Here is a 100,683-nt window from a genome sequence, read left to right as displayed (position 1 = left end):
ATAATGGGGTTAAAAAGTTCCACTGTTTTTAAAATATGATGAGCCTAGTCTAGTCATTTATAATTTCGGACAATTTGCATTCCTCAGCCTTTAAGATATTTGAGCTATTAAGGTAACTCTAAACTAGACACAGGTCCAATTTATCTGAGATATTCCAAGACTATTGACCAAGTGTCCCTAAAGGAATTTCTTCCTCTAGGGACACTTTATTTGTCAGGTCCTTGGCCTCCTTCAGCCGACGGCTGATTTAGGTCATATATTATTCTTCTATTCTTTCATCTATGATTTGAAACTGCATACTCGCTGTATTTGACCAGGCGTGTCTTAAGGTCGTCACCGTCTGCATAAAGCTCCGGCGTAGCATCCAGCCATGAATATCTCTCAAAGAACCGGTCAGCTGACGACGGACCAAAGGAATATTCTCCGCCTTCGCTGCTCAGGAGAAGCGTACTCTTGCCGAGCAACGCATTCACTTCCTCCGCAAAAGCGATCATCTTGGGCGCGTCCAGTTTATTAACACCGTTTACGTCAAACCCGATTGTGTTACTGCGGACGACATGCTCGACGCCGCCCTCCAGAGTGAAAAGGGTATAGGTATAGGTACAATAACCCTGCCACATGCCTGGGAGATATCGCAAAAGATAATCTTCTCCGCCCTGTTCGCAGAGGAAAAGTGAAGTCCAGCCCGCATGCGAAGTGCCGGCCTCCTCGCTCCATATATCATTGCCGCTACTATCACAAATGCGAAGCGTGACGGACCCATTGTCTCGTTGTGATTGATCAAGATAAATAGATTCCTTCAGGCCGTCCCTATTAACATCAGCATTGCCTAAAAGTTTCCACGGTGCATCTGATCGCTTAATCTCATACACCAACTCGTTGGCACCATAATAAAATACTTCTGTAGACCCGTCTTCGAGCACATAACCGTCACCATAAAGCCCCGATAACGTAAAATCAGGTTCACCCATGATTTTTAAGACCACTTCCCGGGGTGTGCCTTTTTTGATATTCTCCCCAACCCTCGTGCCTTCATTAATCTGATCCTTCTCCATGGAAGGTACAGCAGTCGCACCAAGAAACTCCGGCTTCAGCGCAGGATTCGTCAACAGGCATACAGACGAGAGGATGACTGCCAATACCGAAATGATCAATACCCATGCTGCGGGCCTTTTGAAATTCAGCACATTCTTGATTCGTCCCTTAATATTCCTCTCGCCAACTGTGAGCGGGCTACCACCGATGATACGCCATGCCCGTTTTTTCATTATTTCACCTCATTTTACCAACTACCCATAATCTTGCCTGCAATCCACGATATAGTCAACATATATTTAAAAACAGTTCTTGTAATTTCACTTCTTTCCTCTTTCTTTTAATTATGGTCTTAAATCAAGTGAGCGAGCCGGTGATAGCCTCGTCAGAGCACTTCATTACTAAAAGCACTATTCTGCATTTCACCTCATAGTCATGCCGAATGGGAAAAGGGGGGGACAGATACGTTGTTTTATGCGGAAACAACGTATCCGTCCCCCCCTTTCTGAAGCTGGAAGTAATGACACTTATATGATAACCTCTGCTACAACCCCAAATGCACCTTTCTTTGTTTTGTGTCCCATAAATTTATCGTCGACTAAAGTTAAATTTTCACTCGCTATGAATTCCTTTAAAACATTTTCTTTATCTGCAGAGAAATCCAATGCAAAATTAAACTGTTCATTAGTGGCTTTTACACCGCTCACCAGTTGACACCTTTCGAATTTGGAGACAGATCTTGGCCTTACCGTTAGGATTCTCAGCCAATTACTTCTTTAATTGACTCAGTACATATTGATACAGCTTTATCTATCTCTTCTTTATTGATAATCAAGGGCGGATTAAAGTATAACACATTTCCAAGCGGCCTTAAGATCAGACCTTTCTCCAAAGCATTCTTGTAAATCTGATAACCTATGCGAAGTTTAGAATCATATTCTTGCTTTGTATTCTTATCGATTACCAATTCCATAGCGTTCACCAAGCCGATATGTCTGATTTCGCCAATATGAGGATGCTCCAATAATGCTTCGTTTAATTTATTATGAAGATATTCAGCTCTTACTACGGCTTTCTCCAAAATGTGGTCTTCTCTTAATAGTTCCTGAACAGCTAAGGCCGCTGTACATCCCAGAGGATTTCCGCTATAGGTATGGCTATGCATGAATGCTTTTCCTTCATTATAATCTGCGTAAAAGGCATCGAAAATCTCATCGGTCGTTATTGTTATAGCCATTGGCATATAACCGCCTGTCAGACCTTTGGAAACGCACATAATGTCAGGGCTTACCTCCGCATGATCAAAGGCAAACATTTTTCCGGTTCTGCCAAAACCTGTGGCGATTTCATCAGCAATCAAAATCACATGATACTCATCACATAATTTACGAAGTTTTTTCAAATAGATTGCAGGATAGATTCGCATACCTGCACCCCCTTGAAGCAACGGCTCTACGATCATGGCACAGATTTCATCGGCCTGCTCGGCAAAGGCCTTTTCGGCATGTTCAAAACATTCGGCCTTACAGTCGCTTCTGCATTTTCCATAAGGGCACCTATAGCAGTCGGGTGCTTGTACAGGAATGGTGTCCATTAACATAGGCTTATAGATTCTGGCATACAAATCCATGCTTCCAACTGACAAGGCTCCAATGGTTTCTCCATGATACCCTTCTGTCAAACACATAAATTTAGTTTTCTGGGCATGGCCTGTCTGATACTGATATTGAAAGCTCATTTTTAAAGCGCATTCTACCGCTGCAGAACCATTGTCCGAAAAATTAAATTTGGTAAGTCCTTTGGGTATAATCTCCATTAACTGTTCACAGAGATTAATGGCCGGTTCATGCGAAAAGTTGGCGAAGATAACGTGCTCTAACTTATCTAATTGCAGCTTTATGGCATTATTAATCTTTGGGTTACAATGTCCTAAAAGATTACACCACCAGGAACTTACGATATCGATATATTCCTTACCTTCTTTATCGTATAAATAGACCCCTTTCCCATGGTCGATAATAATCGGCTTAAGTTCTTCATAATCTTTCATCTGTGAACAAGGGTGCCAGATATATCTCAAGTCCTTTTCAACTAAATCCACCTTTATCCTTCTTCTTTCTTCTTTAAGTTTTTTTACTTTCTTCTTAAGTTTTTCGGTTCATCTAGTTTTCAAGACCCCACTTCAATATGTGGGGGTGGGTTCTTCGTAAACTTCAGGTGGGGTAAAATCCATCCTACGGCGCGAAAGTATTCGTCAGTGGCATGCGCCTTCGGCGATACTCTCCACTGGAGACTATCGTATCTGAAGCCCCGATGTTCAGCTTTAGCGTAAGCGAGTTCACTTTTAAAATATTAGTCATATAGAGCAGCAAGTTTGTCTGCATCCAGGCTAAGTTCTGGATCATTATCTTTTACGCAAGCTATTACAGGCAGACCAGTCATGATTTCTACCATTTTTATATTATCTTCTTCCATGACGTTGCCTTCATGATAATGATTGAATATAATCCCCTTGATTGGAATGTCTTTCTGCCTCATATATTCAACTGTTAAAACTGCTGCATTTATAGTTCCTAACCCTGCATCTGCAATAAGCACAGTACTTAAAGCTAACTCCTTAATAATATCCTCAAGCATAATCTTTATATGATCAAAACGAATAGGGCATAAGATTCCTCCGCTGCCTTCCACGGTAATATAGTCATATTGGGAGGCTGCTTTCTTGTAGGCAGCCTTAACCACATCCATTTCCACAGGATTGCCTTCTAGCCTAGCTGCCAGATGTGGAGAAACCGCCTTTTCATAAACATATGACACAAGATTCTCCATCGTTTCTCCGATATTGGCTACCCGATTAACGTAGTCGGCATCACCCGGAATTAAACCATTCTCTGTTGCTTTTGCTCCGCTCAAGACAGCTTTATAATAGCTTGCCTTGTATCCGGCAGCACGTAGTTTTTTCACAATTAATCCTGTCACAAACGTTTTTCCGACATCCGTTCCCGTTGCAGTAATAAAAATTCCTTTACTCATTCCACAACGCAGCCTTATAACCCAATTCTTTTAAAAGTTTCAGATCTTGTTCAATAGAGATCCCGGATGTGGTAAGCATATCTCCTGAAATAGCCGCATTGGCACCTGACTGGAAACATTTTAATCCCTTATCCGGTAATAATCCTCTGCCGCCTGCAAGCCGAATGGAGGCATTCGGCACCAAGAAACGGAATACCGCTACAATTCTGCACATATCCTCATTCGTTAGTTTCTTCACATTTTCGTAAGGAGTCCCGGGAATAGGATTCAGCATATTCACGGGAATCGAACGGATACCTAATTCTCGAATGGTAAGCACCATGTCAATTCTATCTTCCATGGTCTCCCCAAGCCCCATAATACCTCCGCTGCAGACATTAAGACCTGCCCTTTGCGCAGCCTTTATAGTCTCGATCTTTTCATCATAAGAATGGGTAGTACAAACATTTGGAAAGTTTCTTCGGGAGGTTTCCAAGTTGTTATGTACTCTGCTTACGCCCGCCTCTTTCAATTTTTTGAACTGTTCTTCAGCCAAAAGTCCAAACGAAGCACAAACAGCAATCCCTGTTTCATTTCTAATCGCCCTTATGCTTTCACATGCCTGGTTGACCTCCTGTTCGCTCAATTTCTTGGCGGAAGTGACTATGGAATAACGAAGTACTCCTCTTTCAGCGTTGTACTGGGCCTGTTTTACGAGGGTCTCAGTATCCAAAAGTGAATATTCGTCGATCTTAGTAATGGAGAATGCTGATTGAGCACAGTATTTACAGTTTTCGGAACATCTGCCGCCCTTCCCGTTAATGATGGCGCAAATATCAAAGTTGTTTCCGCAAAAGTGTTTTCTTATTTCATTGGCAGCCGGACAGATTTCTTCTAAAGGAGCGCCTGCAATGAGCATCGCTTCATCCTTTGTTATCGAAGCTCCATTGATTACATTCTCTTTATAGTGTTGAATCCTATTCATCTGTACCTCCTGGATAGTTGTTTACAATAATCCCGATAGTCTCGGCCGTACGTTTCAGTTCTTCCTTGGTATGAGTCGCCATCAAGGTTACTCTCAGTCTGGCGCTCCCTTTCTTAACGGTAGGGTAGCGAATGGCCGAAATAAAATAACCCTGTGCCAATAATTCCTTGGAGATTTCCAAGGCTTTTTTCTCGTCACCAATAACAATCGGAATAATGGCAGTTTTCGAATCTGCCTCAATTCCCGCTTCTCTTAGACATTGACAAAAGTATTGGACATTTTCCTGCAAGGCTTGAACCCTTTGAGGTTCATTCATGATCAGTTCCAGCGCTTTTATTGAGGAGGCCATAACAGCAGGCGACAAGGATGTCGAAAATATGAAACTACGTGATTTGTTTTTTAGATATTCAATCAAAATTTGTCTTCCACAGACAAATCCGCCTTCGCTTCCAATTGACTTACTTAAAGTTCCCATAATAATATCGGGTTTTTTATCTAGCCGATAATATTCTACGGTCCCCAGTCCTTTGGCACCGATTACGCCTGTGGCATGAGCCTCGTCAATCATCGAAAACAGGCCGTATTTCTCCGCAATTGTTAACAAGCGCGGCAAATTCACGATATCACCGTCCATACTAAAAACAGCATCACTTACGATCAACCCTTTTGAACACGGATTGGCTTTTATTTTATCTTCTAAATCGTTCATATCATTATGACGATATACTACAATTCTGGCCTTGCTAAGTCGGCACCCATCAATGATGCTGGCATGATTCAACTCATCGCTGAAGATCAGGTCATCCTTGGAACAAAGGGACGAAATAACTCCCACATTGGCCATATATCCAGTATTGTAAACTAAAGCCGCCTCTGTTCCTTTAAATCTTGCTAATAACGTTTCCAATTGATTATGGATCGTTGTTGTGCCAGTTGTTAGGCGCGATCCACCTGAGCCTACACCATATTCCTCCATAATTTTTAAGGTATAAGTTTTTACCTGCGGATCATTCGACATATCCAAATAACTATTTGAAGCCAGCATAAGCATGTCTTGGCCTCGAAATTTGACATGAGAACTTTGCGCTGAGTAAAGTTCATTCATACTTCGGTACAAGTTGTCGTCTTTTAAATTTTCCAAAGTATTTTCGATAAAATCCCATTTATTATTCGTACATTGATTATTCGTAATGGAACGCACATTTTTAACTAAGACTTTTTGCTTTTCCAGATAATCAATGCAACCTTGGACTGTGGAAGGTTCCCCCCTATAGAGGAAGATCCTGCCTCCCTCCTGACTTCCCCTTTCCTTAAGCTTCGTAATTCGTACATATCCTGTTTCTTTAGATGCCACATAACCTGTTACATAATCCGGATCATCAGAAATACAGATTTCACCAATAATATTGGGAGCATAGGCTACTTTCGTAGCTAATACGATTGCTTCATTATAATGGTTCTTTACTTCTATGTTTTTGGGCATGAAAGAATGATCGGTATCCATATAGGTAACACGAATTCCCCTCACTTGGTTAGAGTCTAATCTTTCTAAAGTGTCTACATCCAATAATATAGCACCACGTATATTATTGGTTTCGTTTAATTTTTTAATAATTTCCTTGGCATTGGCAATGTTCATCTGTTCAAGAAGAGCTACTACCTTTTGGAGCCCTTCTCGACAATTATCGACAGTAACTGTGCTAACCGGCAATGAATCCAAGTATAAAATATCGTCTTTGTTTACCTTTTCAATTTTAAGATTAATAAAATCCGCCTTACCTTTGGAATGATGCAAGGCTCTATTTAATAAAGCTTCCAAATATGTCCCAATCTTGCCTTCACTTACTATTTTCTCTGCGCCTGAAATATGTCTTTCAATTCCAGCATTGCTTTCGCTTGCTCTCATTTTCAAACTATATAGCTCCAAAAACTTCACCCGATTTCTTAAATAACTATGAATAAGACTCCACTCATCAAATTAATAAAACGGCATTCTTATCCTAAAATAGTTCCTTCGATATAACTTAATAATATAGATTTTCCCTCCCTATTGTCAACCAATATTTAATGAATGGTTGACAATAGGGAGGTTGCGGTGGGGAGTTCATTTTTCGTTGTAGTTAAACAAGTTAGCTCCTTTTCCTCCAACATCAGCTAAACACATCTTATCAATTTCATTGAAATTCAGAACAAATCTTGTCCAAATTCCAGGTCCAGACTGTCCCCTACCTTCAACTGATACTTTTCGGCGGCTGATCAGCCAATGACAATTTTTCTGCCCTCAATTTTTCACAAATGCTTTTTATGATGAACTTAAACCATGATTTATTGCCAATCTCTGAGAAAGTCTTTGCAGGTTACCCTTTTATGCCCCGCTTGGCTGATAACGGCTAAATAACCACGGTCTCTCTCCTTTGTTTTGTGCTATGGCCTTACGCTACAGAATAGCTATTATCTTTTTTTATTGCAGCTATATTAGATAAGCTGATTATGAAAAATAGTACTAATATCCCTTTTTGAATTTAGATATATTTATATATGTAATTATACTAAAAACAATCACACCAAAAGCAATTTACTTTAATTATTATTACAATTTATATACTTTGCGAATAAAGATTATTTTAAAATTTACACAGAGATAAAATTGGCCATAACAAAAAACTATTTGACAAATATATAATTTATATATGACATATGCCTAGGTATTGTGTTATCCTATACCTAAGGAACAAATCAATTAAATTAAGGGGGGATTTCAAATGCTATCAGGAATTTTGAGTATTATTGTAATGGTTGCTATTTATGGAATTGTATTTATAGATTATAGGCAACAGTGTCCATTGAAGACTAAAGATGTAAAATATATGTTAAATAGAGAAAGAGTATTTAAGTTGAATAAGCATACTACCTAAAGAGGTGAATACTGTGAATATGGCTAAATTAAGCTAATGTGTTTAAATAAACACCATTAGCTTTTTATTTTTATGAATTTCACTTAATTAAGGAGCATTTACTGAAGAAAAGCTTCGAGAATAATGAAACTAATGATTTATTATGTTCGATTGATGTCATAGCTCCGGCGTGTGACAATTCGTATAAAGGTTGTCCCAGAATCGACAGCGCTGTCGATTCTGGGACAACCTCAAACGTGTAAATGGAAATAAAACATAAAGGAGATAAAACCATGACACAGTTAAATTTGGGAGAGATAACAATCAAACCTATATGTTTCTGGCGGCAAGCTTCACTGGATCAGCCAAACGATTTAGCGCAGTATTTTCAAGCCATCTGATCTTCATATCTGCCCGTGCAACAAGGTTTCTTTCGCTGCTCCCAACTGACTGGTATCCCTCTGCGACTTCCTGGGGCAAACTGCGAAGGAGTTCGGCTGATACCACTTGTAATTCATTCCGCAAGCTTTTTGCACTATCTTCCAGTTCATTTATGTATTTGGTGAAAGCTGCTCTAAGACCTGTACGTAAGTACCATATTTATCAACGGAGTGAGCAATAACATTTTGTTATCTAAAATGTTATTGCTCACTTCCCGTCGCTGAATGTGGTTAGTTGAAATGAGGCCTTTCAGCATAAATATAATAGTGATTAGAAAGGAATACTAGAATTATTAAATTGTGGGAGATGTAAAATGTGGCAATAAAATATATTCCTTTCATTTACACGTTGATTTTTGCTGTAATTCTCGTTTCAGCAGTACCTAAAGCTAATATACGCAAATTATTAATTTACGGAATTATTTTTGGAGCAATATTTGATGTTGTACTCGTTAGTATAGCAAATATTACTGGATCATTTAGATATATTAATTATGAGCCTTACGGACTAATAGGCATTCATTTTCTGGCACCTATTAGTTGGGCTATCTTCTTTATATTATATTTTTACTTCTTGCCCAACAAGAGATCTTATATCTATCTATATGTGGTTTCTGGCGTATTTTATAGCATGATGTTCTGCCAAATGATTACGAAACTTGGCGTTTTAAAACTTTCGCATGGAATAATAGACTCAATTATACCATTTGTTCTTTGGTTTCCTTTGGCAACTTGGGGTTATTTAAAATTAGTAAAACATGATTGTGAACATCAATAAAAGAATTAGTTTGTAGGGATAGACCCGACGATCACTTAATAATGCCAGACCGTTCTGAAAAACGACCTGGCTTATATTGCCCCGTACACTTTGTTGTGTACCCCATGTCAAGGACAATTTGAGTTTTTGAGATTCCAATCAAATGGGTATTTCTGTTATACTAAACGTGCTTAATGAACATAATTATTGATTTTAAACACATCAAACTATCTTTTGGTGCCAATGAAGTGCTTACCGACGTCTCCTTTGAAATCAAGCAAGGAGAACTAGTCGGTCTAATAGGCCGTAACGGAACAGGAAAGTCCACAATTTCAAAATTAATCATAGGATCCCTTCAACCACTGAACAAGGGCAAATCGCCATACGCAAAAATACCAGGATTGGTTTCTTAGCTCAGGCCCCTGAATATGACGACAAAATGAGCGTCTATGAAGTATTGGAACAGTGCTTTCAATATCAATCGTTTGGCTCACAAGGTTTGGGTGCTTGACCAAGGCGAGATTACTGCGTACTTGGGGAATTATAATGACTATCTGGAAAGAAAGAACAAACAAATTATTAAGATCGCAGGTAAAACAGACAGTCCGGCAAGCCTTGCTAATAAACGGGGACAGCAAGTTAAAGCGTCTGTTGCCAAGGCAACTAATCCGTATAAATCAGCCACTCAACTAGAAAAGGAAATAACAGCACTGGAACAACAAATTCTCCATATTGAGGCTCAAATGTCTGACCCTGCAATTTCTTTTGACTCATCAAGACTTGCTTTGTTTCAGCATGAACGAGAGACTATTGAAAGCCGGCTTAATTTATTGTACGAGAAGTGGGTTATGATATCTGACAAGGCCTAGATAATAGGGTTCCCTGATAAAATCCATATGTGAGCCGGTTGCATATTTTACAGTCTCTGGGTATAATATAAGAAAAGGACTGACGTGTTGCAAGCACGCCAGCCCGGCAGATTGTCTAACCAAACGGTTAGCCCGAATTACTGGTTATAAGAAATAACCGCGATCCTTGGCAGGGGCGGTTATTTCTTTTTCACCATCTTCAACTCGTTCCAAGGACTTGGCTCTTTCTATTGGATCAAGCAGACCATTAATGGTAACGGCTTCTGTAATACCCACTTTTTCCAGATTATCGACCTGGTCTTTCATTAAAGATTGCAAAGGAGAAATTACCACCGTCAAACCCATGGAGTTGATCCCACCCATCAAGGCCGGCACCTGAAAAGTAATTGACTTCCCTCCACCCGTTGGGAACACTTCTTTTACATGCAAATACTTGGGGGTAACCATCCTCTTATAAGTACGTTTTTCTTCATATAAGTAAACAGCTGCCCTCCATTGATAACAACAATGAGAGGGCAGCTGTTTATGTGGTTAGTAGGCTGCGGCTTGAGTGTTTGAAGATTCATCGTCAAGATAAAGATTGAATCATTCCTCTTATTCTAAGTATTATCCGCAACATGAGCGGTCATTTCTTTTACTTTATCAATAAACTTTGTAAGCGCACTGGACATTACTATTTCTTTATGCCGAATAAAGAAGATTTTTGCAGTACTATACCGTGTAGGAACTTGGAACGACTTAAGTAAACCGTTTTCTTCAAACTTTTTGATGGAGGATTGAGGAACAAAGGAAGCTCCCAAATCCGCTATCACACCATCAATAATGGAATCAAGATTATTGAATTCCATATAACGAATATTACATATTCCCTCGGATTGGAGCCACTCCTCCAGTTTTGTTCTGTTTGGACAGCCGACGGTATTCATTAGAAAAGGCTTGGAACAAATTGTCTTTAAATCATTGTTAGCAGAATTAGCAATTAGGACAAGGTTTTCCTCATATACAAGTTCCTTAGTGATATTATCATTATTAAAGGATATCGTCTTAACAAATGCACCATCCAGCTGAAAATGAAGAATTTTATTGATCAGTTCATCGACATTGGAAGTAATAAGGGATAAATCGACATTAGGATACTCTTTATGATATTGGGAAAGAATTTCAGGAAGCTTTAGAGAAGAAACATAATAGCTTGTACCGATAGATAAACGTCCTGTTGGCGTCCCAGAATCGGTCATTTCCTTTTGTGCTTCGTTAAGCATATGCAAAATTTTTATGGTATAGGGAAGAAGCCTTTCACCGGCCGGAGTGAGTATCATTCCATGCTGTCTATAAAATAAAGGCGTTCCTAATTCTGCCTCCAACTGCTGAATTCTTGCCGTAACATTCGACTGTACATACCCTAGTTTATGCGCTGCTTTCGTGATGCTTCCTTCTTGAGCAACCGCCCGAAATACTCGTAAATCACCACTCTCCATTTGGTATACTCCTTATTATCAAATTTGGTGATGAAATATATATTCAATATCATCAGACATGATTCCCGCTATGTAGATTATATGTATCATTTTTAGTGAATGTCAATATCATTTATAATCGTTTTACGAGATATATAAATTCAAATATACTTATCTCATCTTAAAGAAAGAATTGAAGAGTAATGAGAAATTTGGTGCAAGATGTTCTTAGCATCAGTTCTAACTTTTTCATTTCTGCGGAGGAGAGATTAGTATGACAAAATCACATTCAAACAAATGGATTATCCTGCTTGTAGTTACGCTTGTTTCCTTTATAACGAACGTTGACTCTACCATTGTAATTATAGGACTTCCAAAGTTGATGCAAGGACTGAATATGTCGATAGAAGTTGGCTTATTATCTATTACTTCATACATCATAGCAAGTACGGTACTGTTGTTACCTGCTGGGAGATGGGCTGACATTATCGGGACGAAAAGAGTATTTATATTGGGTTTTTCTATCTTTACAATTGGTACCGTTCTTTGCGGAATTGCCTCGTCTGAGATTGTCTTGATTTTGTACAGGGTGATTCAGGGATCAGGTGCTGCATTGGCATTGGCAACTGCCACTCCTATTATTATAAAAACTTTTCCGGAAGAACAGCTTGGATTGGCACTGGGTATCAATGCTACCTCTTGGGTAATCGGTGCATTGATCGGACCTGTGGCCGGGGGAGTATTAATTAGCAGCTTCGGCTGGCGTTCCATTTTTTTTGTAACCGTACCGTTTGCCTTGTTTGGAATTATCGGTGCTGCTATCGTTTTAAAAGATAACGAGATTTTAAAAAAACAAAAACGGATTTTTTAGGGATATTCACTTTTGGACTCGGATTGACCGCTTTAATGATAGTCCTTTCAGAGGGACAATCCTGGGGTTGGATGTCTGCTCCGGTTCTTATATTATTTGGAATCGTCATTATTATGTGGGGTGCATTCCTGGCTATTGAGCTGCATATTCAATATCCGCTTTTTAATTTAAGACTGTTTCTGTACCTTAAATATTCTATAGGTTTGGGCATTACATTGTGTTATTGTATTGCATACTTTTCAATAACACTGCTACTATGTATTTATCTTCAGGGTGCATTGCATTTAAAAATTATGGATGCGAGTTTATTAATGATTTCTTTATCTGTGCCACAGCTCATTATGGGGCCTCTTGGGGGAAAACTTGCTGACCATTTCGGCGCGACACGTATGATGGTAACAGGTCTTATATTTTTAATACTCGGGATGTTTGCACTGGGACACCTTGGGTCACAGTTGAATAAGCTGTTTGTTGTTATTCCTTTAGTGGTTATGTCAGTATCCAATGGGATTGCGTGGCCATCTATAGCCAAAACTGTATTATCTTCTGTACCGCAAGAACAAGCGGGGTCAGCCTCAGGGATGTTCTACACGCTTTATAATTTAGGTCGAGCCTTAAGTCAAACACTTGCAATATTAGTGATTGAGATCAGTGTTCCACCAGCTATTGTAACGAAATCAATTGTTGGGATGGCTGATTTTGCAAATTTGCAGGTAAACGAAGATTTGATTCGTTCCATCGACTTTGGTTTCTATTTCTTTATCATCTTTTTTGCAGTAGCATTTTTATTAGGGCTATTTCTTTTTTATCAGCATCAGAAAGAAATAGTACCAAGGTTTTCTTCCAAGAATTAGCTCTTAATTATAAGTCCTAATAGTTTTGAAAATGATATTACTTGTTCAGGGGAAACAATACATCCATCTAGATCATCGACGGTAACACCTAAGCCATCTACTCTACAAGTGCTTAAATCAATTCCCGGCCATTGCTAATAATCCCCCTAGTAAATGAATCTTCTGATTAATTTCGCTTCTTTCCTCTTTTGAATTATGGTCTTAAATCAAGTGAGCGAGACTGGTGCCGGTGACAAGCTTCGAATTCCGAATACTATGATGGAATAAAAGAAATACCTCTCGTCCTATTATTTGATAATGCTCACTTTCGTTTTGGTAAGCGTTCAAGTTTTCAATCTTTTCTTGCGAAGGAGCATGGGTTAACAGTGCTACATATTGACACTCTGCATCCGAAGATGACTCCGCTTCAGCTACTTCTTCCATCGAGAATGGGCAATTCCCAATAATCTGTTCCAATTCAGCAGCGGTTCTCAATACAACTGTAACGGGTAATCTAAAACTCGCTTCAATTGCTTGCTCAATTTTTTCTCGTAAAATTTCCTCCGCCTCATTTGATTTAAATAATACGTTACCGCTTTGAATATATGTTTTTACCTCACAAAGTCCAATCCCTTCAAATACCTGTTTCAACTCCACCATTTTGATAATATTTTTTCCGCCTACGTTTATTCCTCGCTACAGTGCTGTGTAAATAGTCATAATTACAAGTCCTCCTTGTTAGAAGTCAAATCGCAATATCCTACAATGGTTACATTGCAGGGTATTGCAAACAAAAGTTATGCTCATAATCTTTCCTTGTTAGGACTGGTGTCATTCAATAAAAAGTCTACCCAAGCGAGCCCAAGTTCATCGGTATTTTCTTGCCAATACTGCAGACGATTACAATACATGAATATCACTCCGCCGAAATCTCTTTCCGCTCCTTTTTACGTCGTGCCTTTTCCAGGCGTTCTTGATACATCTCTCGAATCCAAATACTCACAGGTGCCTTCCATTGTTGGCTTGGGCTGGGGATATTTTTGATCAGACTTCTGGGGTTTAATCCCAGTTAGCGACAATCGCAGGAAGGTAGCTCAGGTAATCTTTACTGATCTTAATGGTGGAGAAAAGTAAAACGAGTGGTACTTTAGAAATAACCTCTGAAGAGCTTACGAGAGTTATCAACCTAGGTTCCGGAGGAGGCAATGGTGCGATGCCCAAGGAGGATGAGCGCCTGGGTGGGTGTTTTATAATTTATAACATACAGCCGCACCAGTCTCCATTACCTTTAAAATATATTTTGACACCTCAACATGAACAGGATGAACCAAATAAGCGTCCATATCTTCCATCGAAGCAAACTTAGTAATCAACAGAATGTCATAGGACGATTCACCATGGCGAATATCTACTTCTACCTGCAAATCACGAAGAACCTCAATTTTTCCTTTCATGCCCAAGAGAGCAGTTCTTGTTTCCTCAATAATCTCATTGTTCTGTTCCTTTAATTTGATGAGTAAATTGTTTATTATCATTTTTTTACCTCTCCATCATTTGTATAATACCTGTTCCAAAAATAGCTCTTTGCATACCGAAGTCTTATATCAATCCTTTTTCCGTGGCGACACCGAACACATTTGTCCTGATCTACCTGAATAAAATTTTCTCCAATCATATTCAATCTCATTCACCAGCCTATCCGCAACGCAGTGCAGTGATCTTTTGATTTATGACCACGAAATAAAAATCAATTTCGCAGGCCTTTCACTTCAATTGCTTTTTCCATCCCGCTATCCCCCGTTTACTTTGGTTTATCCGTAACCTTTTTCATGGCCTTGTTAACTTCTTGCTCAACAGATTCTTGATAGATTTCAGCGTAAGTTTTTGAATCTTTGATAAGATCGTCGCAGAAAGCCGCTACGTCACTGCCCGTCACTTCGAGCACGCCTTTCCCCAAGGCCGCGCCCTCTTGAAAAAGATCGATAATCCCCGAAAGTAAACTCGTCTCGTCGGTTAGCGTGGCAGGGCCGACCTTAAAGAGATATTTTTGAATTTCTTGATACACAATCTGATAATCTTGCGGGAGCGCTTTGACACGCGCCACGTGCGCTCGCCACTTTTTTTTGCCTTCGATGATATCTTGTATGCTCATTTTATCCTCCTATTTACCTAATTTTTTGGCGATATTATTGTTGAGTTGCTCGCGCCACTTGTCGCGATAAGACTTTGCCCCTTCTTCGCCGGCCAGCGCTGAACAGAAGCCTTTGATATCGTCACCCAAAACCTCTTGGACACTCTGACCGTCCGCCGCCGTTTCTTCGAGCAGGCCAAGCACACCGTCAAGAATTGGCATGAGGTTGCGACCGGTGAAATCTGAGTACGACCAAAGATTGGCATTAATTTTTTCCCATGCCGCTTGATAATCAGCCGGCAGCTTTTTGGCTCGCGATTCAAAAGTTTTCAATTCTTTAGTCATGTCGCTGCCTGTGATTTTTTCCCAATAATTCATTATATTTTCTCCTTTAACTTGTTGATTTTTGAGGATACGAACTCCCATCTTTCCCAGAACTTCTGTAGTTCCTTGCGCCCCACGTCGTTGAGCGCGAAAAACTTTCGTGGTGGTCCCATATCGGATGGCTTTTTCGTAATTTCCACCAACTTGTTTTTCTCAAGCCGCACCAAGATGGTATAAACTGTCCCATCTACAACGTCCGAAAATCCGAGGGCGTTCAGCCGCCGCGTGATCTCGTAACCGTAGATTTCCTCATGGCTAATGATTTCAAGAATGCAGCCTTCAAGCACCCCTTTGAGCATTTCCGTAGTGTTCTCCAACGTAATCCCCCTTGCTATTCTGTATGACTTGTATTCGGTATTACTTACTACTAGTATATAGTAACACGTAATAGCGCGATAGTCTATAGGTATATTTTTTATGAACCTAAATATCTATCTATGTAATTTGTGTAATCATTTAATTTTGATTCCTCTGTGATTGCGAGAACAGTACTCGGTATTTGCTGTTTATACGCAATGGGCACCATGTAATACGGCGTGATAGATAGGTGTTCAACTAACTACCTTTGATATTATTACTGCTTTTGGATTGTTCACAGGCATTGTACAGAATAATTGCGACTCGAAGGCCATCTGAACGAAAACAAGGTGCTCCGCGTTAAAGGCGAAGCACCTTGTTTATCACTGAGCAGCTCGAAAGGACCTTCTAAGTTAGAAATCAGGAGATGGGTTTCCCTTAGTGCTTCGTAGAACTGAGAAGGTGAAATAGTCCATTATCCAGAAAGATGGCTGCTTACGTTTTCATTACTGAATTTGCTTATGCCAATGGTTACCACTAGGGATTTTGCCATCAATATTTTTCCCGATTGTTTTAAATATGTTCTCAATTCCATTATAAAAGGAATGCAGGATTGAACCTATTGCGGTAAGTTCGATTAAAGTTGGTTCCTCCACTTTACTCTTCTCCAATAATTCGCTGAAGGAAGTAAATAATTCATCGATTTGCTTTATCTCGAAAATTATTTGAGATCGTAAAGTAATGGAGGCTTTCGCATCAACACGCGAAGGCCTCCTCTTACTTATTACTTTTATGTTTGGCATCTCGTTGCAACCTATTAAACTTCTTCAAGAAATTTAACCTGGATCTTACCCTCTAGTAGGTCTTCAAACTTTTGGGCTGCTGCCTGAAAATAAGTCGAACTCCCATGGGCTCTGAAGGCCTCTTTATCCTTGTACTTTTCAAAGAAGATTATTTCAGTTGGGTCATTCTTTACCACATGGGGTATGTACATCAAACAGTCTTTTTCCTTAGCAAGAACTTCTTTGGCCAAATGACTACAAATTTCGGTCACTTCGGCCTCTTTGCCAGGTTTTACTTTTAAGGTTGCCAGTAACGTCAACAATTCCAATCAACTCCTTTGTTTTTCCACTCGGAACGCTGTGTATTCGGCTTCGGTCAAAGCCATTTATTGGTTTAAATCTTTAGTAACTCTATTCAACATCCAGGCAATTTCTCCTTCAAGCGATTATTTCTTCCCGCCCCACACGGAAAAGGAGAGCTCCTTGCGCGGCTCCCCACGGATCTGCTCCAGTTCCACACCGGTAACTGCTTGCTGGCCTAACTCAGGAGTTTTTTGATTTGTTCGGATTACGACTAGGTAGCCGCTGGATCTAACCCTTCTCGGACTGGGTCGTATTAATCGATAGATTTGTCCTGATAACGGGAGGCCATACTTTGAGCCTCTTCGCCATGTTTTCAACAATCATACTCACCGTCTCCCTGTATTTTTCCTTCGCCTCCGAATCCGTTCTGTCTAAGGCGGTGAGCATTTTCAGCAGCTCATCGTAGGCTTTGATCATGTTATCGCGGTGAATGGTGAATTGTGCTTCGGCCGTCATCAGAGAGGATTTGGTTTCCACGGTTTTGAGCTTTTTCTCCAGTTCGGCAATTTTCCTGGCGGACGGGACCTCTTCTTTGGCCGCCTCCAGCTCCCTTTGCTTTAACGTGACTTTTTCCTGCTCGGCGGAGTATTTCGACTTGTAGTCGTTCACCTGTTGCACCAAGCTTTGGGTCTGAGTGGTTAATTGGGCGAGTTCGCTGCTTTTCAAGATCAGGTCATTTTGGAGGTCTTTTTTCTCCTGAATAGCCTGGTCTCTGTCCTTGACAGCCTGTTGCAATTCCACTCTGGTCATGCTCTCGACATCGTGCTCGGCGATAAACTCCTCCCGCTCCTCTTCCGGGATCCCCAGGAGGATGAGTGCCTGGGTGTAGGTCAGATTCGTCACCGGTGACGAATCTGACAAGCCGTCACTATCGGGGGAGGCAAGAAGTTTCGTCCCGTACTCTTCACAGACCTGCATTAACCTATCGGCCGTTCGCTGAGAGTAACTGACCGATTCCTTCAACCACTTGCCCCATTCTCCATAGGGAAGTAGATCCTTAGCCTCCTTCAGGCGACGGCCAATCTCAATGGCTCCGGCAAGGAGGATCTTCCCGGTCTGGTGCCTGATCGTGTTTATTTCAGCCGCGATCACAAGCGGCGTGCGATCTGTGATCAAATCCTTCATAAGACTATCTGCCCTTTCTGTAACTTTATTCACAGAATATGGGGCGAGGCTTATGCGTGTGACAAACTTCATTCAAATGGCTTATTAAAGAATCTGAATAGGAAGCGGGAGCCTTACTTTTTTATAGGTCGGCCGCAGACTGTAACCTCCGGACAAACAGGATCATAAAATAAACGGACGAGCTGATTTCAAAGCGGCCCGTCAATAGGTCGGAAAGGATGTGAAGACGATGGCGGTAAGTACAACATCTTTAAATTCAACGCTGATTGTAAAATACCAGACCGGGACCACGCCCACCGGCGGCCCGGAACTCAAACAGAAAAGCCTGAATTACCTGAAGGCTGACGCCTCCGAACAGGATGTTTATGATGTGGCGGCAGCTTTACTCAGTCTGGGACAGCACCCGGTAACGAACGTGCTCCTGAGGAAAAATTTTGAGCTACTCAATGAGTAACCCTCAGGAAAATTTGCGGAAAAAGAGGTGGTACTATGGCTGTAACGACGAATAAGGTGGTAAGGTTAACGTTTACAACTGCCGGCGGCAAAACGTTTGCCATCACCATCCCCGATCCGAGGGAAGACCTGGATAAGGCTGAGGCCGAAGCCGTTATGGACACGATCATTCAGAAGAATGTATTCCTTACGCCCAGCGGCGAGCTGATCGGAAAGCGGGATATTAAGATTGTTGGAACCACGACCAACGACTTATACGACCCGCCGCAAGCTTAGGTAGAGTAAAAAAAGAAAGGCGGCCGCGTGGCCGCCACTTCTCGCCTAACTTGTGGCAAGACAAACTAAGCGCCGGCATATAGCTAGACCCACCCATGCTCCGGACCTCTGATCATCCTGCAGAGAAACTCCGCCGGAGAGGCCACCTCCAAAGAGTCCAGAATCTGCACCTTTCTCCCTGGAAATTTTTCCGGAACGTATAACACATCCCTGATGACTGTCGGTTCGTCATTCGTAACACCCCAGCTATGGGCTAATAGGGTTCCATTGGGCTGTGCCGCTAGTTTTTTCAAATCGGTCGCACTTCATAGGTATTGGAGTCAATCAGAATCACAATCTTTCCCAAGGTGCGAGCAATAGAAAGGAGTTTCCCCGAACTGCCGGATTTGCCGTTCCATACTACAAGCACATAATTACTCTGTTTGACCATGTATTCCTTTTTCTTTCTGATACAATCCTTACTATAATGATGCTGCAGTAGAGTTTCCTTATCGCATCGTTCAACAATAGAGAAGTACCTATCACGCTGCGCTATCGTCCAATTTGCAGCCTGATCCTCACAGGGAATAACGCATTCCAGGGTAACTTCGGGATAGTCCCTTTTAAGGTCAAGGACGATTTCTGCGAAAAACTGGCCTAGAAATAAATCAACACCGCTGATGAAATGAGTAACTTCCATAGCTTAGTCCAGAACTCATCTCAATGGATATACAAAAACAAGCCGTTAATTCAGAAGCCGTAGGCTTAATTTTTCCTGTACATATTTGGGGTGTACCCAAACGAGTATTATCTTTTTTGGATAAGCTGAAATCTATTTCTCCTAGATATATTTTTGCTTTAGCTAACAATGCTGGTCAAGTCTCTAATACATTAGTACAATTAAAGAAGGAAATGGCATTCAGGAATTTAACTTTATCCAGCGGGTGGTCTATTATAATGCCTTCCAACTACATACCCTGGGGTGGTCCAGGTTCCCAAGATAAACAAAACGAACGATTTCAGGTTGCTGAGTTGAAGCTAACTACAATAACCGAGAAAGTACAAAGCAGAATTGAAATGCCCGTTGAAAAAGGGCCTCTTTGGCAAAGAATTGTATTCACTTGTCTATATAAATTATCCTTGCCGTATGTTCATAAAATGGACGCTAAATTTTGGACAGATGAGAAATGCAATCATTGCGGTGTTTGTGTTAATATCTGTCCAGCTCAAAACATTGATATTCAATATGAGAAATTAACCTGGCATAATCACTGTGAGCAATGTTTAGCATGTATTCAATGGTGTCCGAAAGAATCATTACAATACGGCAAAAAGACTCCTGTTTATCCCAGGTATCACCACCCCGAAATTAAACTGAGAGATTTAATGAACTAACGCAGCTGTTGTCTAATCTTTAATCTCACAGTCTTCTTTCATGTAAAACGACCCTCAAATGTTACCATCTTTTATAAGCTCCATCCAACGCATCCCTTCAGCTTTCCGGTTCGCTGAGCGCCTTTGGATTAGTAAGGGCATCCCAGAACCGATAAGGTCGCCGTAATATTAATGTGGCGCTACTAATCCCACTAAGCTGTGCAAAGCCGTTTCTCCCATTAATTTGTATCCCTCAATACTTGGATGAACTTCATCCACATAAAGTTTTTCTACTCGACCTTCTTGGACAGCTGTGAAAAACGGAGCCCAAAAATCAATGAACATGATATTTTCTCTATTTATATAATGTTTTAGCCAATCCCGATATTGAGACATTAACATTTCTTCTTTTATCAACAAGAACGGTAAAGGTAAACCAACGATTGGAATGATCCCTTGATGTTGACTCATTTCTATCATTGCTTTAATGTTAGCACTTACGCAATCCGGAGAAAAACCAGTTAAGGCATCATTAGCCCCTCCAAGAATTATCACGTGTGTAGGATTATCCGAAAACACATCCCGCTTAAAACGCTCTCGCATCCCTTGCGTTAGATCACCACATACTCCTTTATTTACTATCTCAATTTTTAGTTCTTTAGCCACATATGCCACCCAAGAATCATCATGGCTAAAAGGATATCCTTCTGTAATTGAATCTCCTATAGCAACTATTTTCATGAATTCATCCTCTTCCAAGAGTCGTTTGAATAGAACAAGTACAATAACTATTCGTAAAGCATTGCTGTTAAATCATATCACCCAGTATCCCTTGATCACTACAATCCCAATATACTTTCGCAAGTGGCTGCCATCCTTTGGAAAGCGAGAGGGGAACCGATTCTGCTCAATCACAGAAATTTTTATCCAATACAATTCTTTTCTTTTAGCAACTTTTCATAAAGCTCGTAATTTGTGCGGTCATGACAAACAAATATTACCTTAGAAACTTTTTTAGCATTTTTCAGGAAAACCGTTACCTCATCTATAGCTATCTCCGCAGCTTTTTCTTTTGGATATCTATAAACACCAGTGCTAATATTAGGGAAAGCTATGCTTTCAATTCCGTTCTCTACAGCTACCTTCAATGAATTCTTATAACAGTTCCTTAATTTTTCACTTTCACTTTTTGCTCCACCGTGCCAAACTGGCCCAACCGTATGAATTACGTACTTTGCAGGTAGTTTCCCAGCAGTAGTTATTACTGCTTCCCCTGTTTTGCAACCACCTTGTTTATCTCTAATTTTTATACATTCCTCTAAAATTGCTAGACCTCCAGCCTTATGTATTGCTCCATCTACTCCTCCACCACCCATTAAACTATTATTGGCGGCGTTCACGATGGCGTCAACTGAAACCCTTGTGATATCTCCTTGGTGTATTTCAATTCTATCATTCATAATCGCCCCTCCAACTTCTATCACTATAATTGGTTACTCACCTAGCCCTTTGCGATATAAGACACACATCCATGTTCTCTAGTACCCCTTTTTCCCTTTCATCCCAGCGCAGACTTAGTAAAGAGCCTTCCCCCGGGAAGCGCGAGAATCGATTTCCCCGCTTGACCCATCAGCTATCCTTTATAATGGCGGCTATTTCTTCTTGAGGTTAGCGGGGCGCAAACGGCTGGGAGGTGTACTCTCCCACCGCCTTCATATTGCCCTATGAGGTGGCATGTATAATGCGAAAGACTTAACGTCTGTAATTGCTAAGAAAATGATCTATGCGTGTCCTTGTACTCCTCCCTGGTTGGTCTGAAAACTTAATTGTTACCCATCCATCCTCTTGAGCAGTTATTGTTGCAATCACACCGGAATCCATTTCCAGTTCAAGCTTTCCGCCTACACTCCTGCTGGATGGGCTGTTTTTCTCAGGAGACTCTTCTGTGAAAACCCTGCTCCATGCTGTATAAAGAAATTTTTGAAGAATGGCTATATATCTGCGCCCATCTTCCGGATGCATAACAAAAATATAAGAGCGTTGGGTTCCCTTATGATATGTAAGGATATATAGCCTGGCATCAGGTAGATATTCAATCATTTCATTCTTAGTTTTATCCCACTGCTCCCAAGTTCGACGAGCCTTCTGGCAATAATAAACAACATTCTGACCTCTATTATAATAATCTACAATTTCCGAAGGGCAAATATACTTCTCTGAATTTTTACTGCCTTTAGACTTCGCACCAATCGGCCCATTATCAGGATCACAAAAAACAAGCTCTGCATCCCTCAAAGCTTCTAACGCATTATGAAGCCACGCATCACGGTTTTCTCTTGAAATAAGCTTATGATAAAAGCATGCTGAGGAAAATATCTCTGCTTGCTCAATCATCGATACTGACTTATCTTCGAACACAACTACCTTCTTTAATAAATCAAACAGTTCCGAATCAAGATATCGTTCTATTGGCGATACTGTTGCTGTCCCCCTGAACATCATCATCCCGTGAAAGGCGGCAATAGAGCGCCGTTACAATGTTTGACTGACTTTGCATATGTCCTCCTTCCCGGCAGTCAAACGAATATTACACTTCTATTATACCGCCGTTGACCGCTCGTGTTAAGGATGTCGAGGACACAGCGCCTCATGGTTTTATGCTTTTCCGCTCTCGATCTTGAAGAATCAAGCGAAGGATTTTTCCTTGAATATCCACCGCTTTGGCATTCTCCGTAAAGACGGGAGCGACCTGATATAGCGTATTGCCAACCTGATATTCGATCAGGCGCTTGTTTTCATTTTTAGCTTCCATAGCGTTTTTCCTTTCCCCTTACGGTAAGGAAAGGTTTAAGGGCAACGCCGTCATGACGCTGCCCTTAAACCTTTTTGCGCACTTCGGGCCAACTTGGCCCGAAGTCAATAGGGGCTGTCGCAATAATGCCTCCTCCAAGCGAGTTTAGAGGACTGTCTGATGGGCAGAAGAATAAGTCCGCCAAACCCACATTTTTTTTGTAGGTTCGTCAGACTGACCTTTTTCAATAAAAAAGGTCAAGACTTAAACAGGTCTTGACCTTTAGTGCAACCCGGCGATCATCGTTTACAACATTAGACCCGTAGCTTTGCGTCCCCGTCTTTCGACGGGTTTGCTATGCGTTATTCAATTATGATAAGGCGTAATCAGTCCATACTAAAAGCGTCTCGCGCCCAATTGTAGTTTTTTCAATAGCCTTGCCGACACCAATCAAATCGGCCTTTTCCTGACAAAGAAGTACCTCAGCTCAGCTTCTTCTACTTTGGTAATGCCACCTGTGAGGATGACGGGAATAGAAATAGTTTTCTTATTACTTGGAAGAGTGATGAAAAATAACCCGGTTCCGTGTGATCTGAAAACGGATGCCTGCAAAGGCGACCTGATATGTCCAAAACATCAACGCCCAACAGCCAAACTCACGGTTAGTGTAAGCTTGGCTGTTGGCTTGCATAAAATATTAGTTTTTCAGATTCCTTTTGCCGCTTATATTATCAATTTTCATTTCCAATACTGCAACTGCCGGAAGTAATCTCTGAATTACTTCGCCCATGCGACCTAAAGTCTGTGGCTTCATTTTTTTGCAAAGCTGCGCGAGTCTCTTTATTTTTTCTCCCGCATCGGTAACAAGAGACATCTTTCCCGACACGATAACGCTTTTGTAATAAGCTGTGAATTGGTCGCTACTAATTTCATAGTACCCTACTATTACAAACGATGCCCCATTGTTTTCACTGACATTAGCAAGTTTACGACCAAATTTTGCACCATGAAAAAATATTGAGTTCTCTTCCTCGGAATAAATATAATTGACAGGAACACCATAGGGAACACCATCCGCAGAAGCAGTGGATAGAACACCAAAAGTACATTCCTTTAACAAAGCAATTGCTTCATTAACTGGGAGTATTTTATCAGATTTCTTCATAGTACCTCATTTTTGATTTAAAGGGTTTGCTTGATCGTTTGTGGCGTGATTTCCAGCACTCGGTTCAGAAACGGAAACTTTTGTTTCATCGTCTCATATTCCGGCCCGGATTCCACAAAATTAGCCGTTCCATCGATATGAAAACCTGCGCCCATTGACCGCAACCCCTGAACCTCTCTGCTGCCTAAAGTAAGCTGAACTCTGTTGTTCAGTTCAGCATCTTTTTGTGTGCTTTTCATCCCAGCGGCAGGAATCAAGATTTTGTTATCGTCTGTGATTGTAAGATAGGAATTCCACGTATTTACGACGTGTGGTTCACTCCCATCACCAGACACAATGGAAACAACACCTTCATGAGAAATGACTTCCCGAAATTTTTCGTTTAACATTATATGATCCTCCTAACACTATTGATTTGCTTACAGCAGTAGTATAAAATATAATTGGACTATTCAAAAGTGCCAATTATAAATATTTTATAGGATACAGTTGAGAGGCAAACAAATGATGATTTTATTAAATCCTAACAGCAATACACCATTGTATATGCAGATTTACCAAGAAATCAAAAACAAAATTCTTATCGGCGATTTGTCTCCAGGCTACAGACTACCATCTACAAGACTGTTGGCTTCAACGTTAGCCGTTGCCCGAAACACGATAGAAAATGCATATCTACAGTTGACCGTAGAAGGATATCTTGAGAGCAAACCAGGCAGCGGATATACAGTACAAAAAATCTTTGACTTGAACGTGACGAACAGCTTCAAGCCTCAAGCAAAATGCGATAATGTAACCATACTCAATTCGAATTACGATAAATCATTGTTCCCTTATGACTTTGAGTATGGGCACCTAAACCCTGACGATTTTCCAATGGCGATATGGAAAAAGCTACTAATCAAGGCGTTGAACGATTTGACGGCGGACCGTCTTTCAATGTATGGGGAGAAAAAGGGAGAACCAGGTCTGCGAAATATTATTTCCGACTATCTAAGAAAGTCAAGAGGCCTCTCATGTGACCCCGATCAAATCGTTATCATTGCAGGTACTGCATACGGGTTATTGATTTTAAGCCAATTACTGAAAAACCATTCTGAAAGTATTGCTTTAGAAGATCCGGGGTATCACATTGTACAAGAGGTATTCAGGCAGAGCGGTTTCAAAATAGCTGCGATCGACATTGAAGATGATGGATTAAATCTCACACAATTAGAGAATAGCCCGGCCCGCATAGTCTACGTGACGCCATCGCATCAGTTTCCGAGCGGAGCCGTTATGCCAATTCAAAAAAGGTATCAATTATTGAATTGGGCGAAAAAAAATGATGGAATTATTATTGAAGATGATTACGACAGTGAGCTGCGGTATAATTCTAGACCGATCCCTTCCGTTGCCAGTATTGAATCCAATGGGCACGTCGTATATATGGGAACCTTATCAAAGGTGCTTTCCCCCAGCTTACGGATAAGTTATATCGTTCTCCCATCAAAATTAGTGCCTCTTTACGATTCTCTGTTTAGCTCATATCCATCTCCGGTCTCAGTCACTGAACAAAAGGCACTGGAGATGTTTATGAATTCGAATCAATGGGAAAATCATTTACGACGGATATGTGCCTTGAACAAAAAGAGACATGATTTACTCGTTCAGTCCGTTAGGGAGATATTGGAGGATCGTGTTATCATACATGGTGAAAATGCAGGTTTGCATATTGTGTTAGAGTCAAGGAAAGGGCTTTCTGAGCGGGACATGATTGAAAGGGCAAAGCAAAAAGGCGTGTTGATCTATCCCGTTTCTCATTTTTGGATAAATCCCGCAAACTATTCCGGCAACATGGTTTTATTGGGTTTTGGAAATCTATCCGAAAGTGACATCGTAAACGGAGTAAAAAAGTTACGTGAGGCATGGGATCAATAGATAATGACTATTTATATCCAAAATATGTAGCGATTTTTCTGTAGTTCGATAATTCAATTCCACAATTATCGGCGATACGTACAACATCATATATGAGTTCATCTATCTCACTGGTTTTACCTGCGGCCATATCTTTCTGCATAGAAGTCGTCGTATTCGGAGTAAGTCCCGAAAGAATTGCTAAATTCTCACGAATCAGGTCAGTATTCATTTGTACTCGGCGAAACTTGTCGTTTCGCGAAGGTTCCTGTATCCTACGCGGAACGACAAAAAATGACAACCCGTTAGCATGTTCCGCTGAGCACTTCATTTCCTTGAGGCTTTATAGCTTCCACATAATAAAGAGCTAAAACAGCACCAAAAGTGCGGCTATAAATGTTAGGGATTGGTTATTTTTTGATCAGTTTTCCTGCTTTAAGCCAAGCCTTCATGCCACCTTTCAGATGGAATAACTGCTTATAATTATGCTTTATAAATACCCTAGCAGCAGCCAGGCTGCGATGACCTGAACGGCAAACGAGGATAATAGCTTGATCCGGTTTATAATCGCGAGTAAATCTGCTTGGGTTGATCAACGGATAGGATTTCGCACCGTTAATGTGACCGCTTTGATATTCCAAGGATGTCCGAACATCGATAAGAATACAACGAGGATTCTCTTTCATTTTTCTTTCAAGATCTTCAGGAGTTAGTTCGATCAGTTCCTTAGGGCGTCGAAAATGATTCAAAATATCTAGTAAAGTCATGTAATTCTTCCTCGTAACTTGCCCCTACTGCGCCAATAATAATCATTCATGCAGAACTAGCTGTTATGCTCGGGACCGATATCACAACGTTGATGCAGGCTATCACATACAGGCAATAGTTGTATTGGTGCGTTTCTTGTCGAACACCAAATTGTAAACGCTTTTCACCAATGGCCCATTGTTAGTTTCTTTTATTAAAGCCCATTAAATAAATTTCTCTTGTTCACGATGTTTTTGTGTGGAGATGCTATTTCCTAAGTCGTCAAGACTTGACGTTAAGGGTTTTAAAAGCATATTATTAAGATTGTTGATATTATCAAAATTAATCTTAATAATACCACAATAGAAACGGAGTAATATTTTGGAAGAGATAATTACTGGTGAAAAATTATGGACTAAATCCTTTGCTATTATTATGATTGTGAATATTATAGCTTATACTTTGATTTACATGTTAATGGCAATACTGCCTTTATATATACTACATATTGGTGGCAGCAAATTTATGGCAGGAATTATCTCAGCAGTGTTTACTTTTACATGTTTTATTACACGTCCGTGGTTTGGTAATTTGCTGGATGGTAAGGGAAGAAAGACTATATTGCAAATAGGAAATGTAATATTATTAATCTCTATTATAGGTTATAACCTGTTCAACTCTACTAGCATGCTTTTGATATTGAGGGTAATACAAGGTATCGGGTGGTGTGCAGTAAGTACCTCCACCAGTACTATAGTTTCAGATTTAATTCCGCCCTTTAAAAGATTTGAAGGGATAGGATATTATGGTATGTCAACATCTATTGCCTTAGCTATCGGTCCCGCTCTTGGGCTGTACATTGTAGAGAATTTTAATTATTCTACATGCTATATTGTAATAGCTTTTTCGGAGATAATCGTGTTGGCTCTGGGATTTCTATTAAATTATGAGCAACAAAAAAAGGGAAAAAGAATAACAAAATCAAATCAATCACCAGTGATTTTTGAAAAAAAAGCTATTCTGCCTTCAGCTATTTTTTTCTTTGTTGCTATAAGCTACTCTGGAATTTTGACCTTTATCCCTTCATATGCAGTTTATACAGGCATAAAGAACATCAGTATATTTTTTATTGTATTTGCAGCAGCATTATTCATAACAAGACCAACTACAGGCAAGATTGCTGATCGCATTGGGGCTTCAAAAGTAATTTTACCAGGTTTGGTGCTTATAATAATATCCTTGTTATTATTAACTAAATCTACTTCACTTCTTATGTTTTTAGTTGCAGGGGTACTTTATGGTCTTGGTTATGGCTCAGTTCAACCTGTTTTAAATGCATTAGTGATTACTTTCGCACCTGTTGAAAGAAGAGGATCGGCAAATGCAACGTTTCTTGCTGCAAACGATATTGGTATGGGGATTGGCGCTATAATGTGGGGATTAGTATCTCAAAACTTAGGATTTGCGTATATATACCTGTTCTCATCTGTTTTAATTGCTTTATCAATGATTGTTTACTTAGTACTATTGAAACATAGAATAAATATCCATGCAAACTCGTCCCCAGAAACGACATAATATACCAAAGATCAATAAACTGTGGTCGGAATTAATCTGTTCAGAAGTAGTAACAGGTCAACCTCTGCACGGTTTGATATCAAGATCGCTGGTGCCATTATAAAGGAACAGGGTTAATCTTGAAATAGAATGGAAAAATGCGGCTTTTAACTCACCTGATGGAAAACAAACACGATTCGTGATCTTAAATAAATATGATAACTGTTGGAAAATTGATGGGTTGGGCACAGGACCATAACAAGTTAGAGACTACCTTAACAAAAAGGTAGTCTCTAACTTGTTACATGGCGATGACCTGCTTTCCCAATGAAACCTAAGGGGGACTGTAGACCGCAGGTCGGAAAAAGACCCGGAAGACGAACTTCGAAAGCCTTTTCCGACCCGAGCAAAAACGGGTATATTTCGTAATAAGATGGACTATCTCTACTAATTCCACCATTATCCTTTATTCCCTGCATAAAGTAGCAAAAAATAACCCACCGCAAACGCCCAAAACGCTCCGGTGGGTGCAATGTTAAACATCAACAGCTGGTAATTCACGAAGGTAAGATGTAGCCCTTCTAGGCCTTACACTACACTTTAACCATTTTTCAAGGTTGCATTCTTCTTTTTCTTCTTAGGCTTTGGAAGCGGAATTAACGGCTCAAGTATTGTTATGATTTTTTCCCCATTGTACTGTCCCTGCAAACAGCTCATCCCCCGGATTAAGGACTATTTCTCTGTCCTCAAAGCAAGCTGTGTACTGACAAAATCGTGCCTGTGCTTTTTTTGACTCCCTATCGGAATTGCAAGTCCAGAAAGCCATTTGGCTAAAGTTCCCTAGCGAAAAACCGTTTGGGGCATGGTCGTCAGTGGTTACCAAGTTGAATTCGGTTTCTCCCTAATCTCTTGGCCTCATAAAGAGCATCATCGGCGACTTTTATCCAGTTATCCAGAGTCTTTCCAGACTTAAATTCAGCCACTCCTATGCTTACTGTCATTTCACCAACCTCTGGAAAGTCATAAGTTTCAACAAGATGTCTTAATTTCTCCGCCATCTCCATGGCACTAGAACCCCCTGTGTGTTTAGCCAACACAATAAATTCTTCGCCTCCCCAGCGAGTCAGTGAGTCGACCTTGCGAAGGTTGTTTTGCAGCAGTTTCGCCAATTCAGACAAAACAGCATCTCCAACTAGATGACCATACTGATCATTGATCTTCTTGAAATGGTCTATGTCCATAACAATAAGTGAACATACTTCTTTGTAGCGCTCGGACCGTTCGATCTCTATAGCAGCTTCCTTTTCAAAGTGACGTCGGTTCCAAGCCCCAGTCAATTTGTCTGTTAGGGACATCCGCTTCAATTCGTCATTGGCCCGCTTAATTTGATAATTGACGGCTTCTAGTTCATCATTGCTCGCAATCAATTCCTGTTGAGCCATAGTACGTTCGTAGATTTCCTTATCGAGCGCAGCATTACTTTCCTCCAGTTGTTGGGTTCGTTCTACCACTTTCTGTTCAAGCTGGGTATTCAAGAGACGAAGACTGTCTTCAGCCCTCCTTTTTGCGGAATTTGAAAGGACCAGCAATGCAATAAGAAAACCTTCCAGAATAATAATCGTTACGCCCGCAATGATATACTTATAGTACATTTCCCATACATTGTATTCCCTGTACATAATCTTGCTATTTGAGGGCAAGCGGCTTTCATCAATACCGAAGCGCTTTAGTTCCCGCCAATCAAATATGTATTGCCCGTTTGTAACTGGCTTTGGGGAGATATCTGATAAACTTTTCCCATTTGTCAGTTCGCGAATTACTTCAGCGGTCTTCTGCCCCAAAAGCTCCGTACATTGATTATACGAAGCAAATGTTTGAAATCCTGGAATTCAGTGTTAAAGAGGTACCTGTTATTACCGATATGCGAAATGGCCCAGCATGTGAACGAGAAGATCTGCGCACGAGCTTGAAGAATTTTGGTTCAGCATTGGTTTTGGAAGAATCTCAGAAATAATTGGGATAACGTAGTTACGGATAAGCTGGGGTAAGTTATTATACCTAGCCCAATTTTTGATGATTTACCAAAAATGCTCGATGGACCCGCACTTCGAGTAGACTTTAGTAGTACAGCTCCATTTATTCAAATCATTTAGAAGAAGTTGGAATTGCAATTTTGATTCCAACAGTTGCCGCCATTTGAGCGATTGCTTTCGGATCAGAATTTTTAACGTTCACGTCAACACGAGGAGTGTATGGTGCCTCCAACCGCGCAGCTTCTTCATCCGTCAGCTTGATCGAAAGTGCTGCAATTGCATCGTCGATATGGCTAGTTTTGAGTGCCCCAACGATAGGTGCGGCAACAACTGGATTACGATACAACCAGGCCAGCGAGATCTGTGCTCGGCTTATCCCACGTTCCTCTGCGACATTTCCAATCGCCTCAACGATTTTCTGATCGGCTGCCGCAGTTGCCTCAAAATACTTATCGGCACTTGCTTCGGACTCCGAGCGGGCTGTGGTCTCACCCCACGCACGAGCCAGACGGCCACGGAAAAGCGGGCTGTAAATGATGGTCTGAATACCCTCGTCAGCACAGAGCGGAACCATTTCGTTCTCTTCCTCACGAGCAACCAAATTGTAGTTGTGCTGCATCGATATAAAGCGTGCCCAGCCGTTCATTTTCTGGATATGAAGAGCTTTGGCAAACTGCCACGTCCTCATTGTGGAGGCACCCAAATAACGCACTTTGCCCATCTTGACGATGTCATGGAGTGCTTCCAGTGTCTCTTCCCACGGAGTAAATGGGTCAGCGCGATGAATCTGATAAAGATCGATGTAATCGGTCCCAAGACGTCTTAGGCTGTTATCAACTTCGGTCATGATCGTCTTGCGCGAGAGACCGAACGCGTTAGGGCCAGAACGCATGGGAGCACCAAGTTTTGTGGCGATGACGATGCTCTCACGTTTCGCGAACTCCTTGAGCAGCTTCCCGATGTTTTCCTCACTTGTCCCTTGCGAATATAGATTGGCGGTATCAAAGAAGTTAATGCCGGCCTCAAGCGCATATCTGACCACGGGTCGGCTACCTTCCTCGCCGAGTGCCCAGGTAGGGTGTCCAAGTGAGGGATCTCCAAAACCCATACAGCCAATGCAGATCGGTGAAACCTCAAGACCAGAGTGTCCGAGCTTAATATATTGCATATATACCTCCTGAAAACTTGTTGTATTGTTTCAACTCCTCTGTATACCAGTGCTTTTAACACTCAGGTTTCCAGCCTTAAAGTGTTAGAAATGTACTTCCTTGATTGCTGTTCCTCGCATCAAGATATAAAGTCTAGTTTGAAGCACTAGCAAATCTCATTGAAACTACACTAACTTTACCTCAAATGCTCAGACAATCGGTAGCACGATTCAATCAGGAACTTGCCTAATCCTATCATATTACAACCTGACTTCAGCGGTAAGAATGGTAATTCGGAACATAAACAATAATGACTGTGCATACCAAAATGCAATAGAATTGTTATAATAAAAAGAGCGTAATAGGCTATTTGTGCCAATTACACTCTTTATTCTTGATTAGTTTTTCCTGAGACTTCTTCAGCGTCAACTCGTTGCTCAGCAAGCCCTTTAAGCTGTTTCACATCTTTTCCGGGCGGAACCCCGAACATTCGGGAGTATTCACGATTGAATTGCGTTGGACTTTCATAACCAACCCGAAACGCAACCTCTGCGACGTCGACCGACTGAGATATTAATTGACGCCGGGCTTCCTGAAGCCTCAGTTGCTTTTGAAATTGAATCGGGCTCATAGCGGTTATTTCTTTAAAATGTCTATGAAATGACGGAACACTCATCTTGGCAATATCCGCCAGATCTTCAACGCGAAAGGGGTCGTGAAAATGATCCACAATGTGTTGGATTGCATGTTGAATATGAATAGTTGGGCTCTCATCAGTAACTATTTGTCTTAGTGAGTCGCCATGCTCCTCATGCAATACTTTGTATAAAATTTCTTTTGTAAATAGCGGAGCAAGTACAGGAATATCGGCCGGCTTGTCCAGCAGACGAACTAGTCTCACGATAGCATCTAATATGGATACATCTAATTCGGCAACATTCACACCACGTTTTGATGTTCCCTTGAAGTTCACCTTGAGCTCGTCATCGCTTAATAGCTCCAAAATCTGACTATGGGCAAACTCGATTCTGCATGACAAGTTTGGGACTTCAGTCGATGCCTCAAGCACTTCGGCAATTATCGGTAAATCCAAAGATGCTACAAGGTAATTCGGCGGACCATATCGGAATCGCTCTTCGCCAAATATTACATCTTTTATTCCTTGAACAACAATATAGATTGAGGGCTTGTTAATTCTGTAGGGTGCCCCAGTTCCTGTAAAATGATGAGGAGTAGAATAACGAGAAAAGCTAAGGGATGGAATCTCAGTAGACTGAGGACCATCCCTATCAGTATGACGATCAACGAGCTCAGCAAGCTCTTTATTCAAATGATTAATTTGATTAAACATAAGAGCCTCCGATCACAAATCTTATTCTTCAAGTTCTGAATGTCATCATAATTCTATCGAATATTGACAGACTTGCAATACTTCCGTGTAGGAATTACTGGGCCGATCGTCCGATACGTTTGAGAATGCTAGTTCTTGGCGTATCACGCAACATAGAAGTAGCCTCTTTTAACCCAGATTTTGCAGCACTCATGTGAGCCTGAAAATCTTCAATCTTTTCCCACTCTTGGGTTGATAAAGAAATCATTGTCTCCGATGGACCGGGAACCTACATATACATTCGCCTTATCTGCAAGACTTTGAACACTCGTTTCTTTGCATGCAAGTCATCTCAATAGCATTAAGTAGTTCCAAGCGCTTGGTCAATCATGGTCAAAAGATAATCAGGAAAATCATCTGTATCATGTTCAATGTCTATAAGTCGCTTTTTCATTCTTGTTCCGACCGCGACAGCCACTTCTTGATTACCATACTTGCAAAGCAGCTCCAGTTCATCGATCCTTTCAAACAAGGCCTCTTCACAGGCACTTGCACGTTTGTAACTTAAAAAATCGCCCTTTAAAAACCAACTCAAAGTTCTTTCAAAATGCTCCATAATAACTTCCGGATTGATACTTACCCTGTTTAGTACCGTATCTTTGCCAAGGACTTCCTCGGACAGATCTCTTATCTGAAAATCCAGATTAAAACCCTCAAACGTTGTGAGCGCCCGTCCAAAGTCATGTATAGGAACATTTCTCCCATCGATAACCAGATAAACTTGATTTTCTTCTTCAGCATGTTGAATCCGGCATGTTCCAACGCTATTAAGGCTATACTGCTCCTTGTCGATCTGAATTGCATTATCTATGAAATACCTATCCGACAAATGCTTAAGTGTTTTATAACCAAGACCCGTCAATATCTTCTGATGCAAATGTTCGATTGCCACTGCCTGATTTTCTTCAGGCTTTACGAGTATCTCAAACTGATAACCACCCTCTATTTCTTCAGCTTTCCATACGGAAAACCCTGGCATAATCATAGTTGAAATCTCAAATCGATGGATAATCCCCTTGGCATCATAGCCTGAGATAATCCTGGGAAAGTCATTCATCTTGCTTATACCAAGCAACTCAGCCATATAATCGTTATGACAATCCAAACAGAAATCACCGACATTTACCACATGAACAGTCGATTCTGTTGATTTGCACTTTTTACATTTCATGAAGCATCTCCTTTCAGACGCCTTTGTCCACTAAGCATTCCCGTAAAACAATTAACTCTTCATCTGTGCTCTGCTGAGCCTTTCGTATGAGATTGGCCCCAGTATTACTCCCCTGGATCACAGATTATTCCATCGACCAATATCACTATCCACGCAAGATAGTTTTCAACCGTTTATTAATTAATTCTAGATCAAAGTTTCGATACCATTGGCTCTGAGCCCACTTCTGCATCGTTTCATAATCATCATGGTTCGGATCTGCCATGATCTTCAAAAATTCTACGTATCCGGGAATGCCCCCTACATCTTCCGGAGGTGCATTCCCTTCCCCCATTAAGCAAACGGGATAGGTTTTATTATACTCAGCGTTTATCCCTCGAATGGTAATTTCATGCTCCCAGTTGTCGCCGTAATCATAGCAATACGTAATTTTATAACGCGGATTGGCATATTCCGATAAGTTAACCTCTGAATCTAAACGTATTGGGCAGTCCGGGCTTGGTTCATAAACTTCTTCAAATTCACTGATCACCTTTAAAACGCACTTACTTGCCTCGTCCAAAATATCAAAATCATACAAATGATAACTTTTCCAACCGAATACTGCTTGTAATATGATATGCAGCTGTTTGAACGTAATATCTATAGGAATAATCACTCGTCTCCAGGCTGTGTGGCGATCTAAATTCAGCTTGACCATGATATCGACAGCCTCACACTGAACGATTTCTTCCCCGGCAAAAAGCTTGAAATCCCTGGATAAAAGAACATGGGGGTATGTATAATCCGTTTCCTGGGGGATTTTCATGAGGTCATTATTCATCCTTTGGGCAACCTTAGTCTGATAAAGTTCCTTTGTTTCTAAGCAATCATCAAATATGTTTACCTGTTCACAGGCTTTATTGAGACGCGCAACATATTTAGCACCTCTGGTCTTAGAGAAAACCAACTCTTCGGCTGCTTCCAAATACCTTTCGATGATTTCGCTCTTTATTTTCTCGTCTCTCAAGCATTTTCTAATTCCTTGGCTAAGCAAATCATTGATGTGTTTGAAATCCTTCGCTTTCAAGCCATGCAGAACAAATCCATAGCGATTGCTGTCATTGACTGCGACAAGTGTCTTTCTGCGCTTCACCGTGATTAAATGAACGCTCCAACAAAATAAATCGTTTTCCTCAGTTCCTTTCCCAGGCACTATCTTCATTTCATCATACAGTTTTTTTGTACAGCAGATTTGCATTTTTTCCCTCCAAAGTCCAAGAACTTGATCACATATCTAAGGAGACTCTAAACCTTTTTAGATGTTCGCTTCGCTATGCTGCAGGGGTTATATCCTCCTGTGTACAATTTACCAAGCCTCATTCCCACATGAGCAGCGAGCTCTTTTATGGTGGTCACTCCCCTGGCAGATAAGGCTGATAATAGAACGTTGCCGCAGGCGATGGCATCTTCTAAAGCGTTATGATGGACAAAATCATGGTTTAGAAATTTGCAAACCGTATCAAGTTTATAGTTATCTAAGCCACTCCACGTTTTAAGGGCCGTTTTATAAGTACATAAATAGTCTAATTCAGGATATGGGATTTCGTATAAGTCCAAAACATGACGCAACACCGACATGTCAAAGGAAGCGTTGTGCGCAATAACATAGGCATTCTTAAAGAGAGGACTAATCTGCCCATAAATGAGATCGAATTCCGGAGCGTCCTTGACATCTTGCGCTTTAATTCCATGGATTGCGACATTCAAAGGGTCAAAGTAACTATACCGAGGATGTGGCTTTATAAGCCAATAGTGAGTATCGACGATCTGTCCTTCTTCAAGAACTGCAATCCCCACCGAGCAGGCGCTGCCAATGAATACATTCGCAGTTTCAAAGTCTATACACACGGCTCTCATTGAACTTTCCTCCTATTTCTCTCCATTCTTTGAGCAAGCCATACAGAAAATTATCTTCTTTTACAGGATTTTAAGCTCAGTAACTCATAATAATTCTGCTTCTTTCCGCTAAACCCTGCCTGCGGCTAATGCAATTTCTTACGAAATGCATAACCAATAACACTAGATGGCCGCTGGAATTAACTCGTTTAACTTATACGACCCGCCCCAAGCATAAGCATATAATAAAGGCGGCCATGTGGCCGCCACTTCTTACTTAGCTTATGGCAAGCCAAACTAAGCGCCGAGATATGCAGTGCATTCTATCTAACTTTTAATTTTACAGCCACGATCCTCTGAACATTAACGATAAGGCCTTTTATTATTACGACCTAGTTCAGCTTAGTTTTCAAGGAGAAGATACACGAAGCTAGATGTGATCTTCTTACTCTTAGGAGCGTGTAGTTAATTTGTTGCAGTCAGTGATGAATTGAATGGGATGGGGAGTGTTTATTGCGAGGACTGTAATATAGCCTTCGCTATCACAGACAACAACACATCACCTTTTGGAGTATTGCCATGGGCTATTGATCCTGAGAAGGCTGTCCGTTTATGGTCTCTGAGTGAGGAATTAACCGGATTTAAATTTCCAATTATGAAGTAATGAGATTACATGATTTAAGCATCTTGATATAAATGCACTGCTGCCTCAAAGACAAAAATCCATCATTCGTTCAGCTGCTTCATTATATTTTTTCATTCTAGCTTCATCCTTCTGAGTGGTATTTTCAATCCTGCTCAGATTCATATTGTCACATAAGTCTGCAAGCTTAACATGACAGGCAGTTTCATTTCCTAGTATTCTAGCAATAAACTCATCATAGCTTTCACCTTTGCGCTTGGTTAGTCAGTCCAAAACAATTATTACTTCCTCTGAAAATCCCTCTTTACGAAGATCATCGAAGGAAATATCCGAATCCTCAACAACATCGTGCAGTACAGCACGTATTCTTTCAGGTTCATTTTCTCTTGACACATTACTCTTTCCCGCTCATCGTAATTGCCCGCAACCCAATGACCTGACTAAGGTCAACATACATTATCGTTCTCTCCCTCTTTGTCCTCTTCAAAAGTCTATAAATAAAAAAAGTGCAATCCGCACTTTTTATGAATCTAAAGTTTTTCATCAACTAGCCACGTTATAAAATGATCAACCAGTTCCTGCTTTTTCTCATCACACAGCTTGATTTTTTGATTAATTCGAGAAAGCAGGCTGTCATTCGTGTTTCTAAAAATACCTAGCAGGAAGTAATCCGGCGTAATGTCCAGGGCCTCACATATTTTAAGCAATGTTTCAATGCTGGGAATAGAATGATTGTTTTCTATATTGGAAATGTGGTTGTTGCTAAGTCCCGTGGCTCCTGCGACGTCATCCTGGGTCAGGTTCAACACCTTGCGTCTTTTCGCAATCCGTTCACCTAATTCTTTGTAATCAATCTCCAAATCTTATCACCCTATTTTACTTTATCAATTATGAATATTAATATTAACCAAGTATAAGAGTATTTATACACTTGTATTTGTATTTTTATGGATATATAATGGTGCCAATACCTTTTTAGTTGTATCTAACAGGCTTTGGAGGAGATGTTTTGTTTACTATCGGCATTTGCGATGACAGGCCGTTGTGTCGCCAGCTATTGGAGGCATTTATTCGTTTATATGAAGACGAAAAAGGGGTTTTATTTGATATTTACCAGTTTGGCAGCGGTGAAGAGCTTCTCGAAGAACTTAAAAAGCATGATAAGGTTTTTGACCTTCTGCTTCTTGATAACAGCATGAAAAAGCTGACTGGTCTCGAAACCGCCAAACAAATACGGCAATCCGATTCCATGTCAGCATGCAGTATAGTATTTGTGACATCTGAAGATGATCACGAGCAATTCAAGCAGGTCCAGCCTCTACAAGTAATATGCAAGCCCGGTAGCCAGGAGCATATTGATGCGATATTAGATAAGGTTCTAACCAAAAAGGCGTAATAGTAAACTTCACTTTTCTTCATACTCAGATGGTCGTCCAGGCTTTCTGGAGGCCCGCTTCTCCCTGCAGGATCTGGTCTCGTCCTTCTGTGATTACTTTTGGTATTCTGCCTGCCAGATAATCATATAGTGCTTTATCTTCACAATAGATATAGCATCCTTTTTGACCACGCGTAAGAAGAGTCTTGTAGGTGTTACGAATAATCCTATCAGCAAGATTTGGTTCGTTACGTTTTCCAATACCTCTTAAACTTTGATCACTACGTGCTCTTGCCTTTGAATCAGTAATTACTCTACCATTTTCGTATCGTAAATCTCGGCCTATGATTACGCCAACATAATCAAATTCCAATCCTTGTGATGTGTGAATGCAGCCTACTTAATCAAAGGAATCCTCATCTATTGCCCATGTAATCGTGTTGCTGAAATTCCAACGAGCTTTGAATCCATTATCTAATTCGATGTCATAAACAGCAAGATCATTTGAATTTTTGGTTCTCCATTCATAGCAATAACCAGCGATCATACGCGATTTATTATTTATATTGTTCTTTTCACGTAAGTCTTCACGCATTTTCTCAGGGCTATCGTACAATATTAAGTCATAGTCTATATCAAATCCATCATAATTTGCGGTTTTTTTTATGCCTAGCAAATCATTAATAAATGCAATATATCCGTCACTTCCATTGCATCTGAATTGCGAAGCAAGTTTAGTTTCCTCGTTATAATATAGAGTACTTCCACAATATTTAGCCCATTTCTTGATTTCTGAAATAGAGCCAATGTCACTTGCCGTAACGACTTGATCCTCATCAATGAAAAAGACACTAACGCGGGACGCATTAATGATTTCTTTTATCTGGTTTTCACCCTTGTTTTTGAACATGCCTGATTTGGCATTTAGACGGTGTGCCTCATCGGTAATAAGACAATCAAACTCATTTTTAGAACTATCTACATACGATCCGGAACCTTTAAATAAAAACTTAACATAGTTAAGTTTAAAGTTACCTTGCTTAAGTTTCTCAAAATATACATTACGTGGAGCAGCATTTTTTGTTATATAGTTAACATTTAAGTGCCGTTTTGTAATAAATTCCGTAAGTAACTGAATCGCGACAACACTTTTGCCAGAACCAGGACCTCCCTCCACAATAACTGTATACTTTACATTATTTTTCATAGCCTTTTCAACGAGTCGTTTTACAGTTTCAAATACAACTTTCTGCTCATCAATCATGACAAATTCTTCGTTACCATTGAGCATACTTGCAAGAGTATCCTGCAAAGCTTTTGACGGACGAATTTTCCCATTTTCAATCTTGAATAAAAGGTTGCTTTTTGAAGATTTGGTCACATATTTTTTGATGAAATTACGCAATTTAACTTCTTCGGACTTAATATAAAGCGGTGCAAGATTAATTACTTCCTGATAAAGGGGGCTTACAATTTCATCAAGTTTTGACTTTTTATAGTTATGCAAATAAGCACATGGATACAGAGAAATATTCTCATCTTGTACGGTTGCGTTAAAGTTTTCTATTGTTTTGGCATAAGAATATGCCTGATAAGAAGGATGCGTAACAGCACGAACCATACGACCAGTATAAGCTGTAACAATACCATCTCTGCTGGTCTTCCCAGCTTCTTCCCACTGCTTCAGTTCAACAATAACAACATTCTCTTCATCCTGATAATTTGTACCTGCAATCAAAAAGTCTACACGCTTTGATGTCATTGGAATCTGATACTCGACTGCGATATTAATATCGCTGCCAAAATCAGGATCAGCTAAAACACTTTGCATTTTTTTAAGTGAATTCTCCCACGAAACAAATTCACTCACATTTTCATGAGATAATCCACGAATTCTAAATTGATAGTCAATCTTATGGGCAATTGAATCATTTAAGACATCCTGATCAAATTGTTGTTTTGTTCCAGAATATATCAACATATCATTTCCCCGATTCTTCCTTTAGCTGCGTATATTTAGTTTTATTGCCGAATGCTTTTTCAACCGGATATTTTTTCTCATTTCTATTAATCTTTTCCGTTACAATTTCATCTAGATCGAGTTGGTAAGCATCAGCAAACAAAATACAATAATTTAAAATATCTGCCGATTCTTCGCGAACTTTTTCAATCTTTGAATTACATTCAAGATCCTTTCCGCTCCATTGGAATATCTCCAATAACTCGGCAGCCTCCAGATTGATAGAAATAGCTAAATCTTTTGGGTTGTGGAACTGTTTCCAGTTTCGGTCATCTCGAAACTTCAATACTTTATTAATTGTTTCAGGCTTCATGTTTTATTCCTCACTTTAAGTATTACTGCCCCCTATGTTACCATAGGTATCCTGCTCGTTTAATTGTACAAAAATTAAACCTTCACCGTCTTCTTCATCACAAACCCCGGCAGAGGCTCCTTCATCTTCCAGACAATACTAATGGGTGCTGATCCATAATGGCTTTGAAAATCGGCAAAGCCAAGACAAGTATATGGAGAGGTAAAAGCTCCCTCTTGCCTATACTCTCTCACAAAAAACAACACATTCCCATCACTGGCTGCTTGGCTAAGATACCTCTGCCCTGTCAGGGATTCCACCGTCGTCCGGCTTTGGGACTGCCAATGAAACAGCTCTTCATTGATAGAATAATCCTGATACATGGTTGAGGGAGAATAGTCCTTTTCCGACTTGTTCAAGGTCACGAAAAAGACATCCAGTTTCTTCTCAGCCAGGTAGAGAACTCCTTCCCGGAAAGAGCTCCTCTTTTGTTCTGAATGTTTGCCCAGAGCCACCAAAATCTGATCAAAGGTATAGGCACAGTATAAGTCGAGTGGATATTCATCCTCAAAACCGACTAAAGGCTTATCCACGAAATTGATATTACCGAACTGATAGTCCAGTAAATCCATCAGTTCTTGGTAAAGCCGCGGATCATTAATGACCCAATAAATCGCCTCTTCCACTGAAGCAAACCTCTCGCCCAGATCACCTAGCCCCTTACCCCATAGTGAATAGTGAACCATGGTTAGCATTGTCCGTTCCACCGTAGTTAAAGAATGCAATAAAGAGCCTTTACTTAAAAGAATCAGTGTAAAATCTTCTGCATAAAGCCAATCCAGCGTCTGGAATCTACAAAAGTTAATTTTCCAAGCGCAGAGGCAAGCAATCGTTCCCGCTCTGCATCTACCTCATATCCCGTCAGTAAACCGGCTTGGGCGGCCAGTCCCACAACCGTCACTTTTTTACTATAGACGTCTTGAGGTGTCACATGATAACCCTCGTAAAACTCCCTGACCTTTAGCTCCTGTTTAGTCTCGATAAGATCATAGAGCTTGCTGACTATATTACGCTTAGTATTAATGGCATTGCGAATGTTCTCCAGAATGTAGTCCTGGGCTTGCTTTTCCAATTGAATGGAGCAGCCTCTGGGCACATTGGCAAAACCCGTTTTGATTTCCTGCTCAATGGTTTTGCGAGACCTGGATAGCAAGGCTTTAAAACGGTCTTCAAAGGAATACTTCTGGTGGGCTTGGCCCACAAAGTCCAAGACCGTCAGGGCTTCTTTTCCTTCACAGAGTCTTAACCCCCGGCCTAACTGCTGCAAAAAAACGGTTAAGCTTTCCGTAGGCCGCAGAAAAAGAACGGTATTCACTTCTGGAATATCAATTCCTTCATTATAAATATCCACCACAAAAACAAAGGTGATTTCCTTCGTGACCAGACGCCGCTTCACGCTATCCCTCACAGCGCTCTCCGATTCCGCCACCAGAAATTCTGAAGGAATCCCCGCTTTGTTAAAAACCTGAGCCATAAATTCAGCATGCCTTTTATTCAAGCAAAAACCAATTCCGATGATCTCCCCAGGTTCCAGACAATACTTTTCCAGGGCGCTGATAATATAACCAACCCGCTTTTCGGCAATGGCCTTTTCGAACACATAGAGGTTCTCCAGTTCTCGTTCATCGTAATTCCCCGCAACCCAGTGAACCTGACTAAGGTCAACATTATCCGTTACCCCAAAATAATGAAAAGGACTGAGCAATTTCCGTTCAATAGCTTCCCATAAGCGGATTTCGGCAGCCACTCTGCCTTGGAAATATGTATAAATGCTTCGTCCGTCCGCTCTCTCAGTCATATCCACAACATCATTTAAATGTTGCTTATCGGAATCAGGGGAGAGACTGACTAAGTCAATTAAAGTGAGGCAGATTACCTTATCAAGCCTATTCTCCGGTCATCCTTTCCCCAGGACTCCAACGAATTGGCGAACAATCCGAAACATAAACGAGAGAACCTTTCGTAGAAGGCTCTCTCATGTTATTTCGTAAATAGGAAAAATACACCTTCTTGCTATTATTGGCGTTAACCATATTTTCTAAGGATATTTGATTGCACAATATCGTCCGAACATAGATAACAACTTTGTTTTGGTCCCCGCGCCGACCAATTACCCGCTACAGGGTAACTAAATACTCTAAATTGCCAATGGCCCGGGGTTGATTTCACTTCCCAAATCTCATGAAGTAATTCGAGAAAACCACCAATACCAGCTAAAAAAGACGAAAATGCATATGGGACATCAGCAGTGTCTTCTTTTGTACCAGGTAGAGCTATATGCCCTGTGGCACATAAGGAACCAAGAATACTCCGAATTGGTTTGCCGAGAAGAGTTTGAAGTCCAGGATTATTATATCTTTGTTTGATAATATCAATGTCAGCTTGGTTTAATCCAGCCCCATTAAACAAGAGTTTCCGAACCCTTATCGGTTGCAGCCCCGTTTGATTTGCAATTTCGCCTGTTTCGTCTAAAGGTGCAAACTTATTCATTGGATATGCACAATATAGGCATGGCCAACCATCTCGGAACCCAAATCTTGCAGCTCCTACCCAATCATTTTCAGTCCACATATTAACAACCCTTTTCGGCAACTTAAGGGCTAGCTGACGACGGTGTTCCGCAGAGTCTACACCGGCAACTGCAAGTTTAATTTCACAATCCGGCCTTTCTCTCTCAAAAAAAGTATTCATATCAGTACTATATGGGTACACGTTTACACTAGGATGTTTTAGAACGATGCGTTTTGCCGCTTGAACTGATTTCGATTGACGAAAATCGTTCGATTTCATACCAACATATCGTTGTCCATTTGACTCATCATAGGAATCTTGGTCAATTAAGTATATTGTTCCTGTAATAGGTGCAGGCCATCTCTCAAGTAACCATAACAATCCGTGAGTAACAGCCCCTATACCAATAAAGAAAACATTATCAAAGAACACGCTATTATTATCATGAGCTTTGTCATTCAACCCATAGTCCCACGCAGACCATTGATAATCACTTGGCATTGAGGTAATACGATCACCAAGTTCTTCTCTAAAAATATTTTTGAAAAGTTCTATTGCTGCTAAACAGGCCGCGGCAGCTGGGCCAACAGGATTAGGATTGTCGTCTACAAAGGCGTTTGATCCAAAACCTACTCTCCAACCAGAGGCACCTACTTTCAATACTTTGCCGGAAATAAGAGGGGCTTCAGACCCGATAGCAATGACAAAATCGTAGGGTGGATTCCATTCCTCAACTGCCGGATTTGGCTGGCCACCTGATAACGCTGCTTCATTGGCTACCAAAATGAACTCTCTTGTAAGAGGACCAGTAACGTGGATATTACGCCAAAAGCGACCTAGCAAATCACCGAGAGCCTCTGCTAACAAATAACCAGCCTTATAATTAGAATTATCTCCTGACCATATCCCAATTTTCACATCTTGAAGTTTATTAATTAATGCAGGATTATTACCAAATAACCGAAATATCGCTAGTTTATTTTTAAGCTGAGCTTCACTCACTCTTAACCACCAACCGTTCTCGAATCTCCTCTTTGCTCCATAATCTCCATCCTTTTTCCATCCGTTCATAAACATTTACACCTGAGAATTCTTCTAAACCTCTACTACCATAGTAAGGGACAATAATACTCAACGCTCCAATATGTTTTACAACTTCCCACTCAAGATCAAGCCGTGACATAATAACATTCGCTGAGGGATGGGTATGCAGTTGCACAACACTTCTTTCCCCTTTATCAAAATTATCAAACTGAATCCTATTTAGCTCATGACCTTCTATGTGTACATAAGCTCCCGTTCCAGTAAATCCAGGTCTTTGAGCTGGAACTATGCATCTCTTAATGTCACAAAGTGAACTAGTAGACTTCAATGAGGCTGTCCAGATTACAAATGTTTCATGGCGACCTTCACTAAATGCGGTATTAGTCTTAGTCAAAATCGATTTAGGAATATTCCACTTTTGATAGTTCATATGACATTCACCTCCGACCTATTTAAATCCGTGTTGAGTTGTTGTATTAGCCCAGATATACGGAATTTCGGTTCCAACATTATTGATGACCACGGTATATTTTGATGACCACTATGATCGTGATACTCTCTCCAACCTTGAAAGCAAAACCATGTTTTTGGTAATTCGTGAGGATGTCCATCTTCACATTGAAAACCCATTCCGTGAGGTACCTGACGTGAACCTTTTAACAAAGGAACCCCGTTAGCATCGATCCACCATCCACTTACCGGCAAGTAGTCATATTCCTGCGCTTCAACTCTTAGGATGACTTCACGCCGCATCTTGCGCCACCATAGCGCCACATCAATTTGCGGAAAATTAATCCTCAAAACCTTTATTCCTATTTCTTGAAACATTTCTGCATGGGTTAAGAGCGGGACCAAGTCCCGCTCAAACCTGTCATTGGATAACGCCCGATCAATAATCACAAAGCACCGCCCCCGCCGTCCTTTTTGGTCAGGGACAAAGTTTCATTTTCGTTGACGTTATTTCCCTCAAGTGACATAAAAGGGTCCAAGACCCGATTACGGTCGCTTAACTGGTAATTACTCCAATTCTGTTTTTCGCCGGCCGGAAGGTTCTTTTTTATTATCTCTTCAACTTTCATTGCTTTTGGATAATCTTCAGATTTAGGCAGACCATCAACAATGATCGTGATATTAAGTTTAATTTCGTTTCCACTCATATTAAAGTTACCCTTTCCTTTCAAATTTCGGGCATTGAGCTAGGAAATTAACTAAAATCTCCGTAACTTAGCACAAATCCAGCAGGAACTTCATAAAATGTGGCGAACAGACATATAGTATATTCAATAAAAGTCCGCCAAGGGGAATTGGTTTTCCCTGGACTTGGCGAGATAGCAAGGTTACCCGACCTATACTATCCACTTATTGCATTTAAACTTAAGTAAGTCACTGTAAGAAGAGCATCGGCCAGGATGTTCTTCTTACATTTCTAACGCTTGCATAGTGCACCACCCCTTTCAAAGCTACTTTTCTTTAATAATTCCTTTAAACGGGTTCCCGCCCAACTTAACATCTATAAATCTACCAGTCTTACTACACGTTTCACCCACGAATCGTTTTTGGGGTTGTAAGCTTGCGAACGGTTGCACACTGCACCGTGTCTATGGTTATCACCTGAGTTCTTGGCCAATTTGACACCCCCTCTCTTCGTTAGTATTAAAATCAGTTTAGCAATATCATTATACAACGCAAAATTTTCTTTGACAAGTTTAGTTATCATGTATTCAAATATTGTTTTTTTGTATATAATAGAGTAAAAGGGTGGTGTATATGGATCAAAAAAATATTGGCATGAACCTCCGCCGAATTCGTGAAGCTAAAGGTTTAAGTCAAGGGCAAGTTGCCGATTCTGCAGGAATTTCAAGAGTTGCCTATCGGAATATCGAAAATGGCATCTCAACCCCAAAAGTATCGACCTTACAAAATATTGCTTCCGGCGTTGGAGTAAAACTCCAAGATTTGTTCGTCCCGATTCGAACCTTAAATAAGGTGCGATTTCGAGCGTTGAAGAGAATGAATAGTCGGGACAATATATTAAACGAAGTAGCACAATGGCTTGACGATTATAATTATCTGGAAAATTTACTAAATGATCGTGAAGATTATCTATTTCATGACCTAGCCAACAAACTATCTTTAATGCATGACAGAACTGATAGAGCTAAATACGCAGCTGTGCAAGCTAGAGAATTATTTGGACTCAAAGTGAAAGAGCCAATCCGAGATATTGCCGGTTTACTTGATTCAAGTGGGATAAAAGTATACCCCCTAAGTCTTGCATCCGATGGCTTCTTTGGTTTATCCGTTTCAGAAGAAGATGGGGGACCTGCTATTATCGTTAACGTTTGGGAACGGATTTCTGTTGAGCGATGGATTTTCAGCGCTGCCCACGAGCTTGGACATTTACTTTTGCATTTTGACGCTTATGACGTGGGATTAAGCGCAGAAGAACCTGATCAGGAAGCAGAGGCTAATGTTTTTGCGTCCCATTTCTTAATGCCCGATGCTGCTTTTGAATCAGAATGGGCTGACGCTTATGGCTTGCCTTTTATTAATCGTGTTCTCAAAGTAAAGCGAATATTTCAAGTTAGTTACAAAACAGTCCTGTACCGCCTTTCTGAAAGTTTAGGAAAATCTATCTGGGGAAAATTTCAGCATGCCTATAAATTGAAAACTGGCAAAACCCTAAGTATAACTGAAGAACCTGAAGCTTTGTCTCCAGACAAATTCCAACAAACTCCAGAAGTATTACGTTCCCTTGAACCAGACTCCCTATCATCGTCTCACTTTGTAGAAGATCGTTTATCTAGATTGGTCCGCAAAGCTATTGAAAGGGATGAAATTACCATGAGCCGTGGAGCTGAGATCCTCAGATTTGATCTTGAAGCCATGCGAGAAATAGTTTCTTCGTGGGTATAATGAATGGCAATTACAAAGAGTCAATTTTTAATATTAGATGCTAATATTCTTATTGATTTCTTAAAATGTGACAGAACAATTATTAAATTGATTTGCACTTACGTTGGTCAAGTATATTTAGCAACTCCCGTTTTAGATGAAATCAGTGAAATTAACGAAAGTGATTGCGCTGAACTAGGGATTTTACTTGTAGAACCTGAACTAGACCAGGTTATGTTAGCGGCAGAGAAAAGAGGATCATTATCATTTCAAGACAACGTATGTTTAATTCTTGCCAAAAGCTTTAGTTGGACTTGTGTGACTAATGACAAACCATTAAGGCAAATGTGTGAATCTGAAGGGGTAACGCCAATTTGGGGGATCGAACTAATCTGTATGTTAGTGGAATCTGGCGGACTCCCTGCCACACATGCCAGAGAGATTATCCTCGATATTAATAGGATTAATCCGAAATACATTACAGCCAGCATTGTTGAAAAGGCCTTATCGAGACTGGGATTTGGTTAATGTTAACAGATCCTTTGTTTGTGCTTGAATATCTACCTGATTCTTTTTGTTAATTGAGTAATGCTCTAAAAAAATTATACCATCTGGCACAGACATTAATATGTGTGTCCAAGTTAAGGTACCGTTGGTCTTTGAATGAACATTATCATTATGTGGATTAAGATTGTATGTATTCAAGAGCCAACTCTACAAAAAGAAAGGCAGTAGAACCGGAATTACCAGTCAGACTGCCATTAAATATATTTTACTCATTATTTGAGCTGTAAGATTCTCTGTACCGGCAATTGGCTATGTTGCTAATATTCACAGCACAAGATTCAATCCTTTGTGCTAAAAACGATTTACTAATAGGAAATATCTAGCATATTATCTTTCAGATTATTTTTGTCTTGTCATCCGCGCTACTATAGCTGTTTTGCATTTTGTAACGATAATTCGCTTATCCGTTCATCAATAATTTTCTTTCCTTCAATAGAATTTATAAACTCTCTTACCTCATTATTTATGTTATTAGTGTTATTAAATGATGAGATTTGCACTCTCTCTGTTTTAAATCCAATCAATGTTATTGCAATACCTAAGCTAACAAGTGTTATGGCGTCACTCAATGCATTAACTTGTTTTACTGGAATATCAATTTTCAAATTAGGTAAAACGATTATAACTATCACTGCGCTCGCAAGAAAAATTGAACGCAGGAGTATTCTTGCCTTGTTTAAATTGACCCCTTTCTTTTCTACTATACCTTCAATAATGAATTCTAATAAGTCCGATAATATTAAGAATAACGCTGCGATTGAAACATATAACAACCACTTTCCAGTGGCATTTATAATTGGAGTTAGTCTTAATGCTGATAAAACAATAAAACCAATTCCAGCTGCTTTTGTAAACGTTGAAGTCAAGGTATGTTCCTCCTTTTAATTCATTGATCTTAGCAATTGCCAATAATGTTTACATATCCCGGTGCAAGCAAAATTCCAGTCAAAGCAGTTTCGAAGAAATTCAGAGAGAAGTTCCTGTATTATTTTAAGAAGGCTTTTGAAGAAGGGAAAATTAGCTTCTTTAATGCTGCGAAGCTTTCATCTGAGAGTAATTTTTCCTCCTTTGTTGATGGATTATATTTCGAAAAAGGTTTTTATGTATAAACCAATTAAATCCCAGGGCATGTTGTTAAATATCTTGGCGTTATATTCACAGAATCGCTATCTGCAACTCCAGAATTCAGTCATTTGACAGAAAATCGGTAAGTTTTTCTTGGAAGGATTATAAGGACTGAAATATTTCTAAGGTCATGACCCTAAATGTCAAAAAAATTGCAAGAAGGTTTTCTTCTGCATATTCTTCCTACTTGTATTACGAAGATCAAATATTATGGCATTATATGCAATGTAGCCGCAAAATTATTACTAAACTTTCTAAATGCACTTTCACCCAAATGCCTTGGCAGCGGTTCATAACAACAATAGATTATGATATTCTGTGTGTTAAAATCCCAAATATTTTTCTTTAATCCACTGATTCTCATCATTGGCTTTCTCTTTGTCTATGAACATCATTAATAAATCGGCGAAACTTACAGATAAGAAAGGCAGTCAAAAAGAACGGCGGCCGCCTGGCCGCCACTTCTCCCCTAACTTATTAATAATATCCCCACTACCTTATGTAAGAGAACGTGTCGATCACTAAAATTAACGATAGGGCTTTTTATTATTGGTCAATCCCACCAGATAGTCGATACTGGTTTTAAAGAATTCATGTAAATAGCCCCCACCTATGGCTTAGATGAGAGCTATAGCTATTTAACCTCTTCACGATTTCAGGATATTTCCGTGCAGGAGATAAGTCCACGGCGTTTCTACGATCTTATATGTGTGATGGAACAAGTCCAAATTTCATGTCGGGCGTATTTGGTGGCAATATTTTAGTAATTGATAAAATGCACACTCAGAATCATATCGTTGAAAGGTTCGGTAATCGTTATAAAAGTCCGAGCTATAGCGAAAAAGCTTCTCTAAGCCCCTTGTTTTCAATTGGCAAATAATCGCCGTCCACGATCAGAGAGCGTCCTACTATCATGGACAGAGCAGGCGACTTCTCTTCCAACAAGTTTGGGTTGATTTGCAGAATTCTGTTAATGCTGTCCACGAATTGAGGGTGCGCTGAGTTTTTCTATGACTTCTTTGCCCTCTATGTATTCTTGTGGGTTTCCGTAATTTACAATTCGAGCGTTGGACAGCTTTCTGATTTTTGCCGCGACTACTGCGGAGAGAATGAAAATATCGAGTAGTTCCCACTGTGCTTTCTCGCTGGTCATATTGTTCACATACTTTCCGTAGGCTTCGTCAATCTCTTGCGTAAACAAACCCGAAACAGAGGACCTCGCTGACATAATTTTGGTGTCGCAAGTCTTGTGTTTTTTTGACAAACCTTTAGCATTTTTCTTTCCAGATATACCTAGCCACGCTTTTTTGATACTTGGCGCGGCCATTTCTCGCTGTTCTTCGGTCAATTCTGCTGGCTCTCGTTCATCCTCATAGTCGTAGGGTGAGTATCTGTAATCATAATCGTCTTCGTCAACCTTAACCCATTCAGTCTGTCCGTCAACCTGATTGTTAGCGTTGGATAGTTGAGCGCCTAGAAAAGCACCCTGAGTTTTCTTTGACGAAGCAAGATGGTCCCTTCTTTGATTATGGGTCTGTATAAATCCCTGCCCTGTTTTGGATGGCTCATAACCATTCTCCTTAGAACTTTTTATCTGTCACCCTATTCTCGCCGATACATACTTGCCGAGTTCATGGTTAAGAAGTCGCATAATTTCCAATTCGTCTATCGCGTCGGTCAGCGCATTGTGCATCTCGCAATACACCAAATCTTCGCTCAGCATTCTGTAAACGCTTTCCACACCATATCCGCGCTTCAATCTACCAGTGCCATGGCACTCGGCACGACACGGTATCTTGGGGTTATGCTGCCTATACGCCGCCATCTTCATGATGTCATACCAAACGAGGTATGACAGTTCTGGTAGATGACGATAGTCGAAAGAGGCATTATACGCAAACATGGTCTCGACCTTGTAGGCGGCAAGAAAACGAACCAGCTCGGTCATTACCATTTCTCTTGAACACTCAAGGTCAGGCTTAATACCGTTGATGTAGAGAGCATAGGCGTACATACCGCCGTGATTCTTGAAAGGGGTGAGTATGTAATAACGTTTGTCCACCAACTCGAAGATTTCCGAGTCGGCGATGACAACACCGATAGACATAACCTCATCACCCCATGTTGTTTCCGTGTCAATAACGGCAAACGTGCTCATAGGTTTCCTCCTTGGCTTTTCCGTATCATTGATCTGCTGTTTCAGCGGCCTCTGCTTCCTTGAAAGTCTTACCATCCTCGGTTTTCCACTCAACGTTGCCGTTGGTAGGCGCGCCGAGGACAAAAGACGAAGCACCAGACGGAGTTTTGAAAAGAATGTCTTTTTGTAAAATACCGTTCTTATCTATATACTCTTTGTTGTCCTCACGTGCGGATTTAACATAGTCAGGGCAACTTGGCACGGAATCTTTCCGGATGGAACTACCCGCCATAACCACAAGACCCTCGCTGGTCAAGCGTGCCTGAGCGTTTGCACCGCTTCGCTTGATGGAAAAAAACAGGCTGCCCCGCTCATCAGATGGGGTAGTTGCCGAGGAAGCAAGTATTATTTGAGCCAAGGGTTCGAACACCTTATGACCGAGTGTACTCATTATAATTTTGGCGTAATCTACGAACTCTTCCAGTTCGCTTTCTTTTTCCTCGGTGATGTGTCCGGGTGTTGGTTCGTTGCCATTCTTAACTAAATACCGCTTTGCCGCGACAGCCATATTGGCAAATCGGTTTTCAAGGTAGCTTATCTCCGTTGGTCCGAAAGAATTGTTTGAAGTGGTGAACACAACCGCCTCCGTCCAGTAATCCTTATCTGGATTGCGTTTGTGTTCCTGCAATCGGTAAAGAATGCCCTCACCATTTTTCCTTATGCCAGCTTGCCCTATATAGGTAGTGTTTTCGCCAGTCTGGTCTGATGACCCAAACAGGAAATAGACCCCGCTCTGTGAGAGGTCATCACGTCCTTTGCACTTTTCCAATTCAGTGCGAGGAATTTTATAGGCTACTCCTGTCCAATTTGCAAGGGTACATTTGATTCGCCCGTTTGGGTCTCCATCCATGAGAAATAGATTTATGCTTTTACCACGCATAGCCATTGTCGTCACCTCAATTTAATGCAAATTTACTTTTTTCCCCCGCCGACTCTTTACTGGAAAGCAGGCCAAATATCATATTGTTTTTCACTATTACAAGATGAGTTTCCTATGATGGGCATCAACACTGTTGTTACGCATTCATAACTTTATTGATGCGCAATCAGTTTGTCACTCACAGATGCGGGTAAGAAATTGGGTCGTACCCCGGCACCCGCTGATATAAGATATAATGGCCGCAAACACATCTGCTTAATTTCCTCATAAGACGAGGCGGACCGATTTATAATCATGGCAATAGTTTCTCAAAATAAAGCTCCGGCAAAACAATCCTAACCTCGACCTCAGTGTTTTCCTTCTGCCAATAGACAATAAAGCGTATTTTGGCTGTTTTCGGCACATAATTCTTTTGCCTCATCGTCTCTATTTGTTTTGAAAATCTATGAGAGAATTTGAGAACTGCCTGGCCCTTGGCATTATAGCAGCCGTTCCCGTCAACACCAAGAGACTCACCGCTGTTCAGATCCTTAACCAGAGGACGGCAGTAGAGGAAAAAATCCAATTGGACATCCCGATGGGATAATTGCATCACCAATTCCTGAGACGGAAGATAGGTTTGAGAATCAGCAATCACTTGCATATCCTCTACTTTGAGGGAATTTAAATAGTTCCCGTTATCGTAAAGCGTCAGGTTGTTTTTTGCCCTGGTCATAGCCACATAGAGCTGGCGTTTGGCCTCATTCGTACCGGGGTCAAATTGGTCCAGCATCAGAAAGACATTGTCAAACTCCCGGCCTTTAGCCTTGTGGATGGTTGATACATAGATCGTTTCCACATTCTCCCCTACAAAATCTTCCAGCACGGATTCGCGGATAAAGATCTCCAGGTCAGATTTGTACTTATACTTCGGATTCGTGGCCTCAAAATCTTTAATCAGATTAAGACAACTCTCTAAATTCAAGCTGCCGCTAAACCGCTCTGCCAGTCTTCTCTTGGCATTTTCCCAAAGATCATCACTGATAATATAAACATCCTCGGTCAAATTAAGGCGAATCAGAAAATACCGGATTTCCAAAAGGTTATAGAGGTTAAACCCTTCATTGGACTGAATCAGCTTGGCCTGCCTGCCCTTCTTCATGAGCATCCCGGCAATCTGTAAAGCTTCTTCATTCCTCTTCGTCAAAACACAGGTGCTTCCGGTAAGCCCTTGGGCGAGGATGTCCTCGACTAAGGGCGTCATCAAATGACGGCTTCGGTAGTGAACCCGTTTAATCTTGCCGTTGTTACTCTTGACGGCCATAATGGGCGTGTGCTTTAAGCGGTTGGGAATGCGCATTAAAAACTGGTTGGCAGCCTCGACGAGATTTCGTCTGCTCCTGTAGTTTTCCACCAGTTCCACCATCACCGCATCATGTTCTGTAATCAGGCTCTCCATATATTTGGAGCTGGCGCCCCTGAATTCAAAAATATTCTGGTCATCATCCCCAACGGCAATGATCCGCATACTATCGTTCTGTTCCATCAAAGCCTCGACTAAGGCAAATTCATGGGCATCCATATCCTGCGCCTCATCGATAACCAAGACCGTTTTCGTGATCTGGCCCGGTTCGACTTGCCCGTTCTTGATCCGCTTAATCGCTTCCTGGATGATATCCCCTGACTTTTCCAGGGAGCCGACTCGGCCCAATAAGTCAAAACAGTAGGAATGAAAGGTTTTAATCTCAATGAAGTGGGCCACATTGCCGATCAGCTTTAACAATCGCTTCTTGAACTCCGTCGCTGCAGATCTCGAAAAGGTCACCATCAGCAATTGCTCATGCTTGACATCTTCCATTAACAGCAGGGATGCCAACTTATGCACCAGAATCCGCGTCTTACCGCTTCCCGGCCCGGCAGCGACGACTATCGTCTTTGATTCCTTATCATTGATAATCTTCAGTTGAGTCGGTGACAGCTCGCCAAACAGCTGTTTGAACTTAGAGGGTGTAATGTTGCGCTTGATTTCGTCCTCACGGCTGCCCGGAAAGTATCGTTGCAGAAAGGAACTGTAATTCAACTTAAAATAATCATCCACAAATTGGAGGGCTTCTTGGTAATTCCTGATCATTTTCCGAGCGTATTCTCCAACGATATGAATTTGCTGGACTTTATTTTGGTAGTACTGCTCCAGCCTCTGATAATCATCTACTTTGTAACGCTTTTTGTTATCCTTCTCCAGGCGTTCAATGGTCAGCCCATTATAAACCACCATAAAGCCGCCCTCTATCTTCAAGGCTTCGATTCTGGAAAGATAGAACAGAGCATCCTCAATCTCTTCCGTCGTTGCGCTAGTCTGAAAGAGGGTGGATTGATTAGCGTATTTATCTTTCAGCTCCAAAACAGAAAAGGCTACCGGCACTTCCTCCTGACTGCTTTCATCCGTACCTGAATCTGTTTTACTTAAATCATAAAGTACCTCCAAAATAAAGCGGGCAAGATCATTCCGTTTTTCCAGCTTTGCTGTCAGCGTTTCCTTGTCAAACAGCGCCAGAACAGCCAGATGGTTTTTAGAATGGGGTGTTGTCTGCCGTTTGATCCAGTTTTTGATCGCACAAAGGTTTAGAATGGTTTTGAGCTTATTGGGCGAGACATCTTCACAGTCCGACGCTTCCGCCTGCTCATTCAGCTCCTTTAGATGAATGATTTTTTCCTCATCACTGATGACTGAGAGGAGAAATTTCTCGATTTGCCCATAGGTCTTCAGGATACTCAGAGAATTCTTCCCGCTATCCTTTTTCTTAATAAAGGCATTGAGGTCTTTAGAATCTGCTAAAATCTTTTCCTCCCGCAAAAGATTGACAATCTGGATGACGTCCTCTTTCACAATGCCCAAATGATCGGAGATATAATCGATTCTTGCTTCGGCTTCTTCATCACCGGAGCGACCTTTGCTTTTACTGGAGATCAGTTTCTTGATGATCCGCGTGGCCTGTTCCTTTTGCTTACCACTAAAACGTGCGGAACTGTCAATCCTCTGAATGGCCTCCTCGGCATTTCTGGCCAAGATGCTGTTGGCGTAGAGTCTTGGGCAATTCTGACCTCTTTTCAGATAGCCTGCTGTTTCCAAGGCTGCAATCGCCGTGGTCACTCTGGTTCCGATGTCCATAATACCATCATCCCACCCGGCCTTGCGTGCAATCTCTAAGGTCGATTGAGATACCTGTTTCCGGGATTTGGTGAGATCTTTAACAGCTTTCCAGACTTGCTGAATTTCCTGCATACTCAGCTTAGTCTGGTTCAACATCACAAAATGCTTACTCAGATCATCATCATTAAACAGTACACAACAGGCTGCTGAAATAGTTTCGTCCCGTCCTGCTCTTCCTGCTTCCTGGACATAATTCTCCAGGGAATCGGAGATGTCGTAATGAATGACCAACCCCACATCTTTCTTATCCACCCCCATGCCAAAGGCCGAGGTGGCTACCATGATCTGAATTTCTCCCCGCATAAAGACATCCTGATTTTCAGTTTTCTCCTGCTTATCCATTTGACCATGGTAAGCTCTGGCCAGATAACCGTCTTGAGTTAATCTATGCGCCAATATTTCCGCTTTACGGGTGCGGGACACATAGATGATCGTCGGACAATTCTTTTCTTCGATCATATTCCTAAGCGTGTTATACTTGTCCTCCTCATTTTGCTTCTCGAACACCTCATAATGAAGATTGCTTCTGGAGGCATTGGAGCTAAATACTTCCAAGTCCAAGGCCAACTTTTCCTTAAAATAGTCTCGAATGTCTGCAATCACCTTCTGCTTGGCAGTCGCCGTAAAGCAGGAAACAGGGATCCCTTCCGAAAGACTTTTCTGTTCCTGTAAGCTTTTGATAAAGTCCCCAATATATAAATAGTCCACCCGAAAATCCTGACCCCAGGAGGAAAAACAGTGAGCTTCATCAATCACGAAACGGACCACATTTCTGCCTAAAAGCAACCGTTCAATGGTTTTGGAACGCAAAGACTCCGGTGAGATATACAGAATAGAGGCTGAACCATTTTCCACGCGATCCAAAGCCTTGGCTCTTTCAATGGGGTCCAGCAAACCGTTGACCGTCACTGCATCTGTAATATTCATTTTTTCCAGGTTATCCACCTGGTCTTTCATCAAGGACTGCAAGGGAGAGATAACCACGGTCAGCCCCTTGGTGGCGGCCCCGCTCATTAAAGCCGGCACTTGAAAGGTAATGGATTTCCCCCCACCGGTAGGAAAGACAGCCAAAAGAGATTTGTTGTCAACTGCCGCTTGGACGGCATTCTTCTGTAACGGTTCCCCGGCATAGGTCCGGTAATTCTCAAAGCCGAAGAACCGTTTCAACCCTAGACGAACGTCCAGGGCCTGATCGCAATACGCACAACCTGTCAGACACGGGCAACTTCTCAGCAAAAACATGATCCGTTCAACTGCCGGATAGCTCTTCAAAACCCAGGGCGGTGTAATGGAATACCGATTATCAGTATTGATTAACGCCAGAGAGTAGGACAATTCGATGGGATATTCCACGATTATCCTGGCCAGATCACTGTTTGCGCAGATTTGAGAATGAAACTTTTCCCGAATCACTTTTTCGATATCCATATGGTCTGCCTGATAGCCAAGGAAATGAAAGAAGCCGGAAAACTCCTTTTGCTCTCTCAAGAGCTGATAAAAAATTTGCTGCAAATCACCATCTGTCTGCTGAAAAGCTGCAATCTCATCAAAGAAAAGGTCTTTGGCCTTAATGGAATCATTCAGTGGATTGTTGGTATCTTCTGTTTGCAGCTTATCGTCCTTAACCAGCTTATGATAAGGTTTGGCCGGAAAAAGCAGTGGAGAAAGAAACAAGGTATCAATAATAGTCGGGTCATCAATGCCCGCATAAATGAGGGCATTGCGAATATATTTCAAATCATGATTGAAGATATTATGGCCGCAAACATAGTCCGACCCATAAAGAAACTTGGCGAAGTCAACCAGAGAATTGGAGTGAAATGAACTGCCAACGCCCTTGACACCGCCGATATCCAGAACTTTTCCACTTTTCGGTTCGATTTCGGTATCGATAAAGACGATGGGTTTCAGGTTCATTTCCTCCTTTAAAATAGCATCATAATATTACCAAATAAATTCCACAAGTATACAGGATTTTCCTCTTTTCTGTCTAATTTTCGTAGAGTAACAGAAATGAAGCCGGTAAAGAGAATAGAAAAAAGACCTCCGCAAAGAGGTCTATACTTATTTCTTTACAAGAACTTCCTAAACAATAATGATTAATTATTAAGGCACCTCTTTTTAAAAGGTAGTACTGGTTCGAATGTTTATGCTTTTTGAGTTAAGAACTTTATCCGCACCTGATAACGTGTCTATTTCAAAAATCGGTCCGTCTGATTTATTTACAAAGACAAACCAAATTCGATCATTACCGGTACCAACTATTTGAGCATCTTTGGCAAATTTACGTTCAGTATCAGTTACCTTGATTTCTGAAGCTTGGTCATTGTCAATGGTACCAACCAGCATAGGAAATGGAGTTCCGGAAACTGCTTGGAAATACTGTCCCGAGCAGCCGGAAAAGCCGCCTCCCCAAATCCATTTCCAGCCAAGCAACCCCTTTTTTACATAACCGGCATCAATTGTGTTACTTTTTCCGGTTATACGTTTAGTGAAGACAACCACGCCGTCATTAACTTTTTCCTGATAAATTACCTGGCTGCCTCTCCGTCCGGATTTTTCAATTGCACCTTCGACAGTTGCCTCCCCCCGATCAGAATAGGCCCAGTAACCACCCGCTACAAGAACAAGGAGAAGGAACGCACCCGTTAGCAAAATCTTTTTCATGCATAGCCCTCCTTTAGTTTGATTTGAATACTTTTTTGGGGATTGGGAGCAGCATTGTCAATTATTTAGCACCGATTTCCGGCATAGCATCCCAGGTTTGCCCAAGCAATAACCGTCCATTTTTCTTCTTGTTTGTCCCACCCCATTGCTTGAAATAAAAGCTAACACCTTGCTGATCGCATTCATTCTTGATTGACAATACCCACTCAGAGTCCATCCTTCGAGACTTAAACCCACTTTCTCCACCAACAATCGCCCAGTCCACACCCGCTAAATCAAGGTTTTTAACCTCATCTATTAGCGGTTCAAAGGAAATAAATCGGACCTTCGCATTCACTTTCCGCAAGGAATCAATGCGGTATCTATATTGATCACTTTCAACGGTTACTCCTTGCCAGATGTTAGGGCTCCAATTCAAATAAGGTGCCAGCTCTTCAAGTCGTTCTGCTCTCTTCGTTAGAACTTGGAAGGTATGCCAAGATGCTTTGTTCATAATCCCAAAAATCTTTTGGATAAAATCTAAAGGGATGTCTTCATGGAACAGATCCGACATGGAATTTACGAAGATTAGAGAAGGCTTTTTCCACTTTAAAGGATCAGTCAGGCAGTATTCGTGGAGTGTAACCTCAAATCCATTAACATATTTCTTATTACCCATTAACTTTAGACGTTGCGCCATGACAGCAGCATAACAGTTTTTACATCCATCAGATATCTTCGTACAACCGGTAACCGGGTTCCAGGTATTTTCTGTCCATTCAATTTTCGATTTTGACATTTTTATCGCCTCATTTATAAATAACTATTAAGTGTGTGTTAAAATATGGTCCACAGCTTTTAGAGAAAGATTTATTGCAGAAGATGACGGATTGCTTACAGCAAAACACAATAGAAATAACGGTGAGTTGTTTTTAGGATTTCGCAAGGTAAGAGGATTCGAAGATACTCCCGGAAATACTGCTTTTAATCGTTTAATTATGTAGGCTTTAATTTGTTCGATTGAAGCTCTTTCTATGTCAACATCACCAAATAATGTCAGTTGGGGGGATTCTAGATATATTTCCTGTTCCCACATAGTGGTCCCTAATACTTGGTTAAGTTTCAGCCTATGAGATTCAGGGATATTTCCATGTCGAGGTAATACCCTACTTACGGCTGATAAACCATAAACGGCTAAAATTACAGATAGCCGCCAGTGAGCTCTACCCCGCTGATTATGATTTCTCCATCATCTTTGACAGTGTAGCAAACCGAAAAGCCCGCCATCAGTTGGACAAAGGGCACTATGAAGGGAATGTTATTGTAAATGAGTGGGATAGAAAATGAGTGAAAGGAAAAATAAAATGAGCATAATGATTCGTCCGGAAAACAAAAACGATTATCACACAGTAGAAAATTTAACAAGAGAGGCCTTTTGGGATCTCTATCATCCAGGATGCGCTGAGCATCTGATTGTGCACAACATCCGCAAGGCTTCCTCGTTTATCCCCGAATTGGATTTTGTAGCTTTACTGAACAATAAGATTGTCGGCAATATAATATATACTAAATCAAAGGTTGTGGACAAGGACGACCATGAACATGAGGTGATAACCTTTGGTCCTATCAGCGTTTTACCATCTTGTCAGAAACTAGGAATCGGATCAGCTCTGATTGAACATACAACAAAGATAGCTCAAGCTATGGATTATAAGGCCATTATTATCTTCGGAAATCCTGCCTACTATCATCGGTTTGGTTTTGAAAATGCTGCAAGCTATGGGATAAGCACTGCCGAAGGAGCAAATTTTGAAGCATTCATGGCGCTAGAGTTGTATAAAGGCGGTCTGCAAGGCATAACCGGAAGATTTTATGCAGATCCTGTCTTTGACGTTAATCAAGAGGAACTAGAATCTTTTGACAAGAAATTCCCATTTAAAGAAAAACACGTTACTGATACCCAGTTCAAGTAACCTCTTAGAAAGCTGCCATTTCCCACCATGGTGAAGGAGGAGTGTATAGGTCTGAATTTAGAAGGAGAGTTTCACCAATCTTAGGCGCTATCAGGTTAACATCTGCCTTTTTTGCCTCATTGGCTGCTCGTTCTATTGGTTCATTCCAGCCATGAAAGGCTAATGTAAATCCTCCCCAGTGCATTAACATCATAATTTTACCCTTTATATCCAGATGAGCCTGAACTGCTTGCTCCGGTGTCATATGGACCCAAGACCATCGTCGATCATATTGACCGCCTTCAAGTAAGGTGATATCAAACGATCCATATTTTTTCCCAACTTCCTTAAAATGTTCATCATATCCACCATCTCCGCTGGTATAAAAACGTGTCTGCTTTCCAAGAATGACCCAACCGCCCCATAAGGTGGAATCTCGATTAAAAATCCCCCTGCCGGAGAAGTGTTTGGCTGGAGTCAAGGCAACGGTCAAACCTTGGAATTCCGCTTCATTCCACCAATTGAGCTCTGTAATTTTATCCTTTGCAATTCCCCATCGGATCAAATGTACACTTACTCCAAGAGGAACGAAGAAATGACCGACCTTGTTCTTTAGCTTTAGGATAGATGGATAATCTAAGTGGTCGTAATGGTCATGTGTAATAAACACAGCGTTAATAGGGGGCATATCATCAATAATATCCTTCATATCCTCACTATATTTATAGCGTTTACTCCCTGCAAAGGAAACCGGTGAGGCAATAGAACCTAGCATAGGGTCTATCAGCAGCTTTTTATTATCGATACTTAGCAAAAAAGCAGAATGCCCCAGCCAAGTGATACTATCCCCTTCACTTTTAATTTTGTTCCAATCAATTGTAGTAACAGGAATTGGACCGGCAGGATTGCGGTTCGTACCATCTGAGCTATACTCTTTAAGCATGGAGAAAATATTAGAAGCACCCATGTCCATTTTTGTTGGCACCTGATTCACAAATTTACCATCAACATAATTATTAAGACTTTGATAAATCTCTTTGGCTTTTTTAGTTGGGCTCCCACCAAAGGATGGGTGTACGTTTATAAACAACATAAGTCCAAGGCCTAATACTATAAAAAAAACAACTATATATAATAGCATATTTTCCCTCTTTTCATTTATCATCGTGCGGCGAGAAGACTCCCACCTCTTTAGGTGGTGAGATGAATCGCCGCCCCCAAAACATCCCCAGAACACATGTTCCAAAAACGCTCTTTCCGTGGTAGAATAAGGATATAGAATGTTGGAGGGGGTGTTCAAAATAATCCGTGTCTTAAAGACAAAATTCCATACTTCCAAAGAAAACATCGACCGTCTCTTTGCCTGCAATCGTACATCCGCTCACGTTTGGAATGATTGTTTGGGTTTAGCCAAAGCGCATTTTCAACAAACCGGTAACTGGATTAACCGGGGTACGCTGCACTTCGCCACCAAAGGTCAATACCCAATCCACAGTCAGTCCATTCAGGCGGTATTCGAAAAATTCATCGACGCTAGAGAAAATGCCCATAAAGCGAGAGCATTGGGATTCTCCCAAATACGGTACCCGTACAAAGAAAAAAAGCATTTCAATACCAAATGGAAGAAAGACGGATTTAGGATTGGCAAAAACGGTAAAATCGAGTTAAGTTTGGGGATTTTCAGTGGTAAACGACAACAACCTATTGTGGTTCGTGTGAAGGATTTGCCCTCCGTTAGAATCAAAGAGATTGAACTTATTTTTGACCGTGGTCTACAGTTAGCTATAGCCTACGATGATGGCAAATTTCCAAAAGAAAACGCTAATGTGTGTATTGCGGCAATAGACTTGGGTGAAATACACACCATAGCTTCAGTTTGTGAGAACGGTCAAGGAGTAATCATCACTGGTCGGAAGATTCGAAGTCTCAAACGTTTGCGTAATAAGAAAATGAAGGAACTGCAAAAGAAAATGGCCAAATGTCAAAAAGACTCTCGTCAATGGAAAAAGTACCGGCGAGCTTTAAACAACATTTTAGGCAAGAGTGATGCCCAGTTGACGGATGCACTCCATAAAACCACTCGCAAATTCGTAAATTGGTGTCTGGAAAGTAAAGTTAAGGAAGTTGTTGTGGGCAACGTAGAAGGTGTGGAGCGACATACATCTCCCAAAAAGAAAAAGAACAAGCGCAAACGTTCCCGCAAGCACAATCAAAAAATGTCCCAATGGCAATTTGGTCGAACCACCAGCTATCTACAATACAAATTGGCTGCCGAAGGGATAAGTCTGCAAAAAGTAGATGAATCATACACAACACAAACATGTCCTGTTTGTGAGAGGAAAAAGAAAACATCCTCTAGAAATTACAGTTGTACTTGTGGATATAGAGAACACCGGGATATACACGGAGCGAAGAATATCTTGAGCAAATACAAATATGGAAAGTTCCAGGAAATCTCACTGGATCAACAAAAGTATCTACGGATCGCCTAAGACGAGAAGTAGTAGAAGCCATGAACCTGGCCCGTATGCGATTTGCATATAGTTGCCGGCTCTACTGAAATGATGTACTCACGCCTATCGGGTGAGGCACCTCCAAGCGAGATGCCATTGAGACATACATTTTGAGCTTGCCGGAAGCCCCTACCTCTATAGGTGGGGGAGGTTCACCTCCCTAAGTGAATAGTACTACTAATCCTAGATTTGCATCTTCTGTAGATAAACAGTCATCTGCTCTTAGCAGTTAACTCTAAGTTAAGGGTTCGATCCATCCATTTTCTATCTTTTGCGTGAAAATAGATGGTTTAGGGTTAATACTTTTATAGTTTCAAAACTATCGAAACATTGCACTTTTGAGAGCTGCGTTAAATTATTGCTGCTGTAATGATAACAACTTACTAACTTCCTTAATTAACTCTTCATTTACTTTGCAGATCAAAAACTTTCCTTTTTTCTCTGTACTAATTAAATCGGCATTTACTAATTCTTTAATATGATGTGAAATAGTCGGAGCACCAATATTCAACGAACTGATGATATCCGTCACAAAGCATTCTGAATCCGTCGGAAAACTAGATTCATGCATCTCGGCGATTTTAAAATACAATTCTAGTCTATTGGGATTCGATAGGGCCTTAAATATCTTTGCCGCTTTTTTTGTGTCCATATTCCAACTCCTAAACTCACGCCACAACAATTCGATAACTATCGAATCAATTGTAACTTTACTAAATGCTCCTGTCAATAGCTCCCCTGAGACTCAAAATTACACAAATATATTGAAGAAAAAAGAAGTGCTGCGACGACTTAACATTTTATAATACCTCACCGGTTATTAATAAATCTTTACGGAAAATATAATCTGTCTGTTCTTCTTGGCCCATATAAAATGGATGCTTACCTATGACATAAAAGCCCTGTTTTTTATAAAACTCAATTCCTTTTTCATTTTTCTCCCACACACCAAGCCACAAGTAGGATTTTCCCAAGTCATTTCCAACAGCAATGGCCTTATTCATGAGGGTTCTTCCTAAGCCTCTGCCTTGAAATTCCTTTGCCACATAAATCCTTTCGATTTCTAAGGATTGGGGATCATTGATATCCGTTTGAGCCTCATATTCATTAAGCTTTAAGTAACCTGCTAATTCCTTGCCGGCATAGAGAAAATAGAACCGGGAATAGGTATTCACCAGTTCATTACGCAATTTATCTAGGTCAAAAGACTTCTCAAGATAAGCTTTTATAACATCAGGCGAATTCATTGGCCCGAAAGTTTCATCATATGTCTTATAAGAAAGTTCACGCAGCGAGAAGAGATCATCCATTGTACATTGTTTCATTGTAATTTCCATTTCTTTGCACAGCTCCTGCCCTAATACCAATCTTTGTGAACTAAGTGCCGGAATCCCCATGATGTCAAATTATATAATCAATTCTGTCCCGCTCCGGCCATATCTACATTAATTAAAGCATATGATCTTAAGCCGGAAGCAACTCCAGGGAATGTTCACCCATCCCTTTCCGATTGAACCGTTTCTAATTTTTATCCGATGTTTTGACTAGTCTCTTTGCCATGCTTAACAATGTTTCCTTATCATTCACCTCCGGGGTCCGCAAAACCTCCTCCATTAAACAGCGCAGTGTATCCCCTAATCTTTTCCCTGGCTCAAAGCCTATTGCGACCAGATCGTCTCCATTCACCCTTAAATCCTTCATGGACAAAGGCTGCTTCTCGTTCAAGATCCTGTCGACTTCTTTTCTCAGATGCTTGATTTGGCTGAAGTCGTGAGGCGGTTTGCTTCCTTTGATATCGGCGATCTGGAGTTCGAATAGATCATTTAGATTTTCAACGCCGACACGGTTGATAAACTTTTTGATGCTGGCGTCGCGAAGCGTATCATATTTAAACATATGATGATAGACGAGAATCCCGACTTTTCTGACGGTGTCATGATCAAATTTTAAGCGTAATAGAATCTCTCTGGCCATATCCGCTCCACCTTTATGATGCTCGTAAAAATGGCCGATATTATCTTCTCCGAGGGTGAAAGCCTTTGGTTTTCCGATGTCATGCAACAAGGCCGCCCACCTTAAGGGCAAATTATCAGGGACAGCGTTAAGAACGATCAACGTATGATTCAACACATCTTTATGATGGTGAGGATTGTGCTGATCAAAATCTGCCAAGCTGCAGACTTCAGGCAGGATATATTGCAATAGGCCCGTATCATACAATAATTTGATTCCCCTGTCGGGACAACCGGATAACAAAATTTTATTGATTTCTTCTCTGATTCTTTCTATACTGATGAGTTGAATCAGTCGCCTGTTCCGGTAAAGAGAATCATAAGTCAAGGCATCGATCGTTCCGTCGAGCTGGCAGGCAAAGCGGATGCACCTTAGCATGCGCAAGGCATCTTCCTTGAATCTTTCTTCGGGCTTCCCAACGGTTTTGATCTCCTTCAGCCGAATAGCTTCCTGCCCCTGAAAAGGATCGATGATACCGGTTTTCGGGTTATAGGCAATCGCATTCATAGTAAAATCCCGTCTGGCCAGATCCTCGGTAAGCGAGGAAGTATAGGCTATCGTATCCGGCCGCCTGTTGTCGGAGTAAACTCCATCAACCCGATAGGTTGTCAACTCAAACGGTTCATAATCAAGAACGACAGTAATCGTGCCATGTTTCAGGCCGGTAGGGATGGTGTGGTAATCCTCAAACAAGGCTAGCATTTGCTCCGGCAAAGCGTTGGTGGTTATATCCCAGTCTTTAGGAAATTTACCAAGGATTAGATCGTGCACGCAGCCACCGACGGCAAAGGCTTCGTATCCGCCGGATTCCAGAATATCCATAATTTTTAGGGCATTTTGATTGATTTTCATCATTTGATAGTTTAATCCTCTTCTCCCGCCTTAAAGTTATAAACTGGTTTAATGATTTTAATAATGTCAGCGGTCGGTCCGATATTGCTGATGATATGATCCATGTTCTTATAAGCCATCGGGCACTCATCGAGGGTATCTTTATTAACGGATGTGGTATAGACATCCATCATCTGTTTTTTAAACTCGGAAACAGTAAACGATTGTTTGGCCTTGGTCCGGCTCATCAGCCTGCCCGCGCCATGCGGGGCCGAATAATTCCAGCCCTCATTGCCTTTGCCGGTACAGATGAGGCTGCCGTCCCGCATGTTGATCGGAATTAAAAGTCGTTCCCCTTTCTTGGCGGATACCGCTCCTTTTCTTAAAATCATAGCGTCGGTATCAATGTAGTTATGGGTTGTCGTGAACTGTTCAACCACATCTAATCTCATGCCTTTGACGATTTCCGTGATCATGGCTTTGCGGTTTAGTTCGGCAAACTGCTGAACGATTTTCATATCATGAAGATAGTCTTCGAATAAACTTCCGCTTACATAAGCCAGCGGGTACGGTACATCAGTTATAACCTGGCTTTTCAGTTCCTTTAAAGCCTTCTCGATTTCTTTATCCCGGCCTTCAGATTTATACCGGGCGATGAGGTCTTCCAGGTCCGGCTTTTCATTGCTATTTAACTGTTTATATCCGGCTTCCTGATAGTGTTTGGCCACTTCCAGCCCTAAGTGACGACTGCCCGAGTGCACGACAAGGTACAGACGGCCTTCCTGGTCCTTATTGACTTCAATAAAATGATTGCCGCCGCCTAATGTCCCGATGCTCTTTTGGGCTCTGTCCAGCTTTACTGCCTTCAGACAACGGAGCTTTGTCAGGTCGATCTGTTCGTTATAACGGTGCGGGGTCTTCCTTACGGCAAAGCCCGATGGAATTTTTTCATAGATCAGTTTATCCAGCTTTTGCAGTTCGAGGCGTTTATTGCTGATCTGGATGGTTTCCATCCCGCAGCCGATATCCACCCCGACTAAGTTCGGCACCACTTTATCCGTAATCGTCATGGTAGTACCGATGGTACATCCGGCCCCGGCATGAACGTCCGGCATGATCCGGATCTTGCTGTCTTTGACGAATTCCTGATTACAAAGGGTCTCGATCTGCGAGGCCGCGCCTTCTTCTAAAATGTCAGTAAATATTTTGGCTATATTATAGTTTCCTCTGATTTCTTGCATAACTTTCTCCTAGGCTAAATTTATTGTCTCATATCTTAAATTTGCTCGGGTTAGTCACCATAATAGATATTGTGCCATCCATTACAGTGGCTAAGTCTCAGCATGTGGTACTTTACGTTACTTTTTTTCGATAGTTTATACGGTTCAAGAACGTTTTACAAGCAGAAAGTTATTCCCCTGATAAACACGCAGCGGGTTGCCTCTAATAAGCCGGTTATGCTGATTCCACATGGCCTCTTTCCGATTGCTGCTATTTTCTTCATTTTTGGCCTCAATCAGGTTTGCCAAGCGGGCCAGCGCCAGTTTTTTATTCATGAACTGTGATCTTTCTTCCGTAACGGTTACTGTTAGTCCTGTAGGAAGATGAAAGGCCCTGACGGCGGTTTCCACTTTGTTAACATTTTGTCCGCCCGGTCCGGAGCTTTTCATGGTTTCTATCCTGACATCTTTTTCCGCAAAGCTGAGCCTTTCAGCTTCCGGATAAACTGTTTTATATTGCGATCCTGTATGTTAAAGTATATATTAGAACCATTACAAATAACCTTTTCCGCTTTTCTTTGAGTCTTAAAAGCTGGGGGTAAGTCAGATTCGTCACCAGTGACGAATCTGACAAGCTGTCACTGTCAGGTATCCAGTTCGCCGTGAGTAATTTACTCGCTCTATCAGCACCAGACCCACTCACCATAGGCAACAGGCCCTTAGCCTCCTTGAGTCACTTTCCGATGTCAGATGGCATTGGCAAACTTGCTTTAATTACAGCCTATGAAGACGGGATCCGGATGGTGATAGTTTGGGGTATTGCCTATTTCAGTCCGGACTTTACTTTATGGATTAAATTGCCGGGCAGTATGGAAGGCCTTCCGGAATAATTTGTAGCATAAAATAAGCGGCTTGTGCAATCGTACATTTGTCTGATTGCACAGGCCGCTATTCTTAAGTTATCAGTCCTTAATTTTCATTCTCCCCGCTCAATTTGTCCAAGAAATGAGGCTGAGATATTCGCTTTTTCAACTAGAACTTCCTGAGTCAATCTCTTCCCTAATCGTTCCTGTTTTATTCGCTCTCCGATTATGCCGTAATCCACTAACCACAACCCCTTTAATGGTAACTATATAGGTTAACCGCCATATTGGCGATAGTTTTGTTACTTTTCATAATATCCTTTCATACCTATTCCAATCGTACGAAAATATTTAGTACGTTCTAAATCCATTTCTAACTCTTCCTTCCACAAATCATAATTACCGGCTTCTTTCACCTCATATATCATTTCCTCAATATTCTTGCTTGTCATATCTCTCCAAATTCCTACGGAAATATTCAAAAAGCTATATCCATATACAGCCTCATGGTCATCAATACTACCATTATTCATTTCTGCAAGGAATTCTATTAGTTGGGTGTCCACTAATTCAAATGGGTTCTTCCCGTATATGAAAGGCTCAATTTTTTCACAATAAGGACCTGACAAGACCTCCAAAAATTTTACACAATAAGTCAAACTGGCGTAGTATTCTATTTCTACCATATGGCTACCATATGGCCGCGATTCAGCTCTCCTTGGACTTGATCGTATTAATCTCAATATTGGTCCTGATAACGGGGGGCCATACTTTCGCCATCTTCGCCAGGTTCAAAAAGCATACTCAGCTTCTCCCTGTATTATTGGGAGAGTTCGCTGCTTTTCAAGTTCAGGTCTTTTTTCTCCTGAATAGCTTGGTCTCTGTCCTTGACAGCTTGTTGCAATTCCACTCTGGTCATGCTCTCCACATCGTGCTCGGCAATAACTCCTCCCGCTCCTCTTCCGGGATCCCAAGTAGGATAAGCGCCTGGCTGTAGCTCAAATTCGCCACCGGTGGCGAATTTGGATTGCCGTCACTGTCGGGGGAGCCAAGCAGTTTCGTCCCATACTCCGGAGGAAAAGAAGACCCTTGAGATGAACTTCGAATGCCTTTTCCGACCCGAGCATGCTGGGTTGGACATTTCGTAAATACAAAGGAAAACTTATCGTCAAGCCATCCAAATAAGCAATAAAACCGATGGTAGCAAGTTTGTAGGAAACCATCCTGAAGCGTGGAAAAGCATGGAAACAAGACCTACTTATCCTAAAACTGAATACTGTAGAACGCCAATGGACATTAAAGATGAAAGAGAAATTTTCTTTAAGACTTCCAAATCTCAACCAGCCAAAGAAACAATTTCGAACATGGCTTATGTCCATAAGCACTGCCAAATCTTATATCTTGAAAGCTGCTCGAAAGAGTGATGAAATGCTTGAGCCGTATGAGTGGAAACGTTCATGTACGGTTCTTAGACGAGAAAGCGGAAGTAATCCCACCGACTTAGTCGACTATAGTATACTCTTGTAAGCGGTGGAACAAATAGCGTTGCATAAAGACGTGCCCCGATTTTCAGCTATTGAAAATCGGGGCGATTTCACGTTCTTAAAAGAATCCTTCACGTGCAACTTCTTTGATGTATTTATACTGTTTACGGATCAGTTTTTTGAACTGCGTATCAGATAAATTATCGTATTTATTGGTTCCCTTTTTACGCTCTGGCGGCATTCTTCAATTCGGTTTCGTCATTGCTGTTCAAGGTCTAAATCTCTAGCCATAAAAAACCTCCTGTCTTGTATTCACTGTTTTTAACAGAATAACAAAGTCAGGAGATTTTTTCGCTATGCTATTTAGTCCACCGCTTACGATATAACCAAGCTTTCACCTATTTCCTCAACCTTGCATAACCTGAGACTAGCCTACCAAATTTCGTTAAATTCCCTTAATCAGCCCCACTTCCATCCTCGTCAGAAGATTTTACCATCATTGTTTTTAGTGGTCTTCTTTGTGCATCCACAGCAATTGGCGGATGGCATATGATTAGTGATTTATCGACAAAGGAGAATAAAAATGATTGCTCAGGATATTCAGTGGTGCGTAACCGTAATCCATAATGCCTCGGTTAGGGCAAGACAAAGGAAACGGCAGTTTAACCGTGACATTTCAATTGGAACAATACCTGATGCTTTACTTCATCGACCTGAAATGACTTCCTCTTTAAATGATATCGAATTAGTTGAGTTGCTAAGTTCTTTATCCGAAATTGAATCACAGATTATGTACTATAGTTTTATTTTTGATTTAACTCAGCAAGAGATATCAAATCACCTCAATATAAGTCAACAACAAGTAAGCAGAATTAAAAGACGTGCTTTAAACTTACTGCGGGAAGAGGTGTTTAGTGAGAGTGGACTATGCAAAACTAGACATTAAAACTCTATTCCAACTGGTGAATGAGAAAGATCCGCAGGCATTAGCAGAACTTTTAGTTCGCTTTGAACCTTTAATTAAATCAAAGTCAAAGTATAACGGGCATGTTGATGAAGATATTGCTCAAGATATCCGCGAAACATTATTTCGAGCACTCAAAAAGAAAATTTTAGAGAATGCGTAAAAAAAACAAATTAAGTCTCTATATAGTATGAGAACAAAATCGGCCGATAAGTTCTTTTAGAAATTTTAAAGTTAACAGAATACAATTCCCATTTGGGTAAGAAGAAAGGATGAAAAAGATGATAAATCCAGGAGGATGTGTAGGAAGTACCTGTAACGTTAATTATTCGTCTAATACTTTCAAGGTGGGCAAAGTAAGCAATTTTAATTATATGGCTCATAGCATGGGCCTTAATCCAGCAACAGTTGCAACCATAGCTTCTCTAGAAACCGAATCCACCGGAATAAACACTGGATGTTCGAGCTTAGATACCCCCTGTGATACCTTAGGGGCTGGCATTTGTCAAGTCGGCAAAGCCATGTTCGATAATTGGAATGCTTCTAGTAATAATATATTTATCTGGTGTGGTGATATCTGCGGAAGTAAATATATTAACAACCTAGCTCTCTGTGCTGATTTTCTACTCTCCGCATTCAAAAAACTCCAAAACCTTGGATATAATGACCAAATTCAAATGATGGCCATGGCAGGGACGGCCTGGAACGGCAATGCTTGCGGACATTCTAGCAATACTTTCTACCCTTGGACAGGCGGCGGCGCGTACGGTTATTATCTTCCTGGATCAAATCAGCTTACAAGATATGGATCATCCGCGGGTGCTATCTTTAAAAGTTCCGGATACGTGGGAACAGGGGTGTTCGATACAAGCATTACTCTCTGATAAGATTGCTTCCTGTTCCTAGATTAACCAAATCAAAGTGGTGCTGTAAAAGCCCCTTGCTCCATATGCCTGACATAGGGGCAACCTTAATCGGATTGTCATTGACAATTGGGGAATGCATAGCTGTATAAGGCTCAAAGAAATTTAGAAAAATTTTAGTGAAAGATAAACCCCGTAACCTAAATTGAACTGCCCCCTGTCAAGACCACAAAGGGAGCATATCAAATAGGTTATGGGGTTTCTTTTTTGTTTTAGCAATACCTCATCTAAAAAGATCCGAACTTTTCAGCAAAATGTCACTTTTAGAATCATCCGAACGAAGTAGAGTATATGTCCTTATTGGCTCGCTATTTCCTTGATCATTTCTCATTCCCGTCCACCTATATACACCATGCTACTTAAGACCTGGATGGCTTCTTTTGGATCCCCTTTCCAATCAAGACTGTACCACGTAGAATTGTTAACTTTCCAATAGATATGTGTCCATGGACCAGCGGGAGCACAGAACAAATACAATTTTCCGGGGCGACCTGAAAGAATTTGGTCGTTTTTATCAAGAGCATTGACGATTTGCTGGGCCAAATCAACAGTGCTGAAAGGACCATCAACCGGTTCTCCCGTTACGCAACAACTCCAATTACCACTTTCCCAAATGATTGCATTACTGTTATCAACATGGGGATACTGCGGAAAAAAAATTTCCTTGCCTTTAATTCCATTAGGAAGGTTAATAGAAGTAATTCTATTATTTTCACTCTCGAGCTGGTTTTTAAGAGGCGATTCAGGAGGCTGCCCGACGTTACCAGAAAGTGTTCCACTATACACACCCCCATGCTTGTCGATTTCTATATCAAAACTATTAGTCTTCGTTTCCAGTTTGAGTGACCATTCCCATCCTTCAGCTGAAGGAAGATATGCGGGCAAAAAAATAGGAAAACCACTGATTTTTAACATCTTTTCAGTAAGGGGTCTAAATGGTGCGGCTAGTTTGGAAGATGAATCATAATTCATTCTATCTTGCCCTTTTTCAAGAGATTTATCTTGATTTAATAATACATTGTTTTGATTTTGCGTGTGTACCTGGTCATTTTTCCACTGAGAGTTACCCAATTTTGGATTATTTGAACAATCAGAAACACTAATTACTAATACTACTAAAGCTACAAAAAAGACTGGTAGAACAAGTAATTTCCGTTTCTTTATTTTTCTCATGGATGATAGATACCTCCCAATCATTCTTATCTTATAAGGCACACAGGGGTAGTAATTGTAACCCCTCCAAATTTATTTAATTAATTATATATCCACTAAATTAGAACACTCTCTTCTTTCTGCGTCCGATAAAAAACATTAGGACTACTTATTAGAAAGTAAACACCTCATTTTTGGACAAATGTGACTGTGAGTGACAATTTAGGTATTTTTGATTTCTGCCTTCTTGCAAGCTGGAAGCGTGTTTTGCTAAAATGGTAAAGTTCAATTTGCTCTCGTTTTCATTGGTTTACCGTAATTTTAACATTCACATTATAGACATCATCAATACTTAAACTCTATTGACTTCACTTTTACCGAAATCTTGATTCATCGCCTAGCTAGTAATCGTAAACCTAACTTCGGATAATTGTTACATTCTTAAAATCTCCATATTCACCCTTTCTCGCGATTAACTACCCACCACATTTGGGACAACTATTATCGCCAATTTGGTTAGCTACGTCAGCTTTGTTTTTATCAATTCCTTCGACATGCTGAGCTCTGATTTTTTATTACGTGGCTCACCCGTGAGCAAAAAATCTGGTATCCTATTTCTAATAGCTCGTATAACTGCAACACTTTCTATGGTCTGAGTTCTTCATCATTCTGTAAAACCCTGCCATCAATTGTTCCTTTTTACAATATTCTTTAAATTATACACTATAGCACGGACCTTCTGCTTGGTAGTCTATCTTGCATAGCACACTCTGCGAACAGCACAACATTCAGCTTAGACAATTCTACGTGGAAAAGGAGCGAAGCCTAAGATTCCCTTAGTTTCGCTCCCTTTATTTATTATTCGCTCACTGAAACTCTCTCCGGTTCTATCTTCAGCACATCAGCTGAAATACAAAACTTTCCGTTTCACCCTACAAGACTAAGCCACAAATCTAAGCCATCTTCAGTAGATCTGGTCACAAGTTTAAAAAAATTCCCGTAATCGCCAGGGGTATGTGCCAGGTCGAGGAATCATAGTATTCAGTGAGTATATCTTTTTGATTATCACCGGTGGAAAGCCTGAATATTTTTGACACCCCATTCGGAGAGATAGCCATCCTTCTTCACTAGTTCCTCTAGTTAAACAATCCCATGCTCGAATGGACATAGTCCAGAAAACAAATGAAAACATAGACGGAAAAATTGCGTTGTAGTTATTTGAGATAAGTAAAGTGATGGAGGCTTTCGCATCAACACGCGAAGGCCTCCTCTTACTTCCTACTTTTATGTTTGGCATCAATCGCTCGCTGCTGCCAATTAAACTTCAGGTCTTGTTGGATGTCTTTTTTCTCCTGAATGGCCTGGTCTCTGTCCTTGACAGCTTGTTGCAATTCCACTCTGGTCATGTTCTCCACATCGTGCTCGGCGATAAACTCCTCCCGCTCCTCTTCCGGGATCCCCAGGAGGATGAGTGCCTGGCTGTAGCTCAAATTCGCCACCGGTGGCGAATTTGGATTGCCGTCACTGTCGGGGGAGGCAAGCAGTTTCGTCCCATACTCTTCCCAGAGCTGCATCAGCTTGTCGGCCGTTCGCTGGGAGTAACTGACCGATATCTTCAACCACTTGCCCCATTCACCATGGGGAAGCAGGTCCTTAGCCTCCTTCAGTCGCCGGCCGATTTCAATGGCGCTGGTAAGGAGGATTTTCCCGGCCTGGTTTCTGATCGTGTTTATTTCAGCCGCGATCACAAGCGGCGTGCGATCTGTGATTAAACCACTCATAATATTACCTGCCCTTTCCGTTACTTTATTCACAGAATATGGGGCCAGGCTTATGCGTGTGACAAACCTCACTTAAATAGCTTGTCAAAGAATCGGAATCGGAAGCGGGAACCTTACTTTTTAATAAGTCGGCCCGCAGACTGTAACCTCCGGACAAGCAGGATCATAAAATAAACGGACAGGCTGATTTCAAAACAGCCGGTCAATAGGTGGGAAAGGATGTGAGGTCGATGGCAGTAAGTACGACGTCTTTAAATTCAACACTGATTGTAAAATACCAGACCGGGACCACACCCACAGGCGGCCCAGAACTCAAACAGAAAAGCCTGAATTACCTGAAGGCTGACGCCTCCGAACAGGATGTTTATGATGTGGCGGCAGCTTTACTCAGTCTGGGACAGCATCCGCTTACGAACGTGCTCCTGAGGAAAAATTTTGAGCTCCTCAATGAGTAACACTCCGGAAAATTTGTGATAAAAGAGGTGATACTATGGCTGTAACGACGAATAAGGTGGTAAGGTTAACGTTTACAACTGCCGGCGGCAAAACGTTTGCCATCACCATCCCCGATCCGAGGGAAGACGTGGATCAGGCACAGGCCGAAGCCGTTATGGACACGATCATTCAGAAGAATGTATTTCTTACGCCCAGCGGCGAGCTGATTGGAAAGCGAGATATTAAGATTGTTGGAACTACCACCAACGACTTATACGACCCGCCGCAAGCATAGGTGGAGCAAATAGGAAAGGCGGCCACGTGGCCGCCACTTCTCGCTTAGCTTGTGGCAAGACAAACTAAGCGCCGAGATATACAGTGCATCCTATCTTACTTTTAATTTTACAGCTATGATCCTCTGAACATTAACGATAGGGCCTTTTATTATTGGTCAATCCCACCAGATAGTCGATACTGGTTTTATAGAATTCAGCAAGTTTAATAAGCGAGGAACTAGGAATATCTAGAACACCGCTTTCATATCTGGAATAGGTTGTTTGGCTTACCTTCAGCAAGGTGGCAAGCTCTTGCTGAGTCAAATCCTTGTCCTCTCGTAAATCACGCAATCGTTGGTACATGATGCTCACCCCAACACTATTTTATAGTATGCGATAATTGCATATTGATTATTATGCGAAAAACGCATAAAACAGTGAGTGTAAACCACTATTTGAGGTGAAGAACATTGGTTAAATCATAAAGAAATGTATAGCATACTCTTCAACAAAATGACAGATATCATTGAAGAGATTCAGCAGATACAGCGCCAAACTGAAGAAATGTACTTAGATAGTAAAGACAGTGAATTTGTTCTTCTGAAGCCAGGCCAGGATTCAGACCGCCCAGGAAAGCAAGAATAATTAGTGCTAAATAACCCCCACCTAGGCTTCGATGAGAGCTATAACTATTGGACCTCTTCATGACTATGGCAATCCCTGAGCAATAACAGCAGTAATCAAACTTTAACCGTCTTCTTCAGCACAAACCCCGGCAGAGGCTCCTTCATCTTCCAGACAATACTAATGGGTGCTGAACCATAATGGCTTTGAAAATCAGCAAAGCCAAGACAAGTATATGGAGAGGTAAAAGCTCCCTCTTGCTTATACTCTCTCACAAAAAACAGCACCTTCCCATCACTGGCTGCTTGGCTAAGATACCTCTGCCCTGTCAAGGATTCCACCGTCGTCCGGCTTTGGGACTGCCAATGAAACAGCTCTTCATTGATAGAATAATCCTGATACATGGTTGAGGGGGAATAGTCCTTTTCAGACTTGTTCAAGGTCACGAAAAAGACATCCAGTTTCTTCTCAGCCAGGTAGAGAACTCCTTCCCGGAAAGAGCTCCTCTTTTGTTCTGAATGTTTACCCAGCGCCACCAAAACCTGATCAAAGGTATAAGCACAGTATAGGTCGAGTGGATATTCATCCTCGAAACCGATTAAAGGCTTATCCACGAAATCGATCTTACCGAATTGATAGTCCAGTAAATCCAATAGTTCTTGGTAAAGCCGCGGATCATTAATAACCCAATAAATCGCCTCTTCAATTGAAGCAAACCTCTTGTCCAGATCACCTAGCCCCTTACCCCATAGTGTATAGTGAACCATAGTTAGCATTGTCCGTTCCACTGTAGTTAAAGAATGCAATAAAGAGCCTTTACTTAAAAGAATCAGCGGTAAGATCTTTTGCACAAAGCCAATCCAGCGTCTGGAATCTACAAAAGATAATCTTCCAAGCGCAGAGGCAAGCAATCGTTCCCGCTCTGCATCTGCCTCATATCCCTTCAGTAAACCAGCTTGAGCCGCCAGCCCCACTACGGTTGCCTTTTTACTGTAGACGTCTTGGGGGGTCACATGATAACCCTCAAAAAACTCCCTGACCTTTAGCTCCTGTTTAGTCTCTATCAGATCATAGAGCTTGCTGATTATATTACGCTTAGTATTAATGGCATTGCGAATGTTCTCCAGAATGTAATCCTGAGCTTGTTTTTCAAATTGGATGGAGCAGCCCCTGGGCACATTGGCAAAACCCGTCTTAATTTCCTGCTCAATGGATTTTCGAGACCTGGATAACAAGGCTTTAAAACGGTCTTCAAAGGAATACTTCTGGTGCGCTTGTCCCACAAAGTCCAAGACCGTCAGAGCTTCTTTTCCCTCACAGAGTCTTAGCCCCCTGCCTAACTGCTGCAAAAAGACGGTTAAGCTTTCCGTAGGCCGCAGAAAAAGAACCGTATTCACTTCAGGAATATCAATTCCTTCATTATATATATCCACCACAAAAACAAAGGTGATTTCCTTCGTGACCAGACGCCGCTTCACGCTATCCCTCAATGCGCTCTCCGATTCCGCGATCAGAAATTCAGAAGGAATTCCCGCCTTATTAAAAACCTGAGCCATAAATTCAGCATGCCTTTTATTTAAGCAAAAACCAATTCCGATGATCTCCCCAGGTTCCAGACAATACTTTTCCAGGGCGCTGATAATATAACCAACCCGTTTTTCGGCAATGGCTTTTTCAAACACATAGAGGTTCTCCAGTTCCCGCTCATCGTAATTGCCCGCAACCCAGTGAACCTGACTAAGGTCAACATTATCCGTTACCCCAAAATAATGAAAGGGACTGAGCAATTTCCGTTCAATAGCTTCCCATAAGCGGATTTCGGCAGCCACTCTGCCTTGAAAATATCTATAGATACTACGGCCGTCTGCTCTCTCAGGGGTTGCCGTCAGTCCCAGCAACACCTTCGGCTTATAATACTCTAAAAGTTCTTGGTAGGATGGAGCTGCGGCGTGATGGAATTCGTCAATGACAATATAATCGTAGAAATCAGGGGAAGTGACCTCTGTCAAATCCTTCGAGTTAAAAGATTGGATGGAGACAAATAAATGATCAAAGCTATCCGGCTTCAGACCTCCCACCATCATGGAGCCAAAGTTAAGATCCTTGAGTATCCCGCGAAAACAGGCCAAACTCTGGCTTAATATTTCCTTTCGGTGGGCTACAAAGAGCAGTCTGTTGGGTCGAGTGTGGTTTGCCCTGCAAAAGTCCCGGTAATCAAAGGCAGCGATAACGGTCTTGCCCGTCCCCGTTGCTGCAACTACCAGGTTTCTAAACGAGTGATGGACTTCCCGCTCAGCTTTCAATTTGTCCAGAATTTCCTGCTGATAATAGTAAGGTTTCAGATCAAAGTGAAAGCCTAAGGCATCCGCTTCATCCTGGCTGTTTCTTCGCTCAGACTTTAAGGCTTTTCTCAGGCGATCAGAATCGAGGGCCGGAATAAAGGGGGTAAACTCAAGATTATTCCAATACCCTTCAAAGGTGGCCCGGATTTTCTCCAAGATATCCCCGGAGTCATATTGGGATAGCTTTATATTCCATTCCAAGCCGCTGGTCATAGCTGACTCAGAGATATTTGAGGATCCGATATAAACGGTGCTGAAGCCGGTATTTCTCCAGAAGACATAGGTTTTGGCGTGGAGGCGGGTCCGTTCCGTATCATAGGAAATATGTATTTCCGTATTGGTCAGTTTACTGAGCTGTTCCACGGCTTTGAAGTCCGTGGCTCCCAGATAGGAGGTGGTGATAATCCGCAGTTTGCCGCCGCCCATGGTGAACTGGGTCAGCTCATTGATGATTAACCGCAAGCCGCTCCACTTGATAAAGGAAACAAGAAAATCAATTCGGTCACTGCTTAGGATTTCCTTTTTGAGTTCCGAGATCATGCTTGGCTCATGGACCGCCCCAGTGAAGAGGGAGTTCTCTGCGATAGAAGTATCTGGTCTTACGATCTTTTCCGAGGCGGGTATAGCTTTTGGCTTGCTTGCTTTCTTGTCTACCAGGGCTAATAAGAGCTGGGTGTCCTGATTTATTAGGAAACTCTCAACCCGTTTTAAGGTCTCTTGATTCTTTTTGAAGCTAAAGCTTCCTTTCTGAATGCACTCGGCTATGTACTGTAAGATACCATTACACAAATCAACACGGTCTCTGACTACGGAGACCCCATCTTCGATATAATCCAAAATCTCACGCAGAATTTTCGTCAGGTATTCTGCCAGAATCTTAGAAGACTCAGCAGAATCCAGGGGCTGAGTATCTTTTATGATAAGTTGCTGATCCACTTTATTCAGGTTTTCGTTGATGATTCCGTTGATGATTTGCTCGTATAGGCCATAGATGATTTCGGACATAATGCACCTCTAACATAGGACTGGTATAAGTCTTAACTGTGGATCGAAAAACCTATATTTTTAAGCTTTGCATATCTCCACCTATCACGAACAAAGCTTCATTTGCTTAAAAAGTTGTCCTAAGTGAAAAGGTGGATTCATCGAGAGTGTTAAGTACGAAAGATATATAAATATTTTTACTTACTACAAGAAAATGTCGATCTTCTGCTTTTATATGCCAGCGGCCTTTTGAAAGATATATTCTCTGTGTAAAATAGGTATAAAAAGACGCTTTCCTCCACTTATATCACTCACCGTTTTCGAATTAATTCTCCGAATTTTCATCATTTCCTGCTTGTTGGTAAATAGGAATATATAGGCATCGAAATTAACTCTCCATTAACAAAGCTTCCCGAAGAATACCTCTCAGGGAAGCTTTGTTAAATAATGGTCACACAAACAGAACGGACTAAGTATTAATTAATAGCCCATCCAAGTCTAACACTCTACCGATTTGGATAGATCCACAAAGAGTGGATTATTGCTAACTCATACTCAAATGTTTTCTGACTCTTCTAATTGTATATATAAACTTTCCAACTCTAACTGCGCAAGAATAAGCTTCTTTTCAGAATCTATAGACATGGCATTTGCTTTCTGTGCTATCTCTATAGCATCAGCAATCATAGCGCTGATATTGACTATTATCCGCTCTATCCTTTTATCCTGTAGTTTAATGACTTCCCGCTCCATAGACTCCTCCCGAATAAAAAGCAAAGATTTGACACATATTCTAAGGGAATATCCCTTAAAAGTCAATAAGGGATATTCCCTTAAGGCATAATTATTCTGAGGTGATTGCTGTGTATGAGAGAATCCGCAATATGCGGGAAGATAGAGACATGACTCAGTCCCAAATGGCCGAGTATCTGAGAATTCATCAGACAACCTACTCTGACTATGAGATTGGCAAACTAAATATACCGGTACCAGTACTAAAAAAAATAGCCGACCTGTTTGAGACCAGCATCGACTATCTGGTAAACCGTACGGATATAGAGAAACCCTATCCTCGCAAGAAATAGGTTATGTTGAAAATCAGGAAAAAACTGATTGTCCCCTTGTTGCAGAAACTCTCCTCGGCGGAACTTGTCGTTCCGCAAAGGAACCTGGAATCTACGCGGAACGACAAAAAGTGACTGCCGGTAAGTATGTTCCGCCGAGTACTTTATAATAATCCAATCCACTCTTCCTACGAAATTTCGTTCACTATACTGTGAACCACCGATTTGATTTTCTTAACCTCTCTTTGCCTTTCCAATCCTACACTGCTAATTAAGTAATCCAAATTAAGTAATATCTGTTTGTTTTGTATTTTTCCACTGACCTCTTTCATTTGCTTTGTTGATGATTTTTGCATGTCATAACCAAATGTGTTTATGAACGCCATTAATAGCAGATGAAAAACTACAACTTTATCCCATCTGAACCTCTTCTCAGATATGGACAAACCATCAAAAAAACTTAAGAGGGGGTTGTACACATGCCCTTCGTTTAGATGACTTTCAAAGTCTTCGAGAGAAAGAAAGTCTCCCTCTTTGCAGCAGCTATTACAAATTAACCTTAGTTTATCCCTAAAAATATGATCTGAAGACCTCGACATATCGTATTCAAGACCGTCTAATAATTTAACGTCTACAAATACCCAAGCAAACGCTTTGAGGAATTTCAAAAACTGTAGGTCCTTATTGTCTGCTATTCGAGAATCAATAAATATAGCTTCCTTTTCGAACAAATGAATTAGTGTTAAAACGTTAACGACCCTATAGACTGTTGTTGTAAAGTAATAATTGTTCTCAGGTTTGTTGTAGTGCCCCTCTACATGCAGCCATCCTTCAGATTCATTCATATAAAGATTCCAGAGTCGATGATTTAGCCTCTCCGCCGCCTCAAGCATCCGACCGTGATGCCGTCCTATTAGCTGGCGTAGTTGCTTTCTTTGCACATATTCGTATTCAGTATTTAGTTTATATCGAAGCGTTCTTTTATCAATGATGTAACGTAAGGGCGTACCTATGATGACGGTTAAAATGGCTACAATCGCAGAGATAATTGCAGTCTGTAGCTGCGGACTACGTTAGAAATTATCCACATTGGATTACTACCTCCCATCATCTTAAGTAAAAATGGTTAATATCACCATGTTGCAGATATCAGTTAGGATGAGCCTTATAACAGGTGTCTGTCAGATCTGATCATTAATAGCAAGCAAATACGAGTACGGATTTGTTCTAATCTTCTCTTTTTTATCTTCATTATATGATACAACAGATGAAACAAGAGAGACACCAACCCCAGCGAGAAGCGCATGTGGAAGTGTGAATCCTAGAAGCGTCATTGGTAAAGTAGTTACAGGCATTGATATCAAAGATATTTTCATAAAGTTGTCCGAAAACCACTTAATTCTTGAACTATCTAATGCCTTTTTAAAATTGTTATAAGCAGGTAAAAATTCATCTTTATATATGTCCTCAACTTGTTGCATTAATGACTCTACAGGGGCTTCTTTAGAAACACTTTGTATAAGTTTAGATATGTTCATTCTGAATAACCCTAACTCATCACGATGCTGGTCTTTAAAGTTTAATACATCTTCTAAAGATGAAGTTACTCCAACCCTTACACCTTGGATTATTAAATTCGTTAATAATCCTTGAGCTAATAAAAGAGGTTTTTGGTTCCTGTGATCATAGCGATGAAAATAACTTGCATCATTAATAGCGAATTGGTTATCTAATCGAACCTTGTCAATTAAATTTGCAGTAAACGAATTGTCAGTTAAAAGTCCCATTGATCTTCTTTCACATAGTTTATTAGCAAGTATTGTCATATAAAATGTTGCAAAATTTGAATCGACTTGAAACCACCCGTCTCTTGTCAGATTATTTCTCAAGTAATTTTGCACTTCATATGGAAGCTTTTCAGGATGAATATTAAACAACCTACCTACTTTCCTTGGGAGCTTGTCCCTGTGAATTATTGAGCGTAATCCATTAGATTGTGTTAAAACTTGGAAACCTTCATTTGTATTTAAATAATTCAAAACATCAGAACTAAGTTCGTCAATAAAGTCGTAGTCAGGGTTCACTCGTAATGATTTCAGGATACCCTTGTCTGAAAGAAATTGTGTAGAATGAGTTTGATATGGGACTTTCACAGACGAGGGAACAATTGTATTTATTTCATCCCAAAAAAGTACAGCCGTTTTGAGCCAACCCTCATTGTGAATATCGATTGTAGGATAGTAAAGTGCCTTTGTAAATCCCATGTGATCTTCTCCTTTTATCATAACTAAGATTAAGCCTTTGAAGGTTTCCTGAACCGATATAGTAGGGATACTACTAACCCACCCATTCACATACGTCCCACTTAAGCAAGACAGCCAACTCTGGTAGAGTTCGCTCAGATATGTGCATTCAAGAACGCTTTAAAGACGAGGGCCGCAAGGCCATTAACCTATTTAAACTCATGCCGTCAAAGTCAAAGAAGGTATACAGGAACAATTTAATTTTAATCATAAGGTATGATATACTAATTTTGTATTATGACCTATCGGGGTCAACCCTGCTGGGAGTGTGCTTTACCCAGGGCTCGCGTACGATACTTATAGCCTCTCTTATGGCTAGTGCATTCGGTATGTTAACATTTGTGAGTTACAAATTCGCTAGTCTTTCACTGAAAGGGGAGATGCATATGAGAAAAAAGGTGTTTAATAATGCCAAACTTCTTACCGCAACAACGCTTGAAAGCATTTGGGCTATGGTAGTAAGTTACGCAGTCGGGACTAGCTTGTCCCCGATAGTTCATAAGCTCTATTTTCAACCCTTAGTCAGGGTATACCATCCCGGCAGGCTGCGCCCAGTACATCGAGCAAAACCAACGGACGTCGGCCCCTTAAACTGATCTAGATAGTATTAGGAGTTAAGCAGGTTGTTATATGGTCGTAAAAGATGCTCAAGAATATCACTGTGCAAATCATAACCTAACAATTCAATAACATAACGTGCTATTGCGATTAAGTAGTCTTTTCCAGATACTGCAATGGCAAACATCTCCTTCTCCGGAACCCTTGAATCAATATGTGCTCCACCATTTTTATTTGCCCATGCATCGATTACATCTTTAACATCCATTGGCTCCCAATGTGGACTCCATGCTACTTCCTGTTTTAGCCATTTATCCAATGCAATTGGCATCTTAGTTTTATCAAATAGATTTTCACTTAAAATAGATTCATAATCACTTGTACCCTTGAATCTATTGCCTGTATGCGGATGCAGTTTTGGTTTTTGTAATCTAGATCTAATGATTCGACTGTTATCACATAAAAGGATTCTTAACTGGACAGCTATTACATTGTAAAAAGAATCAATTTCCAGGCCTTGACATAAGAATATGCTGACTTCAAGAATCCGAATTATTTCATCTAATTTTTCTCTATATCCATTATCACTTCTCTCAAATTCGATAGGAGCTTCAAATTCGTCATTTCCGCAAGAACATATCTCTAAAATCTCCTCATTATTCTCTAACGTTTTATATATCCCGCATTTTGTACACTTGTAAGTGTTTTCCCCCCACTTTTTACCTGCTTTACACTTCATAATAATACCTCCAATGTTATCTTCCGCCACATGATAAGGCGGCACCATTTACGCGAATTTATAAATCCCGAATATCTATTCGGGTAATCAATATATTTTGAGATTACTATTACTAAGTCCCTTTCATTGAAAGGTCACATTAAACTTTCCACATCTTTCCTCTATTACCTGCTATTGTTCTAGTAATAATCCCAAGAAAAACAAAAAAAGTCAGTTCATCCAAACGATCTGACAAATAACTTCAACACATATTATACATTCAATCTAGCCTATAAAATTAAATCCAGGGCGTTTAAAAACCCTGGATTAATCAAAATAGATTTTTACCTCACCAATACCCGCAAAGCCGTTTAGATTATTTGTTTTTTAACCCCGCTCTCGCAGGTGGGCACTTTCACTCTACTTTTTAGTCTTCCTCTAACAATGGAGGCCTGACCTAATCAGTATGTTATCAAATTCCCGAATTTATAAATAGGATCAAAACCAAATCAAATCTTCGCACATCGCAGTTAGTTATGTTCAAAATTAATCATCACTTCCCTAATGCATTTAAAATTAAAACTTTGTTATAATGAACTTCCTTAACTATCTATGTCTTCTTATTAAACGTATAATTCCCTGCCAGATCTTCTTTGCCCTTTTCTCTAGCTTTTTAGATAGCAGTCCATTCGTCCTTTTATTTCGCATTGCTACATACCAGCTTGAAATAATTAACATGAAAGATTGAATTACCAACGTACACAAGAATAATAGAATAGCATCTTTAAGCGTCCACCAGACCGGGAAAATAGATAAACTCTGAAAATAATTCCATATAGAAAAATATAATATTGACCCGGTCAAGTATAATAGAAATGTAGTAATATTAAAAAGTAAAATACTTAATTCCATAATAATTCCCAAAAAAGGATTTTTCTTAATTAGTGCTTTTGATATAAAGTAATCCTTATAAATAATTTCATGTGCTTCCCAGAATTCATTTTCTATAGAGACATAAAAATCTTCGAAGTTTTTCCATAAATTTTCTTTGCTACTTTCATCACGTTGTCTGGTAAAAACTAAATATTTCAGGTATATATCAAAGAATCTTTCAAGCAGAGAAACTGGAGCAATCAATTTTATTGTTGACTCGTAAGAATAATAACCTTTAAAAAACTCTTCCAAAAGTTCTAATTTTTGCTCGTCATTCTGTTCCTTAATTTTTTTAAGCCTTATGTACATTGGAAAGTAAACATTTTCGTAGCTCTTTGTTAAACTTTCCAGAAATAGGTCATTCCCTTTAGATCTTCTACTGAATTGGTATCCAATCAAAGCAGATAGAAGCAACATAATAATTGGCCACATATTTTTGATAACCATATCAATCATTTCCTAATTTCACATCTTTCTGGAGTGTAGATCGAGTTTAAGAAATAAGCATGTTCTTCTTGAGCTTAGCAAGGTGTAAGCGGCGGGTTATGATTTAGTATTGATTATGCTAACCGCATACTACCTGAAATCGGTATCATGCAGCGTTTTTAAAAACTTAGAATTAATAATCTTTTGTAAGTCTGAAGAGGTTACGGTTTTTAAGCTGATTTTATTACCATTTTCATATTCTCGGAAAACCTTTTCACCTTCTTCAGGAGTAAGTAACATTCCCGTAGATACCAAGGGAATAACAAAATAATCGTTATGAAATTTGCCTAATACATCCATATAATTTAATCTAGCATACTGTAATATTCTAAAGGTAGTAGGTTGATTCATGCTTTTGATTAATTGGCCCATTTCTTTTTCTATGTTTGAGTACATTTCTTCACTCTCTGTCCCATAAATAGTTAATATTTTCCCCTTCCCATTATTTGTGAAATCATCTTCACCATAAAAACCATCGATGGGAATTGAAATTTTTTTATTCTTTGTGCCGATACTTAAAAACACTGCCAAATTATAAGTTAAACCTCTTACAGGACTTCCATCATTATTAACAATGATACCATATTGACCCCCATTTAAAGTTTCAACCTGCATCGAACTAAGAGTAAATTGGGGCATTGCCTGGATTTCCATTATAGTTGTTTGTTTCTCGGCAATTTGATTAGCCTGATATGCTAAAGTAGCAGCCATGAAACCAACTAATAGCGTGACAAAAACATCTAAAAATATTTTATTATTAATCAGAAATATTCTCAAATTATGTAATCTATTTTCTATTTTATTTTTAGCTTCTATTTTCGATCGTTCTTTTTCCTCCACATTAAATATCCTCCAAATATTTATAACGCATTAAATGTAACGTATCCCCTCATCTCCAACTTTCCTGTTGATGAGAGGCAGCGCTATTTGTTATCCGATTGTAAGAACATCCTGCATGCATAACCTGTTAGAGGCCTTTTACCCTCAACGCCCCAGGTAAGTTCATATCCAATCGAGCAACATCTACCTGCACCTCTAATACACCCAGTATCCTTCATCCCAACCCACCTTCAAAAGTACCTTCTTTTGGAAAGCGGGGGAATTGAAAGACTCGGTATGTTACTGCTGACTAAATTTTATCATACTGCTTGTTCTTCTTGATCGTAGCAAGGCGCAAGGCGTGGTGATTTACTTTCGATGAAGTTACTGGTTTTACCAGAATTGTGAGTCAGGACGAAATGACCACCTCAATGCTCCCTGCGGGGAATAAGGCAAAAACCTCGTTTTAGCAACGAGGTTAGCTTTTCATTTCTTATTAGCTTCTTTTCTTATCGTACCGATCTTTTTGTCACTTCTAGTGTCTCTACCATCCTGGTTTCTGATTGTCCCAGGAGGCAATCCCTCTTTCTTTTCGAATGTCCCTACAGTACAGTCACTTCTTGTTTTTCTAGGCATCCCATTTACCCCCTGTATAATCATTTTATGACAATTATACCTCTAAAGTCCTCCCATGTGTTATATAATCTTTCAAAAATTCTAATTATCCTGTTAGAAAGTCAGTATAGAAATTTGATTGGCCATCATTCTCAACGCAAGCACTAATCAGATAGTGACAATACTGTACCCGGATGTGGCCAAATATTTTTGATCCAATCCCACCGCTCTCCGGTTAGAAGGACCACCTACGGTGTCCCCACACACAAGCCTCGGTTCTTGTCCTCTGGCTAGGCTTTATCCAGTGCGGTTATTTCAAACCACATGTGCTTCTTGAACTTAACAAGGCGCAAGTCTCTCTAATCCATACATGCCGAGATCATTCTCGGCTTTTGACCGTAACGTTCACCACCGAAGCCTTTCGGTCTGAAGCAGCTTACGGCTGTTTGAAACCAATTCCTATAAACCGGTTTCGAAGGACCTACATTCATCACTGATACAGCATCGTGTTCTTCGAACACGTTCTTGGCACAAGACTGCTTGCTAGGCTTTATCAAGGTGATTATTTTTTCTTGAGGTTAGCGGGGCGCAATTGACGTGGCGAGATTTACCACAATCATATATCTTCGCTAAAATTAACTCTTTGAAAAGGACTTTATTACCTAATGAGTTTACGGTAACCAATGAGACCTATTATCGCTAAAATAATTACCCAAGAAATTGGATTAGCCCAGTTTAAGGTCCAACCAATTCCGAAAGCTTTTGGAACAAGAAAATTGGAATCTTCCTTGTTAAAATAAAAGAATATGCCATTCCTATTTCTATATTCTTCAATTTCTTCGCCGCTCCATTTTCTTCGTGCCATCTTTAATTCCCCTTTTCTACAGTCCGATTGTGAGGGCGAATAAGTAACTTAGCACCCATCCACGCGCCTACCATACAAATCCCCCAACCACGAAAGACTCCACTAGACAAACAGCTAGCCTTTATCGAGGCGGCTATTTCTTCTTGAGATTAGCAGGGCGTGGGTGACGGGCTGATTGGAGGAGAAAATACCCAAGATTATTTTAGCGCTAAGTTTACCGCCTCTTTTGCGTGAAGTAAGGTTGTATCAAATAAAGGGACAGGCAAGTCCTCAGGTTTGACTAATAGACCAATTTCTGTACAACCTAGAATAATTCCATTTGCACCTTGCCCAATCAAATCCTGAATTATCCGTTTATATCTGGCCCTAGATTCATCTACGATTTTTCCTAAACACAGTTCGTTATAAATTACTGTATTTACTATTACTTTATCTGTTTCCTTGGGAACTAAAACCTTTATTCCTTGAGTCTCCAATATTGATTTATAAAAATCCTGTTCCATGGTATATCGTGTTCCCAAAAGGCCAATAGATTTGATTCCACTAAGAAGAACCTGTTGTGCAGTGACATCTGCAATGTGAAGTAATAGGATTTGGATGCCTGACTGAATTTCGTTAGCAACTTTGTGCATGGTATTCGTACAAATGACAATAAAATCTGCCCCTGCTAATTCAAGACTTCGAGCAGCATCTGTTAGAATCTTAGCAGCCTCTTCCCATTCACCATTTCTTTGACAGTTTTCTATTTCCTCGAAGTCTACACTATATAGGATGCATTTCGCCGAATGTAAACCTCCAAGCCTCTGCTTAACTTCTTCATTAATAATGCGATAATATTCGCTCGATGATTCCCAGCTCATCCCTCCGATTAAACCGATTGTCTTCATCATTTTCTCTCCAATCTAATTTGGGCTAAGATCTGTCGCGGTCACGACAGGGATGCCAGCAACCCATCATATATTCCAACGCCCTCTGTGTTCTAAGACTTCACCCCGGCGGTGTTCGTCCTAATATGTACATCAACTCACGTCACCTAGTATCTCTTCACACAAACCATACTTACCAACCTTCGAAAGTGGCCTTCTTTTGAAACTCGGCATTCAACTGCTGGTAGGCTTTATCAAGGAAGTAATTTCTTTTTGAACTTAGCAAGGATAAGTGCGTGGTTAATAATTGTCAGCCGTCATGCCCGGAATATTGCTTCGTTGAGTTGTCCGCCAACTGACGGAATTGGCGTCCGGGCCAGTTCTTAGCTTTGCTAACACCGCTCTCCTCCAACTTATTCCTAATTATACCACTGTGTTTAGACAAATTGTTGTGAAAAGTCATCAACGTCTCCCGTTTTTGCCTATATAAGTAAAAAATCCAGTGCGTGTTGTCGCTCTGGATTACAATTCCCTGCAAAGCCGTTTAGATTATTTGGTTTTAACCCCGCTATCGTAGGTGGGGATTTTCACCCTACTTTTTAGCCTTCCCCTAACATTGGAGGCCTGACCTAATCAGTAAGTTTGTCAATATCGTAAATTTTAAATAGGACCAAAGGACCAAAACCAAATCAAATCTTCGCACATCGCAGGTTTGTAAGGGATATAATTATTAGAAGGTGGCATAAGGAAAGTATCGCCAACGCCGTATGCATAGACCTGCTTAGTTTATCTTTATTTTCTTAGTTTTGCAGACATTAGTAAACTCGGCTGGACTTCTAAAAATCTTTTCTCCCACTCATGTGCTTCCAATAGTGTTATTGGTTCATCATAATCAGTTTGCAATAATTTTTCTTCAACATATTTTGTTTTGGGGAGAAGACCTGGACAATATGTATTCCATATATCTTTTGCTAAAACAAGAAACGCTTTAGCTTCAAATACTCTCTTTTGGGAAAATAAATTCTCTGCGATCCAAAGGTAAGCATAACCGCAGTTCATTTTTGAAATGTAATCATTACCTTTTAATAGTTGAACCAAAGATTGACGCAAAAACTCCTCAGCTTCTTCATGCCTGCCTAAATTATAATAACACCTAGCAATATTACCCAAATCAGAAGAGCTCATGTTGTTTGTAGATTTGTTGCGCCCTTTAAAAAATTTAACAGCTTCCTCATTATCCCCACTATCACGGAGAGCTAACGCACGCGTATAAAAAGGATCATTAAATACCCAAGCTGCTGAATTGAGTTTCTTAGCCAAAACCTTACACTCATCGGCAGTTATTATTGATTCTACGAATTTTCCTTGTTGCCATTCGATCCAAGCAGCAAGACTTAAATAACCTAAATACTGATTCGTATCAGGTTCAACTGACATGCTAAAATGATCCAGATACTCAACACATCTTTTATTATCTCCCACGAGCCAAAGTTTTTCGATTACAATACTAAGTAATTTTGCTCCTCGATTCCGGTCAACAAGTCTAAACTCTTCCCATTTGACCAAATCTAATATCTGACATGCTAATGAACAAAATTTATGATGATATCCACTGTCATAAAGTACCGCACGATATCGTTCTAGTAACTCTAGTCCTTCTTTGTAATTCCTGGAGTTTAAACATGTTTCTATCGAATCAGCGAGATTATTTGCGCTCATGGAGACATTGATTTTATCAAGAGCTTCGGTGTTCGAAAATAATTTTTCGACTAAAGATGGATGTAGAAAGATACATAAAACTCTTGAAACATACTTTCTTTGAGCGCTCGGCGAGTAACTCTCATGAAGAAATTCTCTAACTAACGGATGAACTTGATACTCCCATGTATGTAAAATAGAATCTTCATGTCGACGTAATAGCCCCAACTTTTCTAACTTACGAATAGCTTGGCCAGTTTTAGTTGAACTAATATCGGTAATTACACGTTTTATCTGGTTGTCGGTTAAGGGACGTGGAACTTCTCCTATGTGCCTTAATAATTTTTTGCTATCTTTATTTAGTTGCCCCCATATCGTATCAAAATACTCTTTAATGCTTCCTCGAGTCGTTGTTTCACCATCACCGAAGTTTGATATACAATGCTTCAAAGTGTCTTTTCTTGCCAGTATTTGCCCTGCAATTAAACCCAGCCAATATGGGTGACCATTAGTAAGTTTAACGAGTTTTTGGCAATATTTTCGATCATTGTCTCCAACTAATTCAATATTTCTTCTGGTAAAATATTCAATTACTTCATCCGAGGATAAACCCGGTAAATTTATTTGTCTAAAGGCTCCTCTAGAATCGTTAATAGGTTTTCTACTCGTTAAAATTATCTTACTATTATGCTCACCATTCAAGATGGCATCTAATATTGGTTTAAATTCATTAGTAACGGTTTCACTTTCCTCATTAACATACGCATCAATATTGTCAAAAACGATTAGCAATTTATGATTTTGAATATGAGACATGAATCTTTTTACTGTATCTTCTTGCGTTTCGTCTCTAAACAAAATTTCAGATTCTTGACCACCAGTGATTGCATCTAAGAGTTCTATAATCTTTGTATGAATTGAAACGGGTAACTCACGGCAATCTACCCATACACCTAAATCGAAATATGCATTTACTCCACCTCTAGAATGTCTACGAGAAAATTCAGCAGCCAACCATGTCTTTCCTTGCCCCCCTACCCCAGTAATAGCTACAACTTTGTAACTAGGATTTAATAGGGTTATGAGTTCATCACTTCTCCCAACCCAATCTGTCAGAAATGGAACAGCATCAACTTTAACGTTCGAAGGTAAAGGAACTTTATTGGCAATAGTTTCAGTTTTAACATATTGTTTAATTGGAATTGATAAATGGCCGTTTTCGCCACCTGCTTTGTAAAGCATCGTATCATTTACGAAGTTACCATCTTCTCTGGTTATTCTCAGCCAAACATTCAGTAGTTGACTTTTTAGATCAAAATTATAAACTGCATAACGACATTGCGATATCTTCGGTTGTCCTTTTTCCCTATCAAGAGCATTGGGGAACCCTATTCCAGACACTAGTGATACAAACGATCCATCTGGATTCGTACTAATATCTATTGCGCCATCATGAATATGTCCGTGCAATAAAGTCTCTGCTGACAATAGATTTTTGTCTTTTATATAGTTTAATATCATCTCTCTTTCATCCTTGTTTAACCATTCAAGTGGGTGGTGAGAAAGAGCAATATTATATTCGGCTTTAGGTAATTTGTTCTTAATTTCCACAAGACTTTCAAGCTGCCACCTACCTAGGTATAAATTTTCAAAATCCTTGTCGCCGGTAGTCGACCAAGAAGAATTAAGTAAAAAAAACCTAATTGACCCTATATCGGTACTAATATCTTTAATTAACCCTCCAAACATTCCTTTATAGGCATTCTCTAAACATCCCGTTTTTGTTAAAAAATCGTTAAATAGTTTATACCTTGCTCCAAAAGATTCCCAGTATTCATCGCATTTGTCTTTATAAGTAAAGTCTTCATGAGCTAGTTTTTCCAGGAGTGTAGAAACGGCTAATCTTCTGGGAATATCATGGTTTCCCGGCACAATTAATAGATTTTCTTTAGGTACGTTAACTTCACTTAAAAGCCTATTGATAAACTCATTGGCTATTTCAAATGTCTTATCTGTTCCGCCCTTTTCCACAATATCCCCTGTAAATGCAATAGCGTCTAACCGTAAATCTTGCTTTTTTGTAGTATCTTTTATATCCTCAATAAGATTATTTAATGTCCTAGTAAAAACCGGATCATCCTTTCCAATATGTAAATCAGATAAGTGTACTATACTGAAGGACAAAGATAGCACTCCTTTCTAGCACCAGTAATTACGTATTACTCTACTAATTTCCACATTTCCTCTCTTTTCCCTTCTTGTTTTACTAAATTAATCTGCAATAAATAAAAAAAACCCGACCAAAAGATCTAGGTTCTACATTGTATTTTTACTTTTACAAATTTTTTTATCAATGCCCTAAATGCAAAATAAATAATTGGCAGTCATATTTCAAGAATTCTAATTAAATTCCACAGCACGTTAAAACGCTCACGGTAGGTAATATGGTATCAAACTTGGCCACCCAATATCCCGTTATCTCAAACATCCTAACCAATCTTTAAACAGGGCCTTTGGAATACTGTAGGCGCTCAGCAAAATCATTATTTAGGATGCTGTCGTAATTTACCTATATCTTGATCGGCCATACGCCCTTACACGCATAAAATTTACCATCTAAAGGTCGTCGGGATTTCCCTTCAAACTCAGTGGTTAGTATCCCATCAACGAGACAAAAATTAGTACTATTAAATGTGTCCTCTTGAGGGGGGGCTTTTTCCTATACTATTACGAAAATCCCCCTTATACCCCCATACTGTATACCCTATATTTGCGTAAAAGTGCACCCCTGGGGGTGTAAAATATGTTGATTTCATACGTCCAAGGAAACATAAAACACACTATCAAATTACCCCAAAACCCCAAAAAACACTGATACCAAGCTATTTCCGCTCTATCAGCACGACCGTCTCCACGTGCACAGCCCACGGAAAAATACAAACAGTAAGATCCACAACACTCCCTGGCTAGACCACGCAGGTCTCGTGTCGATTCTCGCCAGGTAGGCCGGAGGAATTTCACCTCCAGCCTCCTACAGAACCGTGCATAAAGTAGAGTAGGCACCCAGCGAGTTGCTATTCTAAAAATAGTACTTTTCCAGATGCCCCTCTCAGAACGGAGCGTGCAAGTTTCCTGTGCACTCCGCTCGCCAGTGATTAACTGTCAGCCGACATTAGCGCTTAACAATCTCTTACCGTCATATTTACCTGAGTGGATATTGGTGTGGCATTCGAGACATACTGCGAGCGTTTTTCTTCTCATTGCCAGCATTCGTTTCATCCAATCCGGCCTTTCTTTTCTACCGTTATTTTCGAGATCTTTCAACTTCTTGACGTGGTGCATTTCAACATTTCCACTTGATCCGCATAACTCACATGTATCCTTCATCAGACGATCAATAAGTTGACTCTTGATGCTGAATACTTTCCCCATCGGTATCTCATCCACAATTACGGCATCCTTCTTGTATCCGAGTTTAAACCCTCCGAAATAAGCGACCAACGGCTTTTTTCCTTCCCGTTTCACTTCCGTTTGAAGTACCTTGTAGCTTTGTCCGTCCGTTTCGCGAATCGTTTTGTACTTCTTAAAGATTTTGTTGACCGTCGTTTTGAACTTATTCGCAAGGGTACGTGCCAAAGACAATTCCATTGTTCTCTTGAGACCATGCAACTGATGAGCATTATACGCAAGAAGATAGTATTGAGCGAATCCACGAAATTCGGACTGGTATTGGGAAATAATATCAAAATCCGAGTTGACCGTCCGTTCTGTTCGATGAATTGGTTTTCCGCTCTTCTTATATTGTCTTGCTTTGTCTTTCATCTTCTCGTCTGGAACGCGAAAGCCGATCACCCCATTGATGCTGCGTTGTCCACGCTTGTCATGTTTCGCATCATGATGCAGCACGTGAATGTCATAGCCGAGAAATCGCGCTTTTTCGGTTTTCGCATGGGTAATCAAGGTCTTTTCTTCGCTAAGCGTTAATTTTAGTTCACTTACGAGAAAGGTTCTAATTTGTTCCTTAACCTTGATCGCATCCTGCATAGGACCTGAAACGCCCAACAACCAATCATCCGCATAGCGGATATAATAGAGTCGTCGGAATGCCGGGTCATTAGAATCTTTGGAAGGCATGGACTGTCTCTGCTTGTTGAGTTCCTTTACCCTCTTCCAGTCTTGATGGCGCATATGCTTTCTAATCTGGTTGCTTAGCGTTTTATAGGTTTTATTCTCTGCCCTTCTACCCCCGCAATTATAGACGGGGAGGATGCGTTTCTCCATAAACTGATCGAACTTATCCATATAAAGGTTAGATAGCAAAGGACTTAAAATACCACCCTGCGGGCATCCGCTTAGGGTAGCGTTATATTTCCAGTCTTCCATAAACCCACATTCCAGAAAGTGTTTCATCAGTCTCCCGAAGCGATTGTCTTTCACTTTTTCAGCCAAAATTCCAAGTAGAATACCGTGATCGATACTACCAAAACAGTCGCGGATGTCGCCTTCGACGAACCATTTCACACTTTTCCAGCCACTTTTAGCTCGAATAGAATCAAGAGCTGTGTGGCATCCACGACTGGAGCGAAAACCGTGAGAGGCGTTGCTGAATTGCGGATCAAAGTAGATATTCAGAATCAGACGAATAACTTCTTGGAGTAATTTATCCGACCATGTTGGTAGTCCAAGAGGGCGTTGCTTATTACTGCCCTTTTTCTTGATATACTCACGTCTGACGGGCGAAAAACGATAGGTTTCCTTTTTTAGTTGATTGATAATTCGATCAATCTTGGCAATGGACATGCCGTCAACCGTTTCGTCTGTCACACCTTTGGTCATCGCGCCTTTGTTGGCATAAATATTATTGTAAGCAATAAGATACAATTCTTTGTTGAAGAGCAAACGGTAGATACGATATAACGGTAATTTTCGCTTGCCTCTGTCGCCGATGATATCCAATACTTTTTCGGCCTTCTGCATTTCGCATACCTCCAAGCGATTGATATCGTAACCACCTGTCTTCCTTCTCCTGATCTACCCACATATTCGGTTACCCTTTCTGTGGTATAACGATCCAGCGACACATATTAAAGTTCGCCTGTGCAACGGTCATTACAACCGCCACGTTGGATACTATGAAAACTCCGTTACCATAAGGGTCTCCCCCGTTAGGCAATCCCATGTTCTTCATGACTGGAACGTTCTAGTGTAACTTAGGTTCTTCACTTATCACCTTGATTGAGCTCATTGCTCAACGTCCCGCAATCTTGGAGTTCTTCAGACGAAAGTTTAATCTGAGTATATTGCAGGCAGGGAGTGTTTAGATTGTGTATCCCTGAATGTGAATTTCCATCACTGGTTATTGAAGTTTAAGCAGTTTAGCCTTAACCATATTATACAGAACTAGCAGAGCGATACCGTAACAATCTTCAGATATCCTCCGCGTTACCCCCATGCTGTTGTTCCCTAGCCCTTTCGAGTCCAAGGTAAGGAGGTTGTTCTCAAAGCATTTCCAAGGGCTTTGGTCCGATACTCGGACAATTCCAGAGTCTTGAATGACATGGCGCACCCTCTCGATTTACACGGCTCGTACCAGCCTTTCTCTTGGAGCCTTACGGCTGCAAGACGACGCAGAAAGTTGAACGCGCTTCATCACTAATACGGGTTGTTCCGCCCCCTTCATGTGCATCAGTACTTTCCCCCTTCGTGGTCTACACTTATAGGGTTTTCCCTTAACATCACATGAAGAGTTCCCAAGTTCCGTATCCGAGCCTAGATTAGATTCACGCCCCTTATACACCGGACACCACATGGCCAATAAATAGGTTGCTTCCATGCTAATCTCGAAGAAGCAGTCAGTCTTCGGTTTTGATGTCATCCTACCTAGCTTTCGATGCTTAATCAGGGGTTCACTTTCATTCACCACCGCAGCCTTTTGGTCTGAAGCAGCTTACGGCTGTTTGAAACCAATTCCTATAAACCGGTTTCGAAGGATTTACCTTCATCACGGATACAGCATCATGTTCTTCGAACACGTTCTTGGCACAAGACCACCTGCTAGCCTTTACCAAAGGCGGCTACTTCTTCTTGAGGATAGCGGGGTGGGTGGTGGCGTGGCTGAATTTGCCCGCATGAAGAGTACCAAAATGCCGGCGATTTGGGAGTCCGGATGTGTCCGGAATACCCGCCACCACGCCAAACTCTCCTCCGGCTAGAAGCCACCCTTCGGTGACCTCACGCGTAAGGCTCGATTCTTGCTGCTGGCTAGGCTTTATCAGGCCGGCTTCTTGAACTTGGCAAAGTGGGCGGGGATGTGGGTAGCCTTTGTCATCAAGGTAACATTTTAACTCCTTATAAACTAATCATTCATCTCTACTCTATTACTGCGTTAATTATTTTTAAAAGAATATTTGATTATTAAATGCTAATCATCTACGCAAACGTACTTTTTTACCTGTTTTATTAAAGATTATTTCTTCGGCTAGAGAAAAATCGTTAATATCACCAATATCCTTTTTAAATCGACTAGACATTAGATATTCAATGAATAATTCAATATCTTTAATTTCTTCATCAGACGAAGTTCTGTAGTCTAAAACTGAATTTTCAACGATAATTTTGTGATAAGCTTCAATTGTTAAATGGAGAAGTTTCTGTTTTTTGCTTGGATCATATCCATTTGTATTTAAAATAAAGTTTGTTAAAATTAGTGCTTTGGTTACAAGCATGTGGGCTAAAGTATATTCTACGTTATTCGCTCTACGTTCGCTTGCTAACTGGTAAGCTCGATTTATAAGGCGATAAGCAAAATCCAAAGATTCTACCTTATGTTCATTATTTTCAGTTCTCCTAGCTACACGCAGTTTGCATTTAGCTTCTTGGTGTAAAAATTGATAGTTTTCATTGAGTAAAGGCGTTAATTCTTTATAAATCATATTTGGGAGGACAATCGACCCTTTATACGGTGAATCATTAAAAAAAACAAACTGAATAGAATCCAAAAAGTAGTATGGTTTAATGATTTGATAGTAATCTGGGTTGGTATAATTGTCTGAAGAAGTGTAGTAAAGTCTATAATCGTTTATGATATCACAATACGCTTCCGCAATACTTAAATAATTTGTTGCTTGGCTTGCAAATCGGGAAAGACAACGATAAACCCAATAGTTCGAATTAGAAATAAATTTAAAACCAGAATGATTATCCAACGTGAGTTCAATGTTGTACATATAATCTTTTTGGATAGCAATATTTGCTATTTTGCTTAATTTATATAATGATTCATCGATTTCTAATGCGTTTGCTAAAGATGCAGAAATGCTAGTATGATTAGCTAGTACAATCATAGCCTTCAATTCAGATAAATTGTTTTTGCTTAGAAAATTAATCGGAGGGAAAAACGCTCTGTTCTCTTGCTTTAACGTAATGTCATCAACTCGGATTAGATAGTCAAGTATTGAGTTTTTTTCATTGTATTTTATCAATCCAAGTGGACTTATCTTTTTATTAAATTCATTAATCTCAGAATAAGGAACTTCGTTTTTTAGATGTTGATCTAATAAATAAAGGCCCACGTCTTTCTCCAGATTTGGAATAGATTTGATAAAATACTTTGAAAATGTTCCATTTGATTTATTAATAGCCACAATTATTTGATTATTGTTATTCTTGATCTGCAATATTTTGTTAAACAAAATATCTTTAATTTGTGCGTTCGATATTGTATCTTCATCAAAAACGTAAAATGCATCCTTTTTATCGAGCATTGTTTCAAGCAGTTGCTTAGATAATGTAATTCCTGAAGGAAAGTAATAAACATTTTTTGAGTGAAATTCTTTAATAATATCCAGTAATACATAAGTTTTACCACTTAAAGTGCTCCCACCCAATATGTAGATTGACTTCTCAGTAGAACGAATAGCATCAATTATTTTTTGAGTAATATTTCTACGAATAAAAAACCCTGGTAATGTTATTGTTTTAGTTTTAGGATTAATTGAAACCTTATCTTTTAAAAAAAGGAACTGTATATTTTCTTCATTACTAATTTCAATATTTTGAAATCTAATATTAGCAAATTGATCTAAATTATCATTTTCTCTAAGTTTTTTTACATCATCAGAAGATTGATAAATAAAGTTATAAAAATCATCCATCGCATTGGAAGGGACACGGATAATATCTGTTATTCCATATCGTTCAAGCGTTGAGAGTTTTAATTTCGAAATTTCTTTTTCAGGAGTAGAATCATAATATACATAGAATATTTTATGATCTTTATCTATATTTATTTTTTCAGCAAATTGAGTACCCGCCGTAAATAATAGGTCTAACTCGTCATCAAGCCCACATCCGACAAACAAAATACTGTTTGAAAGAAAATCTGTTTGTAAAATTCTGAGCATATCTTCGTTTTGTGAATCTTTTAATGCATTCATATATTGGGATTTACTCAGAATGCAATATTTCGGGTCGGCAGTTTCCATATATCGCTTAATATCTCCATGGAGTTTATATAAGCACCTTTTGTTTTTCAACCATAAGGTATTTTGCTTTGAATATGGTACAATGGTAATCAGTTCTGGCGATACGCTTTCAATAGCATCATCATAATTTAACGTATAGAGATATCTCCAACCGATATTAATAAAATTGCTTTTAGCTACTTCTAAATCTCGAACATTAGAAAAATGATCTTCCATATATTCCTGGAATTCTTTTTTATCAATATCTCCAGCTTTAGATTGATATGCTGGCCAAAATATTTCCGCAACATCACTAAGCTTTAACTTGTGTAACTCTGCGCTATCGGATTCGTTGTAATCTAAAAGCCTATTAATAAATCCCATTAAAAATGTTTTTAAACTATCAACAGTAGGTACTTTACCACGTTTTGCGATAGAATCCTTTGTAAATCCTGATCCAATAATCGGAATAAGCCGTTCACGCTTTAATTCAATGCATATATCATTGTATAATAAATCTCGGTCATCCTTATTCACGAAATTGATAATGTTCACTAAATCGACTCCCTTTCCTACATCCCAATACATTGAATAATCCTAAATCATTATCTACAAAACACTGTTTGTTGAACATTCACCATTTCAAATCCTAACATTTTTTCCGCAAATATAAATTCCACATCTTGCCTTAATTTCCTCCCAATATCGTGGAAATAATCCAAGAAAAAGAATAAAGCCAAACCATCCTGAACTTCCCCCTGTCAAGTCAATGCATTAAGTTAAGGCCTGAAAAACACAACCATCAAGATTAAGATGGTTGTGTTTTTCTTATACATACAGGTGGGCATATAAAATTTATCAATTGAAGAAACACTGACAAATAAAAATCGAAGGCTTCGCCTTGAAAATGAGGACATTTTAAGGCGGCCTTCTAAAATGAAAAAGAAAGCATATCCAGAGCAGGTACGAACTGCGCTGCACCAAGCGATACGCTCAATTACAGCAGATTTACCGGCTTGCGTGAAACGACCAGGGCAAGATTTTTCACGCGAACGCAAATTATCACTGAATACTATGCTGCTTATGCTTGTAGGCATGGGAGGCAATAGCCTTTCAAAAGAATTATATGATTGGCTAGGCTATTCGTCAGAGACTGCAACCGCTTCAGCATTTGTCCAACAGAGAGACAAAATTCGTCCAGAAGCACTGAAACTACTGTTTCACGAATTTACAAGATTAGCAGTATCGAAGAATTCATTACAAGACTACAGGCTGCTCGCTGTTGACGGTTCGGACTTGAGACTTCCGTCAAATTCAAATGATGGATTCTCCTCCATCGGGAACAGCGAAGATAGCAAAAATTACAATCTTGTGCATTTGGACGCTATGTATGACCTGATGGGCAAGGTTTATGTCGATGCATCCGTGCAACCCAAGAAAGGCATGAATGAGCACAAAGCCTTAGTATCCATGGTAGACCAGTCTGAAATCATCGGAAATGTAATTGCAATCATGGATCGTGGATATGAGTCATTCAACAATATCCCTCATTTTCAGGAAAAATTATGGTACCATATCATCCGGGCGAAAGAATCCTATGGGATTATATCAAGGCTCTCTCTACCAAATTGCTCGGAATACGATGAAGAAATCACGTTAAACCTCACCCGGCGCCAAACCAAAGAAACGTTACCACTACTAAAAGCATACCCCCTTAATGGCATTGACCTTTAGGGGAGCATATTAGAGCAAACCCACCCCCAGATATTATACTTGAAATAATAAAAATCCACTAAATCCACATAGTGTCTTTAAATACAAACTTGAAAGAACTTAAATCCCGTTTGTAGTATAGAATTATTTTTTCTAACATTGCTCCACTCTTTGCCTCACCTTAAACAGAGACAATAACTACTTTGCTTTAATAATCTCTTCTAAATATTCCATGCTTTTTAGTAAATTCCTCTAAATATTCTAGCAACAGGTAAGGATAAACTAAAATAGACCAGAGCTTCATGCCTTGGCACTTATCAAGGTCCATTGAATACATTATTTTTTCTTTTCGGAATTCATTACATAAGTTTACTCACAGTCCCAAGGCCCCTATGACACTGTGACACATTTATTGCGTTTTTAGGCCTGTTTTCCCTTAAACAATAGCAATAGGTAGGGCTTTGATATTATCTCCACCTTTTCCCCTGCTCCACACCGTCCATGACAGTTTCTCATCAACGACAAAAATTATTTATTACCTATACTACTATATTATGTAAAACAAAACAGGCGACATGTTCCCAGGAACGCACCTAGAAAACATTGCGCCTGTTTTTAATTTAATTCTGAATATTCCTAAACCTACAACCCGCACCACAGGCGGGTTTAGAGTGTCTGTTTTCTTAGACAAGTCACGGTCTCAACGTGCTGCGCTCATGGGTACATGTTCAAAAATGTTTCCTTAAATCCCAACTCCACCCAGGGGGGTCGTTTTCCCTAATTTCGCATACTTTTACGCAAAACACCCCTTATACCCCCATGCGGTAACCCTATATTTGCGTAAAAGTACGACCCCCTGGAGGTCGGAAAAATGGCATTTTAGGTCGTTCCTGGAAACATAAAACACACTGAAAAATAACCAAAAATCCTGGAAACCGCTGATACCAGGCTATGCGCGCTCTATCACCGTAACTGTCTCAACGTGTTGAGTTCACGGAAAAATACTCTTACCAAGAAATTATAAGAGTGAATTGTTATTCTAAATGGTATAACAAAATAGACCAGACTAAAAGCACAGGCTGGCCGATTTCAACTGTTCTGGAACTGATAAACGAGTTATGTTGATACGTATACCTCTTTAACTCTGGCATAATAAATCCGCAGAAACTTATTTAACGCTGCAATTTTTGCCTCTTGTTTAGGTTTCCCTTCAGTTTCTTTTGCCTGTGAATTACCTGTCCATATGGTTTTAGAAAACAGACTGTACTTTTACCCTTTGAAACGTCAATCCCTACGCTTATCATCCTACTCCTCCAAATATTTGTGTTGGTATCCATCCCTGCTTATTACCCATTCATATTAGTTGGTTACACGAAAGCCTCAGCGGTTTCAACCTGGCTTAACCGAATGCTCATAATAAGAGGATGGCTGGCAGATTATCCTGCGGATGCCAAATCCAATGGGAAGTAGACCAGGCCATTTCTCCCCTCATTATAAGTAAGCACAAGCATCCAACCCTTACAGATCGTTTACTTGTGCTTTTATAGTACTAATGCGAAGCAAACGGTAACTTATTAAGGGTTTAGAATATGAATATTGCTGTCACACCATGAGAGAAGGTCTGGTCCTGCATTAACTTTGCGACCATAAATAACTCTAGACATATACAAGCGGCTAACAATACAA

General features: G+C 40.4%; 97 protein-coding genes, 2 other RNA genes, 6 pseudogenes and 1 riboswitch. Of the genes and pseudogenes, 28 read left to right on the top strand and 77 right to left on the bottom strand.

The window, feature by feature from the left end; genetic code table 11:
- Positions 1-275: 275 nt before the first annotated feature.
- The 7 genes from DSBG_RS06685 to DSBG_RS06655 form a co-directional block, all read right to left on the bottom strand.
- Positions 276-1,268 carry a hypothetical protein gene (locus DSBG_RS06685; RefSeq protein ID WP_068963401.1) on the bottom strand — a complete coding sequence of 331 codons (993 nt, stop codon included), beginning with the start codon at positions 1,266-1,268 and terminating at the stop codon, positions 276-278.
- Between the two features lie 294 nt (positions 1,269-1,562).
- The gene (locus tag DSBG_RS06680) at positions 1,563-1,742 is read right to left on the bottom strand and encodes a hypothetical protein (protein ID WP_068963400.1); all 180 of its coding nucleotides are present in this window, start codon (positions 1,740-1,742) and stop codon (positions 1,563-1,565) included.
- 53 nt (positions 1,743-1,795) lie between these two features.
- Positions 1,796-3,136, bottom strand: coding sequence for an adenosylmethionine--8-amino-7-oxononanoate transaminase (gene bioA / locus DSBG_RS06675; protein ID WP_068963399.1), 1,341 nt, complete (start codon positions 3,134-3,136; stop codon positions 1,796-1,798).
- Between the two features lie 251 nt (positions 3,137-3,387).
- Positions 3,388-4,068, bottom strand: coding sequence for a dethiobiotin synthase (gene bioD / locus DSBG_RS06670; protein WP_068963398.1), 681 nt, complete (start codon positions 4,066-4,068; stop codon positions 3,388-3,390).
- Positions 4,061-5,032 carry a biotin synthase BioB gene (gene bioB, locus DSBG_RS06665; protein ID WP_068963397.1) on the bottom strand — a complete coding sequence of 324 codons (972 nt, stop codon included), beginning with the start codon at positions 5,030-5,032 and terminating at the stop codon, positions 4,061-4,063. The genes bioD and bioB overlap by 8 nt, the downstream gene beginning before the upstream one ends.
- Positions 5,025-6,944 carry an 8-amino-7-oxononanoate synthase gene (bioF, locus tag DSBG_RS06660; protein WP_282434198.1) on the bottom strand — a complete coding sequence of 640 codons (1,920 nt, stop codon included), beginning with the start codon at positions 6,942-6,944 and terminating at the stop codon, positions 5,025-5,027. Before bioF ends, bioB begins: the two co-directional genes overlap by 8 nt.
- Before the next feature lie 1,312 nt (positions 6,945-8,256).
- Positions 8,257-8,451 (bottom strand): hypothetical protein, encoded by a 195-nt coding sequence (locus tag DSBG_RS06655; protein WP_068963396.1) that lies wholly within the window; start codon positions 8,449-8,451, stop codon positions 8,257-8,259.
- Positions 8,452-8,682: 231 nt separating this feature from the next.
- Between DSBG_RS06655 and DSBG_RS06650 the strand changes: the two genes are divergently transcribed.
- The 3 genes from DSBG_RS06650 to DSBG_RS22950 all read left to right on the top strand — a co-directional run bounded on the left by DSBG_RS06650 (position 8,683) and on the right by DSBG_RS22950 (position 9,992).
- The gene (locus DSBG_RS06650; protein ID WP_068963395.1) at positions 8,683-9,144 is read left to right on the top strand and encodes a hypothetical protein; all 462 of its coding nucleotides are present in this window, start codon (positions 8,683-8,685) and stop codon (positions 9,142-9,144) included.
- A gap of 173 nt (positions 9,145-9,317) precedes the next feature.
- Positions 9,318-9,536: an ATP-binding cassette domain-containing protein gene (locus DSBG_RS22955; protein WP_176716201.1), complete on the top strand. Its 219-nt coding sequence runs from the start codon at positions 9,318-9,320 to the stop codon at positions 9,534-9,536.
- A gap of 36 nt (positions 9,537-9,572) precedes the next feature.
- The gene (locus tag DSBG_RS22950) at positions 9,573-9,992 is read left to right on the top strand and encodes an ABC transporter C-terminal domain-containing protein (protein ID WP_068963394.1); all 420 of its coding nucleotides are present in this window, start codon (positions 9,573-9,575) and stop codon (positions 9,990-9,992) included.
- Between the two features lie 144 nt (positions 9,993-10,136).
- Here DSBG_RS22950 and DSBG_RS06640 read toward each other — a convergent pair whose 3' ends face one another.
- Together DSBG_RS06640 and DSBG_RS06635 are read right to left on the bottom strand one after the other, a co-directional pair.
- Entirely contained in the window at positions 10,137-10,439 is a 303-nt protein-coding gene (locus tag DSBG_RS06640) for a DEAD/DEAH box helicase (protein ID WP_068963393.1), read from the bottom strand.
- 152 nt (positions 10,440-10,591) lie between these two features.
- Positions 10,592-11,470: a LysR family transcriptional regulator gene (locus DSBG_RS06635; RefSeq protein WP_068963392.1), complete on the bottom strand. Its 879-nt coding sequence runs from the start codon at positions 11,468-11,470 to the stop codon at positions 10,592-10,594.
- Between the two features lie 253 nt (positions 11,471-11,723).
- Between DSBG_RS06635 and DSBG_RS23625 the strand changes: the two genes are divergently transcribed.
- Positions 11,724-12,320 (top strand): MFS transporter, encoded by a 597-nt coding sequence (locus DSBG_RS23625; protein ID WP_242877446.1) that lies wholly within the window; start codon positions 11,724-11,726, stop codon positions 12,318-12,320.
- Positions 12,321-12,343: 23 nt separating this feature from the next.
- Positions 12,344-13,174 carry an MFS transporter gene (locus tag DSBG_RS23620; RefSeq protein WP_242877444.1) on the top strand — a complete coding sequence of 277 codons (831 nt, stop codon included), beginning with the start codon at positions 12,344-12,346 and terminating at the stop codon, positions 13,172-13,174.
- 201 nt (positions 13,175-13,375) lie between these two features.
- On the opposite strand, the gene DSBG_RS06625 is transcribed toward DSBG_RS23620, so the two are convergent.
- The 8 genes from DSBG_RS06625 to DSBG_RS06590 form a co-directional block, all read right to left on the bottom strand.
- Positions 13,376-13,843: a DUF1697 domain-containing protein gene (locus DSBG_RS06625; protein WP_491005712.1), complete on the bottom strand. Its 468-nt coding sequence runs from the start codon at positions 13,841-13,843 to the stop codon at positions 13,376-13,378.
- A gap of 557 nt (positions 13,844-14,400) precedes the next feature.
- Positions 14,401-14,688, bottom strand: coding sequence for a Dabb family protein (locus tag DSBG_RS06620; protein WP_068963391.1), 288 nt, complete (start codon positions 14,686-14,688; stop codon positions 14,401-14,403).
- A 266-nt stretch (positions 14,689-14,954) separates the two neighbouring features.
- Positions 14,955-15,305 (bottom strand): DUF1048 domain-containing protein, encoded by a 351-nt coding sequence (locus DSBG_RS06615; protein ID WP_068963390.1) that lies wholly within the window; start codon positions 15,303-15,305, stop codon positions 14,955-14,957.
- Between the two features lie 9 nt (positions 15,306-15,314).
- Positions 15,315-15,662 (bottom strand): DUF1048 domain-containing protein, encoded by a 348-nt coding sequence (locus tag DSBG_RS06610; RefSeq protein WP_068963389.1) that lies wholly within the window; start codon positions 15,660-15,662, stop codon positions 15,315-15,317.
- Positions 15,662-15,985 carry a PadR family transcriptional regulator gene (locus DSBG_RS06605; RefSeq protein WP_068963388.1) on the bottom strand — a complete coding sequence of 108 codons (324 nt, stop codon included), beginning with the start codon at positions 15,983-15,985 and terminating at the stop codon, positions 15,662-15,664. The genes DSBG_RS06610 and DSBG_RS06605 overlap by 1 nt, the downstream gene beginning before the upstream one ends.
- Positions 15,986-16,471: 486 nt before the next feature.
- Positions 16,472-16,768: a ribonuclease toxin HepT-like protein gene (locus tag DSBG_RS06600; RefSeq protein WP_068963387.1), complete on the bottom strand. Its 297-nt coding sequence runs from the start codon at positions 16,766-16,768 to the stop codon at positions 16,472-16,474.
- A 14-nt stretch (positions 16,769-16,782) separates the two neighbouring features.
- Positions 16,783-17,070: a putative quinol monooxygenase gene (locus DSBG_RS06595; protein ID WP_068963386.1), complete on the bottom strand. Its 288-nt coding sequence runs from the start codon at positions 17,068-17,070 to the stop codon at positions 16,783-16,785.
- Between the two features lie 268 nt (positions 17,071-17,338).
- Positions 17,339-18,235, bottom strand: a complete 897-nt coding sequence (locus DSBG_RS06590) for a DUF3102 domain-containing protein (RefSeq protein ID WP_068963385.1) — start codon at positions 18,233-18,235, stop codon at positions 17,339-17,341.
- Positions 18,236-18,464: 229 nt separating this feature from the next.
- Between DSBG_RS06590 and DSBG_RS06585 the strand changes: the two genes are divergently transcribed.
- Both DSBG_RS06585 and DSBG_RS06580 read left to right on the top strand, forming a co-directional pair.
- The gene (locus tag DSBG_RS06585) at positions 18,465-18,689 is read left to right on the top strand and encodes a DUF1659 domain-containing protein (RefSeq protein WP_068963384.1); all 225 of its coding nucleotides are present in this window, start codon (positions 18,465-18,467) and stop codon (positions 18,687-18,689) included.
- Positions 18,690-18,724: 35 nt separating this feature from the next.
- Positions 18,725-18,964: a DUF2922 domain-containing protein gene (locus DSBG_RS06580; RefSeq protein ID WP_068963383.1), complete on the top strand. Its 240-nt coding sequence runs from the start codon at positions 18,725-18,727 to the stop codon at positions 18,962-18,964.
- 289 nt (positions 18,965-19,253) lie between these two features.
- Here DSBG_RS06580 and DSBG_RS06570 read toward each other — a convergent pair whose 3' ends face one another.
- Complete coding sequence (locus tag DSBG_RS06570) at positions 19,254-19,643, bottom strand: SLOG family protein (protein WP_068963381.1); 390 nt, start codon at positions 19,641-19,643, stop codon at positions 19,254-19,256.
- Between the two features lie 23 nt (positions 19,644-19,666).
- Here DSBG_RS06570 and DSBG_RS06565 point away from each other — a divergent pair, with 23 nt between their 5' ends.
- Positions 19,667-20,338, top strand: a complete 672-nt coding sequence (locus DSBG_RS06565) for an EFR1 family ferrodoxin (RefSeq protein WP_083236758.1) — start codon at positions 19,667-19,669, stop codon at positions 20,336-20,338.
- Positions 20,339-20,506: 168 nt separating this feature from the next.
- Here DSBG_RS06565 and DSBG_RS06560 read toward each other — a convergent pair whose 3' ends face one another.
- The 6 genes from DSBG_RS06560 to DSBG_RS06540 all read right to left on the bottom strand — a co-directional run bounded on the left by DSBG_RS06560 (position 20,507) and on the right by DSBG_RS06540 (position 24,662).
- Entirely contained in the window at positions 20,507-21,058 is a 552-nt protein-coding gene (locus DSBG_RS06560) for a GDSL-type esterase/lipase family protein (protein ID WP_083236757.1), read from the bottom strand.
- Positions 21,059-21,240: 182 nt separating this feature from the next.
- Positions 21,241-21,777, bottom strand: a complete 537-nt coding sequence (locus DSBG_RS06555) for an O-acetyl-ADP-ribose deacetylase (RefSeq protein ID WP_068963379.1) — start codon at positions 21,775-21,777, stop codon at positions 21,241-21,243.
- A 292-nt stretch (positions 21,778-22,069) separates the two neighbouring features.
- The gene (locus tag DSBG_RS06550; protein ID WP_176716200.1) at positions 22,070-22,822 is read right to left on the bottom strand and encodes a hypothetical protein; all 753 of its coding nucleotides are present in this window, start codon (positions 22,820-22,822) and stop codon (positions 22,070-22,072) included.
- A 142-nt stretch (positions 22,823-22,964) separates the two neighbouring features.
- Positions 22,965-23,129 (bottom strand): hypothetical protein, encoded by a 165-nt coding sequence (locus DSBG_RS22945; protein ID WP_176716199.1) that lies wholly within the window; start codon positions 23,127-23,129, stop codon positions 22,965-22,967.
- 262 nt (positions 23,130-23,391) lie between these two features.
- Positions 23,392-23,475: riboswitch (cyclic di-GMP riboswitch) on the bottom strand.
- Positions 23,476-23,805: 330 nt separating this feature from the next.
- A complete protein-coding gene (locus tag DSBG_RS06545) occupies positions 23,806-24,273 on the bottom strand; it encodes a pyridoxamine 5'-phosphate oxidase family protein (RefSeq protein ID WP_068963377.1) in 468 nt (155 codons plus the stop codon).
- A gap of 17 nt (positions 24,274-24,290) precedes the next feature.
- Positions 24,291-24,662, bottom strand: coding sequence for a pyridoxamine 5'-phosphate oxidase family protein (locus DSBG_RS06540; RefSeq protein WP_068963376.1), 372 nt, complete (start codon positions 24,660-24,662; stop codon positions 24,291-24,293).
- A 115-nt stretch (positions 24,663-24,777) separates the two neighbouring features.
- Here DSBG_RS06540 and pdxR point away from each other — a divergent pair, with 115 nt between their 5' ends.
- On the top strand, positions 24,778-26,193 hold the full coding sequence (pdxR, locus tag DSBG_RS06535) for a MocR-like pyridoxine biosynthesis transcription factor PdxR (protein ID WP_348980962.1): 1,416 nt from the start codon (positions 24,778-24,780) through the stop codon (positions 26,191-26,193).
- 7 nt (positions 26,194-26,200) lie between these two features.
- Here the strand turns inward: pdxR and DSBG_RS06530 are convergent, their stop codons facing one another.
- Positions 26,201-26,404, bottom strand: coding sequence for a ketopantoate reductase family protein (locus DSBG_RS06530; RefSeq protein ID WP_242877442.1), 204 nt, complete (start codon positions 26,402-26,404; stop codon positions 26,201-26,203).
- A gap of 178 nt (positions 26,405-26,582) precedes the next feature.
- Positions 26,583-26,939: a rhodanese-like domain-containing protein gene (locus DSBG_RS06525; protein WP_068963374.1), complete on the bottom strand. Its 357-nt coding sequence runs from the start codon at positions 26,937-26,939 to the stop codon at positions 26,583-26,585.
- A 361-nt stretch (positions 26,940-27,300) separates the two neighbouring features.
- On the opposite strand from DSBG_RS06525, the gene DSBG_RS06520 reads away from it, so the two are divergent.
- On the top strand, positions 27,301-28,497 hold the full coding sequence (locus DSBG_RS06520; protein ID WP_083236756.1) for an MFS transporter: 1,197 nt from the start codon (positions 27,301-27,303) through the stop codon (positions 28,495-28,497).
- Between the two features lie 848 nt (positions 28,498-29,345).
- On the opposite strand, the gene DSBG_RS06510 is transcribed toward DSBG_RS06520, so the two are convergent.
- Positions 29,346-30,128 (bottom strand): GGDEF domain-containing protein, encoded by a 783-nt coding sequence (locus tag DSBG_RS06510; RefSeq protein ID WP_176716198.1) that lies wholly within the window; start codon positions 30,126-30,128, stop codon positions 29,346-29,348.
- Between the two features lie 197 nt (positions 30,129-30,325).
- Between DSBG_RS06510 and DSBG_RS21680 the strand changes: the two are divergent.
- A pseudogene (locus tag DSBG_RS21680) lies at positions 30,326-30,490 on the top strand (flavodoxin family protein); the annotation flags it as partial.
- Positions 30,491-30,621: 131 nt separating this feature from the next.
- Here the strand turns inward: DSBG_RS21680 and DSBG_RS06505 are convergent.
- The 7 genes from DSBG_RS06505 to DSBG_RS06475 all read right to left on the bottom strand — a co-directional run bounded on the left by DSBG_RS06505 (position 30,622) and on the right by DSBG_RS06475 (position 37,599).
- Positions 30,622-31,677 carry an aldo/keto reductase gene (locus tag DSBG_RS06505; RefSeq protein ID WP_068963371.1) on the bottom strand — a complete coding sequence of 352 codons (1,056 nt, stop codon included), beginning with the start codon at positions 31,675-31,677 and terminating at the stop codon, positions 30,622-30,624.
- A gap of 368 nt (positions 31,678-32,045) precedes the next feature.
- Entirely contained in the window at positions 32,046-33,008 is a 963-nt protein-coding gene (locus DSBG_RS06500; protein WP_068963370.1) for an AraC family transcriptional regulator, read from the bottom strand.
- A gap of 340 nt (positions 33,009-33,348) precedes the next feature.
- Positions 33,349-34,218, bottom strand: a complete 870-nt coding sequence (locus DSBG_RS06490) for a DUF7686 domain-containing protein (RefSeq protein ID WP_068963369.1) — start codon at positions 34,216-34,218, stop codon at positions 33,349-33,351.
- A 145-nt stretch (positions 34,219-34,363) separates the two neighbouring features.
- Positions 34,364-35,458: a plasmid pRiA4b ORF-3 family protein gene (locus DSBG_RS06485; RefSeq protein WP_068963368.1), complete on the bottom strand. Its 1,095-nt coding sequence runs from the start codon at positions 35,456-35,458 to the stop codon at positions 34,364-34,366.
- Positions 35,459-35,505: 47 nt separating this feature from the next.
- On the bottom strand, positions 35,506-36,117 hold the full coding sequence (locus tag DSBG_RS06480) for a 3'-5' exonuclease (RefSeq protein WP_068963367.1): 612 nt from the start codon (positions 36,115-36,117) through the stop codon (positions 35,506-35,508).
- An 886-nt stretch (positions 36,118-37,003) separates the two neighbouring features.
- Positions 37,004-37,132 carry a hypothetical protein gene (locus DSBG_RS23615; RefSeq protein WP_282434197.1) on the bottom strand — a complete coding sequence of 43 codons (129 nt, stop codon included), beginning with the start codon at positions 37,130-37,132 and terminating at the stop codon, positions 37,004-37,006.
- Positions 37,133-37,269: 137 nt separating this feature from the next.
- On the bottom strand, positions 37,270-37,599 hold the full coding sequence (locus tag DSBG_RS06475) for a helix-turn-helix domain-containing protein (RefSeq protein ID WP_068963366.1): 330 nt from the start codon (positions 37,597-37,599) through the stop codon (positions 37,270-37,272).
- A gap of 149 nt (positions 37,600-37,748) precedes the next feature.
- Here DSBG_RS06475 and DSBG_RS06470 point away from each other — a divergent pair, with 149 nt between their 5' ends.
- Positions 37,749-38,135, top strand: coding sequence for a LytR/AlgR family response regulator transcription factor (locus tag DSBG_RS06470; protein ID WP_068963365.1), 387 nt, complete (start codon positions 37,749-37,751; stop codon positions 38,133-38,135).
- Positions 38,136-38,160: 25 nt separating this feature from the next.
- Here DSBG_RS06470 and DSBG_RS23610 read toward each other — a convergent pair.
- The 7 genes and pseudogenes from DSBG_RS23610 to DSBG_RS06435 form a co-directional block, all read right to left on the bottom strand.
- Positions 38,161-39,735: pseudogene (locus DSBG_RS23610) on the bottom strand (DNA/RNA helicase domain-containing protein).
- A 361-nt stretch (positions 39,736-40,096) separates the two neighbouring features.
- Positions 40,097-40,447: a nucleotide pyrophosphohydrolase gene (locus DSBG_RS06460; RefSeq protein WP_068963364.1), complete on the bottom strand. Its 351-nt coding sequence runs from the start codon at positions 40,445-40,447 to the stop codon at positions 40,097-40,099.
- Between the two features lie 74 nt (positions 40,448-40,521).
- A pseudogene (locus DSBG_RS24190) lies at positions 40,522-42,278 on the bottom strand (DUF3427 domain-containing protein); the annotation flags it as partial.
- 233 nt (positions 42,279-42,511) lie between these two features.
- On the bottom strand, positions 42,512-43,999 hold the full coding sequence (locus tag DSBG_RS06450; RefSeq protein ID WP_068963363.1) for a ubiquitin-activating E1 family protein: 1,488 nt from the start codon (positions 43,997-43,999) through the stop codon (positions 42,512-42,514).
- Positions 43,992-44,471 (bottom strand): hypothetical protein, encoded by a 480-nt coding sequence (locus tag DSBG_RS06445; RefSeq protein WP_068963362.1) that lies wholly within the window; start codon positions 44,469-44,471, stop codon positions 43,992-43,994. The genes DSBG_RS06450 and DSBG_RS06445 overlap by 8 nt, the downstream gene beginning before the upstream one ends.
- On the bottom strand, positions 44,468-44,941 hold the full coding sequence (locus DSBG_RS06440) for a hypothetical protein (protein ID WP_068963361.1): 474 nt from the start codon (positions 44,939-44,941) through the stop codon (positions 44,468-44,470). Before DSBG_RS06440 ends, DSBG_RS06445 begins: the two co-directional genes overlap by 4 nt.
- On the bottom strand, positions 44,938-45,198 hold the full coding sequence (locus DSBG_RS06435; RefSeq protein ID WP_068963360.1) for a hypothetical protein: 261 nt from the start codon (positions 45,196-45,198) through the stop codon (positions 44,938-44,940). The genes DSBG_RS06440 and DSBG_RS06435 overlap by 4 nt, the downstream gene beginning before the upstream one ends.
- Positions 45,199-45,808: 610 nt before the next feature.
- On the opposite strand from DSBG_RS06435, the gene DSBG_RS06430 reads away from it, so the two are divergent.
- Positions 45,809-46,957, top strand: a complete 1,149-nt coding sequence (locus DSBG_RS06430) for an XRE family transcriptional regulator (protein WP_068963359.1) — start codon at positions 45,809-45,811, stop codon at positions 46,955-46,957.
- A gap of 3 nt (positions 46,958-46,960) precedes the next feature.
- On the top strand, positions 46,961-47,464 hold the full coding sequence (locus tag DSBG_RS06425) for a PIN domain-containing protein (protein WP_068963358.1): 504 nt from the start codon (positions 46,961-46,963) through the stop codon (positions 47,462-47,464).
- A gap of 404 nt (positions 47,465-47,868) precedes the next feature.
- Here DSBG_RS06425 and DSBG_RS06420 read toward each other — a convergent pair whose 3' ends face one another.
- A complete protein-coding gene (locus tag DSBG_RS06420; protein WP_068963357.1) occupies positions 47,869-48,369 on the bottom strand; it encodes a hypothetical protein in 501 nt (166 codons plus the stop codon).
- 272 nt (positions 48,370-48,641) lie between these two features.
- On the opposite strand from DSBG_RS06420, the gene DSBG_RS24285 reads away from it, so the two are divergent.
- On the top strand, positions 48,642-48,743 hold the full coding sequence (locus DSBG_RS24285) for a transposase (protein WP_083236759.1): 102 nt from the start codon (positions 48,642-48,644) through the stop codon (positions 48,741-48,743).
- A gap of 855 nt (positions 48,744-49,598) precedes the next feature.
- Here DSBG_RS24285 and DSBG_RS06410 read toward each other — a convergent pair.
- The 6 genes from DSBG_RS06410 to DSBG_RS06385 form a co-directional block, all read right to left on the bottom strand.
- Entirely contained in the window at positions 49,599-49,976 is a 378-nt protein-coding gene (locus DSBG_RS06410) for a hypothetical protein (protein WP_068963355.1), read from the bottom strand.
- Between the two features lie 249 nt (positions 49,977-50,225).
- On the bottom strand, positions 50,226-50,786 hold the full coding sequence (locus DSBG_RS06405; RefSeq protein WP_068963354.1) for a 3'-5' exonuclease family protein: 561 nt from the start codon (positions 50,784-50,786) through the stop codon (positions 50,226-50,228).
- Between the two features lie 25 nt (positions 50,787-50,811).
- Positions 50,812-51,711, bottom strand: a complete 900-nt coding sequence (locus DSBG_RS06400) for a GIY-YIG nuclease family protein (RefSeq protein WP_176716196.1) — start codon at positions 51,709-51,711, stop codon at positions 50,812-50,814.
- 286 nt (positions 51,712-51,997) lie between these two features.
- Positions 51,998-56,812 carry a RecQ family ATP-dependent DNA helicase gene (locus tag DSBG_RS06395; RefSeq protein ID WP_176716195.1) on the bottom strand — a complete coding sequence of 1,605 codons (4,815 nt, stop codon included), beginning with the start codon at positions 56,810-56,812 and terminating at the stop codon, positions 51,998-52,000.
- Between the two features lie 204 nt (positions 56,813-57,016).
- Positions 57,017-57,562 (bottom strand): hypothetical protein, encoded by a 546-nt coding sequence (locus DSBG_RS06390; RefSeq protein WP_068963353.1) that lies wholly within the window; start codon positions 57,560-57,562, stop codon positions 57,017-57,019.
- Between the two features lie 61 nt (positions 57,563-57,623).
- Entirely contained in the window at positions 57,624-58,340 is a 717-nt protein-coding gene (locus DSBG_RS06385; RefSeq protein ID WP_068963352.1) for a DUF5131 family protein, read from the bottom strand.
- A gap of 544 nt (positions 58,341-58,884) precedes the next feature.
- Here DSBG_RS06385 and DSBG_RS06380 point away from each other — a divergent pair.
- Positions 58,885-59,514, top strand: coding sequence for a GNAT family N-acetyltransferase (locus DSBG_RS06380; RefSeq protein WP_242877435.1), 630 nt, complete (start codon positions 58,885-58,887; stop codon positions 59,512-59,514).
- Positions 59,515-59,518: 4 nt separating this feature from the next.
- Here DSBG_RS06380 and DSBG_RS06375 read toward each other — a convergent pair whose 3' ends face one another.
- Positions 59,519-60,634: an MBL fold metallo-hydrolase gene (locus DSBG_RS06375; RefSeq protein WP_068963351.1), complete on the bottom strand. Its 1,116-nt coding sequence runs from the start codon at positions 60,632-60,634 to the stop codon at positions 59,519-59,521.
- Between the two features lie 151 nt (positions 60,635-60,785).
- Between DSBG_RS06375 and DSBG_RS06370 the strand changes: the two genes are divergently transcribed.
- Positions 60,786-61,985, top strand: a complete 1,200-nt coding sequence (locus DSBG_RS06370) for an RNA-guided endonuclease InsQ/TnpB family protein (RefSeq protein ID WP_068963402.1) — start codon at positions 60,786-60,788, stop codon at positions 61,983-61,985.
- A 376-nt stretch (positions 61,986-62,361) separates the two neighbouring features.
- Here DSBG_RS06370 and DSBG_RS06365 read toward each other — a convergent pair whose 3' ends face one another.
- The 5 genes and pseudogenes from DSBG_RS06365 to DSBG_RS06345 all read right to left on the bottom strand — a co-directional run.
- The gene (locus DSBG_RS06365; RefSeq protein ID WP_068963350.1) at positions 62,362-62,658 is read right to left on the bottom strand and encodes an ArsR/SmtB family transcription factor; all 297 of its coding nucleotides are present in this window, start codon (positions 62,656-62,658) and stop codon (positions 62,362-62,364) included.
- Positions 62,659-62,806: 148 nt separating this feature from the next.
- A complete protein-coding gene (locus DSBG_RS06360; protein ID WP_068963349.1) occupies positions 62,807-63,343 on the bottom strand; it encodes a GNAT family N-acetyltransferase in 537 nt (178 codons plus the stop codon).
- Positions 63,344-63,527: 184 nt separating this feature from the next.
- On the bottom strand, positions 63,528-64,874 hold the full coding sequence (locus DSBG_RS06355; protein ID WP_068963348.1) for a CCA tRNA nucleotidyltransferase: 1,347 nt from the start codon (positions 64,872-64,874) through the stop codon (positions 63,528-63,530).
- An 8-nt stretch (positions 64,875-64,882) separates the two neighbouring features.
- Positions 64,883-66,091, bottom strand: coding sequence for an RtcB family protein (locus tag DSBG_RS06350; protein WP_068963347.1), 1,209 nt, complete (start codon positions 66,089-66,091; stop codon positions 64,883-64,885).
- A 144-nt stretch (positions 66,092-66,235) separates the two neighbouring features.
- Positions 66,236-66,544 (bottom strand): annotated as a pseudogene (locus DSBG_RS06345) (peptide chain release factor-like protein); the annotation flags it as partial.
- A gap of 188 nt (positions 66,545-66,732) precedes the next feature.
- Between DSBG_RS06345 and DSBG_RS23385 the strand changes: the two are divergent.
- Positions 66,733-66,960 (top strand): hypothetical protein, encoded by a 228-nt coding sequence (locus DSBG_RS23385; protein WP_207647220.1) that lies wholly within the window; start codon positions 66,733-66,735, stop codon positions 66,958-66,960.
- An 86-nt stretch (positions 66,961-67,046) separates the two neighbouring features.
- Here DSBG_RS23385 and DSBG_RS22350 read toward each other — a convergent pair whose 3' ends face one another.
- The 4 genes and pseudogenes from DSBG_RS22350 to DSBG_RS22935 all read right to left on the bottom strand — a co-directional run bounded on the left by DSBG_RS22350 (position 67,047) and on the right by DSBG_RS22935 (position 68,156).
- Positions 67,047-67,175 carry a helix-turn-helix domain-containing protein gene (locus DSBG_RS22350; RefSeq protein ID WP_141694251.1) on the bottom strand — a complete coding sequence of 43 codons (129 nt, stop codon included), beginning with the start codon at positions 67,173-67,175 and terminating at the stop codon, positions 67,047-67,049.
- A gap of 60 nt (positions 67,176-67,235) precedes the next feature.
- Positions 67,236-67,619, bottom strand: coding sequence for a hypothetical protein (locus DSBG_RS06335; RefSeq protein WP_068963345.1), 384 nt, complete (start codon positions 67,617-67,619; stop codon positions 67,236-67,238).
- Between the two features lie 137 nt (positions 67,620-67,756).
- A pseudogene (locus tag DSBG_RS23595) lies at positions 67,757-68,004 on the bottom strand (DUF3102 domain-containing protein); the annotation flags it as partial.
- Positions 67,932-68,156, bottom strand: coding sequence for a hypothetical protein (locus tag DSBG_RS22935; RefSeq protein WP_176716186.1), 225 nt, complete (start codon positions 68,154-68,156; stop codon positions 67,932-67,934). The gene DSBG_RS22935 and the pseudogene DSBG_RS23595, both read right to left, overlap by 73 nt.
- Before the next feature lie 148 nt (positions 68,157-68,304).
- Between DSBG_RS22935 and DSBG_RS23380 the strand changes: the two genes are divergently transcribed.
- The 4 genes from DSBG_RS23380 to DSBG_RS06315 all read left to right on the top strand — a co-directional run bounded on the left by DSBG_RS23380 (position 68,305) and on the right by DSBG_RS06315 (position 70,265).
- Positions 68,305-68,460 (top strand): hypothetical protein, encoded by a 156-nt coding sequence (locus DSBG_RS23380; protein WP_207647219.1) that lies wholly within the window; start codon positions 68,305-68,307, stop codon positions 68,458-68,460.
- 540 nt (positions 68,461-69,000) lie between these two features.
- Positions 69,001-69,363: a sigma-70 family RNA polymerase sigma factor gene (locus DSBG_RS06325; protein WP_068963343.1), complete on the top strand. Its 363-nt coding sequence runs from the start codon at positions 69,001-69,003 to the stop codon at positions 69,361-69,363.
- The gene (locus tag DSBG_RS06320; protein WP_068963342.1) at positions 69,338-69,544 is read left to right on the top strand and encodes a helix-turn-helix domain-containing protein; all 207 of its coding nucleotides are present in this window, start codon (positions 69,338-69,340) and stop codon (positions 69,542-69,544) included. The genes DSBG_RS06325 and DSBG_RS06320 overlap by 26 nt, the downstream gene beginning before the upstream one ends.
- Before the next feature lie 211 nt (positions 69,545-69,755).
- Positions 69,756-70,265 (top strand): hypothetical protein, encoded by a 510-nt coding sequence (locus tag DSBG_RS06315; protein ID WP_176716192.1) that lies wholly within the window; start codon positions 69,756-69,758, stop codon positions 70,263-70,265.
- A 366-nt stretch (positions 70,266-70,631) separates the two neighbouring features.
- On the opposite strand, the gene DSBG_RS06310 is transcribed toward DSBG_RS06315, so the two are convergent.
- Both DSBG_RS06310 and DSBG_RS06305 read right to left on the bottom strand, forming a co-directional pair.
- Positions 70,632-71,477: a hypothetical protein gene (locus DSBG_RS06310; protein WP_068963340.1), complete on the bottom strand. Its 846-nt coding sequence runs from the start codon at positions 71,475-71,477 to the stop codon at positions 70,632-70,634.
- A gap of 1,304 nt (positions 71,478-72,781) precedes the next feature.
- A pseudogene (locus tag DSBG_RS06305) lies at positions 72,782-73,237 on the bottom strand (DUF3102 domain-containing protein); the annotation flags it as partial.
- Positions 73,238-73,467: 230 nt separating this feature from the next.
- Here DSBG_RS06305 and DSBG_RS06300 point away from each other — a divergent pair.
- Both DSBG_RS06300 and DSBG_RS06295 read left to right on the top strand, forming a co-directional pair.
- The gene (locus DSBG_RS06300; protein ID WP_068963339.1) at positions 73,468-73,692 is read left to right on the top strand and encodes a DUF1659 domain-containing protein; all 225 of its coding nucleotides are present in this window, start codon (positions 73,468-73,470) and stop codon (positions 73,690-73,692) included.
- 35 nt (positions 73,693-73,727) lie between these two features.
- Entirely contained in the window at positions 73,728-73,967 is a 240-nt protein-coding gene (locus DSBG_RS06295; protein ID WP_068963338.1) for a DUF2922 domain-containing protein, read from the top strand.
- Positions 73,968-74,097: 130 nt separating this feature from the next.
- On the opposite strand, the gene DSBG_RS06290 is transcribed toward DSBG_RS06295, so the two are convergent.
- Positions 74,098-74,310 (bottom strand): helix-turn-helix domain-containing protein, encoded by a 213-nt coding sequence (locus DSBG_RS06290; protein ID WP_068963337.1) that lies wholly within the window; start codon positions 74,308-74,310, stop codon positions 74,098-74,100.
- Between the two features lie 126 nt (positions 74,311-74,436).
- Here DSBG_RS06290 and DSBG_RS22930 point away from each other — a divergent pair, with 126 nt between their 5' ends.
- The gene (locus tag DSBG_RS22930; protein WP_176716191.1) at positions 74,437-74,592 is read left to right on the top strand and encodes a hypothetical protein; all 156 of its coding nucleotides are present in this window, start codon (positions 74,437-74,439) and stop codon (positions 74,590-74,592) included.
- A gap of 95 nt (positions 74,593-74,687) precedes the next feature.
- Here the strand turns inward: DSBG_RS22930 and DSBG_RS06285 are convergent, their stop codons facing one another.
- Both DSBG_RS06285 and DSBG_RS06280 read right to left on the bottom strand, forming a co-directional pair.
- Positions 74,688-77,918, bottom strand: a complete 3,231-nt coding sequence (locus DSBG_RS06285; RefSeq protein ID WP_068963336.1) for a DEAD/DEAH box helicase — start codon at positions 77,916-77,918, stop codon at positions 74,688-74,690.
- Between the two features lie 534 nt (positions 77,919-78,452).
- Positions 78,453-78,650: a hypothetical protein gene (locus DSBG_RS06280; protein ID WP_068963335.1), complete on the bottom strand. Its 198-nt coding sequence runs from the start codon at positions 78,648-78,650 to the stop codon at positions 78,453-78,455.
- Between the two features lie 110 nt (positions 78,651-78,760).
- Here DSBG_RS06280 and DSBG_RS06275 point away from each other — a divergent pair, with 110 nt between their 5' ends.
- Complete coding sequence (locus DSBG_RS06275) at positions 78,761-78,982, top strand: helix-turn-helix domain-containing protein (protein WP_068963334.1); 222 nt, start codon at positions 78,761-78,763, stop codon at positions 78,980-78,982.
- Positions 78,983-79,149: 167 nt separating this feature from the next.
- Here DSBG_RS06275 and DSBG_RS06270 read toward each other — a convergent pair whose 3' ends face one another.
- Positions 79,150-79,806: a hypothetical protein gene (locus DSBG_RS06270; protein ID WP_141694250.1), complete on the bottom strand. Its 657-nt coding sequence runs from the start codon at positions 79,804-79,806 to the stop codon at positions 79,150-79,152.
- Between the two features lie 336 nt (positions 79,807-80,142).
- On the bottom strand, positions 80,143-81,225 hold the full coding sequence (locus DSBG_RS06265) for a hypothetical protein (RefSeq protein ID WP_141694249.1): 1,083 nt from the start codon (positions 81,223-81,225) through the stop codon (positions 80,143-80,145).
- Between the two features lie 425 nt (positions 81,226-81,650).
- On the opposite strand from DSBG_RS06265, the gene DSBG_RS22335 reads away from it, so the two are divergent.
- Positions 81,651-81,860 carry a hypothetical protein gene (locus tag DSBG_RS22335; protein ID WP_141694248.1) on the top strand — a complete coding sequence of 70 codons (210 nt, stop codon included), beginning with the start codon at positions 81,651-81,653 and terminating at the stop codon, positions 81,858-81,860.
- 11 nt (positions 81,861-81,871) lie between these two features.
- On the opposite strand, the gene DSBG_RS06255 is transcribed toward DSBG_RS22335, so the two are convergent.
- From DSBG_RS06255 to DSBG_RS06210, 12 genes are all read right to left on the bottom strand, one after another.
- On the bottom strand, positions 81,872-82,561 hold the full coding sequence (locus tag DSBG_RS06255; protein ID WP_068963330.1) for a hypothetical protein: 690 nt from the start codon (positions 82,559-82,561) through the stop codon (positions 81,872-81,874).
- Positions 82,562-82,892: 331 nt separating this feature from the next.
- Positions 82,893-83,076, bottom strand: a non-coding RNA gene (gene ssrS / locus DSBG_RS06250) — 6S RNA.
- Between the two features lie 70 nt (positions 83,077-83,146).
- Positions 83,147-83,920 (bottom strand): hypothetical protein, encoded by a 774-nt coding sequence (locus tag DSBG_RS06245; RefSeq protein ID WP_068963329.1) that lies wholly within the window; start codon positions 83,918-83,920, stop codon positions 83,147-83,149.
- Between the two features lie 129 nt (positions 83,921-84,049).
- Entirely contained in the window at positions 84,050-84,799 is a 750-nt protein-coding gene (locus DSBG_RS06240; RefSeq protein ID WP_068963328.1) for a hypothetical protein, read from the bottom strand.
- Positions 84,800-85,264: 465 nt separating this feature from the next.
- Positions 85,265-85,414, bottom strand: coding sequence for a hypothetical protein (locus tag DSBG_RS22925; RefSeq protein WP_176716189.1), 150 nt, complete (start codon positions 85,412-85,414; stop codon positions 85,265-85,267).
- A 637-nt stretch (positions 85,415-86,051) separates the two neighbouring features.
- Entirely contained in the window at positions 86,052-86,258 is a 207-nt protein-coding gene (locus DSBG_RS06235; RefSeq protein ID WP_068963327.1) for a DUF5808 domain-containing protein, read from the bottom strand.
- 197 nt (positions 86,259-86,455) lie between these two features.
- The gene (locus DSBG_RS06230; RefSeq protein ID WP_068963326.1) at positions 86,456-87,145 is read right to left on the bottom strand and encodes an aspartate/glutamate racemase family protein; all 690 of its coding nucleotides are present in this window, start codon (positions 87,143-87,145) and stop codon (positions 86,456-86,458) included.
- A gap of 504 nt (positions 87,146-87,649) precedes the next feature.
- A non-coding RNA gene (gene ssrS / locus DSBG_RS24280) (6S RNA) lies at positions 87,650-87,840 on the bottom strand.
- A 76-nt stretch (positions 87,841-87,916) separates the two neighbouring features.
- Positions 87,917-91,006: a metallophosphoesterase gene (locus DSBG_RS06225; RefSeq protein ID WP_068963325.1), complete on the bottom strand. Its 3,090-nt coding sequence runs from the start codon at positions 91,004-91,006 to the stop codon at positions 87,917-87,919.
- Positions 91,007-91,984: 978 nt separating this feature from the next.
- Positions 91,985-93,799, bottom strand: a complete 1,815-nt coding sequence (locus DSBG_RS06220; protein ID WP_068963324.1) for a reverse transcriptase/maturase family protein — start codon at positions 93,797-93,799, stop codon at positions 91,985-91,987.
- 70 nt (positions 93,800-93,869) lie between these two features.
- Positions 93,870-94,010 carry a hypothetical protein gene (locus DSBG_RS22920; protein WP_176716188.1) on the bottom strand — a complete coding sequence of 47 codons (141 nt, stop codon included), beginning with the start codon at positions 94,008-94,010 and terminating at the stop codon, positions 93,870-93,872.
- Between the two features lie 1,237 nt (positions 94,011-95,247).
- A complete protein-coding gene (locus DSBG_RS06210; RefSeq protein WP_176716187.1) occupies positions 95,248-97,821 on the bottom strand; it encodes an SIR2 family protein in 2,574 nt (857 codons plus the stop codon).
- A 399-nt stretch (positions 97,822-98,220) separates the two neighbouring features.
- On the opposite strand from DSBG_RS06210, the gene DSBG_RS06205 reads away from it, so the two are divergent.
- Complete coding sequence (locus DSBG_RS06205; protein ID WP_242877433.1) at positions 98,221-99,018, top strand: transposase; 798 nt, start codon at positions 98,221-98,223, stop codon at positions 99,016-99,018.
- The last annotated feature ends 1,665 nt before the right edge of the window (positions 99,019-100,683 follow it).

The organism is Desulfosporosinus cupriresistens, from assembly GCF_001707885.1.
GTDB lineage: Bacteria > Bacillota > Desulfitobacteriia > Desulfitobacteriales > Desulfitobacteriaceae > Desulfosporosinus.
This window is presented reverse-complemented; position numbering and strand designations above follow the sequence as displayed.

Excerpts from the sequence above, each read along its gene's own strand:
- DSBG_RS06685 (WP_068963401.1), bottom strand. The coding sequence starts at position 1,268 with ATGAAAAAACGGGCATGGCGTATCATCGGTGGTAGCCCGCTCACAGTT.
- bioD (WP_068963398.1), bottom strand. The coding sequence starts at position 4,068 with ATGAGTAAAGGAATTTTTATTACTGCAACGGGAACGGATGTCGGAAAA.
- bioB (WP_068963397.1), bottom strand. The coding sequence starts at position 5,032 with ATGAATAGGATTCAACACTATAAAGAGAATGTAATCAATGGAGCTTCG.
- DSBG_RS22955 (WP_176716201.1), top strand. The coding sequence starts at position 9,318 with ATGAACATAATTATTGATTTTAAACACATCAAACTATCTTTTGGTGCC.
- DSBG_RS22950 (WP_068963394.1), top strand. The coding sequence starts at position 9,573 with ATGAAGTATTGGAACAGTGCTTTCAATATCAATCGTTTGGCTCACAAG.
- DSBG_RS06640 (WP_068963393.1), bottom strand. The coding sequence starts at position 10,439 with ATGGTTACCCCCAAGTATTTGCATGTAAAAGAAGTGTTCCCAACGGGT.
- DSBG_RS06635 (WP_068963392.1), bottom strand. The coding sequence starts at position 11,470 with ATGGAGAGTGGTGATTTACGAGTATTTCGGGCGGTTGCTCAAGAAGGA.
- DSBG_RS23625 (WP_242877446.1), top strand. The coding sequence starts at position 11,724 with ATGACAAAATCACATTCAAACAAATGGATTATCCTGCTTGTAGTTACG.
- DSBG_RS06620 (WP_068963391.1), bottom strand. The coding sequence starts at position 14,688 with ATGATAATAAACAATTTACTCATCAAATTAAAGGAACAGAACAATGAG.
- DSBG_RS06615 (WP_068963390.1), bottom strand. The coding sequence starts at position 15,305 with ATGAGCATACAAGATATCATCGAAGGCAAAAAAAAGTGGCGAGCGCAC.
- DSBG_RS06610 (WP_068963389.1), bottom strand. The coding sequence starts at position 15,662 with ATGAATTATTGGGAAAAAATCACAGGCAGCGACATGACTAAAGAATTG.
- DSBG_RS06600 (WP_068963387.1), bottom strand. The coding sequence starts at position 16,768 with ATGCCAAACATAAAAGTAATAAGTAAGAGGAGGCCTTCGCGTGTTGAT.
- DSBG_RS06590 (WP_068963385.1), bottom strand. The coding sequence starts at position 18,235 with ATGAAGGATTTGATCACAGATCGCACGCCGCTTGTGATCGCGGCTGAA.
- DSBG_RS06585 (WP_068963384.1), top strand. The coding sequence starts at position 18,465 with ATGGCGGTAAGTACAACATCTTTAAATTCAACGCTGATTGTAAAATAC.
- DSBG_RS06580 (WP_068963383.1), top strand. The coding sequence starts at position 18,725 with ATGGCTGTAACGACGAATAAGGTGGTAAGGTTAACGTTTACAACTGCC.
- DSBG_RS06570 (WP_068963381.1), bottom strand. The coding sequence starts at position 19,643 with ATGGAAGTTACTCATTTCATCAGCGGTGTTGATTTATTTCTAGGCCAG.
- DSBG_RS06565 (WP_083236758.1), top strand. The coding sequence starts at position 19,667 with ATGGATATACAAAAACAAGCCGTTAATTCAGAAGCCGTAGGCTTAATT.
- DSBG_RS06560 (WP_083236757.1), bottom strand. The coding sequence starts at position 21,058 with ATGAAAATAGTTGCTATAGGAGATTCAATTACAGAAGGATATCCTTTT.
- DSBG_RS06555 (WP_068963379.1), bottom strand. The coding sequence starts at position 21,777 with ATGAATGATAGAATTGAAATACACCAAGGAGATATCACAAGGGTTTCA.
- DSBG_RS06550 (WP_176716200.1), bottom strand. The coding sequence starts at position 22,822 with ATGATGATGTTCAGGGGGACAGCAACAGTATCGCCAATAGAACGATAT.
- DSBG_RS22945 (WP_176716199.1), bottom strand. The coding sequence starts at position 23,129 with ATGGAAGCTAAAAATGAAAACAAGCGCCTGATCGAATATCAGGTTGGC.
- DSBG_RS06545 (WP_068963377.1), bottom strand. The coding sequence starts at position 24,273 with ATGAAGAAATCTGATAAAATACTCCCAGTTAATGAAGCAATTGCTTTG.
- DSBG_RS06540 (WP_068963376.1), bottom strand. The coding sequence starts at position 24,662 with ATGTTAAACGAAAAATTTCGGGAAGTCATTTCTCATGAAGGTGTTGTT.
- pdxR (WP_348980962.1), top strand. The coding sequence starts at position 24,778 with ATGATGATTTTATTAAATCCTAACAGCAATACACCATTGTATATGCAG.
- DSBG_RS06530 (WP_242877442.1), bottom strand. The coding sequence starts at position 26,404 with ATGAATACTGACCTGATTCGTGAGAATTTAGCAATTCTTTCGGGACTT.
- DSBG_RS06525 (WP_068963374.1), bottom strand. The coding sequence starts at position 26,939 with ATGACTTTACTAGATATTTTGAATCATTTTCGACGCCCTAAGGAACTG.
- DSBG_RS06510 (WP_176716198.1), bottom strand. The coding sequence starts at position 30,128 with ATGTACTATAAGTATATCATTGCGGGCGTAACGATTATTATTCTGGAA.
- DSBG_RS06505 (WP_068963371.1), bottom strand. The coding sequence starts at position 31,677 with ATGCAATATATTAAGCTCGGACACTCTGGTCTTGAGGTTTCACCGATC.
- DSBG_RS06500 (WP_068963370.1), bottom strand. The coding sequence starts at position 33,008 with ATGTTTAATCAAATTAATCATTTGAATAAAGAGCTTGCTGAGCTCGTT.
- DSBG_RS06490 (WP_068963369.1), bottom strand. The coding sequence starts at position 34,218 with ATGAAATGTAAAAAGTGCAAATCAACAGAATCGACTGTTCATGTGGTA.
- DSBG_RS06485 (WP_068963368.1), bottom strand. The coding sequence starts at position 35,458 with ATGCAAATCTGCTGTACAAAAAAACTGTATGATGAAATGAAGATAGTG.
- DSBG_RS06480 (WP_068963367.1), bottom strand. The coding sequence starts at position 36,117 with ATGAGAGCCGTGTGTATAGACTTTGAAACTGCGAATGTATTCATTGGC.
- DSBG_RS06460 (WP_068963364.1), bottom strand. The coding sequence starts at position 40,447 with ATGAAGCCTGAAACAATTAATAAAGTATTGAAGTTTCGAGATGACCGA.
- DSBG_RS06445 (WP_068963362.1), bottom strand. The coding sequence starts at position 44,471 with ATGAACTATCAAAAGTGGAATATTCCTAAATCGATTTTGACTAAGACT.
- DSBG_RS06435 (WP_068963360.1), bottom strand. The coding sequence starts at position 45,198 with ATGAGTGGAAACGAAATTAAACTTAATATCACGATCATTGTTGATGGT.
- DSBG_RS06430 (WP_068963359.1), top strand. The coding sequence starts at position 45,809 with ATGGATCAAAAAAATATTGGCATGAACCTCCGCCGAATTCGTGAAGCT.
- DSBG_RS06425 (WP_068963358.1), top strand. The coding sequence starts at position 46,961 with ATGGCAATTACAAAGAGTCAATTTTTAATATTAGATGCTAATATTCTT.
- DSBG_RS06405 (WP_068963354.1), bottom strand. The coding sequence starts at position 50,786 with ATGAGCACGTTTGCCGTTATTGACACGGAAACAACATGGGGTGATGAG.
- DSBG_RS06400 (WP_176716196.1), bottom strand. The coding sequence starts at position 51,711 with ATGGCTATGCGTGGTAAAAGCATAAATCTATTTCTCATGGATGGAGAC.
- DSBG_RS06395 (WP_176716195.1), bottom strand. The coding sequence starts at position 56,812 with ATGAACCTGAAACCCATCGTCTTTATCGATACCGAAATCGAACCGAAA.
- DSBG_RS06390 (WP_068963353.1), bottom strand. The coding sequence starts at position 57,562 with ATGAAAAAGATTTTGCTAACGGGTGCGTTCCTTCTCCTTGTTCTTGTA.
- DSBG_RS06385 (WP_068963352.1), bottom strand. The coding sequence starts at position 58,340 with ATGTCAAAATCGAAAATTGAATGGACAGAAAATACCTGGAACCCGGTT.
- DSBG_RS06380 (WP_242877435.1), top strand. The coding sequence starts at position 58,885 with ATGAGTGAAAGGAAAAATAAAATGAGCATAATGATTCGTCCGGAAAAC.
- DSBG_RS06375 (WP_068963351.1), bottom strand. The coding sequence starts at position 60,634 with ATGCTATTATATATAGTTGTTTTTTTTATAGTATTAGGCCTTGGACTT.
- DSBG_RS06365 (WP_068963350.1), bottom strand. The coding sequence starts at position 62,658 with ATGGACACAAAAAAAGCGGCAAAGATATTTAAGGCCCTATCGAATCCC.
- DSBG_RS06360 (WP_068963349.1), bottom strand. The coding sequence starts at position 63,343 with ATGGAAATTACAATGAAACAATGTACAATGGATGATCTCTTCTCGCTG.
- DSBG_RS06355 (WP_068963348.1), bottom strand. The coding sequence starts at position 64,874 with ATGATGAAAATCAATCAAAATGCCCTAAAAATTATGGATATTCTGGAA.
- DSBG_RS06350 (WP_068963347.1), bottom strand. The coding sequence starts at position 66,091 with ATGCAAGAAATCAGAGGAAACTATAATATAGCCAAAATATTTACTGAC.
- DSBG_RS06335 (WP_068963345.1), bottom strand. The coding sequence starts at position 67,619 with ATGGTAGAAATAGAATACTACGCCAGTTTGACTTATTGTGTAAAATTT.
- DSBG_RS22935 (WP_176716186.1), bottom strand. The coding sequence starts at position 68,156 with ATGGTTTCCTACAAACTTGCTACCATCGGTTTTATTGCTTATTTGGAT.
- DSBG_RS23380 (WP_207647219.1), top strand. The coding sequence starts at position 68,305 with ATGTCCATAAGCACTGCCAAATCTTATATCTTGAAAGCTGCTCGAAAG.
- DSBG_RS06325 (WP_068963343.1), top strand. The coding sequence starts at position 69,001 with ATGATTGCTCAGGATATTCAGTGGTGCGTAACCGTAATCCATAATGCC.
- DSBG_RS06315 (WP_176716192.1), top strand. The coding sequence starts at position 69,756 with ATGGCTCATAGCATGGGCCTTAATCCAGCAACAGTTGCAACCATAGCT.
- DSBG_RS06310 (WP_068963340.1), bottom strand. The coding sequence starts at position 71,477 with ATGAGAAAAATAAAGAAACGGAAATTACTTGTTCTACCAGTCTTTTTT.
- DSBG_RS06300 (WP_068963339.1), top strand. The coding sequence starts at position 73,468 with ATGGCAGTAAGTACGACGTCTTTAAATTCAACACTGATTGTAAAATAC.
- DSBG_RS06295 (WP_068963338.1), top strand. The coding sequence starts at position 73,728 with ATGGCTGTAACGACGAATAAGGTGGTAAGGTTAACGTTTACAACTGCC.
- DSBG_RS06290 (WP_068963337.1), bottom strand. The coding sequence starts at position 74,310 with ATGTACCAACGATTGCGTGATTTACGAGAGGACAAGGATTTGACTCAG.
- DSBG_RS22930 (WP_176716191.1), top strand. The coding sequence starts at position 74,437 with ATGTATAGCATACTCTTCAACAAAATGACAGATATCATTGAAGAGATT.
- DSBG_RS06285 (WP_068963336.1), bottom strand. The coding sequence starts at position 77,918 with ATGTCCGAAATCATCTATGGCCTATACGAGCAAATCATCAACGGAATC.
- DSBG_RS06280 (WP_068963335.1), bottom strand. The coding sequence starts at position 78,650 with ATGGAGCGGGAAGTCATTAAACTACAGGATAAAAGGATAGAGCGGATA.
- DSBG_RS06270 (WP_141694250.1), bottom strand. The coding sequence starts at position 79,806 with ATGAATGAATCTGAAGGATGGCTGCATGTAGAGGGGCACTACAACAAA.
- DSBG_RS06265 (WP_141694249.1), bottom strand. The coding sequence starts at position 81,225 with ATGGGATTTACAAAGGCACTTTACTATCCTACAATCGATATTCACAAT.
- DSBG_RS22335 (WP_141694248.1), top strand. The coding sequence starts at position 81,651 with ATGAGAAAAAAGGTGTTTAATAATGCCAAACTTCTTACCGCAACAACG.
- DSBG_RS06255 (WP_068963330.1), bottom strand. The coding sequence starts at position 82,561 with ATGAAGTGTAAAGCAGGTAAAAAGTGGGGGGAAAACACTTACAAGTGT.
- DSBG_RS06245 (WP_068963329.1), bottom strand. The coding sequence starts at position 83,920 with ATGGTTATCAAAAATATGTGGCCAATTATTATGTTGCTTCTATCTGCT.
- DSBG_RS22925 (WP_176716189.1), bottom strand. The coding sequence starts at position 85,414 with ATGCCTAGAAAAACAAGAAGTGACTGTACTGTAGGGACATTCGAAAAG.
- DSBG_RS06235 (WP_068963327.1), bottom strand. The coding sequence starts at position 86,258 with ATGGCACGAAGAAAATGGAGCGGCGAAGAAATTGAAGAATATAGAAAT.
- DSBG_RS06230 (WP_068963326.1), bottom strand. The coding sequence starts at position 87,145 with ATGAAGACAATCGGTTTAATCGGAGGGATGAGCTGGGAATCATCGAGC.
- DSBG_RS06220 (WP_068963324.1), bottom strand. The coding sequence starts at position 93,799 with ATGCAGAAGGCCGAAAAAGTATTGGATATCATCGGCGACAGAGGCAAG.
- DSBG_RS22920 (WP_176716188.1), bottom strand. The coding sequence starts at position 94,010 with ATGAAGAACATGGGATTGCCTAACGGGGGAGACCCTTATGGTAACGGA.
- DSBG_RS06205 (WP_242877433.1), top strand. The coding sequence starts at position 98,221 with ATGAAAAAGAAAGCATATCCAGAGCAGGTACGAACTGCGCTGCACCAA.